Origin of the sequence: Roseibium aggregatum IAM 12614 (assembly GCF_000168975.1) — a bacterium.
Lineage (GTDB): Bacteria > Pseudomonadota > Alphaproteobacteria > Rhizobiales > Stappiaceae > Roseibium > Roseibium aggregatum.
In genome coordinates, this window is record NZ_AAUW01000009.1 from 173015 (window position 1) to 278618 (window position 105604).

The 105604-nt window shown below is 60.3% G+C and carries 94 protein-coding genes and 1 other RNA gene (1 of these 95 only partly in view); 64 read left to right on the forward strand and 31 right to left on the reverse strand.

What is annotated here, in order from left to right:
• The 4 genes from SIAM614_RS32015 to pnp all read left to right on the forward strand — a co-directional run.
• A protein-coding gene (locus tag SIAM614_RS32015) for a hypothetical protein (protein WP_157139850.1) crosses the window boundary here: on the forward strand, positions 1-193 show its 3' portion. Its footprint begins 284 nt before the window's first position; 193 of the gene's 477 nt are visible here — the last part of the coding sequence; its start codon lies beyond the left edge, outside the window; the stop codon is at positions 191-193.
• 107 nt (positions 194-300) lie between these two features.
• On the forward strand, positions 301-1245 hold the full coding sequence (truB, locus tag SIAM614_RS13965; RefSeq protein WP_006935429.1) for a tRNA pseudouridine(55) synthase TruB: 945 nt from the start codon (positions 301-303) through the stop codon (positions 1243-1245).
• Positions 1246-1454: 209 nt separating this feature from the next.
• Positions 1455-1724: a 30S ribosomal protein S15 gene (gene rpsO, locus SIAM614_RS13970; RefSeq protein WP_006935430.1), complete on the forward strand. Its 270-nt coding sequence runs from the start codon at positions 1455-1457 to the stop codon at positions 1722-1724.
• A 351-nt stretch (positions 1725-2075) separates the two neighbouring features.
• Positions 2076-4205, forward strand: a complete 2130-nt coding sequence (gene pnp, locus SIAM614_RS13975; RefSeq protein WP_006935431.1) for a polyribonucleotide nucleotidyltransferase — start codon at positions 2076-2078, stop codon at positions 4203-4205.
• Between the two features lie 81 nt (positions 4206-4286).
• On the opposite strand, the gene SIAM614_RS30580 is transcribed toward pnp, so the two are convergent.
• Entirely contained in the window at positions 4287-7043 is a 2757-nt protein-coding gene (locus tag SIAM614_RS30580) for a putative bifunctional diguanylate cyclase/phosphodiesterase (RefSeq protein WP_050789391.1), read from the reverse strand.
• Positions 7044-7553: 510 nt separating this feature from the next.
• On the opposite strand from SIAM614_RS30580, the gene dapB reads away from it, so the two are divergent.
• Positions 7554-8357, forward strand: a complete 804-nt coding sequence (gene dapB / locus SIAM614_RS13985; RefSeq protein WP_040440222.1) for a 4-hydroxy-tetrahydrodipicolinate reductase — start codon at positions 7554-7556, stop codon at positions 8355-8357.
• Positions 8358-8386: 29 nt separating this feature from the next.
• Entirely contained in the window at positions 8387-9007 is a 621-nt protein-coding gene (locus SIAM614_RS13990) for a 2,3-bisphosphoglycerate-dependent phosphoglycerate mutase (RefSeq protein WP_006935434.1), read from the forward strand.
• A gap of 199 nt (positions 9008-9206) precedes the next feature.
• On the opposite strand, the gene SIAM614_RS13995 is transcribed toward SIAM614_RS13990, so the two are convergent.
• Genes SIAM614_RS13995 through SIAM614_RS14005 form a run of 3 tightly spaced genes read right to left on the reverse strand, consistent with a single transcriptional unit; the run spans position 9207 to position 11906 of the window.
• Positions 9207-10208 carry an adenosine kinase gene (locus SIAM614_RS13995; RefSeq protein ID WP_006935435.1) on the reverse strand — a complete coding sequence of 334 codons (1002 nt, stop codon included), beginning with the start codon at positions 10206-10208 and terminating at the stop codon, positions 9207-9209.
• Between the two features lie 31 nt (positions 10209-10239).
• Positions 10240-11130: a prephenate dehydratase gene (locus SIAM614_RS14000; RefSeq protein WP_040440224.1), complete on the reverse strand. Its 891-nt coding sequence runs from the start codon at positions 11128-11130 to the stop codon at positions 10240-10242.
• A 29-nt stretch (positions 11131-11159) separates the two neighbouring features.
• Positions 11160-11906, reverse strand: coding sequence for a 3-deoxy-manno-octulosonate cytidylyltransferase (locus SIAM614_RS14005; RefSeq protein ID WP_006935437.1), 747 nt, complete (start codon positions 11904-11906; stop codon positions 11160-11162).
• A gap of 185 nt (positions 11907-12091) precedes the next feature.
• Here SIAM614_RS14005 and SIAM614_RS14010 point away from each other — a divergent pair, with 185 nt between their 5' ends.
• The 7 genes from SIAM614_RS14010 to SIAM614_RS14040 all read left to right on the forward strand — a co-directional run bounded on the left by SIAM614_RS14010 (position 12092) and on the right by SIAM614_RS14040 (position 22107).
• Positions 12092-12643 carry a c-type cytochrome gene (locus SIAM614_RS14010; protein WP_040440227.1) on the forward strand — a complete coding sequence of 184 codons (552 nt, stop codon included), beginning with the start codon at positions 12092-12094 and terminating at the stop codon, positions 12641-12643.
• A gap of 155 nt (positions 12644-12798) precedes the next feature.
• A complete protein-coding gene (locus SIAM614_RS14015) occupies positions 12799-14220 on the forward strand; it encodes a diguanylate cyclase domain-containing protein (protein ID WP_208983988.1) in 1422 nt (473 codons plus the stop codon).
• Positions 14221-14328: 108 nt separating this feature from the next.
• Entirely contained in the window at positions 14329-16209 is a 1881-nt protein-coding gene (locus SIAM614_RS14020; RefSeq protein WP_006935440.1) for an extracellular solute-binding protein, read from the forward strand.
• Positions 16206-18101 (forward strand): extracellular solute-binding protein, encoded by a 1896-nt coding sequence (locus SIAM614_RS14025; RefSeq protein WP_006935441.1) that lies wholly within the window; start codon positions 16206-16208, stop codon positions 18099-18101. Before SIAM614_RS14020 ends, SIAM614_RS14025 begins: the two co-directional genes overlap by 4 nt.
• Before the next feature lie 63 nt (positions 18102-18164).
• Positions 18165-19289 carry a microcin C ABC transporter permease YejB gene (locus SIAM614_RS14030; protein WP_006935442.1) on the forward strand — a complete coding sequence of 375 codons (1125 nt, stop codon included), beginning with the start codon at positions 18165-18167 and terminating at the stop codon, positions 19287-19289.
• A 3-nt stretch (positions 19290-19292) separates the two neighbouring features.
• Positions 19293-20465, forward strand: a complete 1173-nt coding sequence (locus tag SIAM614_RS14035) for an ABC transporter permease (RefSeq protein WP_006935443.1) — start codon at positions 19293-19295, stop codon at positions 20463-20465.
• Positions 20466-20475: 10 nt separating this feature from the next.
• Entirely contained in the window at positions 20476-22107 is a 1632-nt protein-coding gene (locus SIAM614_RS14040; RefSeq protein ID WP_006935444.1) for an ABC transporter ATP-binding protein, read from the forward strand.
• A gap of 112 nt (positions 22108-22219) precedes the next feature.
• Here the strand turns inward: SIAM614_RS14040 and SIAM614_RS14045 are convergent, their stop codons facing one another.
• The 5 genes from SIAM614_RS14045 to SIAM614_RS14065 form a co-directional block, all read right to left on the reverse strand.
• Positions 22220-23485, reverse strand: a complete 1266-nt coding sequence (locus tag SIAM614_RS14045) for a SulP family inorganic anion transporter (protein WP_006935445.1) — start codon at positions 23483-23485, stop codon at positions 22220-22222.
• A gap of 180 nt (positions 23486-23665) precedes the next feature.
• Positions 23666-24823, reverse strand: coding sequence for a lytic murein transglycosylase (locus tag SIAM614_RS14050; RefSeq protein WP_050789395.1), 1158 nt, complete (start codon positions 24821-24823; stop codon positions 23666-23668).
• Positions 24824-24946: 123 nt separating this feature from the next.
• Positions 24947-25525 carry a histidine phosphatase family protein gene (locus tag SIAM614_RS14055; protein WP_006935448.1) on the reverse strand — a complete coding sequence of 193 codons (579 nt, stop codon included), beginning with the start codon at positions 25523-25525 and terminating at the stop codon, positions 24947-24949.
• Positions 25525-26475 carry an NAD(+) diphosphatase gene (nudC, locus tag SIAM614_RS14060; RefSeq protein ID WP_006935449.1) on the reverse strand — a complete coding sequence of 317 codons (951 nt, stop codon included), beginning with the start codon at positions 26473-26475 and terminating at the stop codon, positions 25525-25527. The genes SIAM614_RS14055 and nudC overlap by 1 nt, the downstream gene beginning before the upstream one ends.
• Positions 26476-26656: 181 nt before the next feature.
• Complete coding sequence (locus tag SIAM614_RS14065) at positions 26657-27076, reverse strand: HIT domain-containing protein (protein ID WP_006935450.1); 420 nt, start codon at positions 27074-27076, stop codon at positions 26657-26659.
• A 132-nt stretch (positions 27077-27208) separates the two neighbouring features.
• Here SIAM614_RS14065 and ffs point away from each other — a divergent pair.
• The 3 genes from ffs (at position 27209) to SIAM614_RS14075 (ending at position 28086) form a co-directional block, all read left to right on the forward strand.
• An RNA gene (ffs, locus tag SIAM614_RS31215) (signal recognition particle sRNA small type) lies at positions 27209-27306 on the forward strand.
• A gap of 134 nt (positions 27307-27440) precedes the next feature.
• A complete protein-coding gene (locus SIAM614_RS14070) occupies positions 27441-27701 on the forward strand; it encodes a hypothetical protein (protein WP_006935451.1) in 261 nt (86 codons plus the stop codon).
• Complete coding sequence (locus SIAM614_RS14075; protein WP_006935452.1) at positions 27688-28086, forward strand: hypothetical protein; 399 nt, start codon at positions 27688-27690, stop codon at positions 28084-28086. Before SIAM614_RS14070 ends, SIAM614_RS14075 begins: the two co-directional genes overlap by 14 nt.
• Positions 28087-28099: 13 nt before the next feature.
• Here SIAM614_RS14075 and SIAM614_RS14080 read toward each other — a convergent pair whose 3' ends face one another.
• Complete coding sequence (locus SIAM614_RS14080; RefSeq protein ID WP_006935453.1) at positions 28100-28462, reverse strand: hypothetical protein; 363 nt, start codon at positions 28460-28462, stop codon at positions 28100-28102.
• Positions 28463-28677: 215 nt separating this feature from the next.
• On the opposite strand from SIAM614_RS14080, the gene SIAM614_RS14085 reads away from it, so the two are divergent.
• The 3 genes from SIAM614_RS14085 to recR all read left to right on the forward strand — a co-directional run bounded on the left by SIAM614_RS14085 (position 28678) and on the right by recR (position 31708).
• Positions 28678-30537 (forward strand): DNA polymerase III subunit gamma/tau, encoded by a 1860-nt coding sequence (locus SIAM614_RS14085; RefSeq protein ID WP_208983994.1) that lies wholly within the window; start codon positions 28678-28680, stop codon positions 30535-30537.
• A gap of 89 nt (positions 30538-30626) precedes the next feature.
• Positions 30627-30947, forward strand: coding sequence for a YbaB/EbfC family nucleoid-associated protein (locus SIAM614_RS14090; protein ID WP_006935456.1), 321 nt, complete (start codon positions 30627-30629; stop codon positions 30945-30947).
• Positions 30948-31099: 152 nt separating this feature from the next.
• Complete coding sequence (recR, locus tag SIAM614_RS14095) at positions 31100-31708, forward strand: recombination mediator RecR (protein ID WP_006935457.1); 609 nt, start codon at positions 31100-31102, stop codon at positions 31706-31708.
• Positions 31709-31741: 33 nt separating this feature from the next.
• Here the strand turns inward: recR and SIAM614_RS30585 are convergent, their stop codons facing one another.
• Entirely contained in the window at positions 31742-32488 is a 747-nt protein-coding gene (locus tag SIAM614_RS30585) for a class I SAM-dependent methyltransferase (RefSeq protein ID WP_006935458.1), read from the reverse strand.
• Positions 32489-32682: 194 nt separating this feature from the next.
• On the opposite strand from SIAM614_RS30585, the gene SIAM614_RS14105 reads away from it, so the two are divergent.
• The 7 genes from SIAM614_RS14105 to SIAM614_RS14135 all read left to right on the forward strand — a co-directional run bounded on the left by SIAM614_RS14105 (position 32683) and on the right by SIAM614_RS14135 (position 39027).
• Entirely contained in the window at positions 32683-33381 is a 699-nt protein-coding gene (locus SIAM614_RS14105; protein WP_040440230.1) for a sulfate transporter family protein, read from the forward strand.
• Positions 33382-33489: 108 nt separating this feature from the next.
• Positions 33490-34425, forward strand: coding sequence for a glutaminase (locus SIAM614_RS14110; protein WP_006935460.1), 936 nt, complete (start codon positions 33490-33492; stop codon positions 34423-34425).
• Between the two features lie 277 nt (positions 34426-34702).
• Positions 34703-35101, forward strand: a complete 399-nt coding sequence (gene sdhC, locus SIAM614_RS14115) for a succinate dehydrogenase, cytochrome b556 subunit (protein ID WP_006935462.1) — start codon at positions 34703-34705, stop codon at positions 35099-35101.
• A 10-nt stretch (positions 35102-35111) separates the two neighbouring features.
• The gene (gene sdhD / locus SIAM614_RS14120) at positions 35112-35495 is read left to right on the forward strand and encodes a succinate dehydrogenase, hydrophobic membrane anchor protein (protein ID WP_006935463.1); all 384 of its coding nucleotides are present in this window, start codon (positions 35112-35114) and stop codon (positions 35493-35495) included.
• Between the two features lie 5 nt (positions 35496-35500).
• Complete coding sequence (gene sdhA / locus SIAM614_RS14125) at positions 35501-37327, forward strand: succinate dehydrogenase flavoprotein subunit (RefSeq protein ID WP_006935464.1); 1827 nt, start codon at positions 35501-35503, stop codon at positions 37325-37327.
• A gap of 12 nt (positions 37328-37339) precedes the next feature.
• Positions 37340-38185 carry an FkbM family methyltransferase gene (locus tag SIAM614_RS14130; protein WP_208983989.1) on the forward strand — a complete coding sequence of 282 codons (846 nt, stop codon included), beginning with the start codon at positions 37340-37342 and terminating at the stop codon, positions 38183-38185.
• A 59-nt stretch (positions 38186-38244) separates the two neighbouring features.
• A complete protein-coding gene (locus SIAM614_RS14135; RefSeq protein ID WP_006935466.1) occupies positions 38245-39027 on the forward strand; it encodes a succinate dehydrogenase iron-sulfur subunit in 783 nt (260 codons plus the stop codon).
• 331 nt (positions 39028-39358) lie between these two features.
• Here SIAM614_RS14135 and SIAM614_RS14140 read toward each other — a convergent pair whose 3' ends face one another.
• Both SIAM614_RS14140 and SIAM614_RS14145 read right to left on the reverse strand, forming a co-directional pair.
• The gene (locus tag SIAM614_RS14140) at positions 39359-40183 is read right to left on the reverse strand and encodes a class I SAM-dependent methyltransferase (RefSeq protein WP_208983990.1); all 825 of its coding nucleotides are present in this window, start codon (positions 40181-40183) and stop codon (positions 39359-39361) included.
• Positions 40144-41334: a Rossmann-fold NAD(P)-binding domain-containing protein gene (locus tag SIAM614_RS14145; RefSeq protein ID WP_081455255.1), complete on the reverse strand. Its 1191-nt coding sequence runs from the start codon at positions 41332-41334 to the stop codon at positions 40144-40146. The genes SIAM614_RS14140 and SIAM614_RS14145 overlap by 40 nt, the downstream gene beginning before the upstream one ends.
• 246 nt (positions 41335-41580) lie before the next feature.
• Between SIAM614_RS14145 and creD the strand changes: the two genes are divergently transcribed.
• The 3 genes from creD (at position 41581) to SIAM614_RS14160 (ending at position 44020) form a co-directional block, all read left to right on the forward strand.
• Positions 41581-43047: a cell envelope integrity protein CreD gene (gene creD / locus SIAM614_RS14150; protein WP_006935469.1), complete on the forward strand. Its 1467-nt coding sequence runs from the start codon at positions 41581-41583 to the stop codon at positions 43045-43047.
• Between the two features lie 177 nt (positions 43048-43224).
• Entirely contained in the window at positions 43225-43608 is a 384-nt protein-coding gene (locus SIAM614_RS14155) for a VOC family protein (RefSeq protein WP_040440288.1), read from the forward strand.
• A 34-nt stretch (positions 43609-43642) separates the two neighbouring features.
• Positions 43643-44020: a VOC family protein gene (locus tag SIAM614_RS14160; RefSeq protein WP_006935471.1), complete on the forward strand. Its 378-nt coding sequence runs from the start codon at positions 43643-43645 to the stop codon at positions 44018-44020.
• A 121-nt stretch (positions 44021-44141) separates the two neighbouring features.
• Here SIAM614_RS14160 and SIAM614_RS14165 read toward each other — a convergent pair whose 3' ends face one another.
• Positions 44142-44756, reverse strand: coding sequence for a hypothetical protein (locus tag SIAM614_RS14165; RefSeq protein WP_208983991.1), 615 nt, complete (start codon positions 44754-44756; stop codon positions 44142-44144).
• A gap of 98 nt (positions 44757-44854) precedes the next feature.
• On the opposite strand from SIAM614_RS14165, the gene msrA reads away from it, so the two are divergent.
• Both msrA and SIAM614_RS14175 read left to right on the forward strand, forming a co-directional pair.
• Positions 44855-45499 (forward strand): peptide-methionine (S)-S-oxide reductase MsrA, encoded by a 645-nt coding sequence (gene msrA, locus SIAM614_RS14170; protein WP_040440233.1) that lies wholly within the window; start codon positions 44855-44857, stop codon positions 45497-45499.
• 136 nt (positions 45500-45635) lie between these two features.
• Positions 45636-46157, forward strand: a complete 522-nt coding sequence (locus tag SIAM614_RS14175; RefSeq protein ID WP_006935475.1) for a hypothetical protein — start codon at positions 45636-45638, stop codon at positions 46155-46157.
• Positions 46158-46186: 29 nt separating this feature from the next.
• Here SIAM614_RS14175 and recQ read toward each other — a convergent pair whose 3' ends face one another.
• From recQ to SIAM614_RS14190, 3 genes are all read right to left on the reverse strand, one after another.
• Positions 46187-48076 (reverse strand): DNA helicase RecQ, encoded by a 1890-nt coding sequence (gene recQ, locus SIAM614_RS14180; RefSeq protein ID WP_006935478.1) that lies wholly within the window; start codon positions 48074-48076, stop codon positions 46187-46189.
• 149 nt (positions 48077-48225) lie between these two features.
• Complete coding sequence (locus SIAM614_RS14185; RefSeq protein WP_006935480.1) at positions 48226-49119, reverse strand: GNAT family N-acetyltransferase; 894 nt, start codon at positions 49117-49119, stop codon at positions 48226-48228.
• A gap of 117 nt (positions 49120-49236) precedes the next feature.
• Positions 49237-49614 (reverse strand): MAPEG family protein, encoded by a 378-nt coding sequence (locus SIAM614_RS14190; RefSeq protein WP_006935481.1) that lies wholly within the window; start codon positions 49612-49614, stop codon positions 49237-49239.
• 232 nt (positions 49615-49846) lie between these two features.
• Here SIAM614_RS14190 and SIAM614_RS30590 point away from each other — a divergent pair, with 232 nt between their 5' ends.
• The 3 genes from SIAM614_RS30590 (at position 49847) to SIAM614_RS14205 (ending at position 51781) form a co-directional block, all read left to right on the forward strand.
• The gene (locus SIAM614_RS30590) at positions 49847-50302 is read left to right on the forward strand and encodes an arsenate-mycothiol transferase ArsC (protein WP_157139851.1); all 456 of its coding nucleotides are present in this window, start codon (positions 49847-49849) and stop codon (positions 50300-50302) included.
• Between the two features lie 124 nt (positions 50303-50426).
• Positions 50427-50924 (forward strand): protease inhibitor Inh/omp19 family protein, encoded by a 498-nt coding sequence (locus tag SIAM614_RS14200; protein ID WP_208983992.1) that lies wholly within the window; start codon positions 50427-50429, stop codon positions 50922-50924.
• Between the two features lie 74 nt (positions 50925-50998).
• Entirely contained in the window at positions 50999-51781 is a 783-nt protein-coding gene (locus tag SIAM614_RS14205; protein WP_006935487.1) for a DUF7662 domain-containing protein, read from the forward strand.
• A 221-nt stretch (positions 51782-52002) separates the two neighbouring features.
• On the opposite strand, the gene SIAM614_RS14210 is transcribed toward SIAM614_RS14205, so the two are convergent.
• Positions 52003-52440 carry a GrpB family protein gene (locus tag SIAM614_RS14210; protein WP_157139852.1) on the reverse strand — a complete coding sequence of 146 codons (438 nt, stop codon included), beginning with the start codon at positions 52438-52440 and terminating at the stop codon, positions 52003-52005.
• 294 nt (positions 52441-52734) lie between these two features.
• Here SIAM614_RS14210 and zapE point away from each other — a divergent pair, with 294 nt between their 5' ends.
• From zapE to SIAM614_RS14265, 11 genes are all read left to right on the forward strand, one after another.
• Positions 52735-53892, forward strand: a complete 1158-nt coding sequence (gene zapE, locus SIAM614_RS14215; protein ID WP_006935491.1) for a cell division protein ZapE — start codon at positions 52735-52737, stop codon at positions 53890-53892.
• A 173-nt stretch (positions 53893-54065) separates the two neighbouring features.
• Positions 54066-55028, forward strand: a complete 963-nt coding sequence (mdh, locus tag SIAM614_RS14220) for a malate dehydrogenase (protein ID WP_006935492.1) — start codon at positions 54066-54068, stop codon at positions 55026-55028.
• 75 nt (positions 55029-55103) lie between these two features.
• Positions 55104-56303 carry an ADP-forming succinate--CoA ligase subunit beta gene (gene sucC / locus SIAM614_RS14225; protein ID WP_006935499.1) on the forward strand — a complete coding sequence of 400 codons (1200 nt, stop codon included), beginning with the start codon at positions 55104-55106 and terminating at the stop codon, positions 56301-56303.
• Positions 56304-57212, forward strand: a complete 909-nt coding sequence (sucD, locus tag SIAM614_RS14230) for a succinate--CoA ligase subunit alpha (protein ID WP_006935500.1) — start codon at positions 56304-56306, stop codon at positions 57210-57212.
• Between the two features lie 206 nt (positions 57213-57418).
• Positions 57419-60406 (forward strand): 2-oxoglutarate dehydrogenase E1 component, encoded by a 2988-nt coding sequence (locus SIAM614_RS14235; protein ID WP_006935501.1) that lies wholly within the window; start codon positions 57419-57421, stop codon positions 60404-60406.
• 64 nt (positions 60407-60470) lie between these two features.
• Positions 60471-62021, forward strand: a complete 1551-nt coding sequence (gene odhB / locus SIAM614_RS14240) for a 2-oxoglutarate dehydrogenase complex dihydrolipoyllysine-residue succinyltransferase (RefSeq protein WP_006935502.1) — start codon at positions 60471-60473, stop codon at positions 62019-62021.
• A 132-nt stretch (positions 62022-62153) separates the two neighbouring features.
• Positions 62154-62768, forward strand: a complete 615-nt coding sequence (locus tag SIAM614_RS14245; protein WP_006935503.1) for a LysE family translocator — start codon at positions 62154-62156, stop codon at positions 62766-62768.
• A gap of 47 nt (positions 62769-62815) precedes the next feature.
• Positions 62816-64234, forward strand: a complete 1419-nt coding sequence (gene lfb1, locus SIAM614_RS30595) for an LIC10280 family protein (RefSeq protein ID WP_006935504.1) — start codon at positions 62816-62818, stop codon at positions 64232-64234.
• Between the two features lie 22 nt (positions 64235-64256).
• Positions 64257-65015 carry an SDR family oxidoreductase gene (locus tag SIAM614_RS14255; protein ID WP_006935505.1) on the forward strand — a complete coding sequence of 253 codons (759 nt, stop codon included), beginning with the start codon at positions 64257-64259 and terminating at the stop codon, positions 65013-65015.
• 42 nt (positions 65016-65057) lie between these two features.
• On the forward strand, positions 65058-66461 hold the full coding sequence (lpdA, locus tag SIAM614_RS14260; protein ID WP_006935506.1) for a dihydrolipoyl dehydrogenase: 1404 nt from the start codon (positions 65058-65060) through the stop codon (positions 66459-66461).
• Between the two features lie 227 nt (positions 66462-66688).
• Positions 66689-68227 carry a hypothetical protein gene (locus SIAM614_RS14265; RefSeq protein ID WP_006935507.1) on the forward strand — a complete coding sequence of 513 codons (1539 nt, stop codon included), beginning with the start codon at positions 66689-66691 and terminating at the stop codon, positions 68225-68227.
• Positions 68228-68326: 99 nt separating this feature from the next.
• Here SIAM614_RS14265 and SIAM614_RS14270 read toward each other — a convergent pair whose 3' ends face one another.
• Positions 68327-68746 (reverse strand): MerR family transcriptional regulator, encoded by a 420-nt coding sequence (locus SIAM614_RS14270; RefSeq protein ID WP_006935508.1) that lies wholly within the window; start codon positions 68744-68746, stop codon positions 68327-68329.
• Between the two features lie 84 nt (positions 68747-68830).
• On the opposite strand from SIAM614_RS14270, the gene SIAM614_RS14275 reads away from it, so the two are divergent.
• The gene (locus SIAM614_RS14275; RefSeq protein ID WP_040440236.1) at positions 68831-69469 is read left to right on the forward strand and encodes a cation transporter; all 639 of its coding nucleotides are present in this window, start codon (positions 68831-68833) and stop codon (positions 69467-69469) included.
• Between the two features lie 23 nt (positions 69470-69492).
• Here SIAM614_RS14275 and SIAM614_RS14280 read toward each other — a convergent pair whose 3' ends face one another.
• From SIAM614_RS14280 to SIAM614_RS14290, 3 genes are all read right to left on the reverse strand, one after another.
• Positions 69493-70446 carry a metallophosphoesterase gene (locus SIAM614_RS14280; protein WP_006935510.1) on the reverse strand — a complete coding sequence of 318 codons (954 nt, stop codon included), beginning with the start codon at positions 70444-70446 and terminating at the stop codon, positions 69493-69495.
• A gap of 172 nt (positions 70447-70618) precedes the next feature.
• Entirely contained in the window at positions 70619-70852 is a 234-nt protein-coding gene (locus SIAM614_RS14285) for a hypothetical protein (RefSeq protein WP_157139853.1), read from the reverse strand.
• A 119-nt stretch (positions 70853-70971) separates the two neighbouring features.
• Positions 70972-71376: a hypothetical protein gene (locus SIAM614_RS14290; RefSeq protein WP_006935512.1), complete on the reverse strand. Its 405-nt coding sequence runs from the start codon at positions 71374-71376 to the stop codon at positions 70972-70974.
• A 124-nt stretch (positions 71377-71500) separates the two neighbouring features.
• Between SIAM614_RS14290 and SIAM614_RS14295 the strand changes: the two genes are divergently transcribed.
• Entirely contained in the window at positions 71501-72004 is a 504-nt protein-coding gene (locus SIAM614_RS14295) for a GNAT family N-acetyltransferase (RefSeq protein ID WP_006935513.1), read from the forward strand.
• A 2-nt stretch (positions 72005-72006) separates the two neighbouring features.
• Here the strand turns inward: SIAM614_RS14295 and SIAM614_RS14300 are convergent, their stop codons facing one another.
• Both SIAM614_RS14300 and fsa read right to left on the reverse strand, forming a co-directional pair.
• A complete protein-coding gene (locus SIAM614_RS14300; RefSeq protein ID WP_006935514.1) occupies positions 72007-72966 on the reverse strand; it encodes a tyrosine recombinase XerC in 960 nt (319 codons plus the stop codon).
• 291 nt (positions 72967-73257) lie between these two features.
• Positions 73258-73911, reverse strand: a complete 654-nt coding sequence (gene fsa / locus SIAM614_RS14305; protein ID WP_006935515.1) for a fructose-6-phosphate aldolase — start codon at positions 73909-73911, stop codon at positions 73258-73260.
• 277 nt (positions 73912-74188) lie between these two features.
• Between fsa and SIAM614_RS14310 the strand changes: the two genes are divergently transcribed.
• The 6 genes from SIAM614_RS14310 to SIAM614_RS14335 all read left to right on the forward strand — a co-directional run bounded on the left by SIAM614_RS14310 (position 74189) and on the right by SIAM614_RS14335 (position 81805).
• Positions 74189-76384, forward strand: a complete 2196-nt coding sequence (locus SIAM614_RS14310; RefSeq protein WP_006935516.1) for a primosomal protein N' — start codon at positions 74189-74191, stop codon at positions 76382-76384.
• A 465-nt stretch (positions 76385-76849) separates the two neighbouring features.
• On the forward strand, positions 76850-77410 hold the full coding sequence (locus tag SIAM614_RS14315; protein ID WP_006935517.1) for a F0F1 ATP synthase subunit delta: 561 nt from the start codon (positions 76850-76852) through the stop codon (positions 77408-77410).
• On the forward strand, positions 77410-78939 hold the full coding sequence (atpA, locus tag SIAM614_RS14320; RefSeq protein ID WP_006935519.1) for a F0F1 ATP synthase subunit alpha: 1530 nt from the start codon (positions 77410-77412) through the stop codon (positions 78937-78939). The genes SIAM614_RS14315 and atpA overlap by 1 nt, the downstream gene beginning before the upstream one ends.
• 31 nt (positions 78940-78970) lie before the next feature.
• Positions 78971-79855, forward strand: a complete 885-nt coding sequence (locus SIAM614_RS14325; protein ID WP_006935520.1) for a F0F1 ATP synthase subunit gamma — start codon at positions 78971-78973, stop codon at positions 79853-79855.
• Between the two features lie 25 nt (positions 79856-79880).
• Positions 79881-81305: a F0F1 ATP synthase subunit beta gene (gene atpD, locus SIAM614_RS14330; RefSeq protein WP_006935521.1), complete on the forward strand. Its 1425-nt coding sequence runs from the start codon at positions 79881-79883 to the stop codon at positions 81303-81305.
• A gap of 92 nt (positions 81306-81397) precedes the next feature.
• The gene (locus SIAM614_RS14335) at positions 81398-81805 is read left to right on the forward strand and encodes a F0F1 ATP synthase subunit epsilon (protein WP_006935522.1); all 408 of its coding nucleotides are present in this window, start codon (positions 81398-81400) and stop codon (positions 81803-81805) included.
• 153 nt (positions 81806-81958) lie between these two features.
• On the opposite strand, the gene SIAM614_RS14340 is transcribed toward SIAM614_RS14335, so the two are convergent.
• From SIAM614_RS14340 to SIAM614_RS14370, 7 genes are all read right to left on the reverse strand, one after another.
• Entirely contained in the window at positions 81959-85333 is a 3375-nt protein-coding gene (locus tag SIAM614_RS14340; RefSeq protein ID WP_006935523.1) for a PAS-domain containing protein, read from the reverse strand.
• Between the two features lie 365 nt (positions 85334-85698).
• Positions 85699-85905 carry a hypothetical protein gene (locus SIAM614_RS14345; protein ID WP_006935524.1) on the reverse strand — a complete coding sequence of 69 codons (207 nt, stop codon included), beginning with the start codon at positions 85903-85905 and terminating at the stop codon, positions 85699-85701.
• Positions 85906-86196: 291 nt separating this feature from the next.
• Positions 86197-87813: an NTP transferase domain-containing protein gene (locus SIAM614_RS14350; protein ID WP_006935525.1), complete on the reverse strand. Its 1617-nt coding sequence runs from the start codon at positions 87811-87813 to the stop codon at positions 86197-86199.
• Positions 87810-88505 (reverse strand): XdhC family protein, encoded by a 696-nt coding sequence (locus SIAM614_RS14355; RefSeq protein WP_006935526.1) that lies wholly within the window; start codon positions 88503-88505, stop codon positions 87810-87812. Before SIAM614_RS14355 ends, SIAM614_RS14350 begins: the two co-directional genes overlap by 4 nt.
• Before the next feature lie 3 nt (positions 88506-88508).
• Positions 88509-89135, reverse strand: a complete 627-nt coding sequence (locus SIAM614_RS14360) for a LysE family translocator (protein ID WP_006935527.1) — start codon at positions 89133-89135, stop codon at positions 88509-88511.
• Between the two features lie 16 nt (positions 89136-89151).
• Complete coding sequence (locus SIAM614_RS14365) at positions 89152-89487, reverse strand: XdhC family protein (RefSeq protein ID WP_006935528.1); 336 nt, start codon at positions 89485-89487, stop codon at positions 89152-89154.
• Positions 89488-89730: 243 nt separating this feature from the next.
• Positions 89731-91341 (reverse strand): phosphoenolpyruvate carboxykinase, encoded by a 1611-nt coding sequence (locus SIAM614_RS14370; protein WP_006935529.1) that lies wholly within the window; start codon positions 91339-91341, stop codon positions 89731-89733.
• A 501-nt stretch (positions 91342-91842) separates the two neighbouring features.
• On the opposite strand from SIAM614_RS14370, the gene SIAM614_RS14375 reads away from it, so the two are divergent.
• The 11 genes from SIAM614_RS14375 to addB all read left to right on the forward strand — a co-directional run.
• Complete coding sequence (locus tag SIAM614_RS14375; RefSeq protein WP_031268674.1) at positions 91843-92541, forward strand: response regulator transcription factor; 699 nt, start codon at positions 91843-91845, stop codon at positions 92539-92541.
• Between the two features lie 103 nt (positions 92542-92644).
• Positions 92645-94462, forward strand: a complete 1818-nt coding sequence (locus SIAM614_RS14380; protein WP_006935532.1) for a sensor histidine kinase — start codon at positions 92645-92647, stop codon at positions 94460-94462.
• Positions 94459-94926, forward strand: coding sequence for an HPr kinase/phosphorylase (locus tag SIAM614_RS14385; protein WP_006935533.1), 468 nt, complete (start codon positions 94459-94461; stop codon positions 94924-94926). The genes SIAM614_RS14380 and SIAM614_RS14385 overlap by 4 nt, the downstream gene beginning before the upstream one ends.
• 136 nt (positions 94927-95062) lie before the next feature.
• Positions 95063-95467: a PTS sugar transporter subunit IIA gene (locus SIAM614_RS14390; RefSeq protein WP_006935534.1), complete on the forward strand. Its 405-nt coding sequence runs from the start codon at positions 95063-95065 to the stop codon at positions 95465-95467.
• An 8-nt stretch (positions 95468-95475) separates the two neighbouring features.
• Positions 95476-95760, forward strand: a complete 285-nt coding sequence (locus SIAM614_RS14395) for an HPr family phosphocarrier protein (protein ID WP_006935535.1) — start codon at positions 95476-95478, stop codon at positions 95758-95760.
• Between the two features lie 104 nt (positions 95761-95864).
• Complete coding sequence (locus SIAM614_RS14400; protein ID WP_006935536.1) at positions 95865-97172, forward strand: SAM-dependent methyltransferase; 1308 nt, start codon at positions 95865-95867, stop codon at positions 97170-97172.
• Positions 97173-97377: 205 nt separating this feature from the next.
• Positions 97378-98766 carry an adenosylhomocysteinase gene (gene ahcY, locus SIAM614_RS14405; RefSeq protein WP_006935537.1) on the forward strand — a complete coding sequence of 463 codons (1389 nt, stop codon included), beginning with the start codon at positions 97378-97380 and terminating at the stop codon, positions 98764-98766.
• Positions 98767-99012: 246 nt separating this feature from the next.
• Positions 99013-101523, forward strand: coding sequence for a PAS domain-containing sensor histidine kinase (locus SIAM614_RS14410; RefSeq protein ID WP_081455257.1), 2511 nt, complete (start codon positions 99013-99015; stop codon positions 101521-101523).
• An 8-nt stretch (positions 101524-101531) separates the two neighbouring features.
• Complete coding sequence (locus tag SIAM614_RS14415) at positions 101532-103058, forward strand: bifunctional tRNA (adenosine(37)-N6)-threonylcarbamoyltransferase complex ATPase subunit type 1 TsaE/phosphotransferase (RefSeq protein ID WP_006935539.1); 1527 nt, start codon at positions 101532-101534, stop codon at positions 103056-103058.
• Positions 103059-103097: 39 nt separating this feature from the next.
• Positions 103098-103832: a nucleotidyltransferase family protein gene (locus SIAM614_RS14420; RefSeq protein ID WP_040440237.1), complete on the forward strand. Its 735-nt coding sequence runs from the start codon at positions 103098-103100 to the stop codon at positions 103830-103832.
• A 2-nt stretch (positions 103833-103834) separates the two neighbouring features.
• Positions 103835-105604, forward strand: a 1770-nt coding sequence (addB, locus tag SIAM614_RS14425; protein ID WP_006935541.1) for a double-strand break repair protein AddB, incomplete at its 3' end; no start/stop codon positions are given.

The window sequence follows — 105604 nt, forward strand, 5'->3', positions numbered from 1 at the left end:
CGACGAACTACTTGGGTACTATCTCGTTATCAGGGCTGGGAGCACCGAGTTGATAGGCTTCTCTGATAGTGGAACAGGAAGTGTCCCTTCAAAGATAAGTGGGTCATGCGACTTGTCGAAGGCGCATAAAGTTGGAAACCAGGTGACTTACTGTGACCACAACAGACTTGAAAAACTCAACAATGATCGCTGACGAAAGCTGATGTCTTCAGGGTCTCGCTGTTGCGCATGGATGGTGGGCCGACAGTCAGTGTTTCTTTTGTCGCCGTAAAACAATTGCAATCGTATTGAAACGCACTCATGGCACGCCAAAAACAATTCAAAAGAAAAAAGAACACCATCAACGGCTGGCTCGTGCTGGACAAGCCCTATGGCATCACTTCCAACGAGGCACTCGGCAAGATCAAGCGGATCTTCTCGCCGGAAAAGGTCGGCCATGCCGGAACACTGGATCCGCGTGCATCAGGCCTCCTGCCGGTCGCCTTCGGCGAAGCCACGAAAACCGTGCCCTTCGTCATGGATGGCCGCAAGGTCTACCGTTTCGAGGTGACCTGGGGCGTGGAAACCAACACGGACGACACCGAGGGCGAGGCGGTTGCCACGTCCGACGTGCGGCCCAATGCGGAAGAAATCTCGGCTGTCCTTGGTGAGTTTGTCGGCACGATCATGCAGGTTCCGCCGAAATTTTCCGCCATCAAGGTAGCGGGTGAACGGGCATATGATCTGGCGCGCGACGGCGAAGAGGTCGAACTGGAAGCCCGGCCCATCGACGTACACCGGCTGGATCTGGTCGAATGTCCGGACGAGAACCGGGCCGTTTTCGAGGCTGAATGCGGCAAGGGGACCTACGTGCGGGCAATCGCCCGCGACCTCGGCCGCCGTCTCGGCACCTGTGGTCACGTTACCGAACTGCGCCGGTTGCTGGTCGGGCCGTTCGGCGAAGACGACCTGATCGGGCTGGACGAAATCCTGGAAGCATCCGAGGCACTTGAGGAAGGTGCCGGCGTCGAGGCGCTGGTCGAGGAGTTTGTCCTGCCGGTTCGCGAGGCGATGGACAATCTGATCGAGGTTCCGGTGTCGCTTGACGACGCCGCCAAGATCCGCAAGGGCATGGCCGTGTTGCTGCGTGGCCGCGATGCCCCGCTCAACACGGAAGTCGCCTTTGCCAGCCACGCCAGCGTGCCGGTCGCCATCGGCTCAATTGACAAGGGCCGGTTCCAGCCGACCAGGGTGTTTCACCTGTAAATTCGGGTGTGGCGAAAAAACCTGAGAAACCTCTGGATTCTCGCGAGGTTTTCCGCCATATTCCGCCGCCATTGGGCACTGATGCTCAATTCGTCCGGAAGGATCCTTTGCTGAACGACATCTCGGCTCTGGAAACGTCCGGATCAGGCCGGTCTCCGGCATTTCAACGTGTCCGGTCAACGGACCCCACTCTTTGAAAGGAAAGAGCGATGTCGATTACTGCAGAGCGCAAAGCTGAGCTCATCAAGGAATACGCCATCAAAGAAGGCGACACCGGTTCCCCGGAAGTACAGGTCGCGATCCTCACCGAGCGGATCAACAACCTGACCGAACACTTCAAGGGTCACGGCAAGGATAACCACTCCCGCCGCGGTCTTCTGAAAATGGTTGCGCAGCGCCGGTCCCTTCTGGACTACACGCGCGGCAAGAGCGAAGAACGCTACAAGTCGCTGATCTCGCGTCTTGGCATTCGCCGCTAAGATCTCAGAACCTGAAAGCGCGGTGGGTGAGAACCCGCCGCGTTTTTGTATTGCGTGACGGCTTTTGCCGGACGCGGCTCTTTCGGGCAATACACTGATCCGCTTCGGATCTTTGTTTCCTGAAAGAGCTTTGAGTGTTTCAAAATCTAATGGAACGCTCTATAGAGACCTCGTGACATGTCATGGGGCAGGATTGCCGGCTTCTTTCCGTCTTGAGCGAAAGCAGCTCGTCGTCTTGCCCGTGACCTGTCCGCCGGTAACCGGCCCATACGGGGCCGACCGGGAATGTGTCTGCCATGACCGTGCTGTTCCGAAAGCAGCCAAAGGCAGGCAAAGCTGTAAGGACAGATGATGTTTGATATTCATCGTGTAGAAGTCGAGTGGGGCGGACGCCCGCTCGTCCTCGAAACGGGCAAGGTTGCCCGTCAGGCCGATGGCGCCGTGATGGCGTCCTATGGCGAAACGAAGGTTCTGGCGACAGTCGTGTCCGCCAAGTCTCCGAAGCCGGGCCAGGATTTCTTCCCGCTCACCGTGAACTACCAGGAAAAGGCCTTTGCCGCTGGTAAGATCCCGGGTGGCTACTTCAAGCGCGAAGGCCGTCCGTCAGAGCACGAGACGCTGACGTCCCGTCTGATCGACCGTCCGATCCGTCCGCTGTTCGCAGACGGCTACAAGAACGACACCCAGGTGGTCATCACCGTTCTGTCGCACGATCTGGAAAACGCTCCGGACATCCTGGCGATGGTGGCGTCTTCCGCTGCCCTGACCCTGTCGGGTGTTCCGTTCATGGGCCCGATCGGCGGCGCGCGCGTTGGCTACATCAACGGCGAATACGTTCTCAACCCGCTGGTCGACGACATGCCGGAATCCACTCTGGATCTGGTTGTTGCCGGTACCAACGACGCCGTTCTGATGGTTGAATCCGAAGCCAAGGAACTGGACGAAGACATCATGCTCGGCGCAGTGATGTTCGGCCACAAGGGCTTCCAGCCGGTGATCGACGCGATCATCAAACTGGCTGAAACCGCTGCCAAGGAACCGCGCGAGCTGGTCCTGCCGGATCATTCCGAGCTGTTCGGCAAGGTCAAGGCTATGGCTGAAAGCGACCTGGTTGCCGCTTACAAGATTACGTCCAAGACCGACCGCAAGAACGCAATCGACGCTGCCAAGGCGAAGGTTGTCGAGGCGCTGATCACCAACGCTGCTGAAGGCGAAGCCGTCGAAAGCACCATTCTGGGCGAGCAGTTCAAGAAGCTGGAAGCGGAAATCGTCCGTGGCGCGATCCTCGACACCGGCACCCGTATCGACGGCCGTGACCTGTCGACCGTCCGTGCGATCTCTTCCGAAGTCGGCATTCTGCCGCGTGCACACGGTTCTGCCCTGTTCACCCGCGGCGAAACCCAGGGCCTGGTCGTTGCCACCCTTGGTACCGGTGAAGACGAGCAGTACATCGACCTGCTTGAAGGCACTGTGAAGTCGCACTTCATGCTGCACTACAACTTCCCGCCTTACTCTGTCGGCGAAACCGGCCGCATGGGCTCCCCGGGACGCCGCGAAATCGGTCACGGCAAGCTGGCATGGCGCGCGATCAACCCGATGATGCCTCCGCATCACGAGTTCCCGTACACCGTCCGCGTTGTTTCCGAGATCACCGAATCCAACGGCTCGTCTTCCATGGCAACCGTTTGCGGCACCTCGCTGTCGCTGATGGATGCCGGCGTTCCGCTGAAGGCACCGGTTGCCGGTATCGCCATGGGCCTGATCAAGGACGGCGACCGTTTTGCGGTTCTGTCCGACATCCTGGGTGATGAAGATCACCTCGGCGACATGGACTTCAAGGTTGCAGGTACCCAGGACGGTATCACCTCGCTGCAGATGGACATCAAGATCGACGGTATTACCGAAGAGATCATGAAGGTCGCTCTGGGCCAGGCCAAGGACGGCCGTATCCACATTCTCGGCGAAATGTCCAAGGCCATCACCGAAGCTCGTGCAGAGCTCGGCGAACATGCGCCGCGCATCGAAGTGATGAAGATCCCGGTCGACAAGATCCGTGAAGTCATCGGTTCGGGCGGCAAGGTCATCCGCGAAATCGTGGAAAAGACCGGCGCGAAGGTCAACATCGAAGACGACGGCACCGTCAAGATCGCCTCTGCCGATGGCAAGGCGATCAAGGCCGCTGTCAACTGGATCAACTCCATCGCCGCTGAGCCGGAAGTGGGCATGATCTACGAAGGCACCGTCGTCAAATGCGTTGATTTCGGCGCATTCGTGAACTTCTTCGGTGCCAAGGATGGCCTGGTCCACATCTCCCAGCTTGCTCCCAAGAAAGTTGCCAAGGTCACCGATGTGATCAAGGAAGGCGACAAGGTCTGGGTCAAGCTCATGGGCTTCGACGAGCGCGGCAAGGTCCGCCTGTCCATGAAGGTTGTCGATCAGGAAACCGGCAAGGAAATCGAAAAGAAGGAAGAAGCTGAATAAGCTTCCTTCCGACTGAGGTGGAAAATGAAACGGGGGCCGAAAGGCTCCCGTTTTTGTTTGTCCAGGGAAGTGAAGGGCGTGTCAGCCTGCCTGGGCCGCAACCGAATTCATGCCATTCATGTTGGCGAGATACCGCTGGAAGTCGATGCCGGAGAGCGGCCGGGAAAAGCTGTAGCCCTGGATCAGCGAGCAGCCGAAGGAATGGATCAGCTCGCACTGCTCATGTGTTTCCGCGCCTTCGCACACGACGTCGATATGCAGCGACGCGGCCATGGAAATGATGGCCCTTACCAGGGCCTGGCCGTCCTGGTCCCGTTCCAGGCCCATGATGAAGCTCCGGTCGATCTTCAAAGTGTCGATCGGGAGGCGTTTCAGGTGGCTGAGCGACGAATAGCCGGTGCCGAAATCGTCGAGAGAGATCTTGATGCCGAGCTTGCTGATGGCTTGCAGGATCTCGACCGGATTGATGCGCTGGTCATCGAACATCACGCTTTCGGTGATTTCGAGTTGCAGGCGGGACGGGTCCATTCCGGTTTCGCCCAGAATGTCCTCCAGTCTTGGCAGGAAGTCCGCATCCCGGCACTGACGCGGGGAAATGTTGACGCTGATGCCGTCGAGCTGCAGGCCGTTGCGGTTACATGACTGGAAAAACGCGCAAGCTTCCCGCAGCACCTGTTCGCCAAGCGGCACGATGAGCCCGCAATCTTCGGCAACCTTGATGAACTCCGCCGGCGGCACGACACCCAGCTTGGGATCGGTCCAGCGCACCAGGGTTTCGCAGCTCACCACGCGGTTCCTTTCATAGTCCACGATCGGCTGGAAATTCAGATGCAAATCGCCTTTTTCGATGGCTTGGCGCAGAGCGATCTCGACCTGGCTCGCGCGGGCGGTCTGTTCGTTCATGCGGGTCGCAAAGAAACGGTAGCTGGCACCACTGTCGACCTTGGCCTGCAACATGCTGGTGTCGGCTTCCATCAGCAGAGCTTCGTCGTTTGTGCCGTCATGCGGGCAGACGGCGATGCCGAGGCTGCCTGCAAGCACAGCCTGACTGCCATCCTCCAGATCGATGGGGTCTCCAACGGTCGTGAGAATATCGCGGGCGGTCTGCTCGATCTGCCAGCGGTCTTCCGGGTTCGACAGAATGATGGCGAATTCGTCGCCGCCTATCCGGGCGACGGTCTGGTCCGGGCCCAGGGTTTTCGTCAGGCGCGCGGCGACAGCTTCGATCACCTTGTCCCCCGCCTTGGGGCCGTAGGTTTCGTTCACGGTCTTGAACCGGTCGAGATCGAGGATCATCAGCGCCGTCAGTTCGCCCATATGCTTGCCGCGCTGGAGTGCCTGACGCAGTCTGTCCATGAACAGGCGACGGTTGGGCAGGCCGGTCAGAATGTCGAAATTGGCATTCTTGGTCGCCAGTTCCTCCTGGCGTTTGCGCTCGCTGATATCGGTGATGGTGGCGTAATAGGCGCGTTCCCCGCGCCATTCCGTCAGCCGGACATGTTGTTCCAGCCACAGGGTCTCGCCATCCTTGCGAATGCCCTTGACCTCATAGGCGCGCGGGGCGCCGCTGCCGTTTTCGCGCATGTTGTAATAGCTGCGCAGGCGGCTGTGTTCTTCCGGCGCATAGAGCACCAGTGTGGGCGAATCGACCAGTTGCTTCGGATCGCCGGGTTCGTAGCCGCACATTTTCAGCAGGGCGTCGTTCACATAAAGGATACGATGATTGGCATGGACCAGCACACCGTGCATGGAGCCATCGATCATGTCCTTGAACTGCGCATCGCGGTTGCGCACGGATTCGAATGCCGCCTGAAACATGGTCGCCAGTTTGTTGAACTCGAAGATCAGTCCGGGGGGAGGCGGCGACACCACCTTGTCCTGCCGCAGGCTCATCGCGTAGGTCAGCAGCCTGCCAAGGCCGGCGGAGGTTATGCGATTGACCAGGAACGCTGCGCCGACTGCCAGAATGGCCGTATAGAACAGGAAAGGCGTGAACAACCGGATATAGGTTTCCTCGATCTTTTGCAGCGTGTCCACGGGTTGCTTGATCACCGCAGCGAGCATGTGGTCGTCCAGCCCCTGCATCAGGGGGGCAAAAACGAAAAGATTCGCGCCGTTGAGGGCGTAGTTGATCTCGTCCGGAGTTGCATAGAGCCGCTCTGGCAGAACCTCCGTGGTCAGGTCTCCCAGGCCCGCAATCACATCGTGATGATGATAGAAGGCAAGATCCTCCACCCGTAGCGACTTGGCCAGAACCCCGGGAAGGGAGAAGGAATCGGTAATGGTGGTGCCGCCGTAGATCCTGCCGAGCGCCTGACCGGTATCGGAATCCAGAACGAGAACCGAGAGGGCCGCCGTGATCTGAACCGGGTCCGACTCATGATCAGCGTAGGTCACCCAGATATCGGGTGGCATGGCGTTGCGTACTTTCACCGGCAACTGGTGGCTCAGGTCAACGAGACCAAGGCTGCCGTTGACCCAGCCGTCCTCAGTCGGCCGGTCGATCAGTAGAATGTCCAGGACCGCGCTTGTCAGGCCTTCGGAAGCATGCTCAACGATGACCTTCGCGGTCTCCCTGTCATCATCCAGAAGGGCTTGGCGAATGTCCGGGTTGGCAGCCACCGCCCGGATCTGGGTTTCAAGCTTGTCCAGATGCTGCGTGAAGACCAGCCTGGCGAGTGTCGCCTTGGATTTTGCGCTGCGGGCAATTTCATGTTCGGCAATCGACAGGCTGCCGAGATACGTAATCCAGAAGAGCGCAACCGCCGTTCCCACAAGGCCGAACGCAAACAGGGCCATGACAAGCCGGCTGAAAGGAATGGAAAAACGGGCCTTCAACAAAGCGCTCCTGGACCGGCGTGAATCATCTGACAGGCAAATGGCAGGTTACGGGAGGCAAAACGGGGAGAAGTTCTGCCGGGTGGGGAGTGCAGCCTGCCGCTGATCCCGCAAGAACAGGCTGCCCGATGACGGTTGCCATGAACCGCTTTGGAAGCTGACAGGTTGTGACGAACCGATGAGCCCATAACAACAGCATCATGACATCATGTCTCCACTCCGAAAAGTTAAGAAAAAACACTTACAAATTTCAATGTAACTGCTTCAGGTTTACCGATTGTGAATTGAAAACGTGAAGATATTTGAATCTTATTGTCAATTTGATACGCAAAACTTGATAAATCAGATGGTTTGTTATGGTGATATTTGACAATCAACGGTTCCGGTGGGTGCCTTGGCTGCCGTTCGCGATCGGGCGTTTGCCTCCCCCGGTGAAACTGGTATATCCCCATCGGGACATGAAAAGGGCTGTTGGCCTATTGCGGAAGACGGAGCCACTTGATGGGGCAAATGCGCTTGGTAGTCGTTGGGGCCGGTGGCCGGATGGGCCGGGCGTTGACGCGTGCGGTCACGGACACTCCTGGTGCCACAGTCGTCGCGGCGATCGAGCGTGAAGGCTCCGAATTTCTGGGCAAGGATGTGGGGGAACTGGCGGGAACCGGACCTTTGGGCGTCCCCGTCACCGACGATCCGCTGACGGCCTTTGCCGCGTCTGACGGCGTTCTTGATTTTACGACTCCGGCGGCAAGTCTCTGGTTCGCGGAACTGGCCGCGCAGGCCCGCATCGTCCATGTCATCGGGACCACCGGATGGGCCGAGGGGCAGGACGAACCTCTGCAGGCGGCCGCACGCCACGCCCGCATCGTCAAATCCGGCAACATGAGCCTTGGGGTCAATCTGTTGGCGAGCCTGGTGCGCAAGGCCGCCGCCGCGCTCGATACGGATTTCGACATCGAGGTTCTGGAAATGCATCACAAGCACAAGGTCGATGCACCTTCGGGTACCGCGCTGTTGCTTGGCGAAGCGGCAGCAGACGGACGGGGGATCGATCTGACCGCCCATTCGGTTCGCTCGCGCGACGGCATCATGGATCCGCGCAGGACAGGCGACATCGGCTTTGCGACCCTGCGGGGCGGGTCCGTCATCGGCGAACATTCAGTGATTTTTGCCGGTGAAGGGGAGCGCATCGAGCTCACCCACCGGGCGGAAGACCGGCAGCTCTTTGCTCGCGGTGCCGTGAAGGCGGCGCTGTGGGGATTTGACCAGAAGCCCGGGTTTTATTCGATGGCCGATGTCCTCGGCCTGGATTCTTGAAAATACGCATTTAGCTTGAGGAGAATGGCATGGACCGCCTTCTTGTGCTTGTCCGTCACGGACAGAGCGAATGGAATTTGAAGAACCTGTTCACCGGCTGGAAAAACCCGGACCTGACCGAGCAGGGCGTGGCGGAGGCTCACAAGGCCGGCGAGCAACTCAGGGACCTGAAGCTGTCCTTCGACGTTGCCTTCACCTCGGATCTGTCGCGGGCGCAGAAGACGCTCGACATCATCCTGGAAGAACTTGGCCAGACCGGCCTAGAAACCTTCAAGGATCAGGCTCTCAACGAGCGTGACTATGGCGACATCACCGGCATGAACAAGGACGAGGCACGCGAGAAGTTCGGCGAAGAGCAGGTCCATATCTGGCGCCGCTCCTACGATGTTCCGCCTCCCGGCGGCGAAAGCCTGAAGATGACCTCCGAGCGTGTTCTGCCTTACTACAAGTCGGAAATCCTGCCGCGCGTTCTGGCCGGTGACAGGACGATCGTCGCGGCACACGGCAACTCGCTGCGGTCGCTGATCATGGATCTGGAAGACCTTTCGCCGGAAGAAATCCTGAAGCGGGAACTGGGCACCGGCACGCCGATCATCTATCGCCTGGATGAAAACGGCGGCGTGGTCAGCGTCCAGGATCTTGCCGACTGAGGTCGGCCGGAAATGGGATCCGACGATCGGTAAGGCCCTGGAAGCGTTGCCAATAACGGCTTCCTGATCATTTTCGGATCATGAAAAAGAATGTCCCGCTGCTTCCCTGAGGCAGCGGGACATTGTTTTTGAAAGGCCGCGCTTTGGCCTGAAGACGCTGATGCGTGAAAAAGGGCAGCCCGAAGGCCGCCCCTGAAGATCAGATCACGAAGCCACTCTGGGCGGCCAGGTTTTTCAAGGCCCGTTCCGGCCGGGCTCCAACGTGGCTGATCACGCTTGCAGCGCACAGGCAGCCGAGTTCGGTGGCTTCCGCGAGCTTGTAATCGCGGGCGAGACCGAACAGGAAACCTGAGGCAAACAGATCGCCGGCACCGGTCAGGTCGACCACATTGTCAACGACCTGCGCGGGAACCTTGACGGTCTCCTCACGGCTGATGGCCATCGCGCCTTCCTTGCCGAGCGTCAGGGCTGTCAGCGCGCCGGACTCCCGTGCCGCATTGACGGCGCTGTCCAGATCCGACGTTTCGTAAAGGGCCTTCAGCTCATGTTCGTTGGCGAACATCAGGTCGACGACGCCGTCGGTCAGGAGAGCCTGGAATTCGCTGCGGTAGCGGTCGACACAGAAGGAGTCGGACAGGGTGATCGCCACCTGGCGGCCGTTGGCATGCGCGATTTCGGCAGCCTTCAGGAACGCCTTCTTGGCGTCTGCCGGATCCCACAGATAACCTTCCATGTAGGTCACGGCAGCGGAGGCGACGACTTCCTCATCGACGTCGGCTGTGCCGAACTCGGTGCACGCGCCGAGGTAAGTGTTCATCGTGCGCTCGCCGTCCGGCGTGATCAGGATCATCGAACGGGCGGTCGGCTTGCCTTCCTGCAGGCGCGACGTGTTGAAATAGACGCCGGTGCCGTTCATGTCGTGATAATAGCTGTCGCCCAGCTCATCCTCGGACACCTTGCCGAAATAGGCAGGGCGCCCGCCGAGCGAGGCAATGCCCGCGGCCGTGTTGCCGGCGCTGCCGCCCGAGACGCGGACAGTCTGCCCCATCTTGTCGAACAGGCGCACCGCTTCGTCGGTATCGATCAGGCGCATGGAGCCTTTGACGAGCTTTTCCTGAAGCAGGAAATCCTCTTCGATATGGGCGAAGACGTCGCAAATGGCATTGCCGATGCACAGGGCATCAAATCTTGTTTCGGTCATGAGTTCCTCTGGTTGTGTCGGGCTGCCGGCCTTAGGAATAGGGGTTGGGACGCAGGGCACGGTTGGCTTCCGGTTCCCTGATCTTGTCCCTGAACGGGCTTGCCCGGTAGACGCCGAGCATCTTCAGCTCGGCACAGAAGAAGGCCAGCTCCTCGAGCGCAAGGGCCACCTTCGGATCTTCCGGATGGCCTTCGATGTCCGCATAGAACATCGACGCGAAAAACTGTCCTTCAAGCTGATAGGATTCCAGCTTTGTCATGTTGACCCCGTTGGTGGCAAATCCCCCCAGCGCCTTGTAGAGCGCGGCCGCAACGTTGCGGACTCGGAAGATGAAGGTCGTGATGACCGGCTGGCCGTTGTGCGCGGCCTCCATCTTGTCGCGCGAGAGAATGACAAAGCGGGTCGTGTTGTGCGCCTCATCCTCCACATCCCGGCGCAGGATGTCCAGACCGTAGATTTCAGCGGCCATTTCCGGCGCCAGAGCGCCAACGCTCGGGTCACCCAGCTCGGCGATCTGCCGGGCGGAACCGGCGGTATCGCCACCGACGACGGCCGTCAGGCCGAGCTCACGGATCACGTTCCGGCACTGGCCAAGGGCATGCACATGGCTTTGCACCTTTTTCAGGTCTTCAATCCTGGCACCTTTGACACCCATGAGCTGGAACCGGATCGGCATGAAATATTCGCCGATGATATGCAGCGTCGATTTGGGCAAAAGGTGGTGAATATCCGCAACGCGGCCCGCGACGGAGTTCTCAATCGGGATCATGGCAAGGTCGGCCGACCCGTCGGCCATGGCGGAGAAACAATCCTCGAAGGTGGCGCAGGGGATGGCTTCATAGTCGGGATAGACGCTGCGGCAGGCCATGTGAGAATTGGCCCCGGTTTCTCCCTGGAACACTATACTTTTTCTGTCGGTCATGTGTCTTTCTGCCTTCCGGCAGTCTTTCGTCAGTTGGTCTGATAGGCCGCCCGGGCTCGTTCCAGATCTTCGGGCGTGTTCACGTCCATCGGCGCGCTGTCGATGACGGAGGCATCAATCCGCATGCCCGCTTCCAGGGCCCGCAACTGTTCCAGCTTTTCACGCTGTTCCAGCGGCGAAGGCGGCAACTGGACGAATTTCGCCAGGGCAGCCCTGCGGTAGGCATAGATGCCGATATGGTGGTAGTACGGGCCGTCACCGTGCGGGGCGACGGCCCTGGTAAAGTACAGCGCGCGATGATGGCCGTGGCCATTGGGCGTGGTGACTGCCTTGACGAAATTCGGATCGTCCCGGAAGGCGGTGTTGGTAAATTCCGTCATGATGGTGCCAAGGTCGACGTCGGCAATGGCAAGCGGCGCGAAGGCTGCCCGGATCGCTTCCGGTGCGATCAGCGGCACATCGCCCTGCACATTCAGGATGACATCGTGCTTTCCGTCCGGGTCGATCAGCCCGGCAGCCTCGTGAATGCGATCGGAACCGGAGGCGTGGTCTGCCCGGGTCATAACTGCCTTGCCGCCGTGATCCTGCACCGCTTCGAAAATGTCCTTGTCGTCACAGGCAACGGCGACCGGACCGATATCCGCATTGTGGGCCTGTTCCAGAACACGCACGATCATGGGTTTTCCGCAAATGTCTGCAAGCGGTTTGCGGGGCAGGCGGGTGGCTGCGAGGCGGGCCGGGATAATCACAAGAGCAGCGGTCAATCGGGTCTCCATGGAGCCGGACGGGCGGAAAAAAATGCGAAAAACACGTGCCGCGTCCGTTTGTCGTATCAGATGCCCTTTTAAAGCTATGGACAGCAAGGTCAAAAAATTTGTAGGTTCCGGCAAATTTCGAAAAGCTGATAGGGTTCGCGGCGACGCTGCGGGCCCGGACGCGTATGAGCTTGGAGCCGGAGAGAATGGATTCCTTCACGCTGAACAAGGCCGCTGGTGCGGTACTTATGGTTCTGATTCTGACTATGGGTGTCGGCATTGTCTCCGACATCATCTTCCATCCGACGATTCCGGGTAAGCCGGGCTATGAGATCGTCGTGGCGTCCGCAGAGGATAGCACCTCTGAAGTGGGCGCTGTTCCGGAAGTCGTTCCGATCTCCGAGCGCCTGATCGAAGCGTCTGCTGAAGACGGGGCCAAAGTGGCCAAGAAATGCGCCGCCTGCCATGACTTCACGCAGGGCGGGGCCAACAAGGTCGGCCCGGCACTTTGGGATGTGGTTGGCCGCAAGCCCGGTGCCCACGAAGGTTTCGGCTATTCTTCCGCAATGACCGCATTCGGCGAAGCGAATCCCGAGTGGACCTACGAAGAACTGGACCACTTCCTGGAGTCGCCGAAGAACTTCATTTCCGGCACCACGATGGGCTTCGCAGGTCTGCGTAAGCCGGAAGACCGGGCTGACATTATTGCTTATCTTCGCGAGCAGTCCGAATCGCCGGCACCGTTGCCGACCGAGTAAAAACGCATCGCCAGCGCGATCGTCATTTGAATGTTGGAGAAGCCGGGTTAATTACCCGGCTTTTTTATTTGATTTATATCAAAAATTAACAAAACTTACGTAGCGTCGTTTGATTGAAGGTGGTGAGATCAGGCAAGGAGCCTATGGGCATCAACTTGGCCAGGAGATTGTTTTCCAAGTCGAATGGAACGTGGGCCGCGTCCATTGTTGCTGCTGTCTGTTTTCTTGCCGGCATCGCCGTGACCGCCCATGTCGGCCAACTGGTCCGCAACGAACTCGTTTCCCAGCACAAACGTCAGGCCGTCGCATTCTTGTCGGAAGCGCGCGCGCGCCTGGAAGGTGAAATCAACCGGACAGTGGCCTATGGGCTCGGAATTCGGGCCTATGTCTCCCAGTTCGTGGAACAGCCCTTCAACATGGAGGACTACAGTGAAATCGCGGCCGAGCTGATCGAGGAAAATCCGTCCATCCGGTCTATCGGTCTGGCGCCCAACAACATTCTGCGCGCGGTTTTTCCTCTGGAGCCCAACCGGGCGGCGATCGGTCTGAATTATCGGATGAACACTGCCCAGTGGCCAGCGATCCGCCAGGCCATGATGACACGCGAGGTCGTGATTGCAGGTCCGCTGGAGCTGGTGCAGGGCGGCAGGGCGCTGTTGATCCGCATTCCCATCTTCCCCGCAAGCTTTGTCGGTCAGCCGCTCAAGGAGCGTAGCTACTGGGGCATTGCCACCCTGGTGGTGGACGAAGAGGGCATGATGACCACGGCCGGCATCTCGGATGTCATGAACGGTCTCTACATCGGTCTTGTGAACAGAAGCGCACTTGCCTCCAACAACATGATTTTCGGCAGCCCGGCCTTGCTGGAAAAGGATCATGTATCGCTGCCGCTTCACCTGCCCGGCGGTCTGGACTGGGAGCTTCTCGGCATTCCGGAACACGGCTGGTCGAGCACCGGCAACCAGGTCTGGATCACCCAGCTCGTCGGCAGTCTCATATCGCTGGTTTTCGGCGCGATGGCGTTTCTGCTGATCAGCGAGGTCTACAAGGTGCGGTCCATGGCGTTGCACGATCCGCTGACAGGCCTGGCCAACCGGCGCCTGCTGGAAGATCGTATGCACCAGCTTGCCGCCATGTGCGAACGCAGTGGCTCGGGCTTCGAGATTTTCTACGTCGACCTGGATGCCTTCAAGCCGGTCAACGACAACTACGGCCACGCCGTTGGAGATCAGCTTCTGATCGAGGTCGGACAGCGGCTGCAGAACCAGACCCGCCAGACCGATACCGTGGCCCGGGTCGGCGGCGACGAGTTCATCGTGCTGACGCCAGGCAACATGCGGCGCCAGGAAAAGGATACCTTTCTCAAAAGGCTCAGTGAACGTGTCACCCAGGCTTTCGACTATTCGGGTGCCAGCATCGATGTGAAGGCCAGTATTGGCACGGCGAGTTATCCCGGCGATGCCGCCACGGTGGAAGACCTGCTAAGGGTCGCCGACGGTAGAATGTACGCGCAAAAGGCCAAGTCGCAGAGAAATTCACAGGATATCCCCGAAGAAGGCCTCCCCCAGACAGGTTAAATTTCTGTCATCTCGACTGCGAGCAGGTGACGCAGGGCCGTCAGGTCCCTACACTGATTCTCTGAACCAGCGATTTGGGTTCGGGAACCGGAAGGGACGGAGAAGCCGATGGTGTTCAATTGGCATGCAGGTAAACGCGCTGCCGCAGCGCTTGTCGTGACCAGTGTGGTGGTGATGTCGGGGATCGGTCCCGGACCGGCCGTAGCTGCTGAACCGGAATGGCACCACGCGGCCGCCCTCAACGGGACACCAAAATACGGTGCCGATGCCAAACATTTCGATTACGTCAATCCGGATGCGCCCAAGGGTGGCACGGTTCGGCTGTCCGCCAGCGGCGGTTTCGACACCTTCAACATTCTGGCGCAGAAGGGCAACATCGCCCCCGGCATCCTGAATATCTACGAAAGCCTGATGGAGCCCTCTCTTGATGAAGAGGACATCAGTGCTCAATACGGTGTTCTGGCCGAAGCGGTCCGTTTTCCCGATGATTACTCCTGGGTCGAATACCGGCTCAATCCCGATGCGAAGTGGCATGACGGCGAGCCGGTGACCGCAGAAGATGTCATCTGGTCGTTCGAAAAGTCGATCGAGCTCGATCCGCAGCGCAAATACTACTTTCAAAACGTCGAGACGGCAGAGGTCGTGGGAGACGGCACCGTGCGTTTCTCCTTCGACGTGAGCGGAAACCGCGAGCTGCCCAAGATCATGGGTCAGTTGACCGTCCTTCCCAAACACTGGTGGGAAGGGACAAATGAAAAGGGCGAAACCCGGGACATTTCCCGGACAACACTCGAGCCGCCGCTTGGCTCCGGCGCTTACAGGATTAGGGAATTTTCTCCCAACCGGCAGGTGATCTACGAACGTGTGCCGGATTATTGGGGCAAGGATCTGCCGATCCGGGTCGGAACCAACAATTTCGATGAAATCCGGTACATCTCCTTCCTGGATGACTCCGTTCAGTTCGAAGCCTTCAAGGGCGACCAGTACGATTTCCACGTCGAGCGCAGTTCCAGCCAATGGGCCAAGCGCTATGACTTCCCCGCCGTCAACGATGGCCGGGTGGTGAAAGAGATCTTTCCCGACAAGTCCTCTGGTGTCATGCAGGGCTTTTTCCTGAACATGCGCCGGGAAAAGTTCCAGAACCCGGATGTGCGCCAGGCGCTCAACTACGCCTATGATTTCGAGACCACCAACGAGATCGTTTCCGCCAATCTTCTCAAGCGGGTCAATTCCTATTTCGCCGGTACGGAACTGGCGTCAAGCGGTCTGCCGCAGGGAAAGGAACTGGAGATTCTGGAAGAAGTGCGGGACATGGTGCCGCCCGAGGTCTTCACGCAGGAATACAAGAACCCTGTAGGCGGCAATCCGCAGAACGTACGCGCCAACCTGCGAGAGGCAGTCAAGCTGCTGCGCAAGGCCGGGTACGAGCTGAAGGATCGCAAGATGGTCGACACGAAGACAGGCGAACAGCTCAGCGTCGAATTTCTCTATCGCGACAAGGCCAGCGAACGCACTCTCCTGCCTTATGCCCAGAACCTGGAAAACATCGGCATCAAGCCCGTCCTGCGCCTGGTCGACACTTCGCAATTCGTCAACCGCGTCCGCAGCCGCGATTTCGATACCGTGGTGCTGGCCATCGGCCAGTCGCTGTCGCCCGGCAACGAGCAGCGGGAGTATTGGGGCTCTGCATCCGCCGACAATGAAAGTTCGGCCAACTATGCCGGCATCAAGAACCCGGCGATCGACAAGCTGATCGACAAGGTCATCTTCGCGAAGGACCGGGAAACCCTGGTGGCTGCCACCCACGCACTCGACCGTGTGTTGTTGTGGAACCACTATGTTGTGCCGCAGTTCTATTCCGACGAAACCCGCACGGCGCGCTGGAACCGTTTCGGCCATCCGCAAAAGATGCCGGAATACAGCACCGGGTTCCCGACCATCTGGTGGTATGACGAGGCGTTGGCCGCCAAGACGGGAGCCGCGAGATGAGCACGAACCTGACGGCCACCCGCCGGCGTTTCCTGCAAATGAGCAGCGCCGCGGCGCTGGCGTCTGCAGCCCCCTGGCCGGTCTCTGCTGCCTTTTCGGCGGAAATCGCGCATCCGGACGGGCCCGTACACGGACTGTCCGTCTTCGGTGATCTGAAATACGGGCCGGACTTTACCCAGTTCGAGTATGTCAACCGACTGGCCCCGCAAGGCGGCACCTTCTCGTTTCAGGCGCCCTACTGGTCCTTCAATCAGAACGTCCTGACGTATAACACCTTCAATTCCTTCATCCTGAAGGGCGACGCACCACCGCGCATGGAGCTGTGTTTCGACACCTTGATGGTGCGAGCCCATGACGAACCGGACGCGGTCTATGGCCTTGTGGCCGAAACGGTCGAAGTGTCGGAAGACGGCAACGTCTTCACCTTCAATCTCAGGCCGGAAGCCAGGTTTCACGACGGCTCCAAACTGACCGCCGAGGACGTCGCCTTTTCGCTGCTGCTGCTGAAGGCCGATGGCCATCCCTTGCTCAGCCAGCCGCTGTCAGCGCTGAAGGACGCGGTCGTTCTGGACGACTATAAGGTCGCGCTGCAGTTCAACGGCACGCAGTCGCGCAATCTGCCTCTCGTTGTAGCGGCAGACTATCCGATCTTCTCCAAGCGCTACTACACCGCCTACGATTTCAAGCAGTCGACGCTGACGCCGCCCTTGTCGTCCGGTCCCTACAAGGTCGGCAAACATGCCGTCGGCCATTATGTCGAATACCACAAGATCGAAAACTACTGGGCAAAGGATCTGCCGGTCCGGGTGGGGCAGTGTAATTTCGCGGTTATCCGGGTGGAGTTCTACCGCGAACGCCAGACGGCCTTCGAAGCCTTCAAGAAGGGCAAGACACTCTACCGGGAGGAATTCACCTCCAAGAACTGGGCAACGGAATACAATTTTCCGGCCGTTGAAGACGGCAAGGTCGTGCGCCGCGAGTTTCCCGACGGCCGTCCGTCAGGCGCTCAGGGCTGGTTCATCAACACCCGGCTCGACAAGTTCAAGGATCCGCGTGTGCGCGAGGCCCTGGGCTATGCCTTCGACTTCGAATGGTCGAACCAGAACCTGTTTTACGGGCTTTATACGAGAACCCAGTCGTTCTTCGAAAACTCCGACATGAAAGCGGAAGGAATGCCCTCGTCTGCGGAGCTTGCGTTGCTTGAGTCCTTCCGCGGTGAGGTGCCGGAGGCCGTCTTCGGCGAAGCCGTGACGCAGCCCGTCAGCGACGGCTCTGGGTATGACCGCAAGCTGCTGAAACGGGCAAGCGAACTGCTGGCCGAGGCCGGCTATACCCGCAAGGGGTCGGATCTCGTCGGCCCTAACGGCAACCCGCTGACGATCGAGTTCCTGAACAACACCGCCGCGTTTGAGCGTATCGTCAATCCGATGATCAAGAACCTGGAACGGCTCGGCATCAAGGCCAGTTTGCGCATTGTCGATCCGGCGCAATATGAAGCCCGTCTCAACGAATACGACTTCGATATTGCCAGCCGCAGGCTGAGCCTGACGCCGACGCTGTCAGACACCATTCGCGAAATGTGGGGCTCGAAGGCCGCATCGGTTCCTGGCACCTACAACACGTCCGGCATTGCCAGCCCCGTCGTCGACGCGCTGATCGACAAGGCCATCGCGGCAACAACTCGGGACGATATGATCACTGCGGCGCGGGCTCTGGACCGGGTGTTGCGGGCCGGGCACTACTGGATCCCGCAATGGTTCAAGAACGTCCACACTGTTGCCATGTGGGATGTCTACGGCTTTCCCGAAGAAACCCCGCGCTACTTCTTCCCTGTCGAAGAACTGTGGTGGACAGACAAGGAAAAGGCGGAAAAGCTCGGCAAAGCCGGGTAATATTTCCAGCGAAACCTCCGGCTCGCTTCAGAAGGCCAAGACAAAAGGGACTGCACACACTCCATGGGCGCCTACATCCTTCGCCGTTTGCTGCTGATGATACCGACGCTGGTCGGGATCATGGCCATCAACTTCGTCATCATCCAGTTTGCGCCAGGTGGTCCGGTCGAGCGGGTCATTGCCCAGTTGCAGGGAACCGACGTTTCGGCAACGTCGCGGATCAGTGGGGGGGGCAGCGACATGCTGAGCGGCGGCAACGATGCCTCGGGAGGAAGCGGCTCAGCCACCGCGGATTCATCCAGCTCGAAATACCGCGGCGCCCAGGGGCTCGACCCTGAGTTCATCAAGGAACTGGAAGCGCAGTTCGGCTTCGACAAGCCGCCGCTGGAACGGTTCCTGAAGATGCTGGGCGACTATGCCCGCTTCGATTTCGGCGAAAGCTATTTTCGCGACATCAAGATCCTCGATCTGATCGCCGAAAAGCTGCCTGTTTCGATTTCTCTCGGCCTGTGGATGACGCTGATTTCCTATGCGGTGTCCATACCGCTCGGCATCCGCAAGGCCGTTTCCGACGGGTCCCGGTTCGATGTCTGGACTTCCGGCGTCATCGTGGTGGCCTATGCCATTCCCGGCTTTCTGTTTGCGGTTCTACTGATTGTGCTTTTTGCCGGCGGCTCCTTCTGGGATATCTTCCCGTTGAGAGGGCTTGTGTCCGACAATTGGGAGCAGCTCTCCTGGCCGGCCCGGATCGCCGACTATTTCTGGCACCTCGCCTTGCCCTTGACGGCCATGGCCCTGTCCGCCTTCGCCACAACCACGCTTTTGACCAAGAACTCGTTCCTGGACGAAATCCGCAAGCAATATGTCATCACGGCACGCGCAAAGGGACTGACCGAAAGCCAGGTGCTTTACGGCCACGTGTTCCGCAATGCCATGCTGATCGTGGTGGCCGGGTTCCCGGGGGCCTTCATCTCGTCCTTCTTTGCCGGCTCGCTGCTCATCGAAACGATCTTCTCGCTCGACGGGCTTGGGCTGCTCAGCTTTGAATCGGTGATCAACCGCGACTACGCGGTGGTCTTTGCAACGCTCTACATCTTCTCGCTCATGGGACTGCTTGTGAACCTCATTTCCGACCTGACCTACACCTGGATCGATCCCCGGATCGACTTCGAAAGCAGGGAGGTCTGATCGATGGCGACCGATACCGATACCGGGAGTGATGCGGGCAGCAGTGGCAGCGACGTCGTCCATTCCGGCCACTCCCGCAAGGCCCGCCTTTCGCCGATCAACCAGAGGCGGCTGGCGAACTTCAAGGCCAACAGACGCGGATACTGGTCGCTCTGGATCTTTCTGGTACTGTTCGTCATGGCCATGCTGGCCGAATTCCTGACCAACGACCGGCCGATCCTGGTCTCCTACAATGGCGAATTGCTGGCGCCGGTCTTTGTCGATTACCCGGAAGAAAAGTTCGGCGGTTTCCTGGCGGTCACCGACTATCGCGATCCGTTCATCCAGGAAGAGATCAACGCCAACGGCTGGATGCTCTGGCCGCCGGTGCGCTATTCCTACCGCTCGGTCAACAATGACATTCCGGTCCCGGCACCCGCGCCTCCCTCCTGGACGATGGACAAGGAAAAGCGCTGCTCGCGCTATCCGCTTGGCGCGGAAGATCCCAATTGCGTCATCGGCAACTGGAACTGGCTGGGTACGGACGATCAGGGCCGGGATGTGCTTGCGCGTCTTGTCTACGGCTTCCGGATTTCCGTGCTGTTCGGCCTGGCGCTGACGCTGGCCTCATCCGTCATCGGCATCGCGGCGGGGGCCGTACAGGGCTATTATGGCGGTTGGACCGACCTTCTGTTTCAGCGCTTCATCGAGATCTGGACGGCGGTACCGACGCTGTATCTCATCCTGATCGTGTCGTCGTTCCTGGTGCCCGGTTTCTGGACCCTGTTCACCATCCTGCTGGCATTCTCCTGGGTGGCGCTGGTCGGCGTCGTGCGGGCGGAATTCCTGCGCGGCCGGAACCTGGAATATATTTCCGCGGCCCGGGCGCTGGGCGTTTCCAATCTGGTGATCATGTGGCGGCACCTGCTTCCCAATGCCATGGTGGCGACACTCACCTTCATGCCGTTCATTCTCAACGGTTCGATTTCCACCCTGACGGCGCTGGATTTCCTTGGCTTCGGTCTGCCTCCGGGCTCGGCATCGCTGGGCGAATTGCTGGCACAGGGCAAGAACAACCTTCAGGCCCCCTGGCTCGGGATCACCGGCTTCATCGTCATTTCCCTGATGTTGAGCCTGCTGATCTTCATCGGCGAAGCCGTGCGCGACGCGTTCGATCCGCGCAAGAGCCTGGGGTGAGGACACCAAGATGACACAAGAAACGCTCGTCTCCGTTGAAGACCTGTCCGTCGCCTTTTCGCAAGGCGGCAGGAAGAACCTTGCCGTCGACCGGATCACCTTCAACATCAAGAAGGGGGAAACGGTCGCGCTGGTTGGCGAAAGCGGCTCCGGAAAATCGGTCACGGCCCAGTCGATCTTGCGCCTTCTGCCTTATCCTGCAGCCTCACATCCCTCCGGCCGTATCCTGATGAACGGTCAGGATCTTCTGGCGATGGAGGAAGCCGAACTGCGCAAGGTGCGCGGCAACGGCATCTCGATGATCTTCCAGGAACCGATGACCTCGCTCAACCCGCTGCACTCGGTGGAAAAGCAGGTTTCGGAAATCCTGAAGATCCACCGGGGCATGAGCGATACCAAGGCACGTGAACGCGTGCTTGAACTGCTCAACCAGGTGGGTATCCGCGAGCCGGAAAAACGTCTCAACTCCTACCCGCATCAGCTTTCCGGCGGTCAGCGCCAACGCGTTATGATCGCCATGTCGCTGGCCAACGAACCGGAACTGTTGATTGCGGATGAGCCGACCACGGCCCTCGACGTGACGGTTCAGGCGCAGATCCTGGAACTCTTGAAGGATCTGCAAAGCCGGCACGGAATGGCGATGCTTTTCATCACCCACGACCTGGGCATCGTGCGCAAGTTTGCCGACCGGGTCTGCGTGATGACCGAGGGCAAGATCGTCGAACAGGGGCCGGTAGCCGATATCTTCGAGCGTCCCCAGCACGTCTATACCAAACACCTTCTCACCGCGGAGCCGAAGGGCCAGCCGCCGGCGACGGACAAGAGCAAGCCGATTGTGGTTCAGGCCGACGATCTGAAGGTGTGGTTCCCGGTCAAACGCGGCCTCCTGCGCAAGACCGTCGACCACATCAAGGCGGTCGACGGCATCGACGTGGAAGTGCGGCAGGGGCAGACACTCGGGATCGTCGGCGAAAGCGGATCGGGCAAGACGACGCTCGGCCTTGCCATCCTGCGCATGATTTCCTCAACCGGCCGGATTGCCTTCAACGGCAACGAAATCCAGAAGAACTCCTGGAAGGAAATGCGGCCGCTGCGCCGGGACATGCAGATTGTCTTTCAGGATCCCTTTGGCGCGCTGAGCCCGCGTATGTCGGTGGCTGACATCGTCGGCGAGGGCCTGCAGGTCCATTTCCCCGGCATCTCCGCCGATGAGCGCGACCGCAAGGTGGCCAAGGCCCTGGAGGAAGTCGGGCTCGATGCTTCCACCCGTCATCGCTATCCGCATGAATTCTCGGGCGGTCAGCGTCAGCGCATCTCCATTGCCCGGGCCATGGTCCTGGAGCCGAAATTCGTCATGCTCGATGAACCGACATCAGCCCTCGACATGAGTGTCCAGGCGCAGGTGGTCGATCTCTTGCGCGATCTGCAGAAGGCGCACGGCCTTGCCTATCTGTTCATCTCCCACGACCTGAAGGTCGTGCGGGCCCTTGCCAACGAGGTCATCGTCATGCGTCAGGGCAAGGTGGTGGAGCAGGGCTCCTCCGAACAGATCTTCGATGCGCCGCAAACGGATTACACCAAGGCCCTGATGGCCGCTGCCTTCCGTCTGGAAGCTGCGCCGGAAGGTGTGGTGAGCGCCTGACTTGAATGGGGGCGGTTGCAATGCGCGCCGCCTCATTCGAACGTGGCGCGGGGCCCGAAGCGTGGCCATGAGCCCAGCGGCGGGCCGCACGGCAAGTCGCGATGACGCCAGCTCAGCGTTCGGGCATCGACCAGTCGTCGGGCTGCTTCTTGCGTTCACGTAGTTTGAGCGCAAGACCGATAGACACACCGACGCCGATCGCGACGGTCAGATCGATCAGAACCGTGAGGATCAAGGTGGTCAAGAGCAGCAGCCGGTCGGCCATCGGCGCGCTCAGATAGGTTTTCCACTTGTGCGGTTCGCTCATGCCCCAGGCTGTCAGGACCAGCAGTGCCGCCATTGCGGGCAAGGCCAGATATCCGGCCAAGGGCGCGGCCACCAGCATGATCAGCAGGATGGTGAGCGCATGCACCAACCCGGAAACGGGTGTTTTGCCACCGGCCCGAACGTTGGTGGCCGTGCGTGCAATGGCGCCCGTGGCGGGCAGGCCACCGAACAGGGAGGACGCGATATTGGCCGTTCCCTGGGCCAGCATTTCGGCATTGGGGCGGTGGCTGCCCTCGATCATCCTGTCGGCAACCATTGCCGACAGAAGCGATTCAACACCGGCCAGAAAGGCAATCACGATGGCGGAGGGAAACAGTTCCACCACCCGCGCAACCGTGACGCTCGGCAGCTCCGGAAACGGCAGCGTGTTGGGCAGCGCGCCAAAGCGCGAGGCAATGGTCTCCACCGGCAGGGTCGCCAGGACCGCAACAAGCGAGGCTGCGGATACCGCGACGATCAGTCCCGGAAAGGCAGGTGCCAGCCGGCGCAGGACAACGATCAGCACCAGTGTGACCAGGGCAAGGATGCTGGCGGCGAGAGACGCGGTATCCCGCGCTTCCCACAGGACGGGAAGCTTCTCCAGGAAGTCCGCCGGAACCTCAGAGATCTGAAGGCCGAAAAAATCCTTGATCTGGCTGGAGGCAATGATGACCGCGATGCCGATGGTAAAACCGTTGACCACGGCCTCCGGCACATAGCGGATCAATCTGCCGATCCGGAAATATCCACCGATCAGAAGCAGGATCCCGGCCATGAATGTGGCCAGAACCAGCCCGTCATAGCCATGGTCGGCAATGACGCCGTAAACCACCACGATGAACGCACCGGTCGGCCCGCCGATCTGTACCCGGCTGCCGCCCAGAAGCGAGATGAAGAAACCGCCGATGATTGCGGTCACCAATCCCTTGGCCGGATCGGCGCCTGATGCGATGGCGATTGCCAGGCTGAGAGGCAGGGCAACCATGGCAACGGTGATCCCGGCGACAAGGTCGGCACGGAAGAGCGGCAGGGAATAATCCTGCAAAGTGGTAACGATCTTGGGGAGCCGCATGCAGGCACCAGAGAAGCAGTGAGGAAGGATGTTCGCACAGTCTTTCGCACTGCATGCCTAAAATCAACTGTTTGTTGAAACCGGTGCGCCGCGGCGCTTGGTCACGGCAGGGATGAACCGGAAAGGACTGAGTTCACAGGGGTTTTTAAATACAACCCTGGAGAGTATTGGCCGTGGGCTCTAGCCGACCCAGCAAGTCGCAAAAAAACCGTTCTTCTCCTGATCCTTGCCAATCGAACGGCGGGTCTTGAAGCCGATCAGACCGTCGGCTCCACCGACATCATGCCCAAGGCCTTCAAGCCTTTGCTGCAGGTTCCGCACGGCACCCCGGGTGGTTTCTTTCATCGGTTTCCAGTCACCGACAAAACCGCTGTTGTTGCCATAGCGGTCTGCCAGATGGCCGACGAAGAGCGCATAGGTGTCACTCTCGTTGTAGTCCTTGATGACGTAGAAATTTTCCGTGGCGATGAAGGCCGGGCCATACCGGCCGGCGGGCAGCAGGATGTTGCCCGGCCGGTTGATTTCATTGGCCGGAAAGGGCTTGCCGCTGACACGTTTGACACCCTCGCGCACAAAGTCGGAAATCTTCTGTCGGTTGTCCGGCCCCTCTCGTGTGCAGGAAATGTTGTCGGGCAGGAACACCTCGTAGCCCCAGTCCCGGTCAGCTATCCAGCCATGGGCCGAAAGGTAATGGGCGATGGAGGCCATGGTGTCGATGTCGGAGGTCCAGATGTTGCGCTTGCCGTCACCGTCGAAATCCACCGCGTATTTCCAGAAGGAGGACGGCAGGAACTGCGGTTGTCCCATAGCGCCGCCCCAGGAGCTTTTCATGCCTTGCCGGGAGACATCGCCATTTTGCAGGATCTTCAGCCCGGCGATCAGCTCGCCTTTGAAGAAGTCAGGCCTCTGGCCCATGAAGGCTTGTGTAGCCAGCACGCGGATCGCGTCATAGGGGATCTTGGCACCGCCATAACCCGATTCCCTTGCCCAGATTGCCAGGATGATCCGGCTTGGGACGCCGTATTTCGCTTCGATCCGTGACAGGACGGCCGCGTGTTTCTGCATCAGCGACCGTCCGCGCGGCACAAGGGCGTTGAACTGGCTGTCCCGGAAATAGCGGCTGGGAGAGCTGAATTCGGCCTGAAAGTTGATCTTGGGCGGGGCGCCCTTGCCGCCGGGGCCGACCAGACCGGGCAGGGAGGTGTCCGGTGTCAGGCCTTTCAGCTCCCTGTCGAGGGTCGCCTGGGAAATGCCCTGCTGGCGTGCCGCCGGAACGACTTCCGACGACAGGAACTGACGGAACTGGGCGTCGTATTGGCCTGCTTCCGCGGGCAGCATGGCAGCGGCAAGGCAGGTCAGGGTCGCAAGAACAAGCTTCGGCAGGCGGCAGATCACATCGGGCTCCCGGATCACGAAAGGTCCGTGCAGCCTAACATGTTCCAGGTCCGCGTCCGACCGTGCTTAGAGGTCTGTCCAAGCCAAATTACGTCCGGCCTGTGTCATCAGCCAGGATTTTTCGAAACGGTACCAGCTACCGCCGCGTCTCTGGTCGTGGTGCCGGGAAATCGGCGTGGCCATGAGGTGGCACATCAGCAGCGTTCCGACAGCGCCATGACCAACGAACAGCACCGGGTCTGCTTCCGGAATGTGGCGCAAGGCGCTTTTGACGCCGTTGACGATCCGGTCCTGGGCATCGATCGCCCGCTCCCAGCCGCGCGCGGAAGTGTGCGGCTCGGCAAAGAAAAGATCGGCGGTCTGCTCGAACTCTTCCGGCGGTAGAAAGCCGGTTGCGCTGCGGTCGTTCTCGTGCAGGAAAGGAAGCGCGCGCTGAAAGACGCCAAGGCGGCCGGCGAAGACCTGAGCGGTTTCAAGTGCCTTCCTTTCCGCGCTGGAGATCACCTGACGGATGTCCTTGGCAAACGGCAGGAAGGTGGCTTTCGTCGCCCGCTCACGCCCCGTCTCCGACAGGCCCCACTCCGGTACGGGAACATCCTGATCGATGAGGACCTCCGGATGGGTCAGGTAGGCACACCAGGTCATCAGAGAGTTCCGTCGAGCCAGCCCTTGATCAGTTCAAAGGCGATGGAGATCGAAGGCGGAATCCTGTGGCCTTCCGGATGCGTGCCGGCCACCATTTGCCGGACTTCCTCCCGGTCGCACCATTTGCAGGCTTCAAGCTCGTCGTCTTCGATGGCGATCTCGAAGGAGGTCGCCCTGCCAATGCAGCCGAGCATCAGATTGGCCGGAAAGGGCCAGGGCTGATTGGCAAGCAGACGGACATCGCCAACCACGATGCCGCTTTCTTCCAGCGTCTCGCGGCGCACGGCCTGTTCGATGGTTTCACCCGGCTCCATGAAACCGGCAAGCGTGGTGTAAATGCCCTCCGCAAGCCGGGCCGGGCGGCCCAGAAGGGCCTTTTCGCCGGTCTCGTCGGTAATCAGCATGATCACGCATGGGTCCGTGCGCGGAAAATGCTGACCGCCACAGGACGGGCAGTCGCGCCGGTACCCGGCTTCAGCCAGTTGGCTCTTTTCACCACAGCGCGAACAGAACTGGTGGGTGCGGTGCCAGTGGATCAGGGCTCTGGCCTGCGCAAGGGCGCCCATGTCCTGCGGTGCGAAGGCATTCTGCAAGGCAAGGGTTCGCAAGTCGATGAGTTGAAGGTCGGTGCGCTCCGCAAGGTCTTCGTCCGTTGCCGGCAGGGCGGTCGCGAACAGCGCCTCTCCGTTTTCCGGGCGCAGGCCCAGGAAGATCATTTCTTCCCGCACAGCCCCAAGCGACAGCGCATCCTCCAGACCGTGCCCGAGGGAAAGGCTCTCTCCGGCCTTGAAGACCAGTGTCCGGTCCGTAGACAGCACGATCCGTGTGTCCGGCTTTTCCAGAAGACTTGCCAGATAAGCGGTGTCGCCACGCCGTGTCGATTGCCGGTCAAGCGTATTGCCGAGGAAACTCATGTCCATGGCCAGGGAACCGGCGGATGTGGCGTGCATGTCAAAGTCCTTGGAAGAGAAAGGGGAGGGAGTTCAAAAGACGCTGGGTCTTCACCTAATGCATTTTGAGGGGCGGAGAAACCGGTTCCCGCCGCTGCTGCCGGTCACATCTGGAATCAGAATAAAACAGGTGCGGGGCAGAAGCGCACTGCTTGGATCCGAAATCCGAATGGATCCGAAATCAGTCGTCGTCACCGGCAAGCGCATCCCGCAGCTTTTCGATCAGGGCTTCCACCTTGTCGTGGGAATACGGCTGCGCCTGCGCAGCTCCCCAGACCGGGCCCGGCCAGGCGGCATCTTCCCGATAACGGCCGATCACGTGGACATGCAGTTGCGACACCTGGTTTCCAAGAGCGCCGACATTGAGTTTTTCACAATCGGTGACGTCACGCAGGACCTGGCTGGCCAGAGCGATTTCACGCATCAACTGCATCTGATCCGCTTCTTCCAGGTCGATGATCTCGACCAGATCCGACTTGCGCGGAATGAGCAGCAACCAGGGATAATTGGCGTCTTTCAGCAGGCGGACGGTGCACAGCGTCAGGTCGGTGACGAAGTAACTGTCGCCTTCGAGGCGGGGATTGAGGGCAAAGGATGACATGAAACGACTCCGGGCAGAATTTCCCGAAGGCTACACGCTTCGTGCCGGGTTTGGGAGTGTGATTTCCCGGCGAACAAAAAACCGTGTTGCCCCCTTGCCAAACCCCATCGTTCTTCTGATATAAGGCCCTCGGGAGGTTGGTGGTGGACGAGCCACTCGCCAACCGGGTCAGGTCCGGAAGGAAGCAGCCCTAACGAGCCTCGGCACGGGTCATCGTGCCAGCCTCCCACCCTATTCAAAGTCTCAAGCTTTGCCAAAAAGCACCGCTGGTTCGCCGCGGTGCTTTTTTGTTGTCCAAGGTGCGGTCCGCTTCGTTTCAGACCGACAAGTTGACAAAAAGGTACATTGGTACCAAAATAACATCATGCAAAAATCAATTGAACGCGTTCAGACCGGTGTGCGTCTGGAAAAGCGGCTGCTCAAGGTCCTCAAGGGCCTGGCCGAACATCTGGACATCAGCCTTGGCGACCTGATCGAGGGCATGGCGCTGCATGCCTTTGAAAACAAACCGCCCTTTTCGGATGAAACGCTGGACAAGATCCGCCAGCTCAAGAGCGTCTACGATCTGGATCTAAGCGCGGTCGACAGCCACAAACTGAGGGATGAAACGGATGCCGGAGCTTAGGGACTACGCAGAGCTTGCCACCCGGTTCGAAGCCGGACGGCTGGATGCGAAAGGCTTCAGCCACGTGGATCATATCGGCGTGGCCTGTCAGATGCTGCAGCAATACGAGTTTCTCGATGCAGCCTGCCGATATGGCAACGCGCTGCGCGGTCTTGCGGCCAGGGCAGGAGTTCCGGAAAAATTCAACACGACCATTACCCTGGCTTTCCTTGGCATCCTGTCGGAGCGAATGGCCGAGACGCCGCACGAAACCTTCGGCGAGTTCCTTGCGAAGAACCCTGACCTCAGCTCACAGGCACTTATGGCGACGTGGTATTCGGATGCGCGGCTCGGGTCGGAAAGCGCACGGCACAGGTTTCTGTTGCCGGACCGATATAATGGCTGAACCAAATCGGCGGCTAGCGGCGCTTTTTGCCGAGACGTTTGGCGTTGGCACGCACGCGCTTGGCAAACGGCCGCACACTTTTGGCGACGACCGATCGGCCTAAACCTGTTGAAACCCGGCTTGTAGTAGACAGAGATTGCCGACCCAGCCAGAAGCGCTGAACCGATTTCATTCCGTTGCGCATCAGTTCCGCATTCAGCGCAAGTGCGCTTTCCGTGGCAGCGGCTGTCTTTTCGCTGACCATTCGATGCAGTTCCGGATTTGAGTTCAACGTGCCTGCCTGCAGGCTCGCGGCCCAGTTCTGGCTGCGCAGCGCGATGACGACAGGGGCCTGGAACCACAGGCTGAACAGGTCGTTCGAGAGTTTTCCAGACATATCGTCTCCGGTGTGAAAACCGGCGGGAAATCACGACCGGTAGTGACTCAATGCGCACCTGTGGCAAAAGGTTCCCCCCGGGCGATGCGATCTGTTGCCGGACAACGCACAAAAACTTTCAAAAGCCCGTCCCACTTTTCAAAAAAATGGTTATGGTGCGGCTCATGGACGAGACAGGCTTTTCGGAAAATGGCGGCGGACAGACGCCGGGATTGATGGCGGGTCAGGGCGCGGCGAAACCGGCGGCTGACGATGGCGCCTACCGTGTTCTTGCGCGCAAGTACCGGCCGAAGACCTTTGAGGATCTGGTCGGCCAGGAGCCGATGGTACAGACGCTGGAAAACGCGTTTGAAACCGGGCGGATCGCGCAGGCCTGGATGCTGACCGGCGTGCGCGGTGTCGGCAAGACGACAACAGCCCGTATTCTGGCCCGGGGCCTGAACTACGAAGTGCCGGGTGTCGCCGACAGGCCCACGGTGAAGCTGACCCAGGAAGGCACGCACTGCAAGGCCATCATGGAAGGCCGCCATGTCGACGTCATCGAGATGGACGCCGCCTCCCATACCGGTATCAACGATATTCGCGAGATTATCGATGCGGCCCGCTATCGCCCGGCAACGGCGCGCTACAAGGTCTACATCATCGACGAAGTGCACATGCTCTCGAATGCGGCTTTCAACGGCTTGCTGAAGACCCTGGAAGAGCCGCCGGAGCATGTGAAATTCATCTTCGCGACGACGGAAATCCGCAAGGTGCCGATCACCGTCCTGTCGCGGTGCCAGCGGTTTGACCTGCGCCGGATCGACCAGTCCAAGCTGATCGGTCTGTTGCGACGGATCTCCGACGCCGAAGGCATCCAGATTTCCGACGAAGCCCTGATGCTGATCGCCCGCGCTGGTGAGGGCTCGGCGCGCGATTCCCTGTCGCTGCTCGACCAGGCCATGGCCCATGGCGCCGGTGCTATCGAGGCGGAAGACCTGCGCCAGATGCTCGGTCTTGCGGACCGCGCCCGGGTGATCGACCTGTTCGGCCACATCATGGCAGGCCGGATCGAGGACGCGCTGGGCGAATTGCAGGCGCAATACGAAGTTGGCGCGGACCCGGCCATTGTTCTGACGGATCTGGCGGACTTCACCCATCTTGTCACCCGAATGAAGGTTGCGCCGAAATCGGCGGACGAAGCGTCCGTTACCGAGGCTGAGCGGGCGCGTGGCCGTGAATTCGCCGAGCAGATCTCCGTGCGGCTCTTGTCCCGTGCCTGGCAGATCCTGCTGAAGGGCGTTCAGGAAGTACAGGCAGCCTCCAAGCCGCTGGCCGCGGCGGACATGGTGCTGGTACGCCTCGCCTATGCCGCGGACCTGCCGGACCCGGGCGATCTGATGGCGCAGATCAAGAACGGCCAGAACCCGTTTGGCGGCGCTGGGCTGTCCGGTGGCGGTGCGGCTCCTTCAGGTGGCGGCGGCGGTCCGTCGGCAATGGCTGTCGGCATGAACTATGCCTCAGGCAATTCAGGCAGTGGCCCGACCATGCAGGCAAGCGGCCGTCCGCAGCTTTCGGCCATTCAGGGGGGCAGGCCCGCGCCTCAGACGGCGCCACAAGCCGCGCCCGAACCGCAGGCCCAGCCGGCGTATAATCTGAAGAACCTTTATGACTGCGCCGCCCTTGCGTCCGAAAAGGGCGACATTCCGTTCAAGGTGAAGATCCAGCGCCTCATGCGGCTGGTGAAATTCGAGCCCGGCAAGATCGAGATCCAGCCGACGGACGATGCACCGGCCGACATAGCCGGCGAGTTTGGCCGCAAGCTGACCGAATGGACAGGACAGCGCTGGTTCGTCGTGGTTTCGCGCAACCAGGGCCGCCCGACCATCCACGAGGAGCAGGAGGCCAATCAGCAGCAGCTTCTGTCCGACGCGAAGTCACACCCGACCGTTGCTGCCCTGCTGGCGCAGTTCCCCGGCGCCCGTGTGGTCGACGTCAAGGTTCAGGTAACCGAAGAAGACGCCGCCGCTCTGGCCGACCCGATGGTCAGCGATCCGCTCCTGAGCGAAGCGCTCGGTGATGACGAAGACGATTGATCCGCGCTTCTTGTTCTTCTAAATGCAGTTCCCAGATAGGTAAGGTCGCGGAAATCCGCGCCACGTGAGGGTTTGGAAGGAGACATTCCATGGATTTCCTCAAGATGATGAAACAGGCCAAGCAAATGCAGGAGCAGATGGGCTCGCTGCAGGAGCAGATCGTTGAGATCGAGGCCGAGGGCTCGGCCGGTGGTGGCCTGGTCACCGTGCGTCTCAACGGCAAGAGCGATCTGAAATCGCTGTCGATCGATCCGTCTCTTCTGAAGGAAGAGGAAAAGGAGATCCTCGAGGATCTGCTGATTGCCGCTCACACCGAAGCCCGTGCCAAGGTCGAGCAGGCCATTCAGGAAAAAACCCAGGAACTGATGGGTGGTCTTGGCCTGCCCGCCGGCATGAAATTGCCGTTCTGACACCGGTTGAAGGGCGCGGAGGCCGATCCGGCCTCGCGCTTTGCCTCGTGATCCGGCTCTTTTACCGCGTCCTCGACTTCAAAGACGCGGCTTGGTGGGTTTGACGCGGTGGATTTATCAGGTGGTCGGCAACGTGCGGTGAAGAGATAACCATGGCGCAGAAAAGTGTGGCAGGACCGGAAATCGAACGGCTGATCCAGCTCCTGGCAAAGTTGCCGGGGCTTGGTCCACGGTCGGCGCGCCGTGCCGCACTGCACCTGATCAAGAAAAAGGATCAGCTTCTTGTGCCACTGGCGGAGGCCATGGGCATCGCGGTTCGGGAAATCGGCATCTGTTCCACCTGCGGCACGGTTGATACCTCCGATCCCTGCACGATCTGTTCAGATCCCAAGCGCGACCAGAGCGTTCTGGTCGTGGTCGAGGATGTTGCCGACCTCTGGGCATTGGAGCGCGCGGGGGCGGTCAACGCCCGTTACCACGTCCTCGGCGGCAACCTGTCGCCTCTCGATGGCATCGGTCCGGACGATCTCAACCTTGCGTCGCTGATCGACCGCTGCGGGTCGGAGGGCTTCTCCGAAGTCATTCTGGCGATCAACGCCACCGTGGAGGGCCAGACCACGGCCCACTACATCATGGACCAGTTGTCTCATCTTGAGGTCAATGTCACCCGGCTCGCCCATGGTGTGCCGGTCGGCGGCGAACTGGACTATCTGGATGAAGGCACGCTGGCACAGGCGCTGCGCGCCCGGACGCGGTTCTAGGGGCGCGCCGGACGCCGGGCCCCGTCACTTCGCTTACCTCTCGTATAAAAACGCGGCGCAAAACAGATCACCGGGAAACCGGAAGATCTCCCGGCTTGTTGCAAAGCCGGCCGTCTTGCCCATTGCCACCCAGTCCTCCGGGGCTTCGGGAAAGTCGTGCGTGCTGATGTGCTGCCAGAGGTGGGCGTATTCGGCCTCGGTTAGCGAGCGGAACCGATGGCGCAGTTCCGCCTGCCAGCGGCGTGTATACTCGGTCCGGGTTTCGCCGGGCAGGCACACAGGTTCCGCGCAGACGAAGACGCCGCCCGGCTTGAGCGCGTCCCGGATCGCTGACAGCATTTCCTGTTGTTGCGCGCGCTGAAGATGATGGATGGAATAGCCGCACCAGATGAAGTTGGCGCTGGCCGGGCGTCTCAGGATGCCTTCCACCATGTCCTCTTCGGCAAGTTCCACATCATAGGGCGCATCTTTCATGACCCTGGCGGCGCACTGCAGCGCCGGGCGCGACAGATCCAGGCCCTCGTAAGTCGCAACCTTGCTGGCTCTCAGGACCATATGCGCAAGGCTGGCGTCGCCGCAGGCCAGATCCAGAAAGGCGAAAGGCCTGTCAAAACGCCTGCCGATCTCATCTCGCAGGAGCTGGCCGATTTCCCGGTGGTGCATTTCGTTGGCGTGGACGAGCTTTTGATAAATCTTCCACTCGAACTGGAACATGTTGAGGGCTTCAGGCGCCAGAACCTTGCTGACATCGGTCTCTGGGTTGAAATGAAGATGCAGCATCAGCGGGTCCGGAGCAGGAGAGGAACATGCCGGCAACAAGGGCCGGTCAGCAAATGCTAGTTTCAGAAATGTGATTACACAACAATAAGTTTAGTGATACGCCCGCACTCGCGCCCGCACTCAAGCGCAGGCTTGCACATGACCGGCGGCGCACTTATGTCGAAGCAGTCGTTCACGAGAAATTTGAAGGTGTCATGTTCCAAGCTGCCTCCCGCGCCATGTCCGAGGTGTTCGAACCGCCGTTCCGGGCAATTTTCTGGAAGATGCTTGGCTTTACACTTGGCGTGCTGGTGGTCATCTGGCTCGCCCTGCAGGGTGTCATCGCTGCCTTCGTTGCGCTTCCCTATGGCTGGATGGACACGGCGATATCCGTTCTGACGGGTATTGGTGCGATTTTTGTCCTCGGTTTTCTGATCGCGCCGATTTCCGCTCTCTTCGCCGGCCTGTTTCAGGACGAGATTGCGGATATCGTTGACAAGAAGGACTACCCGGGCGACCGGCCCGGCCGGGCGCTGCCGCTGTCTCAGTCAATCATTCAGACCCTCAAGTTCACCGGTGTCGTTATCGTGGGCAACCTGTTTGCCCTGATTCTGCTGCTTGTTCCCGGCGTCAATCTGGTCGCCTTCTTTCTGGTGAACGGTTACCTGCTTGGCCGGGAATTCTTCGAGTTCGCCGCCATGCGCTTTCTTCCGGCAGCCGAAGCGAAGGCGTTCCGCAAGGCGCGGGGCGGAACCGTTTTTCTGGCTGGTCTGATCATCGCCGGCCTGCTTGCGGTGCCGATCCTCAATCTGGTGACGCCCATTTTTGCAACCATCTTCATGCTGCATCTCTACAAGCTGCTGGCGGCCCGCGCACCGGTGCCCGCGTCGGCGCCGCGGGAAGACGCGCTCTAGCTTTTTGCGCAGGGTTCCGTGGGCAACTGTTTCGTTGCTGTACGCACCCAAGGCACTTGCATTGCGCGGTGTGATCTGACCAAGTGCCCCTCCGAAGTGGAGGAGCCCATGCAGGAATTGCTGACGGAAATCGCGGAGGCGGCTGCAGCCAACCCCGAGAAGGGCAATGTCGCGACCTATATTCCCGAATTGGCGGGGATCGATCCCAACCAGTTCGGCATGGCCATCGCGCTGACAGACGGCAGAGTATTCACCGCCGGCGACGCCGATGTGCCGTTCTCCATCCAGTCGGTTTCCAAGATTTTTGCTCTCGCCCTGGCGCTTGGCCGCGTGGGCGATCAGCTATGGCGCCGGGTCGGCCGCGAACCGTCCGGCCTGTCCTTCGATTCGATCCTGCTTCTGGAGCGCGAGGAGGGCATCCCGCGCAATCCGTTCATCAATGCCGGTGCACTGGTGACGACCGATACCTATCTTGCCGGGTCCACGCCGCGCGAAGCGTTGGGTGAGCTGCTAAGGTTCATCCGCGCGGCCTGCGACGACGACAGCATCCACATGAACGAGAAGGTCGCCAAATCGGAGCTTGTCACCGGTCACCGGAATTTCTCGCTCGCGCACTACCTTGCCTCCTATGGCAACCTGCAGTCCTCCGTCGACAAGGTGCTCGGCACCTATTGCCATCAGTGCGCCATCGAAATGTCCTGCCGACAGCTCGCGCTTGCCGGCCGCTTTCTGGTGGACGCGCCAGGGATGCCGGGCCTTGTGTCCATTGAGCGGCGCCGACGGATCAACGCCCTCATGATGACCTGCGGCCATTATGACGGCTCGGGTGATTTCGCCTTTCGTGTCGGCATGCCGGGCAAGAGCGGCGTTGGCGGCGGCATCCTCGTGATCTCGCCGAGCCGCGCGTCCATCGCCGTCTGGTCACCGGGCCTCAACCGCTACGGCAACTCCAAGCTCGGTACCGAGGCAATGGAGCATTTTGCCCGCGAGACCGGCTGGTCGGTGTTCGGCGTTCCCCATGGCGGCGAGGGCGCTCACGTTTAGGTCACTTTGTGTCACCGGATGAATTTAAACGATATAGAAGTAGTTTCCGGTCAATTAGGCCTATAGGATGTTTTGACCTTTGGAAGCGTTGGCGCTATTACGCACCTAGACAACGCTTTGATTTGCTTACGTTTGCGTAAACGTAAACTGGAGCAGGGTGAGTTGAGGTTGGTTCGTTTGGTCAAGAGACCACGCCGGTTCGTCCGGGGTCGGAAACAGGGTCAGACGGGTCATCTTAAGCGCATTTCGCTCTAGCGTCGTACGGGAGAGGAATTCCATGTCGAACGCCGATCTGCGGGGCAACCGCCCGCTGTCGCCCCATCTTCAGATTTACAAGCCCATTCTGACGATGGTCATGTCGATCCTGCACCGCATCACTGGCGCGGCGCTCTATTTCGGCACCGTCCTGCTGGCCTGGTGGCTGATCGCCGCTGCGGCGGGCCCCAGCTACTTCGATTTCGTCAACGGCATCTACGGATCGATCATCGGCCGTCTGATTCTGTTCGGCTTCACCTGGGCGCTTGTGCATCACATGCTCGGTGGCCTGCGCCACTTCATCTGGGACATGGGCGCGGGCTTCGGCAAGGAAGCGCGCGAGTGGCTCGCCAAGGCGACCATCATCGGTTCCGTTTCCGTCACGCTGATCCTCTGGATCATCGGCTACGCGGTTCGCTAAGGAGAGTGTCATGACGGATATGCGCACACCCCTGAACAAGGTTCGCGGCCTGGGATCTGCCAAGGAAGGCACCGATCACTTCTGGAAACAGCGTCTGACCGCTGTCGCCAACGTGTTCCTGATCTCGTTCTTCGTGATCCTCGTGATCGCAATGCAGGGCTCCACCCACGCTGATGTGGTCGAGACCCTCAAGAACCCGCTCGTTTCAATCATCCTGCTCCTGGTTATCCTGTCGGGCGTCTATCACATGAAGCTCGGCATGCAGGTGATCATCGAAGACTATGTGCATGGCGAAGGCATCAAGTTCCTCACATTGATGGCGAACACCTTCTTCTGCGCCTTTATCGGTTTCGGCTGCGTCTTCGCAGTGCTCAAGATTGGCTTTGGAGGCTGACCCGAATGGCCAAGACTTATGAATTTGTCGACCACACCTACGATGTGGTTGTCGTCGGCGCCGGTGGCGCTGGCCTGCGGGCAACGCTCGGCATGGCCGAGCAGGGCCTGAGAACGGCCTGCATCACCAAGGTGTTCCCGACCCGCTCCCACACGGTTGCTGCCCAGGGCGGCATCGCCGCGTCGCTCAAGAACATGACGCCGGACTGTTGGGAATGGCACATGTACGACACGGTGAAGGGGTCCGACTGGCTCGGCGACACCGACGCCATGGAATACCTGGCCCGTGAAGCGCCGAAGGCGGTTTACGAGCTGGAGCACTACGGCGTGCCGTTCTCCCGTACCGAAGACGGCCGCATCTATCAGCGCCCGTTCGGCGGTCACATGCAGAACTACGGCGAAGGCCCCCCCGTGCAGCGCACCTGCGCGGCGGCCGACCGGACCGGTCACGCCATCCTGCACACGCTGTACGGCCAGTCCCTGCGCAACAACGCCGAATTCTACATCGAGTATTTCGCACTCGACCTGATCATGTCCGAAGACGGTGTCTGCCAGGGCGTGATCGCGTGGAACCTCGATGACGGCACCATGCACCGCTTTGCCGCCAAGATGGTGGTTCTGGCGACCGGCGGTTATGGCCGTGCCTTCTTCTCGGCAACCTCGGCTCACACCTGCACCGGCGACGGTGGCGGCATGGTGGCCCGTGCGGGCCTGCCGCTTCAGGACATGGAATTCGTCCAGTTCCACCCGACCGGCATCTACGGCTCCGGCTGTCTGATCACCGAAGGCGCGCGTGGCGAGGGCGGTTATCTGGTCAACTCCGAAGGCGAGCGCTTCATGGAGCGCTACGCACCGTCGGCCAAGGACCTTGCCTCCCGTGACGTGGTCTCGCGCTGCATGACCATGGAAATCCGCGAAGGCCGCGGCGTCGGCAAGAACAAGGATCACATCTTCCTGCATCTGGATCACCTCGATCCGGCGCTGCTGGCCGAGCGCCTGCCGGGCATTTCCGAAAGCGCCCGCATCTTCGCCGGCGTGGATGTGACCAAGGATCCGATCCCGGTCCTGCCGACCGTTCACTACAACATGGGCGGCATTCCGACCAACTACTGGGGCGAAGTGCTGAAAGCGGACGGCGACAACCCGAACCGCATCCAGGAAGGCCTGATGGCCGTCGGCGAAGCCGGCTGCGCGTCGGTCCACGGCGCCAACCGACTCGGCTCCAACTCCCTGATCGACCTTGTGGTCTTCGGCCGTGCGGCGGCGATCAAGGCAGGTGAGGTCGTCGATCCGAAATCGGCCGTGCCGACGCCGAACGAAGCTTCCTGCGAAAAGATCATGGATCGTTTCGACAAGCTCCGGAACGCCTCCGGCTCGATCCCGACCGCGGATCTGCGCGACAAGATGCAGCGCGCCATGCAGGAAGATGCTGCCGTCTTCCGCACCCAGGAAAGCCTGGAGCAGGGGTGCAAGCGTCTGACCGAGATCTGGGGCGAACTGAAGGACCTCAAGGTGTCCGACCGCTCGCTGATCTGGAACTCCGACCTGGTGGAAACGCTGGAGCTGGAGAACCTGATGGCCAACGCCATCACCACGGTCTACGGCGCGGAAGCCCGCAAGGAAAGCCGCGGCGCCCATGCTCGCGAGGACTACAAGGACGGTCCGTTCTCCGGCCGCGACGACGAGAACTGGCGCAAGCACACGCTTGCCTGGGTCGACGAAGCCGGCAACGTCAAGCTGGACTACCGTCCGGTGGTGCTGGATCCGCTGACCACCCTGGAAGAGGGTGGCATCGATCCGAAGAAGATCGCGCCGAAAGCGCGCGTCTACTAAGGAGACGGAACGGTGAGCCAGGCGGCAACCCTTTTGGACACGAGAAGTCCGTTCGGCACGTATCCGGCCGAGCGGATGGTCCGGGCTGCCTGGCGTCTTGCCGACCGGCACGATCTGTCCAAGGGCCTGCGCAGGCGTATCCGCTCCCTGGTGGCGCGGTTCTTCAAGGGCCCCTACGACATGGAAGCGGACGGCCTGAAGTTCCGGATCTATCCGGGTGAGAACTACGACGACCGCAAGATCCTGGCCAAGGGCCGCCTGCCGGAACGCGAAGAGCACAAGCTGATCGAGCCGTATCTGGGCAAGGGCAAGGTGTTTGTCGATATCGGCGCCAACATCGGCTCCTATTCGATCTTTGCCGCCGGTCTGGGCGCCCAGGTTGTTGCGATCGAGGCCAATCCGCAAACAGCGACGAAACTCGGTTTCAACGTGCGTGCGAACGACCTCGACAGCGTCACGGTGGTCAACTCGGCCGTCGGCCCGCGCGAAGATACGCTGCCGCTCTGGCAGGAGCCGAGCAATTGCGGCTTCGCCACCTTTGTGAAGGACCTGACCACGGGCGAATGGGCCGGCGAGTGGACACCGACCTTCGTCAAGGTTCGTCCGCTGACAGCCATAACCGACGAACAGGGTCTCACCCGGATCGACGTCTTGAAAGTTGACGTGGAAGGCTTCGAGGACCGTGTGGTCCTGCCTTTCCTGAGGCACGCGGACCGGAGCCTCTGGCCCCGCGTGATCCTGCTTGAAACCAATTGCCGGCCCTATTGGACCGAGGATTGCCTGAGTGAACTGGCAAACCGCGGCTACGGGGTGACCGGCCAGACGAATGACAACATGGTCTTTGAGCTCTCTGCCTGAGCGAAAGACGATTTGGCCCTGGACGCGAACCCAAGGGCCCAACGCGGAGCAGTAACGAGATGGTTCAGCTGACGCTTCCCCGGAACTCCCAGGTGACGGAAGGCAAGGTGTGGGACAAGCCCGAAGGCGCCACCAACCTGCGTGAATACCGCATCTACCGCTGGAATCCGGACGATGGCCGCAACCCGCGCGTCGACACCTATTTCATCAATGCGGACGATTGCGGGCCGATGGTGCTCGACGGCCTCATCTACATCAAGAACAAGATCGACCCGACGCTGACCTTCCGCCGGTCCTGCCGCGAAGGTATCTGCGGGTCCTGTGCGATGAACATCGACGGCACCAACACCCTGGCCTGCACCAAGGGCATGGACGAGGTTGCCGGTGACGTCGTCAAGATCTACCCGCTGCCGCATATGCCGGTGGTGAAAGATCTCGTGCCGGACCTGACGCGCTTCTACGCGCAGCACCGCTCCATCGAACCGTGGCTGAAGACGGTCTCTCCGCCGCCGGAAAAGGAATGGCGCCAGTCGCACGAAGACCGGGTGAAGCTTGACGGACTTTACGAGTGCATTCTCTGCGCCTGCTGCTCCACCTCATGCCCGAGCTACTGGTGGAACGGCGACCGCTACCTCGGCCCGGCCATTCTGCTGCAGGCCTACCGCTGGCTGATCGACAGCCGCGACGAAGCAACGGGCGAGCGTCTGGACGATCTGGAAGATCCGTTCCGTCTCTACCGCTGCCACACCATCATGAACTGCTCGCAAGCCTGCCCGAAGGGTCTGAACCCGGCGAAGGCGATTGCCGAGATCAAGAAGATGATGGTCGAACGCCGGGTGTAAGTTGCACGCCGCCAGAACATCGAAAGGCCGTCCCTTGGGACGGCCTTTTTGTATCGGCCCCGAACGACCTTGCCACCGTCATTCCGGACAAGCGCAGTGAAGCTGCGCACCGATCCGGAATCCAGATATCAGCGTGAGCGGAGCGAACACTCTGGAAAGATAAGGCAGCGCTATTCGCGCAGCATATTTCTGGAGTCCGGATCTGCGGTCGGCTGCGCCTTCCTTGTCCGGAATGACGCGGGAAAACGCTCTTGCGTTTCCCGGTGCCCTGTTCTGGTCGGACCGAAGCTGAGCCGGGATTACCGCGTTCTCAAGAAAAGCTCCACCAGCATCACCCCTTCGCCCGGCACACCAGAAGCGAACTGTTGCACCAGCCCCGGAACCCGGGAACACGCCCAAGCGTGCGGGTGAGGGCGATTTCAGCAGGTTTCAGCGGTCCCCATTCGAAGGTCTTGCCGCGCAGGCGGTGGAACAGCTTACCGTGGCGGTTGGCTTCCTCGTACCAGGGGCTGAGCATCGGCAGGTAGGGCAGGCAGGAGAGATAACCGATGCCGTGAACCGATTCGATGGTGACGGCACGTCCGATGATGTCCGACCATTCCTTCAAGGTCATGCGAACCTGGTGTTCGGCATAATGCAGGTGCTTCAGCTTCAGCCGGTCGAGACGGTAGAGCTGGGGCACGACAGCAAGAATCAGACCGCCGGGGGCAATGACCTCACCGCATTGGCGCATCACCGATTCAATCGCCTCTTCACGCCCGGGCAGATGCTCCAGCACATCAAGAAGCGCGATGACATCCGGTTGCCAGGGCAGCTCGTCGCGGTGCTCGGCAAGGCGGGTGGCATCCAGCACGATGTCCGGCTCGAAGGCCGCTTCGTAATCCGCGCCGCAATAGTCGAAACTCAGACCGGTGGCGGCGAGATACTCCTTCGAAATCGATGTCGAGCAGCCAATGTCCAGAATGCGCGGCGGCCGGCCGAGGTCCTGCGACCAGTCCCGGATGGTGCGGGAGACGATGTCGAACTTCACCGTGCCGTAAAGGTTCCTCTGGGCATTCGCGAGTTTCTTGACCAGATACTGCGAATGCACGGTGACTTCGGTTTGCTCTTCGTCCGTTAGGTCTGGTCTCTCTGTTCGATCCAGAGTTTGGTGCACACTGCCTCTCCTTCTGTCGCCAAGCGGTGTATGCCGGGTTCGTAGGTGTAAGTCGTCAGGTCTGTCATCAGGACGATCAGTTCGCCCAGGATCAATTCGACCACTTCATCGGCAACGCTGCCGGAGCCTGGAATGAAATTGGCCGGATAGCCGTCATTGACAAGGCAGATCTGTCTGTCTGCTCCCTGTGAGCCGGGAAGCCGGAAGGCCTTGATCGACGGATGCATGTCGGTGGATGGCGATTGTTCCAGAAAGTCGACGTCTATCTCGATACGCCGGGAACTGGCACTGGCCACCAGACAGCCGTTGCGGAGCTGTTGCAGCACGTCGCGGGTTATCGACAGACGGCCTGTCGCCCCGACAACAAGATCGCAGGATTCCAGATCGGTGGGTTGAAGCGTTGCGGGATAGCCGGACAAGCGGGCCTCGGCGATTTTCAGCGGGTCGACATCGATCAGCGAGACGATGACATCCAGCCGGCGCAAGGCCTTTGCCAGCCCGAAGCCGATCCAGCCCGCACCGAAGACCGCGGCCCGCCGACCGGCCAGCGTGTTGCCCAGGTCGCGCATGAGACCGTCGAGGCACCGGGCGATGGTTTCGCCGCAGCGCACCGCTTCCAGACGCTTCAGCTCACTGTCGGCACAATGCAGCACGGGCACCTGCAACCGTGTCTGGCCGGCCCGCCAGACACCTTGCTTGGTGATTTCAACCACGCCTTCCACCAGGTGCAACTGCTCCTGAAATTGCTCGTGCAGCAATTCAACCGCGTAGCCGCCGACTTCCTGAATGACGAGCTTCTGATCCGCGGCCCGGCAAGCGTCAAGGCTCTTTTGCAAGACTTCTGCCAGCACCTGCTTGAAGGCAGGTTCGGTTTTCGGGCACTGGACCTTGTCGCCATAAATCGCCTGCCACTTCAACCGTGTGACATCGCTGCCCGAAGAATAGGGGATACCGATAATGGCGTCGAAATCCATGACCCCTTCCAGCGCATCGATCATGCGCCGGGTATCGTCAAAGAGATGAGCCACCAGCAGGTACCGGTGCGCTTCACTCTTGAAGAGGTCGAGCCGCTTTACCAGCGCGGGAAGATAGTCCGCTCGCCGGGCAAAGGCAGGCACGTCTGAGCTGGGTAGGTTGCTTAATGAATGCATTGACAGTTATTCCGAGGGTCGCGCCATTCTGGCACTGTGCCGCCAGCGCGCACAAGGGCGAGTTGTGAAATAGGCCGGAAAAATGAAGCGGCAAATCCGTGTCTTCCGGCGGTCTGCACAGTCCCTGCACAAACACTCCTGAAAAGCCGCTCTTTCATGCCCTTTTGTATCCCGTTCTGGCTCCGATGATCGCCCTGTTGACCGGGCGCCCGCCTGTGGGCCCCTTCTGGCAGAGGGTTGATCTGAATGACAAGCGATACTCAAAATGACACCGCCGAACAACCGGAGCAGCAGACACAGTTTGCGCAGCGCCGGTCCGAACGGGCGCAGCCTTTCCGGCCGCCTTCTTTTCTAGGCTCTCCAGCGGTCAAATTCGTGATCATCGGAGTGCTGACGGTGATGCTGCTCGTGCCGAGCCTGTTCGTCTGGGTTCTGGTGGAAGAACGTGCCGAGAGGGCCCGCGACGTCGCACAGGACATTGCCCGCTCGTGGGGCGGCATCCAGGAAATCAACGGCCCCTATCTGGTCGTCCCTTTCAGCGAAACCTACACCGTTTCAACCGGCGACAGCGCGAAAACAGAAATCCGGTGGCATACGGCGATCCTGTTTCCGGAAAAACTGGATGTCAGGGGAGACATTTCTGTGCAGGAGCGCCGGAAATCGATCTATTCCCTGCCGGTCTATCATGGCAGCGTGAGCCTGAAGGGCCGGTTTGCGGCGACGTCTCCGGAAAACTTCGAGCCGCAATTCGGCGGACAAATCGACATCGCAGCGGACAAGGCGGTGCTTGTGGTCGGTCTAGGTGACATTGCCGCCTTGAAAAGCGAGGTTGACCTGGTTTTGAACGGCAACGGGTCCGTTCCGTTCGAGCCGGGTCTCGGTCCGTTGACCATGGAACCGATGTGGCGGTCCGTTGCCGGCTTGTCCGCATCTGGCATCAACGCACCGGTCGCGGCCGGTTTGTGGCGGAACGGGTTTTCCTTCGATATCCCCATTCAGCTGAACGGCTCCACCGCCTTCTACGTTGCCCCCGCCGGACAAACGACCAGCGTATCCCTTCAATCCGACTGGCCGCATCCCGGCTTTACCGGCGCATTCCTGCCGGAAGCACGAGAAATAGGCGATGCCGGTTTCAACGCATCCTGGAGCATTCCCTATCTTGCCCGCGGCATTCCAAGGCTGGTGCTGGGCACACAAATGCCGTTGCAAAACAAGGTTCTGGGGGTGCAATTCGTTGAACCCGTCAATTTCTATCAGACCATTTCCAGGTCGTTGAAGTACGCTATCTGCTTCATCAGTCTGACCTTCCTGGCAGTCTTCGTTCTGGAAATGCGCTCCGGATGGCGGGTCCACTGGATCCAGTATGGTCTGGTCGGACTGTCCCTGATCGTCTTCTATGTCATGCTGCTCGCCTTTGCAGAGCATGTTGGCTACGGCCTGGCCTATCTTGTGGCCGCTGCCGCCGCGACGCTGCTGAACGCGCTCTATATCGGGACTTCGCTCAAGAGCCGTCTTGCCGGAGGTGTGATGCTTGCGGTCCTGGCTGCGATATTCGGCGTGCTTTATGCGCTCATGCAGGAGCAGGACTATGCGCTTCTGATCGGGTCGATGATCGGGTTCCTGTCACTTGCCGTTACCATGTTTGCCACCCAACGGATCGACTGGACCGGTCAACAACAGGTCGGCACATGGCCAAATGCCGAACCAGTCTGACAGTTATTCTGTCATTCCGGCATTTCGCCAATCCGATCGGCGGTGTTGCATTGCTGCACCGCCGATTTGTTTGGCATCTGCCGGTTGAGGACATCGCAGCTCTAAAACGAGGCTTGCAATTCGTCCCTAAATGTTCTTTTTTTGTTCCAGTAAACCTACCAGGAGGACGTGATGTCGATTCTCGATCACATCGGTTTTGCGGTCAGCGATTTTCAGACGTCTCGTGCGTTCTACGAAACAGCCCTGGCTCCACTTGGCATCAAGGTGTTGATGGAAGTCACCGCTGAAATGACGGGTGGATCCGCCCATTGCGGTTTCGGCAAGGACAAGCCGGATTTCTGGATTGGTGAAGGCAAAGCCCCCGGAACACCGGTGCATGTCGCCTTTGCAGCTTCGAGCCGGGCACTCGTCGATGCCTTTTACGAGGCTGCGATCGGAGCCGGCGGCAAGGATAACGGCGCACCGGGCCTGCGGCCGCAATACCACGAAAATTACTACGGCGCATTCGTGCTCGACCCGGATGGTCTGAATATCGAGGCGGTCTGTCACCTGCCTGAATAAATCTTTGTTTCCTGATTCCAATTTGGAGAAGAAAATGCACAAGAGCCGGCTGGGTGATCTGGTGATCGACTGTGAAGGGGGCGATATCGACCGCCATGCGGAATTCTGGGCAGGGGCACTTGGGAGAACGGTTGAGGCCGAGCCGAAAAACCCACGCTATCGCCGTCTCTTCGGCACGGAAGATGAAATCGGCATCCTGCTCCAGTCGGTCGAACATCCCTCCCGCGTGCATCTGGATATCGAAACCGACGATCCGGAAAAGGAAGTTGCCCGGCTTGAAGGTCTGGGCGCGACCGTCGTTCAAAAGCTGGACGGCTGGACAGTGATGCAGGCAACCAGCGGTCACCGGTTCTGCGTCGTCAAATCGCAACTCGCCGGTTTTGAGCAGACTGCCAAGACCTGGGAGACCTGAGAACGGCAGGGGAAGGGAATTTCTACTGGTTCTGTCGTTCCAAATGCCGACGAAGGCTCACTAAAGCGGGATCGGCGATGGAATATTGTCAGTAAAAGCTTGGTAAGCTCGGTTTTGTTATTCAGACCGCCACTAGCTTTAGCGAATTGAGTTCCTCTAGCAACCTGTCGATGGACCCGTCCAGCACGGCGGTGGCAACAGCGGCTGCTTCCAGGCGGCATGACTGGTCGCCAATCGGGTTGAAATAGAGAACCGGCTTGCCAAGGGCTTGCCCGCAGGCAGCTTCCATCAAGGTGTTGGCGCCGACATAGCCTTCGATGCCCTGTTTGCTGGCGTTGAAGATCAGCACAGCATCACCGTGGCGAATTGTTTCGAAGTAGTCAGTCAGGAACATGCGCTTATGTGCAATCGCTTCTTCCAGGGGCAATTCGTTCCAGTTAACCACCGTTTCTTCAGGAACAGGAGTCGACACTCTGTAACCGGCCGTTCGCAAATGCCCGGCGACATCTTCCATTTGTGGAAGGGCGGACATCGATCCGCAAATCACGACGTGAAAGGGGGCGTCTGGGTAAGAAGAATAGGGGTTCATCACGGCGGGCTCACGTGCATGTGCTGGTTTGGGGAGTGGAGTTGAGTTTGTCTCCGCGGCGGAGCGCGTTACCTCTGTTGGAGAAAACTTGAAATGGGTGTCACGGCGTTCGTCGCCAATGATGCATGTTTCAACGTCGAAACCCAAGTTCGCCGGTCGTCTTTCCGTCCGGGCTGTGCCGTGATCAGCTGATCGGCGCGCCTTCGGGAAAGACCGGCCGCAGGCAGCTTTCTGGAGGACCTGACATGAAGCGACTGTTTCCACTCGCTCTTTTTGCCGCAGTCACGGCGTCGATGCCACTGGCGACCGCCCAGGCCGAAACCGCTGTTCTTGCCGGTGGCTGCTTCTGGTGCGTTGAATCCGATCTGGAAAAACTGCCCGGCGTGCGTGACGTCGTTTCCGGTTACGCCGGTGGCGAGACGCAGAACCCGACCTACAAGAATTACGATCGCGGCGGACACCGGGAGGTCGTCAAGGTCGATTTCGACGAGACCAGGATCAGTTACGCCGACCTTGTCGGGATCTTTCTGCGCACTGTCGATGTGACTGACGCCGGTGGCCAGTTCTGCGACCGGGGACATGCTTATTCCACGGCGATCTACCCTCTGGACGAGACCCAGGCGAAACAGGCGAAGGCTGAAATAGCCAAGGCGGAAAAGCTGCTTGGCAGCAACATCGTCACGCCGGTCGAGGCACCGGCCGTCTTCTGGCCGGCGGAGGACTACCACCAGGGCTATTACAAGAGCCAGGTACGCACGCTCACCCGCTTCGGTTACGTCACCCGCGCCGATGCCTACAAGGGCTATCGGAAAGGGTGCGGCAGGGATGCGCGGGTCAAGGCCGTGTGGGGTGGCGAAGCCTTCAAAGGGTTGCCCAAAGCAGGCTCATAACGCCCAAGAAGGGCCGTTTTCTGCGGAAACGGCCCAGAAGATCAGCATTTGCGACGAATTTTCAGGCATCAATTTGCCGTGGGGTAAGGTGTACACTACATACTTTCGGTGGGCTTACGTCTGAAAGGACGCTAACATGCTGAACCTGTTTGGAAGTCGTGTAGCAGCAGAGCCGGAATTTATTTCTGAATTGAGAGCCGTCGAGACGGAAGACCGCCTTCGAAGATCCACCGCCGCCATGCTGGAAGCAGCAGGGCTGGAGATCTGTGACACCAACACACCGACGGAATTCGCAGCCGCTGCCACTGTCGCGGTCATGAAGCTCGTGCTCAAGGTGGCCGAGCGCGACTTCGACAGCCTGTCCGTCGAAAATCGCTTCGTCACCGGCCTGTTCGGTTTCCTGATTGCCCACAATCTGACACGGCGCACAAACGCTGATCTTGGCGTCGTGCTCGGCATTGCCGGACTTGATCTCTTCTCCCATGAGGAGATCGAACAGATCTACAAGCTCGGTTCCTCCTACAGGCGTCTGCGTCAGCACCGGAACATGCATCTGGCGCTCAAGGATATCATCGACAGTTTCCTGTCGCATCCTGATGAAGAAACCTTGTCGGATCTTTCCGGGGTTTATCAGCTCTGCCTGCATCAGGACGGCTGACCGGTTAAATTCGCGAAACTTCAGCTCGGCTATACGCCAGCTTCGAAGGCCTCGACCAGTTCGAGGAAAGCCTCGCCGTATTTTTCAAGTTTTGACTGTCCGACGCCGGAAACGGCCAGAAGAGCATCTTCGCTTACCGGCCGCGCGGCGGCAATTCCGGCCAGCGTCGCGTCGGGAAACACCACATAGGGTGGCACGCCCTGATCGCGGGCAATCTGCGTCCGCAGCCTTCGCAGACGCTCGAACAGCAGCTTGTCCTCATGGTCGAGTTCGTCGGCGATGGACGCCGTGCGAGAGGAACTCGTCCGCTTCAGGCCTGCGGCGCTGCGGTCCTTGCGCAAGGCAAGCTTTTCATCCCCGCGCAAGACGCTGCGTGCCTTTTCCGTCAGCACCAGCGCACCGAACTGCGCATGATCGACATCGACGTAACCTGCAGCAACAAGCTGCCGGGCGATCGATTGCCAGGTCTTTTGCGGCACGTCCTGGCCAATTCCGAAGACCGACAGCTTCTCATGACCGAAGCGGGTGCTCTTTTCGTTGGTCTTTCCCAGAAGCACATCGATGACATGCGCCGTGCCGAAGCGTTGTCCGGTGCGGTAGATCGCCGACATCAGTTTCTGGGCGGCTTCCGTGCCGTCCCAGGTTTCCACCGGAGACAGGCAGGTGTCGCAGTTGCCGCAGGGCTTGGGATAGGTTTCGCCGAAATGGGCCAGCAGCGCCTGCCGCCGGCAGCCGGCCGTCTCGCAGATGCCGAGAAGAGCGTTCAGCTTGGCGTTTTCCGCGCGCTTGACCTCCTCGGGTGCATCGCCTTCGGCAATCATGCGCCGGCGCTGCACCAGATCGGCCATGCCATAGGCCATGAAGGCTTCGGACGGTGCACCGTCCCGGCCCGCACGGCCGGTTTCCTGGTAATAGGCCTCGACGGAAGACGGCAGGTCCAGATGGGCGACATAGCGCACATCCGGTTTGTCGATGCCCATGCCGAAGGCCACTGTCGCCACCAGGCAAAGCCCTTCTTCCAGCAGGAAGGCATCCTGGTTGGCAGAGCGTTGTTCTGCTGGCAGGCCGGCGTGATAGGGCAGGGCCCTGATGCCCTTCGAGGTCAGCCATTCGGCGATGTCCTCGACCTTTGCCCGTGACAGGCAATAGACGATACCGCTCTCGCCGGAATGCTTTTTCAGGAAATCCAGCAATTGCTGGCGCTGGTTGGTGCGCTCGACAATCTCGTAGCGGATATTGGGCCGGTCGAAGCTGGTGGAAAAGACAGAAGCGTCTTCCATCTGCAGGCGGGCCAGAATGTCCTTTTGGGTGTGCGGGTCGGCCGTTGCCGTCAGCGCCACGCGCGGCACGCCGGGATAGCGGTCACGCAGGCAGGACAGAGACATGTATTCCGGGCGGAAATCGTGGCCCCACTGGCTGACGCAATGCGCTTCATCGATGGCGAACAGCGCGATCTGAAGTGTGTCCAGGAACTTGCGAAAATTCTCGGTGCCCAGCCGTTCCGGCGTCACGTAAAGAAGATCGATTTCGCCGCGGCGCAGGGCGCTGCGGATGCTGTCCTGTTCTTCCGGTGACAGTGTGGAATTGATCGCGGCGGCCTGAACGCCCGCGGCGCGCAGCGCGCCGACCTGGTCTTTCATCAGCGCGATGAGCGGCGAAACGACGATACCCACACCACGCCGGCAAAGCGCCGGGATCTGGTAGCAAAGCGACTTGCCCGCCCCGGTGGGAAACAGCACGACGGCATCCTTACCGTCCACAAGCGTTTCGATAACCGCCTGCTGTTTGCCTCTGAAGCTGCTGTAGCCGAAAACCTTCTGCAGAACCGCAAGCGGTTTCGGCTCCGGACGGACGGTCGGAGCAGGGGCGTGCTGCACTGGAATGACTTCCTCCGCGGCAACAGCGGGCGAAACGGGCATGGGTGAGACGGGTCCTTTGATTCTCCCGCACAATGTCTTATTCGCGAAGGAAGGGCAATGAAGGCAAAACCGCGCCTGTGGATGACCGGTCAAGCCGGGACCAGGTGTTCAGGAAATCAGGCGCTTGGCCGCTGGCCGGCGGGCCGGTCCTAAAACTCGGCGTCCGGATCCTTTGCCAGCGTTTCAGCGCAGTGAATGCGCATCTGCTCGGTCAGGTCCCCCAGGTCGCCCTCAAGCTTCTCCGGACGGATCGGCTTGCCGAAATGCACATTGAACTTGGCGTTTTCCTTGTTCAGCAATTCGTTGAAGACCGTCATGTCGCGCAGTTCGGTGGAGACCCTGGCCAGGAAATAGAACAGCCCGGAGTTGCGCCCGCCCATGTGCATGGGAATGATCGGGGCCTTGTTCTTGCGCGCCAGCGCCAGGGCGGATGTCATCCAGGGCCGTTCGGTCAGTTTGCCGTCGTGCCAGTAGGCCAGGCGCCCGGACGGAAACAGCACCACGACCCGCTCCTTGGCAAAGGCCGAGGAGGCGAGCTTGATCGTTTCCTTGGATTTTTCGCGGCTTTTGAAGTCGGCCCGCCATTCGACCGGTATGATCATGTCGGCAAGGCGCGGGTTGATGCGGATCGCGTCGCGATTGGCGAAGATGGCAAGGTCGTTGCGCCGCGACTTGATGGCATCGTAAAGCACGATACCGTCGGCAATGCCGGTCGGGTGGTTGGACACCAGGACGACAGGCCCTTCCTGCGGCACCCGTTCGAGACCGAGCGTAGTGACGTCCAGCGACAGCAGATTGCTCAGATGAGCAAAAACGTCGAGCGCGTCCATATGCGCGATCGTATCGGCCATTTCGACCGCGGACTTGTATCGCAAGATCTTGTGAGCAAAGGGTCTGATGAAGGGCCACCACGGGCTCGCCATCACCAGCTTGCCCCGTTCGGCGATCAGAACATCGACGATGTGCTGATCCGAAATCTGCCTTTGGGACGCGGCCTGACGGCGCGCCGGCAAGGTGTCTGTCGTCTGATCGGTCGTCCGCACAATGCACCTCTGCCCACGAGATAACTGCCTTACTCCGATGCATCGTTAACGAAATCAGCTTCTTGGTGCAAATGATCGTTGTACGATTTTCTGGATCGGATCCCGCTCACACGCGGCTCAGCTCCATAGGGAACTGGTGAAAATTGCCAAGGATGTCAAGAACGAGGCGACCCAGGCAAGCGAGCGCGGCGAAGCCCGGTCCGCCCAGTAGCAGCCAATATATATAGTCCTCAAAAGCACAAAAAGCACGGCAAGCCTGTCGATCCAGAGCGGGTCCCCGCCCTGGTTGAGGCCGACGAAAACGGCAACTGCAAACAGGGGGAAGGCTTCGAAGCCATTTGCCTGTGCCCCCTGAGCCCGGGCGCGGAACCCGTCTCGCCAATAGTCCGGGTCGCGCGGACGGGCATTGTCGAAGGATTTGTTCAGTTTGGCCGGAAAGACCGAAAGCAGCGGCAGAATGGCGGCGGCAAGGATGCACCAGAAGGCGATTGGCATAGGGGCTCCTCATGGACTTGTTTCAGGGTTCAGGCTCAGCTCCCGCAAGGAAGTATCTGCGGATCACCGGTCGGCGCGGGAGCGCTTGCGCCCCTGTTTATCAGGCTCCGGAAAGATATCCTCATGATTTTCCAGCCTCTCCCGGGTTTGTCATAATGTCTTCCCGCCGCGGCTGTAGGGGGAGGCCGCCCATGGCGTTCCTGTCATGGTCTCAGCCGCGAAGGAAAGCCCCGTGCCAAAAACAACCGTTCTGTTCGTCTGTCCGGACAACAGCCTGCTGTCGCCCTTGGCCGAAGCCTATCTGAATTTTCGGGCAGGCGGTCTGATGCGGGCCTTTTCCGCGGGCGTGGCGCCCTCGCAAAGCCTGAGCCGGCACGTGCACCGGCTTCTGTCGGCCCGGGGGATCGATGCCAGTGGCCTTGCTCCCAAATCGGTCGACATTTTCCTGATGCCACATGCGGAAATCCCCGACAGGGTGATCTATCTCGCCGATCAGGACCCTGTCGTCTTGCCGACGCAATGGAAAACCACTACCTCCAGCCATTGGTGGAACATTGCGGCAAAGCCGCCGTTTCCGGAAGGCTTTGCTGCCTGCGCCGCCTATTTCGAGAGGATCGCAGGAGCAATCGACCGGCTTGTGGAACCTCCGAAATCAGCCGGCGCAAACGTTTCGAACCGCGTCGCCTGACGGATCTTGAGACGGTCGATTTTCAGGATTTTGGATTTTCGACAAATTGTGGGCTAAGAGTTGCTCCCATATTGGGACGAAGGTGAGGGATTGATTCGTCATGATGCGCGCGGGAAAGTTTGTTTTGATCGTTGGCCTGGTCATTCTGGCAGCAGGCTGCCAGAGATTGTCCGGGGGCCGCAACTATGCCGAACCGCTGCCGGCGACCCCGACAACGCCCGTAGGCTCGGGACAGCTTGCGCCGCTTGATCCCAACGCACCGGGTGCCGGTCTCAACGATCCGTCTGCACAACCGGCAGATCTGGCCAGCAACCCGGTTGCAGCACCTGCCGATGCCAAGGAAATTGGCCGCACGGATCTTCTGGGGGGCTGGAAAATCAGCTCCGCGGGCGAAAACTGCATGGCCTTCATGACGCTGACCACCTGGTCCGGCGGCTACCGTGCAAATACCAGAGGTTGTAGCTCCCCGGTACTGTCCGGCATCTCCGCATGGGACCTGAGCGGCAATCAGGTGGTTCTGAAGGACGGCGCCGGCCTGATCGTTGCGCAGCTTTATTCCAGCGCTTCCGGCCAGTTTAACGGCCAGACCTCAACCGGTTCGCCGATCTCGCTGTACCGTTAAAGCCCCTCCGTATTAATGCTGGACAGTTCGCGCTATAGGTGTATATTTGCATAGCTACCGGAAAGGCTGTGCAAATGTCAAAATATGAACCACTGCGGGAACACTTGGCACGACTGGAAGATGTTGTCTGGGCGGCCAAGCTGAACGAAGTTGAAGATATCATAGGCTCGTCGCTGCCCAAGAGCGCCCGGGAACATCGTACCTGGTGGGCCAATTCCGGCGGCAGCCTGGTTCACCAGAATGCATGGCTGGACGCCGGATGGCGGGTGGAGCGCACCGACCTGATGCGCGACGTCATTGTCTTCCGCCGCTTGCGCATCGGAGGCACTGTCGCGGCGACATCCGCCCGCACGGAGCGGGCGCTTCGAAACCCGCAGAAGGCAGCGGAAAAGCGCCTCTCCAAGGAAATGGCCGCCCTGCGCCAACCTGCAACCGTGACGTTGCGGTCCGAATGGACCACGCTTGGCGATCTCCAGCGCACACCCTGTTCCAATTCCATCATTCCGCAGGAAGGCGGCGTTGTGCGCTTTGCCGCCATGGACGGAGACGAGGTGGTAACTGCAATCGTCGCCACATTGTCGGTCCACAAGGCCTATCGCAGCATGCGCATGGCGATGAAGGGTCTTGAAGACGATACCGGAAGTCGCGTCGGCAGGGAGCTGTTCAACAAGGCCGGTTTCGATGCTTCAGACCCGATCGAATGCGATGTGGTGAAGTCCGGCAACGCCTGGCTTCTGACCGACGGTCGCGGACGCAAGGCTAATCTGGACGATCAGTCCGAATGTTACCTTGTTGCTCAGCTTCTCTATCTTCAGGAAGTGCAGAACGGCCGCAAGACGGCACTTTATCTGCGCTAACCGCCCACAATCCTGGTCTTCGCCTGGAAACTCCCTATGCCCAGGCGGATACAGGCAAGGGGCCACAGGCCCTCCGGCGAAGACACGTCGTGAACGGTCATCATTGCGTTCCTCCCGCACAGGCCCCCTCCCTGTGCCAGGCGCCCGTAACCCCCCTACCGGTTGCGGGCGCTTTTGTTTTGCCTGCTCGCCCGAACCAGGGAAGCGTTGCGCACGGAGCCTCATCGGGTGATGAGCGCACGGTCCAGACTGCTGGACAGGACATCTTCAATGAATCCGGTCTTGCCGGAAGTGTAGAGTTCCCAATCGGCGTCTCGCCCGGCCTTGCGGCTGAGATCCTGTTTCAGGGCCGTGTAGCGCATCGCAAGGCTTTCGTTGCCGCGCAAGGCATCGCGAAATTTTCGCCGCAGCTCCGGAGAGGGGCAGCCGAAGGCGCACAGGCACAGCCGGTGGGCAATGATCACCTCCTGATGGTTGCTTCCGGCCTGATGGAGCCTTGGCCCGGCAGGCCGTGTCATCTGCACTTCGTCTTCCCGGAAGCGAGTGCCGAGGTTGTGGTAATCCAGAAGCGAGAGCTCACCGCTGAGAGCGTCTGGAGAGACACCTGGAGCCAGCGAAATATCAATGTGGAGTCTCGGCTTGGCGATGAGGTCCGGCACGGCCGTCAACCCGACATGTTCAGGCTCTCGGCTCTCGTTCCCAGCAGGTGTCGCAGGTCGTTCATCAGCAGATCGGCCTGGCGAATCCAGTCCGGATCATGCGGTTGCAGAGAAATTCCCATGAGGCCTGAAATCCTTAAATTTCAAACGGTTGAAATACAAATACGTAAGAATGTGTGATCGGTTACAACCATATCATGACTTGCATCTGCGACGTTTTGACCTTATTCCGCCGTGCACATAGATACGTCCAAGACCCCATGATTTCTCATGGAGGGAGCAGCACCTTTGAAAATGGAACTGCCGGTCAACCGCGCTCTCAGCGCCCGCTACGACGCGTTGATCGCGTCGGGTGAGATCAAGGAAGACCCCGTGCAACGGGAGGCTGTGCGCCAGCTCGATCTCCTGAATACCCGCCTTGCCGAAACCCGCCTGGCCTCCAAGAAAAGTTCGCTTGGCTGGCTGTTCGCCAGCAAGAAAAACCAGCTCTGGGCCTCTGTGCAGGGGCTTTACATGTGGGGCGGGGTCGGACGCGGCAAGACGATGCTGATGGACCTCTTTTACGAGGTCACGGTCATTCGCCGCAAACGGCGGGTTCATTTCCACGAGTTCATGACCGATGTGCACGAGCGCATCCACGCCCATCGCCAGGCGCACAAGCGCGGCGAGGTCAAGGGCGACGATCCGATCCCGCCCGTGGCGAAGCAGATTGCAGAAGAAACACGCCTGCTGCTGTTCGATGAGTTCTCGGTGACCGACATCGCCGATGCCATGATCCTCGGCCGCCTGTTCACCCAGTTGTTCGAACGTGGCGTCATCGTGGTCGCAACGTCCAACGTCGAACCGTCTCTTCTCTACAAGGACGGGCTCAACCGCCAGCTCTTCCTGCCTTTCATCAAGTTGCTGACGTCCAAGGTGGAAGTGCTGCATCTGGACAGTCCGACGGACTACCGCCTGGAAAAACTCGCCGGTGCACCGGTCTATATCACGCCCCTGGGCGAAAGCGCGGATGCGCACATGGATGAGCTTTTCGCCAGGCTGACCCACGGCATGACGCCCCATTCGGAAGAGCTTGAGAACAAGGGCCGCAAGATTGCCGTTCCTTGCGTTGCAGCCGGGGCCGCCCGGTTCACCTTCGACGACCTGTGCATGCAGCCGCTGGGAGCAAGCGACTACCTGCGCATCGCCCATGCCTTCGGAACGGTGTTTCTGGACAATGTGCCTGTGCTCTCCAAGGCGCGGCGCAACGAGGCCAAGCGTTTTATCAATCTGATCGATACGCTTTACGATAACGGCATCAAGCTGGTCGTGTCCGCCGAGGCCGAGCCGCAGGATCTTTACGTCGGCGAAGACGGTACGGAAGCCTTCGAATTCGACCGCACGGCGTCACGCTTGATCGAGATGCGGTCCGAGACCTACCTTGCGGGTGAAAGACGAAAGGTACACGCATAGGTCTGCATTCCCTATAGGGGAATTATGCAGACGGGAAGATATGAGAAAATTTGTCCGCCATCGCGCAATATTCTTTTGGCGAGGTTGCGCGGGCGGAGCAAAGGGAGTAGTGCCATCCTCAGTCATCAGAGGATGGCATGGAGTTCCATCTTACGTAAAGGGAAACTTTCGAAATGGCGCGGAACAAGATTGCCTTGATCGGCTCTGGTCAGATCGGCGGCACACTCGCACATCTGGCAGGTTTGAAGGAACTGGGAGACATCGTGCTCTTCGACATCGCGGAAGGTGTTCCGCAGGGTAAGGCGCTCGATCTGGCTGAGTCCTCCCCGGTCGATGGTTTCGATGCCAAGCTGGCAGGTGCCAACAGCTACGAAGCCATCGAAGGCTCGGACGTTGTCATCGTGACCGCCGGTGTTCCGCGTAAGCCCGGCATGAGCCGCGACGACCTTCTGGAAATCAACCTGAAGGTTATGGAGCAGGTTGGCGCCGGCATCGCAAAGTATGCCCCGAACGCATTCGTCATCTGCATCACCAACCCGCTCGACGCGATGGTCTGGGCTCTGCAGAAGTTCTCCGGCCTGCCGAAGAACAAGGTCGTCGGCATGGCCGGCGTACTCGACAGCGCCCGCTTCCGTTACTTCCTGGCTGACGAGTTCAACGTCTCCATCGAAGACGTGACCGCATTCGTTCTCGGCGGCCACGGCGATACCATGGTCCCGCTGATCCGCTACTCCACCGTCGCCGGCATTCCGCTTACCGACCTGGTCAAGATGGGCTGGTGCACGGCCGAGCGTCTGGAAGAAATCGTCCAGCGCACCCGTGACGGCGGCGCAGAGATCGTCGGCCTGCTGAAGACCGGCTCCGCTTTCTACGCTCCGGCTGCTTCCGCCATTGCAATGGCTGAAAGCTACCTGAAGGACAAGAAGCGCGTCCTGCCGTGTGCGGCAGCCCTCGACGGTCAGTATGGCCTCAAGGACACCTATGTGGGCGTTCCGGTCGTGATCGGCGCCGATGGCGTCGAGCGCATCATCGAGATCGACCTGCAGGGTGAGGAAAAGGCAAACTTCGACAAGTCCGTCGCATCTGTCGATGGTCTGGTCGAGGCCTGCAAGAAAATTCAGCCGGCGCTCGCCTGAACCGGGCCCGCCTAAGGGAATTTGCGGCCGTTCTTCCTGCCGGGAAGGACGGTCCTCCGACAACGGGGGAAACACATGAACATTCATGAATACCAGGCCAAGGCCGTTCTGAAGGAATACGGTGCACCGGTGGCCGAAGGCGTTGCCATCTTCTCCGCCGACGAAGCCGAAGCAGCCGCCAAGAGCCTTCCGGGCCCGCTCTGGGTCGTGAAGTCGCAGATCCACGCAGGTGGCCGCGGCAAGGGCAAGTTCAAGGAACTGTCCGCTGATGCCAAGGGCGGTGTCCGTCTGGCTTTCTCGCTGGACGAAGTCACGTCCAACGCCAAGGAAATGCTCGGCAACACGCTGGTCACCAAACAGACCGGTGCCGCCGGCAAGGTGGTCAACCGTCTCTACATCGAAGACGGCGCCGACATCGAGCGTGAGCTTTACCTCTCCATTCTGGTCGACCGGACCGTTGGCCGCCCGGCTTTCGTTGTCTCCACCGAAGGTGGCATGGACATTGAAGCGGTTGCCGAAGAAACCCCCGAAAAGATCGTCACCCTGCCGATCGATCCGGAAGCTGGCGTTACCGAAGCCGATGCCGCCAAGCTGTGCGATGCGCTGGAACTGACCGGTGCTGCGCGCGAAGACGGCATGAAGCTGTTCCCGATCCTGCACACGGCTTTCGTCGAGAAGGATATGAGCCTTCTGGAAGTGAACCCGCTGATCGTCATGAAAGACGGTCACCTGCGCGTTCTGGACGCCAAGGTCTCCTTCGACGGCAACGCCCTGTTCCGTCATCCGGACATCTTGGAGCTGCGTGACGTCACCGAAGAAGACGAGAAAGAAATCGAGGCGTCCAAGTATGACCTCGCTTATGTCGCTCTCGACGGTGACATCGGCTGCATGGTCAATGGTGCCGGCCTTGCCATGGCAACCATGGACATCATCAAGCTCTACGGCGCCGAGCCGGCCAACTTCCTCGACGTTGGCGGTGGTGCTTCCAAGGAGAAGGTGACGGCCGCGTTCAAGATCATCACGTCCGATCCGAACGTGAAGGGCATCCTGGTCAACATTTTCGGCGGCATCATGCGCTGCGACGTGATCGCGGAAGGCGTGGTTGCAGCCGTCAAGGAAGTCGGCCTGCAGGTTCCGCTCGTTGTCCGCCTGGAAGGCACCAACGTGGAACTCGGCAAGAAGATCATCAACGAAAGCGGTCTGAACGTGATCGCCGCTGACGATCTCGACGACGCCGCCCAGAAAATCGTGAAAGCCGTGAAGGGGGGCGCGTAAATGTCCATCCTCGTCAATAAAGACACGAAAATCATCGTTCAGGGCCTGACCGGCAAGACCGGTACGTTCCACACGGAACAGGCGCTTGAGTACTACGGCACCAAGATGGTTGCCGGCGTGCACCCGAAAAAGGGTGGCGAGACCTGGTCTTCCGGTGTCGACAGCGCGGCATCCCTGCCGATTTATGCAAGCGTTGGCGAAGCCAGGGAAGCAACCGGTGCCGATGCGTCCGTGATCTACGTTCCGCCGGCAGGCGCGGGCGCCGCGATCATCGAAGCCATCGAAGCGGAAGTTCCGTTCATTGTCTGCATCACCGAGGGCATCCCGGTTGCCGACATGGTCAAGGTCAAGGCCAAGCTGGAGAAATCCAAGTCGCGCCTTCTCGGCCCGAACTGCCCGGGTATCCTGACCCCGGAAGAGTGCAAGATCGGCATCATGCCGGGTTCCATCTTCAAGAAAGGCTCCGTCGGTGTTGTTTCCCGCTCCGGCACCCTTACTTATGAAGCTGTCTTCCAGACCACCAATGCCGGCCTCGGCCAGACGACGGCTGTCGGCATCGGCGGCGACCCGGTCAAGGGCACCGAGTTCATCGACGTCCTGGAAATGTTCCTGGCCGACGACGAAACCCAGTCGATCATCATGATCGGCGAAATCGGTGGCTCCGCGGAAGAAGACGCGGCGCAGTTCCTGAAGGACGAAGCCAAGCGCGGCCGGTCCAAGCCGATGGCTGGTTTCATCGCCGGACGGACAGCGCCTCCGGGCCGTACCATGGGCCACGCCGGTGCCGTTATTTCAGGCGGCAAGGGCGGTGCAGAAGACAAGATCGCTGCGATGGAAGCTGCTGGCATCAAGGTGTCACCGTCTCCTGCGAAGCTCGGCGAGACCCTTCTCGAAGTCTTGAAGGGCTGATTCTGCAAGAATCTTTAGCGATGGGGACGGAAACTGTTTACGTTTCCTGTCGCATGATGAAAGGATGGGTTCCGGCGCGGTTGACGTGCCGTAACCATTTTTCGAGGGGCCGGTGGAATCCATCGGCCATTGTAGGGAAACCGGCCGCGGGTCAATTTTTCGGGCCCGCCTAAACAAAAGGGCGGAGGATACCTCCGCTAAAGGACATGGCACGGCAGGAAGCGAACAACGTATTCGCACTGACGTCGTTGCTTTACGGCGCCAACGCAGCCTATATCGAAGACCTCTACGCACAGTACAAGACGGATCCGAGCTCGGTCGATGCCGACTGGCAGGACTTCTTCGCTGCCTTCCAGGACGAGAAGGAAGCCGTGCTGAAAGAGGCTCGCGGGGCGACCTGGAAACGCAAGGACTGGCCGATCGAGGCCAATGGCGACCTCGTAAATGCATTCGACGGCAACTGGGGCCCGATTGAGCAACAGCTCGGCGACAAACTGAAAAAGAAGGCCGAAGCCAAGGGCGAACCGGTCTCGGATCAGGAAGTTCATCAGGCGACACGCGATTCCGTTCGCGCCCTGATGATGATCCGCGCCTATCGCATGCGCGGCCACCTCCATGCAGATCTCGACCCCCTCGGCCTGGCCGGCAAGGGCGATCACGAGGAGCTGCATCCCTCGTCCTACGGCTTCACCGAAGTCGACTGGGACCATAAGATCTTCATCGACCATGTTCTGGGTCTGGAATACGCCACCATCCGCGAGATGATGGACATCCTGAAGCGGACCTATTGCTCGACCCTGGGTGTCGAGTTCATGCATATTTCCGATCCGGCAGCCAAGTCCTGGATCCAGGAGCGCATCGAAGGTCCGGACAAGCAGGTGGCCTTCACCACGGAAGGCAAGAAGGCGATCCTGAACAAGCTGGTCGAAGCCGAAGGTTTCGAAAAGTTTCTGGACGTCAAATACACCGGGACCAAGCGCTTCGGTCTGGATGGCGGTGAAGCGCTGATTCCGGCGCTGGAACAGATCATCAAACGCGGCGGCTCCATGGGCCTGAAGGAAATCGTGTTCGGCATGGCCCACCGCGGCCGCCTGAACGTGCTTTCCCAGGTGATGGCCAAGCCGCACCGGGCAATTTTCCACGAGTTCAAGGGCGGTTCCTACGCTCCGGACGATGTGGAAGGCTCCGGCGACGTGAAGTATCACCTCGGCGCTTCGTCCGACCGGACCTTCGACGGCAACGATGTTCACCTGTCGCTGACGGCAAACCCGTCGCACCTGGAAATCGTCAACCCGGTGGTTCTCGGTAAGGCGCGCGCCAAGCAGGACCAGCTGGCTGCCGATGAGAACGGCAATTTCGTCGACACCACCGAGATCGACCGTGGCACGGTTCTGCCGCTGCTGCTGCATGGCGATGCCGCATTTGCGGGCCAGGGTGTTGTTGCCGAATGTTTCGGCCTGTCCGCGCTGCGTGGCCACCGCACCGGCGGTTCGGTCCATGTGATCATCAACAACCAGATCGGCTTCACCACCAACCCGCGCTTCTCGCGCTCCTCGCCCTATCCGTCGGATATGGCGAAGGTGATCGAGGCGCCGATCTTCCACGTCAACGCGGATGATCCGGAAGCCGTCGTCTTCGCAGCCAAGATTGCGATCGAATATCGCCAGACGTTCCATCGTCCGGTGGTCATCGACATGATCTGCTATCGCCGCTTCGGCCACAACGAGGGCGACGAGCCGGCGTTCACGCAGCCGATCATGTACCGCAAGATCCGCAAGCATGCGACGACGCTGCAGCTCTATTCGGAACGCCTGATCAAGGAAGGTGTTCTGACGCAGGACGAAATCGAGCACATGAAAGCCGACTGGCGCAAGCATCTGGACGACGAGTTCGATGCCGGCCAGGCCTTCAAGCCGAACAAGGCCGACTGGCTGGACGGCAAGTGGGCGGGCATGAAGCGTGCCGATGACGAGGATGATCCGCGCCGCGGTGAGACCGGTCTGCCGATCGAGGAGCTGAAGTCGATCGGACGGGCTCTGACCCATGTTCCGGACGGTTTCAACATCCACCGCACCATCGCGCGTTTCATGAACCAGCGCGAACGCATGATCGAGACCGGCGAAGGCATCGATTGGGCAACTGCTGAAGCGCTCGCCTTCGGTTCGCTGCTGAAGGAAGGCCACCCGGTGCGCCTGTCCGGTCAGGATTGCGAACGCGGCACGTTCTCGCAGCGCCACTCGGTTCTGTACGATCAGGAAGACGAGAGCCGGTACATTCCGCTCAACAACGTCTCTCCCGACCAGCAGCGCTATGAGGTCATCAACTCGATGCTGTCGGAAGAGGCCGTTCTGGGCTTCGAATACGGCTACTCGCTGGCAGAGCCCCGCGCCCTGACCTTGTGGGAAGCGCAGTTCGGCGACTTCGCCAACGGCGCGCAGGTGGTGTTCGACCAGTTCATCTCTTCGGGTGAGCGCAAGTGGCTGCGCATGTCCGGCCTTGTCTGCCTGTTGCCGCATGGCTACGAAGGCCAGGGTCCGGAACACTCCTCCGCCCGTCTGGAGCGTTTCCTCCAGCTTTGCGCGGAAGACAACATGCAGGTTGCGAACTGTTCGACCCCGTCGAACTACTTCCACATTCTGCGCCGTCAGCTGCGCCGCGATATCCGCAAGCCGCTGATCCTCATGACGCCGAAATCCCTGCTGCGGCACAAGAAAGCCGTGTCGACGCTGAAGGAACTCGGACCGGATTCCACGTTCCACCGCCTGTTGTGGGACGACTGGGGCCCGAACCTGAGCTCGGATGGCAAGCTGGTTGCGGACGACAAGATCCGCCGTGTCGTAATGTGCTCGGGCAAGGTCTATTACGATCTGTTCGAGGAACGCGAAAAGCGCGGCGTCAACGACGTCTACCTGCTTCGTGTCGAACAGCTCTATCCGTTCCCGAAAAAGGCGCTGATGCTGGAGCTGGCCCGCTTCCCGCAGGCTGAAATGGTCTGGTGTCAGGAAGAGCCCAAGAACATGGGCGGCTGGTTCTTCGTCGAGTCCTACATCGAATGGGTCCTGGACCAGATCGACGCCAAGCACAAGCGCCCGCGCTATGCAGGCCGCAAGGCGATGGCATCGACCGCGACCGGCCTGATGTCTTCGCATCTGGCGCAGTTGCAGGCGTTCCTCGAAGAGGCTCTGGGAAGTTAGTCACAAGGGGGCCTTCGGGCCCTCTTTCAAGAAATTGGCCAGGTAATTTTAAGAGAAGGCGACCATGGCAACCGAAATTCGCGTCCCCACGCTGGGTGAATCCGTTTCCGAGGCGACTATTGCGCAGTGGTTCAAGAAACCGGGCGACGCCGTCAGCCAGGACGAGCCCCTTGTGGAACTGGAAACCGACAAGGTGACCGTCGAAGTTCCGGCCCCGGCCGCAGGCACCCTGGAAAGCATCGTGGTCAAGGAAGGCGACACCGTTGAGGTCGGCGCCCTGCTTGGTCAGATCGCAGAAGGCGCCGGTGCGTCCTCCGGAAAGGCTGAAAAGGCTCCCGCAAAGGCTGAAGCGGCTCCGGCAAAGTCCGAAAGCAAGGCTGAAGCCAAATCCGAAAAGGCCGATCTGGTCGATGTCGTCACCCCGAGCGCAGGCGAATCCGTCACCGAGGCGGAAGTCGGCGAATGGAGCGTGAAGGTCGGCGACGTCGTCAAGGCCGACGACACGCTGGTGGAACTGGAAACCGACAAGGCGGCGCAGGAAGTTCCGGCCCCGGTCGCAGGCACCATCGTCAAGATCGCTGTCGAGACCGGCACGACCGTGGAACCGGGCGTTCTGCTGTGCCAGATCGATCCGTCGGGAGCCGGTGCGGCTGCCAGCCAGGAGGCTTCTGCTTCTTCGGAACCGGCTGCGTCCGCTCCGAAAGCAAGCGGCGGGTCCTCCATGCCGCCGGCGCCGTCCGCTCAGAAGATGATGGCGGAAAACAATCTCTCCGCAGACCAGGTATCCGGTTCCGGCAAGCGCGGCCAAGTGCTGAAGGAAGACGTCATCAACGCGATCGCGTCCGGCGCGACTTCTTCCGGCTCTGCACCGTCGGCGGCTCCTGCTGCCCGCGGCCCGGTTAACGCGCAGGATGAAATCCGCGAAGAGCGCGTGCGCATGACCAAGCTGCGTCAGACCATCGCGCGCCGCCTGAAGGATGCGCAGAACACCGCGGCCATGCTGACCACCTACAACGAAGTCGACATGGGCCCGGTCATGGAACTGCGCAAGCAGTACAAGGACTTGTTCGAGAAGAAACACGGCGTCAAACTTGGTTTCATGGGCTTCTTCACCAAGGCGGTGACCCACGCACTGAAAGAGATTCCGGCGGTCAACGCCGAGATCGACGGGACCGACATCATCTACAAGAACTTCTGCCACATCGGCGTCGCCGTTGGCACGGACAAGGGTCTTGTGGTTCCGGTCGTGCGCGATGCGGACCAGATGTCCATTGCCGAAATCGAACAGGAAATCGGCAACCTCGGCCGCAAGGCGCGGGACGGCAAACTGGGCATGGCTGATATGTCCGGCGGCACCTTCACCATCTCCAACGGTGGCGTGTATGGTTCGCTGATGTCGTCGCCGATCCTGAACGCACCGCAGTCCGGCATCCTGGGCATGCACAAGATCCAGGAACGTCCGATGGCTGTGAACGGCCAGGTGGTAATCCGTCCGATGATGTATCTGGCGCTTTCCTACGATCACCGGATCGTCGACGGCAAGGAAGCCGTGACCTTCCTGGTCCGTGTCAAGGAAAGCCTGGAAGATCCGCAGCGTCTGGTTCTGGATCTCTGATCCGGTTCCGCTGCCCTTCGGGCGGCTTGCCGGTCACAGGCAAGGCGCCCGGACATCTCAAGGATGCCAGCCGGCGGCGTTCAAACGTCAGCGCTTGAGCGCCTGCCGATCCGACCGAGGAGAAGCTGAATAATGAGCCTGGAATTTCTGATAACTGCTCTCGTCGTGGTGCTTGTTCCAGGCACAGGTGTTGTCTACACGGTTGCCGTCGGGCTTGGCAGGGGCCGTCAGGCCTCCGTTGCCGCGGCCTTCGGCTGCACCCTCGGCATCATTCCGGCGATCCTGGCTTCCATCGTGGGGCTCGCGGCCCTGATGCACACCAGCGCCCTGGTGTTCCAGGGTGTGAAATACGCCGGTGTTGCCTATCTTCTCTACCTTGCCTGGCAGACGCTGAAGGACAGCGGACCGATGGAGCTGAAAGCCGACAGGGGCTCGCGCAAGAGCTTCGTCGCAACGGCGCGCACCGGCTTCCTGATCAACATTCTCAATCCCAAGCTGACAGTGTTCTTCCTCGCGTTCCTGCCGCAGTTCGTCAGCCATGATGCGCTCAATCCGACGCTCGACATGCTGTTGATGGGCGGTGTCTTCATGGCGATGACCTTCGTGGTCTTTGTCATCTACGGCGCGTTTGCCTCGCTGGTTGGCGAGAAGGTGCTGAAAAGCGACCGCGTCATGGTCTGGATGCGCCGGACAGTGGCGGCAACCTTCGCCGGGTTCGGCTTGCGGCTGGCTCTGGCGGAGCAATAATCGCATCATCGCCGGCGCGGTGTGAGACGGTCAGGAGGAACAGGAATATGAACGCCATGAAGCGTTGTGCCCTTGCGGCTGTTCTTGTGGTCTGGACTGTCCTCGGCCTGATCGGCGCTTCGCACGCCAGCGAGCAGCGGACCGCATTGGTGATCGGAAACGCCAAATACGGCTATGGCCCGCTGGCCAATCCGGTCAACGATGCGCTGGCCATCACACGGGCTCTCGACAAGGCCGGGTTCGACGTCATTCTGCAGACCGATGCCAATCGCGAGGCGATGCAGCAGGCGATCCGGGGCTTCGGCGACCGTCTGAAAACCGAAGGCGGCGTCGGCCTGTTCTATTATGCCGGGCACGGCGTCCAGATTAACGGCGAAAACTACCTGTTGCCGGTGGCCGGCGAAGTGCCCGCGGACGAGGTTCTGCAACAGCAGTCGGTCGCGGTGAGCGAAGCCGTCGAGATGATGACGTCCGCTCATGACGGGCTCAACATCATCGTGCTCGACGCCTGCCGCAACAATCCGCTCGGCGGCGACGCCTCCGGCCTGTCGCGGATCGACAGCAGCGGGCGCCTGTTCGTGTCGTATTCGACGTCCCCCGGTGCCGTGGCGCTGGACGGGCAGGGCAGCAACAGTCCTTTCACCAAGCATCTCGCCAGCGCCATCGAGACCCCGGCGCTCAATCTGGAGGAAACCTTCAAGCGCACCCTGAAAGGTGTGTTCCAGGAAACGGATGGACAGCAAACCCCCTGGATTTCCTCGTCTTTCTTCGGAGACTTTACCTTCGTTGACGACGGCAAGGAAAATCCGGCAGGATCGGTGCCCAAGATGACCGCTCTCGCGGCGATCGGAACGGCCCTCAGGGAAAGTGCCGCCCGCACCGGTCCGGCGCGCCAGATCTCCGGTATCTACCGGGTAGACGGGACCAACCCCAACGGGTCGTCCTATGACGGCATGCTGGCGGTCACTCCGGAAGACCGGAATGTCCGGTTTACCTGGTGGATCGGGAACGACATCTTCACCGGTGTCGGTGAATTCGCGGGCCGTATGCTGGTGGTCAACTGGGGCGACAAGCATCCGGTCGTCTATTCCTTCACCGGCACGGAGACGCTGGACGGGGAATGGGCGGACGGCACGGCGAGCGAGAAACTGACGCTCTTTGCACGCGCTGCACCGACCGGCGCCGAGGGGCTTGCAGGGACCTATTCGGTCGCAGGCCGCAATCCGAACGGCACGACCTATCAGGGTACGGTCAGGCTGACGCAGCAGGACCGGAAATATGCGCTGCTCTGGACGGTTGGCGCCAGCAGCTATCGCGGCGTCGGCGCCCTGGAGGGCAACATTCTGACGGTGGACTGGGGCGACAAGACACCCGTGGTCTACGCGGTCATGGAAGATGGGCGTCTGAAGGGCCTTTGGGCCGCGGGCCGCGGTGCAGAAGAACTGACACGCCTGCAAGGGCAATAGGAACGCAAACCGGTGGGAATACATGGCTGACACGGTTGTATTGGTGACGGGCGGAAGCCGGGGGATCGGCGCTGCCATCAGCCGCAAGGTTGCGGCAAGCGGCCACAAGGTGCTTGTCAACTACACGCACAATCAGGCTGCCGCCGATGCTCTTGTCGAGGAACTCAAGGCAGCCGGCGGTGAGGCGATTGCAGTTCAGGGCGACGTCCAGAACGAAGCCGATGTGTTGCATCTTTTCGCCGAAGCCGACAGGCTCGGCACGCTCAAGGGGCTGGTCAACAATGCCGGTGTCGTCGACTATTCCCAGCGCGTTGACGAAATGTCGCTCGAGCGGCTGACGCGCATGTTCTCCATCAACGTCATCGGTGCGTTCCTGTGCGCCCGGGAGGCGGTCAAGCGCATGTCGACCAAGCATGGCGGCACCGGCGGGGGCATCGTCAACCTGGGTTCCGCGGCCTCGAAGCTGGGAGCGCCCGCGCAATATGTCGACTATGCCGCCGCCAAGGGTGCGATCGACACCATGACCGTGGGGCTGGCGCTGGAAGTTGCCGATGAAGGCGTCCGCGTCAACGGCATTCGACCCGGCATTATCGATACCGAAATTCACGCCTCGGGCGGCCATCCCGACCGGGTGGCACAGCTCAAGTCAAAACTGCCGATGAAACGCGCCGGAACCGCCGATGAGGTGGCCGAAGCGGTTCTGTGGCTTCTCTCCGACAAGTCCAGCTATACGACCGGCGCCATCCTCGATGTCTCCGGCGGCCGGGCAATTCTTCCCTAACCCCCATTCGAACCAGAAATGAAAGAGGCAAAGGCGACCAAAATGTCCCAATATGATCTCGTCGTCATCGGAACCGGTCCTGGCGGCTACGTCTGCGCGATCAAGGCCGCGCAGCTCGGCCTGAAAACGGCCGTCGTCGAAAAACGCGCAACGCTCGGTGGCACCTGCCTCAACATCGGCTGCATTCCCTCCAAGGCACTGCTGCACGCTTCGGAAATGTTCGAGGAAGCTGGACACGGTTTCGAGAAACTTGGCATCAAGGTGTCCAAGCCCAAGCTCGATCTGCCAGCGATGATGGAGCACAAGACCGGTGTGGTCGACGCCAACGTGAACGGCGTGTCCTTCCTGATGAAGAAGAACAAGATCGACGTTCATACCGGCACCGGCAAGATCCTTGAAAAGGGCAAGGTTGAAGTGACCGATGCCGACGGCAAGGCAACCGTTCTGGAAACCAAGAACATCGTCATCGCCACTGGTTCTGACGTCATGCCCCTGCCGGGTGTCGAGATCGATGAGAAGCAGGTGGTCTCGTCCACCGGCGCGCTGGAACTGGACAAGGTTCCGGGCAAGCTGGTCGTCGTCGGCGGTGGTGTCATCGGCCTGGAACTCGGCTCCGTCTGGAACCGTCTCGGGTCGGAAGTGACCGTGGTCGAGTTCATGGACAAGATCCTTGGTCCGATGGACGGTGACGTGTCCAAGAACTTCCAGCGTATGCTCAAGAAGCAGGGCATGGAATTCAAGCTCTCTTCCAAGGTTACGGGCGTCGAGAAAAAGGGCAAGGGCCTTGCCGTGACCGTCGAGCCGGCCAAGGGTGGCGATGCGCAGGTGATCGAGGCGGACATCGTTCTGGTCGCCATCGGCCGCCGTCCCTACACCGAGGGTCTGGGTCTCGATAAAGCAGGTGTTACCCTGGACGAGCGCGGCCGCGTGAAGATCGACACGCATTACAAGACCAATGTCGACGGCATCTATGCCATCGGCGATGTGGTCGCCGGCCCGATGCTCGCTCACAAGGCCGAGGATGAAGGTGTTGCCCTGGCCGAGATCCTGGCCGGTCAGGCCGGGCACGTGAACTATGACGTGATCCCGGGCGTCGTCTACACCCAGCCGGAAGTCGCTTCCGTCGGCAAGACCGAGGAAGAGCTGAAGGCAGCTGGTGTCGAGTACAAGACCGGCAAGTTCGTCTTCTCCGCCAATGGCCGTGCGCGCGCCATGAACAAGACCGATGGCTTTGCCAAGGTTCTGGCGGATGCCAAGACCGACCGGGTGCTTGGGGTTCACATTGTTGGCTTCGGTGCCGGCGAGATGATCCACGAAGCTGCCGTTCTGATGGAATTCGGTGGCTCTTCCGAAGATCTTGCACGCACCTGCCACGCCCACCCGACCATGTCGGAAGCGGTGAAGGAGGCGGCTCTCGGCGCCTTTGCAAAGTCGATCCACTCCTAAGCCACGTGGTCCGTGTCATAGCGGTATCGCACAGGGGCATCCGGTTACCGGGTGCCCCTGTGCATTTTCAAGGGACGGATATGCTTCGGACGGTCATTCACCGGATCTGGCTTTCAGATAGGAAACTTTGCAATTATTCGTAAGATAGGCAGCGCATCTGCAACCATTTCGTTAGCTTGGGGTTCAATCAGGGGCGTTGAGCATTTCAATAAACGGCAGGTGACGGGTTGGCTGGAAAGCGGCAGGGCAAGAACGGAAACCTGAATCAATCCGGCATCCGGCTGCCTGTCGTCGCGGGACTGGTGTTGCCGCTGGTCTGCGGTCTGGTGTTTTTCTGGCCAGGAAGGACAATCCCCTATGTGGATGATCTTTTTTTCATCCCCTGGGCGTCTGAATTTGCCCGGACAGGCCGTCACTTTAATCCGCTTCTGGCGGTTCAGTTCCCGGGTCTGGAAAACTACCACCTCCAGCCGAGACTTCATCTCATTCTGTCAGGCTGGTTTCTTTCGGTAACCGGTGTCAGTACAGCAACAATCGTGCTGTTCGAATTCCTGTGTTACGTGGCGACCAGCCTCGTCTTCGTGGTGTTTTGCCTCAGATTGAACCTGCGGACGGCGGCGTTTTTCACACCGCTCATCTTTGCGCCGATGTATGTCGTTTCCGGCTTCCGCCTGGAACTTACTGGCTCGCTCATCTGGATGTTGGGCCTGCTTCTGGTCCTGCCCATTGCGGCCAAGGCCGTTACGGGTGACAGGCGGCAAACCGGTGGCGAGACCGCTGCCAGTATCGCTGGCACTGCGCTTCTGGGAATTGCGCCTCTGACCGCGCTATCCATGCTGGCCTGGAGTGCTGGCGTCATTGCCATTCTTCAGATCTGGAGGCTCAAGACGCGGCAGGCAAGCATCGCACGAGTGCTGAGCGAGGGCCTTGCTGCCCTCGCCTTTGCTGCCGCACTTTTTGCGGTCCTGGTGAATTTCGAGTTTGCGGAATTTTTCCGGCAGATCGCCTATCACGCAACCCGGTCCCATGGCTCGGGCCGGTTCAATGTGGAAGCTGTATTCCGGGCAGCCATGTTTGCGGGCGTATCATGGTTTGTTTTCCGCAAGTCCCGGACCGTCGGGCTGATCTGTTTCTGCCTTGCGGCGGGACAGTTCCTCGGAGCCTTCGTGCACGACCGCCCGCTCATCCGCAATCTTGCCGCTGCGATGGTGTTTCTCTTGGCCGTTGACACGCTTCTGGGTGCCCGCTGGCACAAGGTCAAGCTGAGCCTTTGTGCCGCGCTGGTGCTGGTTCTGTCCGCCAATTTCATCGTTTTCTACCTGGTCTCGGAACCTCTGCCCAACAGGCCGGTGGTGGTCGAGGCATATCGACAGGATCTGGCGGACCAAAAGCGGGTTTTTATCGACGAAACGATGGCCCATCATTTTCTCGACCAGCAGACGTCCGGTGCCTTGTCCTGGACATGGGGTGGCACTTTCCCGAAGGGCCGGCCGACCAGCATGGCGGATCTGAAGGAAGGCGATGTCTGGTATGTCAGCGAATATACGCTGCTCGGCTACCTGAAGGGCAGGCACGACATTGCCCAGAAGGTCTGGCCGAAGAACGACTATCACCATGTTCTGCAGTTCTCCTGCAGTCTGGGACGTCCATCCTGCAATCTGCCCGCCAATCGCTGGACGATGTTGCGCCTGGAAAGGCTTGAGGGAACCGTAATGGCGACAGAGCTCGGTGCAGGCACGGCACCACGACCGGTCGCCGAAAAATAGCGGCACGCTCGCCTGCTGCTACGGCTGGCACGAGAGCGTTGGCCACTTCCTGGAAAAGCGATGGAACCGGGCGTATCTGAGGGCAGGTGTTCAACCCGGTCAGTGCTCTTGCAGGCAAAGCCCGTGGTCGCCGAATGCCTTCAGCACGTTGCATTCGGTCACCGTGTGATCGCCTTCGCAGCTTGTGGCGATGCGTTTCAGTTCTGCTTCCAGCTTGCGCAGGTGGGCGATCCGCTGGCGCACCGCCTTCAGTTGATCCTCGGCGATGCGGTTTGCCGTCTCGCAGGGCTTGTCCGGATGCTGACTGAGGTCGATCAGATCCCGGATCGCCGGCATCGGCAGGCCGAGGTCACGGCAGTGCTTGATGAAGCCCAGTCTTTCCAGGTCCCTGGATCGGTAGCGTCTCTGGTTGCCCTCGCTGCGCAGCGGTGCCTCCAGCAGGCCTTCCTTTTCATAGTAGCGGATGGTCGGAACCTTCACGCCGGTTCGCCTCGAAAGGTCGCCAATTGAAAAATCCATAAAAAGCCTCTTGAAGCTCTAGTCGCTATAGCAATTACAAGGGACAGGAACCTAAAATCAAGCGACTCGAAAAAGGAGTGAAACATGGGTGCCTGTTGCGGACATTCCCACGGAACATTTGACGGAATGTCGACGGACTATCGCCGCCGCCTCTGGCTGGTGATTGCGCTGAATGGCGGCATGTTCATCGTCGAGATGATCGCCGGTCAGGCGGCCGGCTCCAAGGCCCTGCAGGCCGATGCTCTCGATTTCTTTGGCGACGCGGTTACCTACGGAATATCGCTGGCGGTGATCGGCGCATCGCTCAAAACACGGGCGCTGGCAGCACTTGCAAAGGGCACCAGTCTGTTTCTGATGGGCATCTGGGTGGCAGCAACCACCCTATACCAGGTGTTTGTGCTCGGCGTGCCGCAGGCGGCTGTGATGGGCTCCATCGGCTTTCTGGCGCTGGCCGTGAACCTTGCCAGCGTTCTGCTGCTGGTCCGCTACAAGGATGGGGACGCCAATGTACGTTCCGTCTGGCTGTGCTCGCGTAACGATGCCATCGGCAATGTGGCCGTCATGCTGGCAGCCGCCGGTGTCTGGGGCACCGCAAGCGCCTGGCCGGACCTGATTGTCGCTGGTCTTATGGCAGCCCTCTTCGTCAGTTCCTCGGTCCAGATCCTGAGCCAGGCCATCCGGGAATACCGGCACAAGACGGAGCACGAAGTGGCTGCGGAATAATCTGACCTTTCAGAAAACCAGCATCAAACGGTGGCGCCTTCCAGATGCACCACCGTTATTTCCGGAGGAACGCCGAAGCGGACCGGCAGGATCGAGCAGCCAAGGCCTCCGGAAACGATCAGATGACGGGGTTCTGTCTGAAGGTTCAGGTGTCTCGCAATCTGTGTCCCTTCCGTTTCGACGATGTGGCCGTAGACATAGCTTTTGGCGCCCCGCTTGGGAAAGGCCGGTTTGTAACCTAAACAGTTGAGCTGGCCGCCATGGGTGTGTCCGCTGAGCGTCAGGCTGACGCGGCCCGGCACCTCGCGGATGATATCAGGCTCATGCGCCATCAGCAGCACGGGGGCGTCGTCCGTCACCTGGGCGAGCGTTCCGGTCAGGTCATCGAGCCCCTTCCAGCGACGCCGTTTGATCTTGCTGTGCGGTCTGAGTGCAAGTTGGTCGTCAACGCCGGCAAGCCAGAAGGCCTGGCCATCCTTCTCGATCCGTTTTGCCCTGTTCTGGTAAAGGGGAATTCCGGCGTTCAGCAGAGCCTGACCATATTTGGTCGGCCCACCGCCGGTAAGCTGTGCATCCGCATCGTCCCACCAGTCGTGATTGCCGAGAATGGCATGGGTGCCGAGCGGGGCTGAAAGTTCACCGAAGAGATCCGCCCAGGCCTGTGGCGGTATCGGCTCATGTTGCCATTTGTGACTGGCCACATAGTCGCCCAGCATCAGGATGATGTCCGGCTTCAGCGCGTTGGTCTGCCAGACGATGGAGCGCACCCGCTCCAGCCCCATCCAGGGATCGCAGATGTGCGGGTCGGCGATCACGGCGGCCGTCAGCTTCAGGCCACCCGGCCATCGCGGAGGCGTCAGGTGATAATGCTTCAGGCTGAGGCGGAACGGCTCAACGCCGATTGCATAGGCGGGCGCGGAAACAGCGCCCAGCATGGCGATGCCACAGGTTTGCAGGAAGCGGCGTCTGGAAATCATGAGGCTTTATCGACCGGTTCTTCAGGATAATCGCAAGTGAACCGGGGTTTTGAGGCAGGGATGCGGCTTGACAGAGGCAGGTTTCAGCAGATTTCGTGCAGACGGCACTTTGCCAAAAAAAGCCCGCTGCGAGGCAGCGGGACTTGGTCTGGAGCTTGTCTTTCCGGCAGCGTCAGTCCGATGCGGTCTCGCCCACGGTCGGCTGAATCACGGTCTCGTTCACGATATCATCGCTGAGATCGTTGGTGGCAATGGCCACATCCGAGCCGGTGTCCGGCAGGACGGGCGTTTCGGCCACGGTCATCTGCTTTGCCTGGGCTGTCTTGTTCCAACTGCACGCAGCAGCCGGTGCAATTGCAAACGCGGTTACGGCAAGGGCCGCGATGCCGGTACTCAATAAGCGCATGTTACCTCTCCTCGCGTTGGCCTGCGCCACAATCGCGCAGTCTTACGTAAGGTAAGATAAAACGGCGGGCTGGCAAGGAAAAAGCGGAACTCGATTGTTGTCGCACAGGCCCGTACCGGCTATTGGCGCCGGAGATTATAGGTGTTTTCGGTACGTGGTTCAGACAGATCGTTGACAACGTTGATCACATGGACGTCCAGAAGGTCTCCAAAAGCGCGCAAGGTCAGCTGCTTGCTGCTCAGGAAGCCGATCAGCAACACCTGGATGGCACCGTCGGAGCGCATCTCCGCTTTTGTCCAGCCCCATTTGCAATCGCGCGGGATGCACGAGGTGAAGGCGCGCACACGCACATGCACCGCCTCGTTCTCGCATTGGCTGTCAACTTCGACGCGCGAGATTTCCTTCGGCTTGGCATCCGGATAGACCCAGACGCCATCTTCGGGAAGCGGGCAATAGACGCGTTGCGCCAGCGAGGGCGCAGCTGACATCAGAAGAAGACCGGCTGCGAGCAGAAACAGACGCATTCGTTATCTCCCGGTGAAAAAAGCTCTTTCGGCAACCTAACCGTTTGCGGCCTGACCGGCTACAACGGAGTTGGTGCATCACGGGATTCGAACGAGTTTTCCCGCTAACCAACAGAGACTTGCCATGCAGTCACTTGAAACAACGCGGTTTCGCCTGCGCCTGCCGGAAAAAACGGACTCTCCCGTCTACAGGGCTTTTTTTGCGGATGCCGAGGCGTCGCATTTTTACGGCGGCCCCTTGCGCGAGGACATGGCCTGGCGGGTGCTGGCGGGCCACCTCGGCCACTGGCAACTGCGCGGCTATGGCATATGGGGTATCGAACCGATAGCGGGAGGAGATATCATCGGCGGTTGCGGGTTTGTCTGGCCGGAAGGCTGGCCAAGGCGGGAGCTGACCTGGTGGCTGATGCCGCAGGCCCGCGGCACCGGCGCGGCGGTGGAGGTCTCCGAGGCGGCAATCCGCCACGCTTACCAGGTCTACGGCTGGCCGCTGGTCGAGACACATATGAAGGATGACAACGAGGCAGCAAAAGGTCTGGTGCGCAAACTTGGCGGGGAACCGATTGCGCGCGACCTGTTTCCGGACGGCCTGGAGCGGACGGTTTACGGTTTTCCGAAAGCCGACTGACCTTATCGGCGCGGGTGCGCCTTGTCATAGGCGGCCAGCAGATGGGCGCTGTCGATTTCCGTATAGATCTGCGTTGACGCAAGGCTGGCGTGGCCGAGCAGTTCCTGGATGGTCCTGAGGTCGCCGCCGCCAGCCAGCAGATGCGTGGCGAAGGAGTGGCGCAGGGCATGCGGGGTCGCGCTGTCCGGCAGCCCGAGCGCACCGCGCAGGCGCGCCATCGCCAACTGGATCATGCGCGGGTTCAGTGGTCCGCCGCGCGCGCCGAGAAACAGCGGCCCTCCAGGCGAGATCGCATAAGGGCAGAGTTTCAGATAATGCTCCACGGCCTGGCAGACCGCAGGCAGGATCGGCACGATCCGTTCCTTGCCGCCCTTGCCGACGACGCGAAGCGTCTTTGTGCCGGTCCTGGGGGCCATGGCACCGGTCAGCGACAGCGCTTCGGAAATGCGCAGGCCGCAGCCGTAAAGCAGGGTCAGGACGGCCGCATTGCGGGCTTCCAGCCAGGGCTCGCTTTCCATCGCCAGCTCACCGCTGGTCACGTCAATGGCGTCCTTGGACGAGACGGGTTTTGGCAGGGAGCGGGCCTGGCGCGGCGGACGCACGGCGGCAGAGGCCGCGGCGTTCACTTCTCCGCGCCGCTCCAGAAATCTGAGGAAGGATCGGATGCCGGCAAGGCCCCGGGCAAGGGAGCGGCTCTGCACACCGTCGCGGCGGCGGCTAGCCAGGAAGCCGCGGAAATCGGCCGGCCGCAGCGCGGCAATCTCCTTGAGGTCCGGCGCCCCGCCAAGATGGTTGGTCAAAAACCGCAGGAACTGCCGAAGGTCCCGCTCATAGGCAAGCAGGGTCTTGTCGGAAAGACGTCGTTCGTCGGAAAGATGGTCGAGCCATTGGTCGACGCGCCGGTTGAGCTCCGGCCGGGCACAGACGAGCAGCGAATCGGACGTGGAGGATGCGGCACACATGGCATCACTTTGGCGCTTGATCCCAACGGATCGGTTAACGCCATGCCGCTTTTTGAGTGTTTTGGGGTTGCCCGCGCGGATTTCCGCACGCTGTTCCGGCGGTCTGACTGACCGCGTTATCGTGACAAGCGCAGCGATTTAAGCAGATTGCCGATGGGACGCCGGTTTGAATGGCTGTCGCTCGTTCTTTCCCGTCGGCGCTTGCCGGCAATCGAAGCGGTCCGGAAATTGGAAAGACGGTAGTCTGGCGGCCCGGACATCCGGGCCGCGCTTGTTCTTGAAGGGAAGGGGTCAGAGAATGCTCTGGCCGGTCTTCGCCCAGTCGGCCAGGAACGCGTCCAGGCCCTTGTCGGTCAGCGGATGCTTGATCAGGGCCTTCAGTGTTGCCGGCGGTACGGTTGCCACGTCAGCACCGATGATGGCGCAATCCTTGACGTGGTTCGGCGTGCGGATGGAAGCGGCCAGAATTTCCGTGTCGAAGCCGTAGTTGTCGTAGATCACGCGGATTTCGCGGATCAGCTCCAGCCCGTCGGCGTGGATATCGTCCAGACGGCCGATGAACGGCGAGATGTAGGTTGCCCCCGCCTTTGCGGCGAGCAGGGCCTGGTTGGCCGAGAAGCACAGGGTGACGTTGGTCTTGGTGCCTTCTTCGGTAAGCTGCTTGCAGGCCTTCAGACCATCGAAGGTCAGCGGCAGCTTGATGACGACGTTGTTCGCGATCGCGCCCAGTACGTGCGCTTCCTTGATCATCGTGTCGAAATCGGTCGCGGCCACTTCAGCCGACACGTCGCCTTCGGTGATGGCGCAGATCTCGGCGATGACTTCCTTGAAGTCCCGGCCGGACTTTGCGATCAGAGACGGGTTGGTGGTCACGCCATCAAGGAGGCCGGTTGCTTCCAGTTCCTTGATTTCAGCCGTGTCGGCCGTATCGACGAAGAATTTCATCTGTCTTTACTCCCTGTAGGGCTACCGGAGCAGCGCCGGAAACCTGGTCCCGCCGTGCGGGACAAAACGATTGCATGGTCAGCTGGGCTCTCTTTACCCTAGGATGATGACAAGAAGAACCCCTGATTCTCCGGTGGACGAAATTTTTGCGGTACGTACCTCAGGAATGGCGAGGCTTGATCCCCGGGACTGGACGGGCAATGTCTCGCCTGGGTTCGGACTGTGCTCGGCGCATGGTCGCGTGCCTTTTCCCGGAGCGATGAGGACCTGACGTTCAGTGCTGTTCGACGATCCAGAATTCCAGGAAACCATTGCCAGCGTGCTGGTGCCGGTCGCGGTGGCGGGGGCCTATACCTACAAGGTGCCTCCCGGAAAGTCCGTGGTTCCGGGCACCATCGTCAAGGTGCCGCTCGGCCCGCGTGAGGTGATCGGGGCGGTCTGGGACATCGAGCCGGACGCCGCCATCAATCCGAAGAAACTGAAGACCATTTCCCATGTCTATGACACCACGCCGCCGCTCGATGCGGATCTGCGCCGGTTCGTCGACTGGGTGGCGAACTGGACGCTCGGCGCGCCGGGCATGGTGCTGCGTATGGTCCTGCGATCCGAAGAAGCGCTGGAGCCGGAACCGCCTGTTCCCGGTGTTCGCCGTATCGAGGGGGCCGAACCGGACCGTATGACGCCCGCGCGCGGACGTGTTCTGGCAACCATGGAAGATGGTTTCGCCTGGACAAAAAGCGGCCTTGCCCACGCTGCCGGCGTGTCTGCGTCCGTCATCGATGGTCTGCTGCAGCAGAATGTCCTTGAAACGGTCATGATGCCGGCGGCACCTCCGCCGCCGAAACCGCAACTGGACTATGGGCAAAAGCCACTGACCCCGGCGCAGCAGGCGGCGGCAGATGGGCTGATGGACTGCTTCGGCAAAGGTGGGACCGTTGCCCTGATCGACGGTGTCACCGGGTCGGGCAAGACCGAGGTTTATTTCGAGGCCATTGCCGAAGCGCTGCGCCGGGGCAAGCAGACCCTGGTGCTGTTGCCGGAAATCGCGCTCACGGAGCAGTTCCTGCGGCGCTTCGAGCAACGCTTCGGCGTTTATCCGGCCGAGTGGCACTCGCAGATTACGGTCAAGAACCGGTCACGGGTCTGGCGCGGCGTGGCTTCCGGCGACGTCAGGGTCGTTATCGGTGCGCGTTCCGCTCTGTTTCTGCCGTTCAGGGAACTCGGCCTGATCATCGTCGACGAAGAGCATGATGCGGCCTTCAAGCAGGACGACCGGGTGCCCTACAGTGCCCGTGACATGGCCGTGGTTCGTGGCCATCTCTCCGGCTTTCCGGTCGTTCTGGCCTCGGCGACGCCATCGGTGGAAAGCATCGTCAATGCGGAGGTAGGCCGCTACAAACTGTTCGAGTTGCCAGAGCGCGCATCCGGCGCTGCCTTGCCGGACCTGACGGCCATCGACATGCGCCAGGACGGGCCGGAGCGGGGCCGCTGGCTGGCGCCTGCCCTTGTCCACGGAATTGCCGATACCTTTGCCGAGGGCGGCCAGTCCCTGCTGTTTCTCAACCGGCGCGGCTATGCGCCGCTGACGCTGTGCCGCACCTGCGGTCACCGCTTCCAATGTGCCCATTGCAGCGCCTGGCTGGTGGAGCACCGCTTTCAGAAAAAACTCGTCTGTCACCACTGCGGCCATCAGGAGCCGGTGCCCAAGGCCTGCCCGTCCTGCCAATCGGTAGACAGTCTCGTTGCCTGCGGTCCCGGCGTGGAGAGAATCGCCGAAGAAGTCTCGGAGCGTTTTCCGCAGGCGCGTGTGCTGGTGCTCTCGTCCGACATTGCCGGCGGGCCAGACCGGCTGAAGCGGGAAATGAAGATTGTCGAGGAAGGCGGCGCCGACATCGTCATCGGCACGCAGCTTGTCGCCAAGGGACATAACTTCCCGCTGATGAAGCTGGTCGGCGTGGTGGATGCGGATCTTGGCCTTGCGCATGGTGATCCGAGGGCTGCGGAAAAAACCTTTCAGCTCCTCGCCCAGGTGACGGGCCGTGCTGGCCGCGTGACCGGTGGCGGCAAGGGCTTTCTGCAAACCTACAATGCGGACCATCCCGTCATCAGGGCCTTGCTCTCCAGCGACAAGAAAGCCTTTTACCAGGCAGAAATTGAGGCAAGACGGGCTGCGGGCCTGCCGCCGTTCGGCCGCCTTGCCGCCGTCATCGTCTCCGGCCCCGACAGGGCCTTTGCGGAAGGCTTCTCCCGTGCGCTTGCCCGCGCTGCACCGCCCGATCAGGCCGTGACGCTGCTGGGACCCGCGGAAGCCGCCCTTGCGATGGTGCGCGGGCGCTATCGTTTCCGCCTTCTGGCCATGGCACCGCGCCAATATGATCTGCAGGCCTATCTGCGGCACTGGTTGAGCACAGGCCCCAAGCCTACGAAAGGCTTGCGCCTGCAGGTCGACATCGATCCGCAGCATTTTCTCTAGAGACCCGGTCCTGTCTTTGGAAAGGGCTGCCGGTCATGGTCCTCGGGCGTTAAGAATCGGTTACGGCCCGATGGCCATTCTTTGTGGTCCGAGGGAAGCTGGGGCTGGCGATAAACCGGGAGTCTGCGCGGCTGCGGCAAAAACACTCCCGGCTGCTGCTCTGGCAAACCCCCAGGAAAGGCCTTTTCGGCCGGGCCGCGGAAAACCGTCTAAAGGTTTATGACGATGCGGAGGCGTTGATCCGAAAGGCTTTTTATCGGCCTTTGGCAAAAAACACCTAGGAATCGGCAATAACAGTCTTTAGGCGAAGTTGCACACTGGGAAACCCTGTGCTAATTGAGGCGCGGCTTTGGGGGCAGCGGTTTAACCGTCATACCTTCTGACCTTGAAATCATTCATTTTTTCAATGCTTTGCGGGCGCTAGCCGTTTCGCGGGCATGAAAAACGTCAGAGAGCACGGACCTGGTGACTGACAACGTATCTCTCGTATCCGGCGTGGCACAGCGTTATGCGTCCGCCCTTCTCGACCTCGCCGAAGGCGAAGGCGTAACGGCTGACGTGGAGCGGGATCTGACAGCTTTCGAAGGCATGATTGCCGAAAGCGAAGATCTCGTCCGTCTCGTGAAAAGCCCGGTATTCAGTGTGGAGGAGCAGCTTGCAGCGCTTACCGCACTTCTCGACAAGGCAGGCATCAAAGGCCTGGCTGCTAATTTCGTGAAGCTGGCAGCCCGTAACCGGCGCCTCTTCGTTCTTCCCGACATGATCAAGGCATTCCGCACTCTGCTTGCACAGCAGCGGGGTGAGGAAACGGCTGAGGTAACCTCCGCAGCCGCTCTGTCCGACGAGCATGTCGCCGCCCTGAAAGAAGCCCTTTCGGCTTCCACGGGCAAATCCGTAAACATCGTGGCAAAGGTTGATCCTGCCCTGATCGGTGGCCTCGTGGTCAAGGTCGGCTCCCGCATGATCGACACATCGCTGCGTACCAAGCTCAATTCACTCAAGTTCGCGATGAAAGAGGTCGGCTGATGGATATTCGGGCCGCGGAAATCTCCGCAATCCTCAAGGACCAGATCAAGAGCTTTGGCCAGGAAGCCGAAGTTTCTGAAGTCGGTCAGGTGCTCTCCGTCGGTGACGGTATCGCCCGTGTTTATGGTCTGGACAAGGTCCAGGCTGGTGAAATGGTCGAATTCCCGGGTGGTATCAAGGGCATGGCCCTGAACCTGGAAACCGACAACGTTGGTGTCGTTATCTTCGGCTCCGACCGTGACATTAAAGAAGGCGACACCGTCAAGCGGACCGGCGCCATCGTGGAAGTGCCAGTCGGCAAGGGCCTTCTGGGCCGCGTCGTCGACCCGCTCGGCAACCCGATCGACGGCAAAGGCCCGATCGAGGCCACCGAAAAGCGCCGCGTGGACGTCAAGGCACCCGGCATTCTGCCGCGCAAGTCCGTGCACGAGCCGATGTCCACCGGCCTGAAAGCCATCGACGCCCTGATCCCGGTTGGCCGCGGTCAGCGCGAGCTGGTCATCGGTGACCGTCAGACCGGTAAAACCGCGATCATTCTCGACACCTTCCTGAACCAGAAGCCGCTGCACGCTTCCGACGATGAAGACGCCAAGCTGTATTGCATCTACGTTGCAATCGGCCAGAAGCGCTCCACCGTTGCCCAGTTCGTGAAGACCCTGGAAGATGCCGGCGCGCTGGATTACTCCATCGTTGTCGCCGCGACCGCTTCCGACGCTGCTCCGCTGCAGTACCTGGCACCGTTCGCCGGCTGCGCGATGGGCGAGTTCTTCCGTGACAACTCCATGCACGCCGTGATCGGCTATGACGATCTGACCAAGCAGGCCGTGGCCTACCGTCAGATGTCCCTGCTGCTCCGTCGTCCGCCGGGACGTGAAGCTTTCCCGGGCGACGTTTTCTACCTGCACTCCCGTCTGCTGGAACGTGCGGCGAAGCTGAACGACGACCATGGCAAGGGCTCTCTGACCGCTCTGCCGGTCATCGAAACCCAGGGCAACGACGTGTCCGCGTTCATTCCGACCAACGTGATCTCGATCACCGACGGTCAGATCTTCCTGGAAACGGACCTGTTCTACCAGGGTATCCGCCCGGCCGTGAACGTTGGTCTGTCGGTGTCCCGCGTGGGCTCTTCCGCTCAGATCAAGGCGATGAAACAGGTTGCCGGCCCGATTAAGGGTGAACTGGCTCAGTACCGCGAAATGGCGGCCTTTGCCCAGTTCGGCTCCGACCTCGACGCCACCACCCAGCGCCTGCTGAACCGCGGCGCGCGTCTGACCGAACTTCTGAAGCAGCCGCAGTTCTCGCCGCTGAAGACCGAAGAACAGGTTGCAGTCATTTATGCCGGCGTGAACGGCTATCTGGACTCGATCCCGGTCAACCGCGTTCGGGACTTCGAAGAAGGCCTGCTTCTGTTCCTTCGTGGCGATCACAAGGCTCTGCTTGACGCCATTTGGGAGAAGAAGGCACTCGACGACGAGCTGACCGGCAAGCTGAAAGCTGCCATCGACGCGTTCGCCAAGAACTTCGCTTAAGACCACGCCGGGATAAGGAGCAGGGGCGGCCATGCCGAGCCTGAAGGACTTACGAAACCGCATCGCTTCCGTTAAGGCGACGCAGAAAATCACCAAGGCCATGCAGATGGTGGCCGCGGCGAAACTGCGTCGTGCACAGGAAGCTGCGGAGGCCGCGCGCCCCTATGCGGAACGCATGGGTGCGGTGCTGGCCAACCTCGCGGTGGCCTTCGAGGGGCGCGATGACGCTCCGAAGCTCATGTCCGGCACCGGCAATGACCAGGTTCATCTCCTGGTCGTTGCGACTGCCGAACGCGGGCTTTGCGGAGGCTTCAACACCAACATTGCCAAGCTTGCGCGCGAAAAGGCGCGCAGCCTGTTGAAGCAGGGCAAGACGGTCAAGATTATCTGTGTCGGCAAGAAGGGCTACGATGCTCTGAAGCGCGAACTCGGCCAGCATATCATCAAGACCATCGACCTGCGCAGCGTGAAACACATCGGTTTCAACGACGCGGCCGAAATCGGTCGCGAAGTTCTCTCCATGTACGACGATGGCGAGTTCGACATTTGCACGCTGTTCTATTCGACTTTCAAATCCGTGATCGCACAGGAGCCGACCGCTCAGCAGTTGATTCCGGCCCACTTCGAGGCTGGCAGCTCTGATGAAGGTTTGGGCGCCAACGCGGTTTACGAATATGAACCGGAAGAGACAGAGATCCTTGCGGATCTGCTGCCGCGCAACATCTCCGTTCAGATTTTCCGGGCACTTCTGGAAAATGCTGCGTCTGAACAGGGTGCACGTATGTCCGCAATGGACAACGCGACCCGCAACGCCGGCGAAATGATCGACAAACTGACGATCAACTACAACCGCCAGCGTCAGGCTCAGATTACGACGGAACTGATTGAAATTATCTCGGGCGCGGAAGCGCTCTAACGGGATCGAGACGAGGATTAGGGATATGGCTGACAAAAAGGTCGGACGGATCACCCAGGTCATCGGCGCCGTTGTCGACGTCAAGTTCGATGACCACCTGCCGCTGATCCTGAACGCTCTTGAAGTTGACAACCAGGGCACGCGTCTTGTGCTCGAAGTTGCTCAGCACCTGGGCGAAAACACGGTACGTACCATCGCGATGGACTCCACCGAGGGTCTGGTGCGCGGTCAGGAAGTGGTCGACACCGATGCACCGATCGTGGTGCCGGTTGGCGACGGCACCCTGGGCCGTATCATGAACGTGATCGGCGAGCCGGTCGACGAAGCCGGTGAGATCCCGCACGAAAACAAGCGTGCGATCCACCAGGAAGCTCCGGCGTTCATCGAGCAGTCCACCGAAGCTGAAATCCTTGTGACGGGCATCAAGGTCGTTGACCTTCTCGCTCCGTACGCAAAGGGTGGTAAGATCGGCCTGTTTGGCGGTGCCGGCGTTGGCAAGACCGTTCTCATCATGGAACTGATCAACAACGTCGCCAAGGCGCACGGCGGTTACTCCGTGTTCGCCGGTGTTGGCGAACGTACCCGCGAAGGCAACGACCTTTATTGGGAAATGATCGAATCCGGCGTGAACAAGGAAGGCGGCGGAGAAGGCTCCAAGGCTGCTCTGGTTTACGGCCAGATGAACGAGCCCCCGGGAGCCCGCGCACGTGTTGCTCTGACCGGTCTGACCGTTGCAGAACACTTCCGTGACCAGGGCCAGGACGTGCTGTTCTTCGTGGACAACATCTTCCGCTTCACCCAGGCAGGTTCCGAAGTGTCCGCACTTCTCGGCCGTATCCCGTCCGCTGTGGGCTACCAGCCGACGCTGGCCACCGACATGGGCGGCATGCAGGAGCGCATCACGACCACCAACAAGGGCTCGATCACGTCCGTGCAGGCCGTGTACGTTCCGGCCGATGACTTGACCGACCCGGCACCGGCATCGACCTTTGCTCACCTGGACGCTACGACGGTTCTTAACCGTTCGATCGCTGAAAAAGGCATCTACCCGGCTGTGGATCCGCTGGACTCCACCTCCCGCATGCTGGATGCCCGCATCATCGGTGAAGAGCACTACGAAACGGCTCGTGCGGTTCAGGTTACGCTGCAGCGCTACAAGGCTCTGCAGGACATCATCGCCATCCTGGGCATGGACGAACTGTCTGAAGAAGACAAGCTCACCGTTGCCCGCGCCCGTAAGATCGAGCGCTTCCTGTCCCAGCCGTTCTTCGTCGCTGAAGTCTTCACCGGTTCTCCGGGCAAGCTGGTTGCTCTCGAAGACACCATCAAGGGCTTCAAGGGTCTGGTCGAAGGCGAATACGACCACCTGCCGGAAGCGGCTTTCTACATGGTCGGCTCCATTGATGAAGCCATCGAGAAAGCACAGCGCCTGGCTGCTGAAGCTGCCTGATAGGCGAATTGACCGGACGCCCGTCTCGGGCGTCCGTCTTCTTCATGTTTGATGGCTAGCCATCAGAATTAGACTGACAAGGAAGACGCCAAATGGCTGAACTTTTCCAGTTTGAGTTGGTCTCGCCGGAGCGCCAGCTCCTCTCCGAACAGGTCGCCGAGGTTGTTGTACCGGGCGCCGAAGGCGAGTTTGGCGTTCTGAAGAACCATGCCCCGTTCATCTCCACCATTCTGCCGGGCATCCTGAAGGTGCGCGGTGAAGCTGGTGGCTGGGACGAATATTTCGTCCGCGGTGGTTTTGCTGACGTCGCTGCAGGCGGTCTCACCGTTCTGGCCGAACAGGCCGTACCGGTTGGCGAGATCAGCCGTGAGCAGCTTGATAAGGCAATCCAGGACGCGCAGGAAGATGTGGCTGACGCCAAGGACGACGCCTCGCGCCAGAAGGCCGAAATGACACTGGCTCAGCTTAAGGACGTTGTAGAGGCTCTCAAAAAGGCCTGAACCGACATCTCAAGCTCAAGTCAATTGCGCGGTCCGGAAACGGGCCGCGTTTTTGTTTTGGGCGAGGGTCAACCGCAGGTTTGAAACCGCTCAACTCCCGTCAGGCGGCCTGGTCTGCGGGTTGTTGGTGTTGCGGTAAAGGGGGAGAACGGCTCAGGCCCGGGCGAACCGGACCGTGTCTTCCTCTTCGTAGAACTTGAAGCCGTTCCGGCCATTTTTCTTGACCTCGTAAAGTGCAAGGTCCGCACGCTTTATCACTGGGCTGGGATCGAGTTCGCTGCCCGTAATCGGAGAAATGCCCACACTGATCCCGACAGAGATGATGTTGTCGAGAACGGTAAACGGCGTACCGATCTTCTTGACAATACGGTCGGCAATCTCTGCTGTTCCGGCATTGCCCGAGCCGGTTCCTGTCAGGATAATGCCGAATTCATCGCCGCCAAGCCGGGCGACGAGATCGGAAGCACGGACGCATTCGCGCAGCCGCTGAGCAACCGATTTCAGTAATTCATCGCCGACATCATGGCCAAAGCTGTCGTTCACCGGTTTGAATTTGTCCAGGTCAAGCAGCATCAGATCGCCGGCAATGCCGTTGTGTGCCGCCGCCGTCAGGGCTTCCTCCAGTTTGGCATTGAAAAGCGTGCGGTTGGCCAGTCCGGTCAGGGTGTCGTGGTGCGCCGCGAATTGAATCTTTTCCGCGGCCAGTTCGCGCGAGGTGATGTCTTCATGGGTGCCGATCCATCCACCGCCGGGCAGGGGGGCATGCACCGCGCTTATGATCCTGCCGCTGGGGTGACGGAATTTGGAGCGGACGACCTCACCTGCTGAAAGGCGGATCATCAGATCCATTACGTGTTCTTGAACGTCGCCCTCGAATTCTCCGCGCTCCTTTTCAGCCTGAATCAATTCGATCAGGCTGACACCTTCGCGCACATCTCCCTCAGGTTTCTTGAAGATTTCGATATACTGCCGGTTCCACAACGTCAGCCGGCCGCGCGCGTCAAAGACACTGACGCCCTGTCGCATGTTGGCCAGAATGCCTTCGAGTTCCTGGGTGCGGTGTCTGGCCAGGCGTTCGTTAGTGGCCAGTTGTTCTTCCAAGTTCTTGCGGTCGGTGATGTCATAAAAATTATGGATCACGCCACCGGACGGCAGGGGGGTACTGCGGGTTTCGATGTAGGTTCCGTTCGCGGCGCGCCGTTCGAAAACCTGCGGCTTTCGCAAGTCGTATTGACGGTACCGCTCCAGAGCAAGCGCCTCCGGATCGCCAGGGCCGTAATCCCCTCTCTCGGCGTTGTACTGGAAGAAGTCGAAGAGATTCGGCCTGCGCTCAATCAGGTCCTCGGGAAAATCCAGAAGGGCGCGGAACTGTTCGTTGCTCGACGCCAGCCGGAGCGATTCATCATAATGAACGATGCCTCCTGGAAAATTGTCGAAGATGCTTTGCAGCGTATCGGCCTGCTGCTTCGTCTCCGTGATGTCGGTCAGCGAGACCACCACACCGTCGAGATCGAAGTCCTGGTCCTCGTTGACGGGCCTTGCACTCAGGCGCAACCATCGCCGCGGTCGCCCGTTGGCTGATAGAAGATGGGCAATGACGTCGCGCACCGACCCGGGGTCGCTGGCAGCCAGTTCCAAAGGAGCGTTGCACTCCCGCCTGCCCTTCAGGCTGCACCGGAGACCGAAATCGATGTCGGCAACATTCAACCCAACCAGGTCCATGTCTTTAAAGCCAAGCAATTCGACAGCGGCAGGATTGGCCGACTGGATGTCGCCGGAATGGGTCAGCAAAAGAATGCCTTCGCTGAGCGTTTCAAGCGTTGTCCGGTGGACGGCCTCGGAATGACGGAGAATGTGTTCTGCCCGCTTGCGTTCCGAGATATCGAAGAAACTGCTGATAAGCCCGCCGCTTGGCAGCGGGATACCGCGCACCTCCAGATGAGTGCCGTCAGGGCTGATGTGTTCGTAGATATGCGGTTTGGGATTGTCGAAGTGCCTGAACCTTTCCTCGAGAAGTTTGCCGGGATCTCCCGGACCATAATCTCCCCGCTCGGCCAGATAGGTCGCCACCTCGACAAGGGACGCCTTGCGATCGATGAACGTTTGCGGCAGTTGCAGAAGCCGCTGAAAATCCTTGTTGCAAACCGCCAGCCGTCTTTCCGGGTCGTAGTAGACAAGGCCGCCAGGCAGATTGTCGAAGATGGCCTGAAGCGCGATTAGCTGCCGCTTGGCGGCGTTCACGTCGGTCAGGGACAGAACGACGCCATCAAGACCGTAGGCATTTCGGTCGCCGATTGACTTTGCATTCAGGCTCAGCCAGGTGGATTGGTCAGTGCCGCGCCGGGTCACATTGGCGACCACGTTGCACACCTTCTCCGGATCTTTGGCCGCAAGTTGCAAAAGACTGCCGCCTGAAACGTCTGCCTCTTCTTCGCAAAGAATATCCAGTTCGAGATCCTGCAGCTTCTTGTCTTTCATCTCCTCGCCGGAATAGCCGAGCAGCGCGGCGGCAGCAGGGTTGAACGACTGGATCTGGCCGTCCTTGTTGAGAAGAAGAATGCCCTCGCTCAAGGTTTCCAGAGTGGTTCGATGAACGGCCTCGGATTGCAAAATGGCCTGTTCGGACCGTTTACGTTCGGTAATGTCCTGAAACGCGCCAACCAGACGAGCTGTGCGGCCGTTTTCAATGACAGGCCTGCCAGCGGTCCGGACCCATATCTTGCGCCCTTTGGCGGTGATGAAGGGAAGTTCCAGGTCCCAGGCGACACCTTCCTTGATGCATTTGATGACGGCATCCGAGATCTGGCGGCGGCAATCCGGTGCATAGAAGGAGAGTGCCATGTCGACGGTTGGTACGAAGTCGCTGCCGACTTCATGAATTTCCCGCGTTTTGTCGGTCCAGGTAACCGTGTCTGTATCGACATCGAAATCCCAGCCTCCGACGCCGGAAACTGTCGTGATCTCCTCCAGTAGGGCCTTTTTCCGTATGGCCCGTCGTTGCTGTTCCCTGGCTTCTCCAAGGGCAGCCTGCGTCTCCCTTTGGGCGCTATGGGATTTCATCAGTCCGAGCACGATCGTGCCCATCCGCCGCAATTGACGGAGCTGCAGTTCGCTTGGCTGCCGGGGCTTGGTATCGACAACACACAGGGCACCGAGAATATGCGTGCCATCCAGTGACAGCGGATAGCCGGCGTAAAAGCGTATGTGAGGTGGACCGCAGACGAGACGGCTGTTGCGGAAGCGCGCGTCTTCATGGGCGTCCGGCACGACCATCACGTCACGCGAAAGGATTGCCTGGTCGCAAAAAGTCCCGCTTCTGGGCGTGTCTTCGAGAGCGATGCCGGTCCCGGCCTTGTACCAGAGGTCGTCCTTTCCAACGATGGAAATGAACGCGATCGGTGCCTCAAAGATCGCTGCAAGTGTATCGACGAGATCGTCGTATTCCTGCAGGCGGTCAGAATTGAGGATTGCGAGCGACGCGAGTGCGTCCAGACGATCCTGTTCGCTATGTCCCTGCACAGGGTTCATGATGCACTGTGCCTCTTTGCCGACCGCGTCATTATCCAGGTTTCAGTAAGTTACGCTACGATAAGGAGCCAAAACAAAGAATTAATTTTTCTAGATTGAATTAAATTGTCTATCAAGGTGGGGTTGTTTTATCTGCTCAAGGAGATTGTATTTATTGAGAATATAACAAAAGGTAATGTTTAGATGTTGCTTGGGTCGAAATAATTATTTCTTTCGCCTGATGGTTGCTTCCTACAATGGGGAAGCTTCGAAAGCGGATCTCTGAGGGGCTCCAGACAACAAAAAACCCGGCCTGACGACCGGGTTTCAAGGTGCGTGGTGGTTCCACGGAATGTCTGCTTTTCGGTGAAAGCAGCTTGAATGCGTTACGCCGCGCGGCGGAAAGACAGGCTCATGCCACCACCGGAACGGTTACGGCGGCGCTCTTCCGGCGGGATGTAGACGATGGCACTGTGTTCGGTGCAATAAGAAACACCTGCTTCAACGCGTGTGGTGCACGGGAAGATGTAGTTACCAGCATCGCCTTCTGCCCATTTGCAGCAGCCCGGGCGCGGGAGAGACAAGTCAGCCATGACGTTTTCCTTCGTTCTTCTTCTAACAAAGCGACAAAAGCGCTCGAGCATCCTCGGGAGGGAGGATCCGAACAGCTTTCGACAGAAATCGGATGTAAGCGGCGCCCGGGACGTCATCCGTTGTCCAACCCAATTGGGTGCCCTTCAGCAAGCGCAGGCATTACATAAGCGGCGTGTCACAAAATTGCAATAGAATAGCTGGCATTTCCGGCCTGCACTCAGTGCATACCGGGTTAATGTAATGTTATCGTTTGGCTTTACTGCTTGATCTTACTTCGCAAGGTCAAATGTTTAGCCTTTTGCCTGAGGCAACTTGCCTCCGGCCCGTTGCAGCGCGTCGGGCGTATCGAGATCCAGTCTTGCGGCAGCGCCAATTTCGACTTCGGCCACAAACCCCGAATTTTCGCCAATGATATGGCGCGCTCCAACGTCGCCGCGCAGCGATTTCAGCGCGTCGAAGAACCGCCGGTCCCACAGGACAGGATTGCCCCGCTTGCCGTCCGCCGTCGCCGTGACGATCAGACTGCTGTCGCTTTCGCGGTAGGCACCGATCAGCTTTTTCAGGACGTCGCTGCCGATGCGCGGCATGTCTCCCAAAAGGATGATCACCGCATCAGTGTCCGCAGCAAGAGCATTCATGCCAGCGCGAATGGACCCGGCCATGCCATCGGCAAAATCCGGATTATGCACCAGCGTAATGTCCAGATCCTCCACCTGGGCCCCGACCTCTTCGGCCAGATGGCCGGTGACCAGAACAGTCTGTGCCAGACCGGCACCTGTTGCAGCTTCTGCCGCATGCCGGATCAGCGTCTTTCCGTCCAGCGTCGCCAGCAGCTTGTTCGGACCACCCATGCGGGACGATTTGCCGGCTCCAAGGATCAGCGCGGCGATTTTGGCGGCCTTGCCCTTGCGCTTGCCCTCGCGGGGCTGTGGCCGAGTCCCGATCTCCATCAACAGGCCTCCAACGCCCATGGCGGTAATGTCGTCGGGGTGAACTTCCAGTCCGGCCAGCAGGCGGTCGAGAACCCAGTCGAAGCCGTTTTCCTTCGGACTGCGTGCACAGCCTGGCGCACCCAGCACGGGAAGGCCGCCGAGACTGCCGAGCATCAGCAGATTGCCCGGATCGACCGGCATGCCCAGGTGATGCACCGTCCCCCCGGCGAGATCCAGCCCCGCAGGTATCACGTCCTGGCGGTCAACGACGGCAGAAGCCCCGAACAGGATCAGAAGATCGGCGCCTTCGTCTTTCAACGCCAGCAAGGCCTCGGCGACGGCGTCCCTGGTATGGGCAATCCGGTACTCGCTCAGCACTGTTGACCCGCTCGGCAAAAGCCGCTCTTCCAGTACCCTGCGGGTCTTGTCCATGGTCGACGGCTTGAGATGCGGCAGTTGCGTCGCCACAAGGCCGACCTTGCGGGGACTGAAGGCTGCGACACGGACGGCGCCCTTGAGGGCGTTTTCGGCGGCACCCAGTTGCTCTTCGGGAACAGCAAAGGAAATGATCTTCGCCGTCGCGACCATGCGCCCGGCAAGAACCTTGGTGTAATTCGGCAGCGTCGCGAAGGTGATGGCCGGGTCGATCCGGTTGGCCGCGGTCACGGCATCCGCATCGACAACCAGAACGCCGTTGGTGGCAGCATAAAGGTTCATGCGCCCTGTGAAGGCGGTGTCGGTTTCAAGGCCCGTGCCTGCGGCAGCCGTGGCAAGCCGTTCGGCAGCCGCGTCCTCGCCGGTGTCACGGGGCTCTATCCGGGCAACCATCAGGCTGTCGATACCGGCGGCGGCTATATCGGCGCAGTCTTTTCCGGTCAGGCGGTGGCCTTTTTTCAGCACACGGTTCGGCAGGGCTGTCCGGTGCGCGAGAATACAGCCTTCGGCATCTTCCGGCGGACAGGGGCCGAATATCATGCGGCAACTCCCGGGGCCGTCCGCAACGCCTTGATAATGGCCCCGAGAACGGCAACCGCAATCTCCTCCGGCGACGCCGCGCCGATATCGAGACCGATGGGCGCGTCGATCCGATCAAAGAGCTCAGGCGCGAGACCTGCTTCGGTAAACCGTTCCAGCCGCTTGGCGTGGGTCTTGCGGCTGCCAAGCGCCCCGACATAGAAACAGCCGGTCTTCAGCGCTTCCATCAAGGGGAAATCGTCGATCTTCGGATCATGCGTGACGGCAGCCACGGCTGTGAAGGCGTCGAGCGGCGTATCCTTCAAGACCTCCTCCGGCCAGTCCGCCTTGAGCGTGCTGCCGGGAAACCGGTCCTCGGTGGCAAAGGCCGTGCGCGGATCGATGACGGTTACATCAAGCCCGGCAACCTCCGCCATCGGCACAAGGGCCTGACTGATATGAACGGCGCCGATGATGACCAGCCGCGGTGCCGGTAGCGACACGTTCAAGAAGACTTCGCCGCCTTCAGTGGTGATCATGCCTGATTTGCCGGAGCGAAACCGCTTTGCAAGTTCCTCCGCCAGGGGATCGGCGGAAAAATCATCGGATTTGCGAACAAGGCGTTGCCGCCCGTCCGTCATCTCCGTCACCAGGATTGCCGCGCGGCGGGCGGCGCGGTCCTTGTTGAGGTCGGTGAGCAGGGAAAAGTCCATGATCTATGCGCGGTCCGTTGCCAGTTTCAGTCCAAGTCCCACCAGAAGGGATCCGCCGAGCCAGCGTGTGAGGCTCTGGAATCTGGAAGCCCTGGTCAGGCGTTTCTTCACCTCGCTGGCAAACAGCACGGTGACGATATCCGCCGAGGTGAAGGCGCAGTTGACGATAGTGCCGAGGATCAGGAACTGCGCCCAGATCGGCAGTCCGGCGTCGGGGATGACGAACTGCGGCAGGAAGGCGATGAAGAAAACGGCGACCTTGGGATTGAGAATCTCCACCAGGATGCTGTCGGCAAAGGCCCGCTTTGCGGATTTTTGCGGCAGGATGGGCAACGGACCTGCGGCCACGCGGGTGCGGATCATCTGGATGCCGAGGAAGATCAGATAGACGCCGCCCACCAGCTTTAGCGCAAGATAGAGCGTCGGCACGGCATTGAAGACAGCCGACAAGCCGAAGGTGGCGGCAAAAACGTGGACATAACATCCAAGATGAATGCCGGCGGCTGCCATGAAGCCGGCCCGCTGTCCGCGGGCAATCGTCTGAGCGGCGGTATAGAGCAGCGCGGGGCCGGGCATATAGGCAAACAGTGCCGTTGCGGTAATGAAGGCGAGCAGGCTTTCCGTGGTCATTACTTCAGGTCCGGGCTCAACTGACAGGTTCGACGTAAACGCGAATGCGTCCGCCACAGGAAAGGCCGACGCGCCAGGCGGTTTCGTCGGCAACGCCAAACTCCAGCGTCGTCGGTTTGCCGGTCTCGATCACATCGATTGCCTCGGACACCACCGCGCCTTCGACACAGCCTCCGGAGACGGAGCCTTCGAAATTGCCTTCCGCATCGATGACCAGGTGGGAACCAACCGGGCGTGGTGCGGAGCCCCAGGTCTCAACCACTGTCGCCAGCGCAACGGAACGCCCGGCACCACGCCAGCTTTCAGCGGTTTTCAGAACGTCGGGAATGGAAGTCGTCTCTGTGGCCGTCATGACGTCGCCCCTTGAAGGTAGGACCTCCAATATAGATCTTTCTGAATTTGATGAAAGAGAGCAGTCAGGGGAAAGCAAAGGCCTCCGTTGCTTTTTGTGGCGGGCGGCGCGCATCAGGCGTGAACGGCATGCTGCCTGATGGCCAACCCTGTTGCCTTTCAGGGAGCCAGCGCCGGACAGCGAAGAAAAAACGGCCCCTCACAGGGAGGAGCCGTTCAGGTTGTGCGGGGTATTTTTTCGGGCTTATTCGGCTGCCAGGCGCGCGGCGGGAGCGGCATTGAGCACTGCACCGTCGACATGGTCTTCAAAGGTGGCGAAGTTGCTGACGAACATTTCCACCAGCTTGGCGGCCTGAACGTCATAGGCATCCTTGTCGGCCCAGGTTTCGCGCGGGGTCAGGATCGTATCGTCGACACCTTCAACGGAAACCGGAACCTGGAAGCCGAAATTCGCATCGGTACGGAACTCGACTTCCTTCAGGCTGCCGTTGAGAGCGGCGGTGAGAAGGGTTCGCGTGGCCTTGATCGGCATGCGGTGGCCGGTGCCGTGGGCGCCGCCGGTCCAGCCGGTGTTGACCAGCCAGCAATCGACGTTGTGCTTGGCGATGAGGTCCTTCAGGAGGTTGCCGTATTCGGACGGATGCCGCGGCAGGAACGGTGCACCGAAACAGGTCGAGAAGGTCGCCTGCGGCTCGGTCACGCCCTTTTCGGTGCCGGCCACCTTCGCGGTGTAGCCGGACAGGAAGTGATACATCGCCTGGGCCGGTGTCAGACGCGCAATCGGCGGCATGACGCCGAAGGCATCGGCCGTCAGCATGATGATCGTCTTCGGCATCGGTGCGCAGCCGGTGTCGCTGGCATTGGAAATGAAGTGGATCGGATAGGCGGCGCGGGTGTTTTCCGTCTTCGAACCGTCGTCGAAATCCGGCACCCGGTTGTCGTCCAGCACCACGTTTTCAAGAACGGTGCCGAAGCGCTGGGTCGTGGAATAGATTTCCGGTTCGGCTTCAGCAGAAAGCTTGATGGTCTTGGCATAGCAGCCGCCTTCGAAATTGAAGACGCCGCTTTCGCTCCAGCCGTGCTCGTCGTCGCCGATCAACGTGCGGGACGGGTCGGCGGAAAGTGTGGTCTTGCCCGTGCCGGACAGGCCGAAGAAAACGGCGGTATCGCCGTCGTCGCCGACGTTTGCCGAACAATGCATGGACATCACGCCCTTGGCCGGCAGCAGGTGGTTGAGCATGGTGAAGACGGACTTCTTCATCTCACCCGCGTAGGAGGTGCCACCGATCAGGACGATCTTGCGCGTCAGATCGCAGGCGATCACCGTTTCCGAGCGGCAGCCGTGCCGCGCCGGATCCGCCTTGAAGCTCGGCAGATCGATCATCGTCATGTCCGGAGCAAAGCCTTCCAGCTCGGCGGTTTCGGGCCGCAGCAGAAGGTTGCGGATGAAGAGGGAATGCCAGGCATATTCGGTAAAGACACGCACCGGCAGACGGTGGGTTGCGTCGGCGCCGCCGTAAAGATCCTGCGCAAACAGCTCCATGCCTTCCGCGTGGGCCAGGAAATCGGCCAGTAGCGCGTCGAAATTGGCTTGCGACATCTGCGCGTTGTTGTCCCACCAGACCGTGTCGCGGGTTTCCTCGTCCAGAACAACGAATTTGTCCTTCGGCGAGCGGCCCGTGTGGACACCGGTCTCGGCGACAATGGCGCCTCCGGCAGCCAGCCGCGTCTCACCGCGCGACAGGGAATGTTCATAAAGAGCAGGCTCGTTCTGGTTCCAATAGAGCGCTTTCAGGCCTTTGAAGCCGAAAGTTTCGCAACCAATTGAGGGATTCCTGACACCTACTTCTTGCATGTTCCCGCAGTCCTCGTGATGGGGGCTAGTTTTGTCACGGCCGGAGAAAGTTAAGAAAACCTAAATCTGGCTGTGAGGGCTGCGAACGTAGTGGAATGACCAAAGGGCAGCAAGACTACCAAAGGTGCTATGTAATTGTTTAATCGATTGAAAATCACCAATAAATTGCCGATGATTAATTTGGACACCGAACTAAAATTCGAAACTTTCGGAATGTTCGAATTGTTGATTGAACCGAAAGAAAGTGCGTTCATTTCGCACCTGGGACAGGGACTCGCCAGAACCACGCCGATGAGATCGGAGACTTGACGTCAAATCCGTCTCTTGAAATCTTCTGCACTGATCCCCACCAATGCAGCCGGCTGGGCGGTCTTTGTGTCTTGCAAGCTTATCTGCGGGCGGATTGCCTTAATTTATGCGCATTTAGCAGGCCAAAGGCTGTGTGTTACATTAATGCCGATGCGCGCCATCGGTGCGTTGCCGGAAATGGAAAAACAAAGCATGCCGACAATTGCCCTGGTCGATGACGACCGCAACATTTTGACTTCGGTCTCTATCGCATTGGAAGCGGAAGGTTATCGCGTTCAAACCTACACCGACGGAACATCGGCGCTCGACGGCCTGCAGAGCGACCCGCCGGAACTTGCGATTTTCGATATCAAGATGCCCCGCATGGACGGCATGGAACTGCTGCGCCGCCTGCGCCAGAACTCGGATCTGCCGGTGATCTTCCTGACATCAAAGGATGACGAGATCGACGAGCTGTTCGGCCTGAAGATGGGCGCCGACGATTTCATACGCAAACCCTTCTCTCAGCGGCTTCTGGTCGAGCGCGTGCGCGCGGTGCTTCGCCGGGCACAGCCGCGCGATGCTTCCACGCCGCGCGACGATGCCGACAAGCTCTTGGAACGCGGCCAGCTTGTAATGGACCAGGAGCGCCACACCTGCACCTGGAACGGCAAACCCGTCACGCTGACGGTGACCGAATTCCTGATCCTGTCCGCGCTCGCGCAGCGCCCGGGCGTCGTCAAGAGCCGCAACGCGCTCATGGATGCCGCCTATGACGATCAGGTCTATGTGGACGACCGCACCATCGACAGCCACATCAAACGGCTGCGCAAGAAGTTCAAGGTTGTGGACGACGACTTCGACATGATCGAAACCCTCTACGGCGTCGGCTACCGTTTCCGGGAAGTCTGAAACGGACCAGTCGAGCGGCAGTTCCGGTGAAACCTGGAAACGATCGGCTTTTGGCTGTTCAATCTGTTTGGATTGAACAGCCTTTGATCTAATGTGGGCCCGTATGGCGGTGGAAAGCGAGAGCGCGGAAGACATTGGTGCCTCTGAACCTCAGAACGGTTCGGATCGCTCCCGACTGCGCCGTCTCGGCAACAAGCGCATCCGCCGCCGCCTGCTCAACCAGTTGGGCCGTATCTTCGGCACCTATGTGCTGTCGTCGCTGACGCGGCGGATCATTGCGATCAACCTTGTGGGTCTGCTGGCGCTGGTGATCGGCATTCTCTATCTTAACCAGTTTCGCGCCGGTCTGATTGACGCGCGCGTGCAGAGCCTTCTGACCCAGGGCGAGATCATTGCCGGGGCCATTGCCGCGTCGGCCACCGTCGACACCGGCACGATCACCGTCGACCCGGAGCGGCTGTTGCAGTTGCAGGCGGGCGAAAGCATTACCCCGACCCAGGAAGACCTCGACAGTCTCGATTTTCCGATCAACCCGGAACGGGTCGGTCCCGTGCTGCGCCGTCTGATCTCACCGACCAAGACGCGGGCCCGGATCTATGATCCGGAAGGCATTCTCATCCTCGACAGCCGCCACCTTTATACCAGCGCCCAGATCCTGCGCTTCGATCTGCCGCCTCCCACGGCGGAGGAGGAAGGTTTCTGGGATTCGGCCTGGCAGTGGGTCAAGCGCTGGCTGCGCCAGGGTGACCTGCCGATCTATCAGGACGTCGGCGGCGGCGACGGCCGCGCCTATCCGGAAGTGGAGGCGGCGCTTGCCGGGTCACCGGCCAGCGTGACGCGGATCTCCCAGCGGGGCGAACTGATCGTCTCCGTTGCCGTGCCGATCCAGCGATTCCGGGCTGTGCTCGGGGCTCTGCTGTTGTCGACCCAGGGCGGCGACATCGACGCTATCGTGCGCGCCGAACGCATCGCCATCATCCGGGTGTTCCTGTTTGCCGCCACCGTGACCATTCTTCTGTCGATCCTTCTGGCCGGAACGATTGCCGGCCCGGTCAGGCGCCTTGCGGCCGCCGCGGACCGGGTGCGCCGGGGGTCGACGTCGCGTGAAGAGATACCGGACTTCTCGGACCGCCAGGACGAGATTGGCCACCTGGCCCGCTCGTTCAGGGAAATGACCCACGCGCTCTACAACAAGATCGACGCAATTGAGCAATTTGCCGCGGATGTCGCGCACGAATTGAAGAACCCGCTGACGTCGCTGCGCAGCGCGGTGGAAACCCTGCCGTTGGCCAAGTCGAAGAATTCGCAGGACCGGCTGATGGAGGTGATCCAGCACGACGTCCGCCGTCTCGACCGCCTGATCAGCGACATTTCGGATGCGTCCCGTCTCGACGCGGAACTGGCCCGCATCCAGGCCGAACCGATCGATCTTGCCGAACTGCTGCGCAATATGGCGGATGCGGCAAATCAGCGGTCCGGAGCGGAAGAAGCAAGCGTCAAGCTGGCCGTCGCCGACGCCCAGGGAACCAAGCCCTACCAGATGCAAGGCCACGATATTCGCCTCGGTCAGGTGGTCAGCAATCTTCTCGACAATGCCAGGTCTTTCTCTCCTGCCGGAGGCACGGTTCGAGTGGATCTCAGCCGGGATGGCCGGATGATCAAGATCATTGTCGATGATGACGGCCCTGGCATCCGCGCGGAAAACACCGAACGCATTTTCGAACGCTTCTATACCGACCGGCCTGACGGTGAGGGCTTCGGCAACAACTCCGGCCTTGGCCTGTCGATCTCACGGCAGATCATCGAGGCCCATGGAGGCACGATCGTTGCGACCAACAGGTTGGTGCCCGGCAAGGACGGCAAGCAGAAGATCGCTGGAGCACGCTTCACCATCTATCTGCCGGCAGGGCGGAGCAAGTGACTGCTCCGGCCGTTCACGCCAATTGCGTGATCGTTGGAACCGTGGGTCTTCTGATCCGGGGGGGAGCCGGAAGCGGCAAGACGTCCCTGGCGGATATTGTGATCGAAGCGGCGCGTGCCAAAGGCAATCTCGGACGACTGGTGGCCGACGACTACACGCATGTTGCTGCGGTTGACGGACGCCTTGAGGCGCAGGCCCCTCAGGCGATAGAAGGCCGCATGGAAGTGCGCGGGTTTGGCGTCATCGAAGCTCCCTTCGCGCGTTACGCGCAAATTCACCTCGTGATTGACCTGACCCCTGCCGAGACCATCGAACGGCTGCCGGAACAGCCTCTGACGCAGGCCTGCCTCGATGGCGTGCAGCTACCGGTGCTTGTCTGCCCGCAAAACGACCCGGCGCATTGTCTGCGGCTGATCCGCTGGGCATTGCGCACCCTTTTCCCCAAAGGACCGGATTATATTTGAGGCAGCCGTGGCGTTTTTTACTTGCAACTGACGAAGCGGTTGAAGAGAGTGCATCAGACTGATAAACGCCCGGCTCTTCCCGGATCTCTATTGGGATCCTGAGCTCAACGCACTCGATAATCAGGCTAACTGACGCATGATCGGACTTGTACTTGTTACGCACGGGCGCCTCGCTGAGGAATTCAAAGCGGCGCTGGAACATGTTGTCGGTCCACAGGAACAGGTTGAAACCATCTCCATTGGTCCGGATGACGACATGGAGCAGCGGCGTCAGGACATTCTGGCCGCTGTGGAGGCCGCCAATTCCGGTAAGGGTGTCGTGCTTCTGACGGATATGTTCGGTGGCACGCCTTCCAACCTCGCGATTTCCGTGATGGACGGCAAATCCGTTGAAGTGGTGGCCGGTGTCAATCTGCCCATGCTGATCAAGCTCGCCAGCGTGCGCGGCGATCGCGAATTGGCCGCCGCCGTCGACGAAGCCCGTCAGGCCGGCCAGAAATACATCTCGGTTGCCAGCCAGGTGTTGTCGGGGCAGAACTAAAAACAATAATGACAGCGCAAACCGTGTTGGAAAAAGAGCTGACGATCGTCAACCGGCGTGGCCTCCACGCCCGGGCCTCTGCCAAGCTTGTGAAACTGGTGGAAATGTTCGAGGCCGACGTCCAGGTTTCCAAGGATGGTCAGACCGTTGGCGGGACCTCCATCATGGGTCTGATGATGCTCGCCGCCAGTCCGGGATGCTACATTACGGTCAGTGTCACCGGCACTGATGCAGACGACGCCATGACGGCGATTGCCGAACTCGTCGAAAGCGGTTTTGGCGAAGAAGATTGAACTGACCTTTCGCGCCGTCATCATGCGGTGCATACATCCGCTGCGGCCGATCGAGTGAACTCCGGGCATCGGCCTTCCTCTTCCAAACAGAACCGGGGGCCGACATGGCGAGCCACACTCAGGACCGACTGATTTCCGCTGCGCGGACCGCACTTACCCATGTCCATGAAGCGCTGGAACTTCAATTCGCGTTCGAACTGTGGGACGGATCCCGGGTGCCTGCCGATGCGCCGGCGGACGGGCTGCGGCTTGCGCTGTCCGAAACGGCGCTGACGCGGCTGTTGCGCCGACCGGGCATCAAGACACTGATCGATCTTTATGCCAATGGCGACGTCGATCCGCGCGGTGGCAGCATTTTCGATTTTGCCGAAAGGCGGCCAGCCCTCAAGAGCCGGGAAATTCGCAAGCGGCTCAACAAGATGTTGCTGCTCAAAACGGGGTTTTCGCTCTGGCGCGGCTCGGGCCGCAAGGCGGCCGCCAATCCGGATGGGCTGGATGCCGGTCAGGCAGCGGACCGCAGCTCCGGCAGCCGCAAGGACGACATCGCGTTCCATTACGACGTGTCCAACGATTTCTACCGGCTCTTTCTCGATCCGGAGATGGTCTATACCTGCGCTTATTTTTCCGACTGGTCGAACGATCTGGCAACGGCGCAGAAAGACAAGCTCGACATGATCTGCCGCAAGCTGCGGCTGAAGCCGGGCGACCGCATGCTCGACATCGGTTGCGGTTGGGGCGCCCTGATCTGCCACGCCGCCGAGCATTATGGTGTCACCGCAGTTGGTGTCACCCTGGCCGAAGAGCAGTTGAAGCTTGCCGAGGAGCGGATCAGGACGCGGGGTCTTGAAGGCAAGGTCTCGGTCAAGCTGATCGACTATCGTGACCTGGATGGAAAGTTCGACAAGATCTCCTCCATCGGCATGTTCGAGGCGGTCGGGCTGGACAATTACGACAACTATTTCCAGAGCGTGCACCGCCTGCTGAAGCCGCGCGGTATCTATCTGCACCATGCGATCACCCGCCGGGGCAAGAAGGACCTGAAGGCCTTCCGTCGCAAGAAGCCGGAGTATCAGGCCCTTGTGCGTTACATCTTTCCGGGCGGGGAGGTCGATCACATCGGCTGGACGCTGACCAATCTGGAAGCCCACGGCTTTGAGGTTCATGACGTGGAAGCCTGGCGCGAGCATTATGCCCGCACGACGCGCCTCTGGGCGGAAAACCTGATGAAGGTAAAGGACGCGGCTGTCGCTGAAATAGGTGACCACAAGTATCGCCTGTGGGTGGCCTATCTCATTGGTGTGTCGCTTGGCTTCGAACGCGGCACCATCGGTATCTTCCAGACGGTTGCGACCCGCCGCACCAAGGGCCCCTCGGGCATGCCGCCGTCGCGCGCGGATCTCTACCGGCGTTGATCCGGATACGTGATATAAAGAATTCTTTATATCTTTATTGCGTGATGACCCTGCTGACGCTATAACCCCTTCCAACGATTTCCGGAGCTTCCGGATTTCGGTTGCTGCCCGCCCCTGGTGCCGTTTTCGGCACCGGTTCACGAGAAGGCGGCGGCACTCAAGGGGCCTTGCGCCTGAAGCTGGCTCAAAACAGCAGGACATATTCATGACCGACTACATCGTTAAAGACATCGGGCTCGCAGACTGGGGCCGCACCGAAATCGAGATTGCCGAACACGAAATGCCGGGCCTGATGGCCTGCCGCGCCGAATTCGGTGACTCCAAGCCGCTCAAGGGGGCCCGCATTGCCGGTTCCCTGCACATGACCATTCAGACCGCCGTTCTGATCGAAACGCTGGTTGCGCTGGGTGCGGAAGTCCGCTGGGCTTCCTGCAACATCTATTCCACGCAGGACCAGGCTGCCGCTGCCATCGCAGCCGCCGGTATTCCGGTTTTCGCCACCAAGGGCGAGACCCTGGAAGAATACTGGGATTATGCCGACAAGATCTTCGATTTCCCCGAAGGCGCGAACATGATCCTCGACGATGGCGGCGACGCCACGCTCTACATCCTGCTCGGCGCACGGGTCGAGGCCGGCGAAACCGGCCTGATCGAGAACCCGAAGTCGGATGAGGAAGTGTGCCTGTTCGCGCAGATCAAGAAGCGCATGGCCGCCAACCCGGGCTGGTTCACCAAGCAGAAAGAGCTGATCCAGGGCGTTTCGGAAGAAACCACCACCGGCGTGCTGCGTCTTTATGAAATGCAGAAGAAGGGCGAGCTGCCGTTCCCGGCGATCAACGTCAACGACAGCGTCACCAAGTCCAAGTTCGACAACCGGTATGGCTGCCGTGAGTCCCTGGTGGACGGTATCCGCCGCGGTACCGACGTGATGATGTCGGGCAAGGTTGCCGTTGTCTGCGGTTACGGCGACGTCGGCAAAGGCTCCGCTCAGTCCCTGGCTGGCGCAGGCGCCCGCGTGATCGTCACCGAAATCGACCCGATCTGTGCGCTGCAGGCGTCCATGGACGGCTTCGAGGTCAAGACCATCGAACAGGCTCTTCCGGAAGGCGATATCTACGTCACCGCGACCGGCAACAAGGACATCATCACCTTCGACCACATGCGTGGCATGAAGGACATGGCGATCGTCTGTAACATCGGCCACTTCGACAACGAGATCCAGGTTGCTGCCCTGAAGAACACCAAGTGCCGCCCGGTCAAGGACCAGGTCGACATGTATGTGTTCCCGGATGGAAAGCGCATGATCCTGCTCTCGCAGGGCCGCCTTGTGAACCTCGGCAATGCCACCGGCCACCCGAGCTTCGTCATGTCCGCCAGCTTCACCAACCAGGTTCTGGCGCAGATCGAACTCTTCACCAAGGGCGATCAGTACAAGAACGAAGTTTACGTGCTGCCGAAGCATCTGGACGAGAAGGTTGCCCGCCTGCACCTGGAAAAGCTGGGTGTCACGTTAACCGAATTGTCCGACGAGCAATCTCAATATCTGGGGATTAATAAGGCTGGTCCGTTCAAGTCGGAACACTACAAATACTGATTCCTGCGAGGCGGCCCACTAGATGTGGTAATCGCCGCGATTCGGATCTGTGAACAAAAAAATGCAGGACCCTTTAATTTTAAGGGTCCTGTTAACTTTTCAATAACGGACTCTTCTGCGTGATTCTCAAAAAGGTTATGGTTTAGGCGAATCAAAGGCCACGAGGCGGATGTCTTTGATTTGCTCCCAGAAACCGGGAGCTGCGGCCCGCAAGAACAGGGCAAGGCGGCACAAGGGGATCACAATATGCCGATAAGCGGCAGGGACGGCGCGCGGCAACGCGCGGCGTGGCGAGATTGGAGTCTGAAATCGGTGAAGCTCGGCGGAACGGCGCTGGCAGGCTGGGGCCTGTCTTGCGGTTCGGCGGCAGCCGACATGCTCGCCGACACGACTGCTGCTATTTCCCCCGATAACATGATTCTTTTCGGTGCGTTAGGCGGAATGTGTGCCTTTGCGGTCACCGCATCCGTTGCTCTTGTGCGTCATCGCAAACAATCCGGATTGCTGACTGACGCGCTGGAAAAGGAAAAGAGCGATCTGAAATTCCGGGTCGACCGCCTGGAGGCGATGCTCAATACCGATGAGCAGCGCGTGATCGTCTGGACTGGCAACGGCGCCATGCCACAGATCTGGGGCATTCTTCCCGAAAAATCGGGCGTGCCGCGTCCACCAGCACAATTGCTGGCCTTCGGCAGTTGGCTGACGGCCAAATGCGCCGGTGATCTGGAACGTCATCTGGACATGCTGTTCCGCACCGGCGAAGCGTTCACCACCACCTTGAAGACCCGCACAGGCACCTATGTGGAAGCGCTCGGCCGCACCACAGGTGGCGCTGTCGTCCTGCGTCTGCGCGATCTGACCGGTGAGCGGCAGATGCAGGCGGAACTTGCTGCGCGCAATGCCAAGATCTCGGGCGAACTGCATATGCTGCATGCGCTTCTGGATGCCATGCCGGCACCCGCGTGGCAGCGGGATGCGGAAGGAAATCTGATCTGGGCCAACCAGGCCTATGCGGAAGCGGTCGACATGACCGACGCGGATCTTGCGGTCAAGGAAGGCGCGTCTTTCCTCGATGCCGCCGCACGCACCGCAATGGCCGTGCAGCGCACCGAGGATGGCTGCTTCAACGCGCGCATTCCGATTGTCGCCTCCGGCGAGCGCCGGGTGTTCGAGGTGACCGATGTCAACGCGAATGTCGGCGGAGCCGGCATTGCCGTGGATATCAGCGAGCTGGAACAGGCGCAGAAGGAACTCGGCCGGGCCGAGGAATTCCACGGCCGTACGCTCGACCAGCTGGCCGCGGCCGTTGCCATCTACAGTGCCGACCGCAAGCTGCAGTTCTACAACGCCGCCTTCCGTCAGCTCTGGGATCTCGATCCCGCCTTCCTGGAAAGCCGGCCGGAAGACAGCGCTGTTCTGGATGCCCTGCGCGCGGCGCGCAAGATCCCGGAACAGGCTGACTATCGCGTCTGGCGCAACAAGATGATGGAGAGCTACCAGTCGCTGGAAGCGCGCGAAAGCTGGTGGCATCTTCCCGATGGCCGCACCCTGCGCGTCATCGCCAACCCGCACCCGCAAGGCGGTGTCACCTATATTTATGAGAACGTCACCGAGCAGCTGGATCTGGAAAGCCGCTACAACGCGCTGACCCGTGTCCAGGGCGAAACCCTCGACAATCTGTCCGAAGCCGTTGCCGTGTTCGGGTCCGACGGTCGCCTGCGGCTTTGGAACCCCGCTTTCGGCCGTATCTGGGGCCTGGAAGAGGATCAGCTGACCGAACTGCCGCACGTCAAGGAAGTCGTCTCCGCCTGCACGCTCAGCGAAACCGAGCGCGATGCCTGGGAACAGCTTGCCGGCAACGTCACGGGTCTTCTCGACAACCGCACCCAGAAGGTCAGCCGTCTGGAACGCCACAACGGCGATGTCGTCGACTATGCCACCGTTCCGCTGCCTGATGGCGGTACGCTGGTGACCTTTGTCGACGTCACCGATAGCGTCAATGTCGAGCGGGCACTTCTGGAAAAGAACGAAGCGCTGGAACAGGCTGACCAGATCAAGAACGCCTTCATCCAGCATGTTTCCTACGAGCTGCGCTCGCCGCTGACCAACATCATCGGCTTTGCCCAGTTGCTGGCCGATCCGAAGTTCGGCGAACTCTCCGACAAGCAGAGCGAATATGCGGACTACATCCAGTCCTCCTCCTCGGCGCTGCTTGCCATCATCAACGACATCCTGGATCTGGCAACCTTGGATGCCGGCATCATGGAACTGGACCTCGGCGAGGTCGACGTCGCGCCAACCGTGGCAGCAGCCGTCGAAGGGCTGAAGGACCGGATCGCCGAAGCGCGCATCAACCTGCGCACCCATGTGCCGGGCGATATCGGCATGATGGTTGCCGACGAAAAGCGCCTGCGCCAGGTCCTGTTCAACCTCATCTCCAACGCCGTGCGCTACTCCGAGCCCGACGGCGTGGTCGACGTGTCCTGCAGCCGTGAAGACGACAAGGTGACCTTTGTCGTTCAGGATCACGGCTACGGCATTCCCGCTGAAATCCTCACCCAGGTCTTCAACCGCTTTGTCGGACATGACACCGGTTCGCGCCGTCAGGGTGCAGGTCTCGGCCTTGCCATCGTCAAGAGCTTCGTCGAACTGCATGGCGGCACGGTCGACATTCAGTCCGCCGAAGGCAAGGGCACGACCGTGACCTGCGTTTTCCCCGCGCGGCCGGAACTGGCGGACCAGGCAGCCGCCGAGTAGGACGCCGAATGGCAGACCACCAGCTGCAGCCCCTGACGGGCGCCTTTCAGACAATCGACATCGCCGACGAACAGGGCACGCGGCGGCTTGCCAACGACATCGCGATGGTCCTGAAGCCCGGCGATGTCATTTGCCTGTCGGGCGATCTGGGCGCCGGGAAATCCACTTTCACCCGGGCCCTGATCCGCGCCTTCGCCGGTGACCCCGATCTGGAGGTGCCGAGCCCGACCTTCACGCTTGTGCAGACCTATGAATTTGACCGTTTCGATCTCTCCCATTTCGATCTCTACCGGCTTGAAGAGCCGGAAGAGCTGGAAGAACTCGGGCTGGACGATCTTCTGGAAACGGGAGCCGCGCTGATCGAGTGGCCCGAGAAGGCGGACGGTCTGCTGCCCGGCAATGCCCTCTGGATCCAGATCACTCAGCCCACGGAAGACGAGAACCAGCGCCGGTTCAGCCTTTATTCGGACAATCCTGTCTGGCAGAACCGCATCGGACAATCGCTGGCAACGCGGTCCTTTCTGGGCTCGGCAGGCTTTCCGGATGCCGCACGTCGTTTTCTGGCTGGCGATGCATCCCTGCGCACGTTCGAGACAGTCACGTCAGGCGCTTCGACAGCCGTCCTGATGCGCTGGCCGTTCCAGGGGGATGCGGTGCCGGAAGCTGTGCGGGCCTACATGGCAAAGGTCCATCTGGCACAGGATTGCCGGGCGATTGTCGCGGTGGGAACGGAACTGCGGACCCATGGCCTTCGCGCACCGGACCTGCTGGCAAGCGATCTGGACAACGGGTTGATCCTGTCGTCCGATCTTGGCCGGGAAACCATCGTGGTTGGCGGTAAACCGGTTCGCGAAAGATACCTGGCCGCCGTCGATGTTCTGGCAAAGATGCATGGTGAGGCCTGGCCAAAAATGGTGACGCTCGCCGATGGTGGGCAGTATCAGGTGCCGGATTATTCATCTAACGCACTTGTTGCCGAAGCGGCGCTGTTTCTGGACTGGTATGTTCCGAAGGTGACCGATAGCCCCGCGGACGAGACCACGCGCGCGGAGTTTGAACGGCTTTGGCGCGACGCGCTGGAAGGCATCAGCGATGCCCAGACAGGTTGGGTGCTGCGCGATTTTCACTCGCCGAACCTGCTCTGGCAGGAAGGGGCTAAAGGAACCGACAGGATTGGCCTGATTGATTTCCAGGACACGGTCTATGGGCCGGTTGCCTATGATGTTGCCTCCCTGCTGCTGGACGCCCGCACGGACATCGACATCGCTCTGGAAACCGAGCTCTATGATGCCTATGTGTCGGCAAGAAAAATGCAGTCCGCAGAGTTCGACGAAGCCGGCTTTTCGAAGGCCTATGCGGTCATGGCGGCGCAGCGGATCTCCAAGATCCTCGGCATCTTCGTCCGCCTGGCCGAGCGCGATGGTAAGCCGGCTTACTTGAGCCATTTGCCGCGCATGCTAGGCTATCTCGACCGGGCGCTTGACAGGCCGTTCCTGTCGGATTTGAAAGACTGGTACGCAAGCTACCGGCACTGAACGCGCCGCGTTCAACCGGCCGCACATTTGAGATTGAAGATGACAGACAAGCGGTTTCGCCCTTCCAAAGCCATGATCCTGGCCGCAGGCCTCGGCAAGCGCATGCGCCCGCTGACGGCAACGACGCCAAAACCGCTGATCGAGGTCAACGGCCAGGCGCTGATCGACCACGGAATGGATCGGCTCGCCGCAGCGGGTGTGAAGTCCTGCGTGGTCAACGTGCATTACCTGGCCGATCTGGTGGAGGTTCACGTCCGCCGCCGCCCCGATATGGAAATCCTGATTTCCGACGAGCGCGAACAGCTTCTGGAAACCGGCGGCGGCATCCAGAAGGCCCTGCCGCTGCTGGGCGAAGAGCCGTTCTTCCAGCTTAATGCCGACACCTGCTACTGGATCGAAGGTGTCAAACCGAACCTGGAGCACATGATCGAAGCCTGGGACGAGAGCCGCATGGACGCGTTGCTTCTTGTCGCCGAAACCGTGAAAGCGGTCGGCTACTCCGGGCGCGGCGATTTCGACATGGCCAAGGACGGCGCCCTGACGCGGCGGCTGGAAAAGGGTGTCACGCCCTTTGCCTATGCTGGTGCCACCATCCTGCATCCGCGCCTCTTTGAAGGGGCCCCGGACGGGCCGTTCTCCATGAACAGTCTTTTTGACAAGGCCATTGAAGCCGGGCGTCTCTACGGCGTTCAGATGGAAGGCCTTTGGCTGCATATCGGGACGCCGGACGCGATCCGCGACGCCGAATATGCCGTTCGTGAGAGTGCCGCCTGAGGATGGCCCGCAGCGCGCGCCTCTGGTCTGTCCCGCCGTCCGTTCCTTTTCTGAAAACGCTGGTCGACACGCTGGTCGACGGCACCTTGATCCCTGGTTTTCGTCCGCTGGACGATCCGTTGCTTCTGCCGTCGGTCACTCTGTATCTGCCGACACGCCGTGCGGCGCGCCTGCTGCCGGAGCTGTTCCAGCAGCGGTTCGGCGGCCGGCCGGTTCTCCTGCCTGCCATCCGTCCGGTGGGCGATGCCGACGAGGATGCCCAGAGCCTGACCGCCAGTGCGGATCTGGAACCTTTGCCGCCGGCGATGCCACTTCTGGAACGCCATCTGGCAATGACGCGGCTGGTGAAGGCCTGGAAGGGCATGCTACGCCGGGAAGCGCTCAGTCTCAGGTCCGACGAACCGCTCGGCCTACCGGCTTCGACGGCCGATGCCGCCTGGCTGGCGGCGGACCTGCTGACGCTGATGGATGAGGTCGAGACGGAAGAAGCCGACTGGTCGGAACTGTCCGGTCTGGTGCCGGAAGACCATGCCCGGTACTGGCAGATCACGCTCGACTTCCTGCAGATCGTGCGCGAGGCCTGGCCGGCGCATCTTGCCGAACTGAAGATGATGGACCCGAAGGCCCGGCGCTCCGCTCTGATCCGGCGCGAGGCCGAGCGTCTGGAAAGAACGCCGCCGCGCGGGCCGGTCATTGTCGCGGGTGTCACTGGCTCCGTTCCGGCCACTGCGGAACTGCTGAAGGTCGTTTCCCGGCTGGAAGCCGGCGTCGTCGTGCTTCCGGGGCTGGACCGGCATCTGGACAACCGCTCCTGGGCGGTGCTGGGACAGAGGACCGGCAAGGCCTCCATGCGCAAGGGAGTGGCGCCGAAGGACGCGGCAACTCTGCCGTCCCATCCGCAATACTCGCTGAAGCAGTTGCTTGACCGGTTGGGAGCTGCGCGGGAAGAGGTCGCAACGCTCGGGCCGGAACCCGACCAGGGTCTCCTGTTGCGCGAGGAGCTTGTCTCCGAAGCGCTTCGCCCGGCCGATACCTCTGATGGCTGGACAGCCTATCTGGACACCCGTTCGGAAACCGACAGGGCGAGGGCTCTGGACGGTGTCTCGATCATGACCGCCCGCAACGAGGCCGATGAAGCCTTGAGCGTGGCGATTGCCTTGCGCGAAGCCATCGAACGGCAGGAAAGCGCGGCGCTCATTTCGCCGGACCGCATGCTGACGCGCCGGGTCGCGGCCGAACTTGCCCGCTGGAATATTCAGGTGGACGACAGTGCTGGCCGCCCGCTCGATCAGACCGCACCGGCCATTCTGGCGATCCTGGCAGCGAAACTCGCGCTCGGTGGCTGCGATCCCATTGATCTTCTGGCACTTTTGAAACATCCGCTGACACGGCTCGGCCTACCGGTGAAGGACATCCGGTCCGCCGCCCGTGCGCTGGAGCGCGGTGTCGTGCGCGGGCCGCGTGCCCGGCCGGGAACCGCAGGCTTGCGGTTGGCCGTCGATGCAAGCCGGGAAGAGGTGAGCAAGGCCCACACGCCGCGCTGGAAAAAGATCCACGACGAAGATTGGGACGTGATCGCGAATCTGGTCGACCGTCTGGCAAATGCGCTGAAGCCGCTGGAGGAACTCGCCGGAGACGGCGGAACGATCCTTCTGACCGACCTCGCACGGCGCCATGTCGAGGTGATCGAGGCAATCTCGATCGATCACGAAGGCTCGGTGGCAGAACTTTACGCCGGTGAGGCGGGCGAGGCCCTGGCCCAGTTCCTGACA

What these genes read in the sequence shown, in the direction of transcription:
- SIAM614_RS14045 (WP_006935445.1), bottom strand. Translation starts at nt 23,485, where the DNA reads ATGCGGCTCCCCAAGATCGTTACCACTTTGCAGGATTATTCCCTGCCG.
- dapB (WP_040440222.1), top strand. Translation starts at nt 7,554, where the DNA reads ATGCGCTTGGTAGTCGTTGGGGCCGGTGGCCGGATGGGCCGGGCGTTG.
- SIAM614_RS14420 (WP_040440237.1), top strand. Translation starts at nt 103,098, where the DNA reads ATGACAGACAAGCGGTTTCGCCCTTCCAAAGCCATGATCCTGGCCGCA.
- SIAM614_RS14285 (WP_157139853.1), bottom strand. Translation starts at nt 70,852, where the DNA reads ATGCGCTTATTGAGTACCGGCATCGCGGCCCTTGCCGTAACCGCGTTT.
- truB (WP_006935429.1), top strand. Translation starts at nt 301, where the DNA reads ATGGCACGCCAAAAACAATTCAAAAGAAAAAAGAACACCATCAACGGC.
- SIAM614_RS14275 (WP_040440236.1), top strand. Translation starts at nt 68,831, where the DNA reads ATGGGTGCCTGTTGCGGACATTCCCACGGAACATTTGACGGAATGTCG.
- SIAM614_RS14345 (WP_006935524.1), bottom strand. Translation starts at nt 85,905, where the DNA reads ATGGCTGACTTGTCTCTCCCGCGCCCGGGCTGCTGCAAATGGGCAGAA.
- SIAM614_RS14105 (WP_040440230.1), top strand. Translation starts at nt 32,683, where the DNA reads ATGTTCCAAGCTGCCTCCCGCGCCATGTCCGAGGTGTTCGAACCGCCG.
- SIAM614_RS14160 (WP_006935471.1), top strand. Translation starts at nt 43,643, where the DNA reads ATGCACAAGAGCCGGCTGGGTGATCTGGTGATCGACTGTGAAGGGGGC.
- sdhC (WP_006935462.1), top strand. Translation starts at nt 34,703, where the DNA reads ATGTCGAACGCCGATCTGCGGGGCAACCGCCCGCTGTCGCCCCATCTT.
- SIAM614_RS14245 (WP_006935503.1), top strand. Translation starts at nt 62,154, where the DNA reads ATGAGCCTGGAATTTCTGATAACTGCTCTCGTCGTGGTGCTTGTTCCA.
- recQ (WP_006935478.1), bottom strand. Translation starts at nt 48,076, where the DNA reads ATGCCCGTTTCGCCCGCTGTTGCCGCGGAGGAAGTCATTCCAGTGCAG.
- SIAM614_RS14035 (WP_006935443.1), top strand. Translation starts at nt 19,293, where the DNA reads ATGGCGACCGATACCGATACCGGGAGTGATGCGGGCAGCAGTGGCAGC.
- SIAM614_RS14380 (WP_006935532.1), top strand. Translation starts at nt 92,645, where the DNA reads ATGGCGGTGGAAAGCGAGAGCGCGGAAGACATTGGTGCCTCTGAACCT.
- SIAM614_RS14190 (WP_006935481.1), bottom strand. Translation starts at nt 49,614, where the DNA reads ATGCCAATCGCCTTCTGGTGCATCCTTGCCGCCGCCATTCTGCCGCTG.
- SIAM614_RS14400 (WP_006935536.1), top strand. Translation starts at nt 95,865, where the DNA reads ATGGCGAGCCACACTCAGGACCGACTGATTTCCGCTGCGCGGACCGCA.
- SIAM614_RS14235 (WP_006935501.1), top strand. Translation starts at nt 57,419, where the DNA reads ATGGCACGGCAGGAAGCGAACAACGTATTCGCACTGACGTCGTTGCTT.
- sdhA (WP_006935464.1), top strand. Translation starts at nt 35,501, where the DNA reads ATGGCCAAGACTTATGAATTTGTCGACCACACCTACGATGTGGTTGTC.
- SIAM614_RS14010 (WP_040440227.1), top strand. Translation starts at nt 12,092, where the DNA reads ATGGATTCCTTCACGCTGAACAAGGCCGCTGGTGCGGTACTTATGGTT.
- SIAM614_RS30585 (WP_006935458.1), bottom strand. Translation starts at nt 32,488, where the DNA reads ATGCTGCATCTTCATTTCAACCCAGAGACCGATGTCAGCAAGGTTCTG.
- SIAM614_RS14255 (WP_006935505.1), top strand. Translation starts at nt 64,257, where the DNA reads ATGGCTGACACGGTTGTATTGGTGACGGGCGGAAGCCGGGGGATCGGC.
- odhB (WP_006935502.1), top strand. Translation starts at nt 60,471, where the DNA reads ATGGCAACCGAAATTCGCGTCCCCACGCTGGGTGAATCCGTTTCCGAG.
- SIAM614_RS14365 (WP_006935528.1), bottom strand. Translation starts at nt 89,487, where the DNA reads ATGACGGCCACAGAGACGACTTCCATTCCCGACGTTCTGAAAACCGCT.
- nudC (WP_006935449.1), bottom strand. Translation starts at nt 26,475, where the DNA reads ATGCACGCCACATCCGCCGGTTCCCTGGCCATGGACATGAGTTTCCTC.
- SIAM614_RS14300 (WP_006935514.1), bottom strand. Translation starts at nt 72,966, where the DNA reads ATGTGTGCCGCATCCTCCACGTCCGATTCGCTGCTCGTCTGTGCCCGG.
- fsa (WP_006935515.1), bottom strand. Translation starts at nt 73,911, where the DNA reads ATGAAATTCTTCGTCGATACGGCCGACACGGCTGAAATCAAGGAACTG.
- SIAM614_RS14390 (WP_006935534.1), top strand. Translation starts at nt 95,063, where the DNA reads ATGATCGGACTTGTACTTGTTACGCACGGGCGCCTCGCTGAGGAATTC.
- SIAM614_RS14410 (WP_081455257.1), top strand. Translation starts at nt 99,013, where the DNA reads ATGCCGATAAGCGGCAGGGACGGCGCGCGGCAACGCGCGGCGTGGCGA.
- ahcY (WP_006935537.1), top strand. Translation starts at nt 97,378, where the DNA reads ATGACCGACTACATCGTTAAAGACATCGGGCTCGCAGACTGGGGCCGC.
- SIAM614_RS14080 (WP_006935453.1), bottom strand. Translation starts at nt 28,462, where the DNA reads ATGTCTGGAAAACTCTCGAACGACCTGTTCAGCCTGTGGTTCCAGGCC.
- SIAM614_RS14025 (WP_006935441.1), top strand. Translation starts at nt 16,206, where the DNA reads ATGAGCACGAACCTGACGGCCACCCGCCGGCGTTTCCTGCAAATGAGC.
- SIAM614_RS14205 (WP_006935487.1), top strand. Translation starts at nt 50,999, where the DNA reads ATGTCAAAATATGAACCACTGCGGGAACACTTGGCACGACTGGAAGAT.
- SIAM614_RS14340 (WP_006935523.1), bottom strand. Translation starts at nt 85,333, where the DNA reads ATGAACCCTGTGCAGGGACATAGCGAACAGGATCGTCTGGACGCACTC.
- SIAM614_RS13995 (WP_006935435.1), bottom strand. Translation starts at nt 10,208, where the DNA reads ATGACCGAAACAAGATTTGATGCCCTGTGCATCGGCAATGCCATTTGC.
- SIAM614_RS14370 (WP_006935529.1), bottom strand. Translation starts at nt 91,341, where the DNA reads ATGCAAGAAGTAGGTGTCAGGAATCCCTCAATTGGTTGCGAAACTTTC.
- SIAM614_RS14135 (WP_006935466.1), top strand. Translation starts at nt 38,245, where the DNA reads ATGGTTCAGCTGACGCTTCCCCGGAACTCCCAGGTGACGGAAGGCAAG.
- SIAM614_RS14040 (WP_006935444.1), top strand. Translation starts at nt 20,476, where the DNA reads ATGACACAAGAAACGCTCGTCTCCGTTGAAGACCTGTCCGTCGCCTTT.
- SIAM614_RS14055 (WP_006935448.1), bottom strand. Translation starts at nt 25,525, where the DNA reads ATGACCTGGTGTGCCTACCTGACCCATCCGGAGGTCCTCATCGATCAG.
- msrA (WP_040440233.1), top strand. Translation starts at nt 44,855, where the DNA reads ATGAAGCGACTGTTTCCACTCGCTCTTTTTGCCGCAGTCACGGCGTCG.
- SIAM614_RS14145 (WP_081455255.1), bottom strand. Translation starts at nt 41,334, where the DNA reads ATGCATTCATTAAGCAACCTACCCAGCTCAGACGTGCCTGCCTTTGCC.
- SIAM614_RS14030 (WP_006935442.1), top strand. Translation starts at nt 18,165, where the DNA reads ATGGGCGCCTACATCCTTCGCCGTTTGCTGCTGATGATACCGACGCTG.
- SIAM614_RS14355 (WP_006935526.1), bottom strand. Translation starts at nt 88,505, where the DNA reads ATGGACTTTTCCCTGCTCACCGACCTCAACAAGGACCGCGCCGCCCGC.
- recR (WP_006935457.1), top strand. Translation starts at nt 31,100, where the DNA reads ATGGCGCAGAAAAGTGTGGCAGGACCGGAAATCGAACGGCTGATCCAG.
- SIAM614_RS14375 (WP_031268674.1), top strand. Translation starts at nt 91,843, where the DNA reads ATGCCGACAATTGCCCTGGTCGATGACGACCGCAACATTTTGACTTCG.
- SIAM614_RS14090 (WP_006935456.1), top strand. Translation starts at nt 30,627, where the DNA reads ATGGATTTCCTCAAGATGATGAAACAGGCCAAGCAAATGCAGGAGCAG.
- SIAM614_RS14005 (WP_006935437.1), bottom strand. Translation starts at nt 11,906, where the DNA reads ATGGAGACCCGATTGACCGCTGCTCTTGTGATTATCCCGGCCCGCCTC.
- SIAM614_RS14110 (WP_006935460.1), top strand. Translation starts at nt 33,490, where the DNA reads ATGCAGGAATTGCTGACGGAAATCGCGGAGGCGGCTGCAGCCAACCCC.
- sdhD (WP_006935463.1), top strand. Translation starts at nt 35,112, where the DNA reads ATGACGGATATGCGCACACCCCTGAACAAGGTTCGCGGCCTGGGATCT.
- SIAM614_RS14020 (WP_006935440.1), top strand. Translation starts at nt 14,329, where the DNA reads ATGGTGTTCAATTGGCATGCAGGTAAACGCGCTGCCGCAGCGCTTGTC.
- SIAM614_RS14415 (WP_006935539.1), top strand. Translation starts at nt 101,532, where the DNA reads ATGGCAGACCACCAGCTGCAGCCCCTGACGGGCGCCTTTCAGACAATC.
- SIAM614_RS14360 (WP_006935527.1), bottom strand. Translation starts at nt 89,135, where the DNA reads ATGACCACGGAAAGCCTGCTCGCCTTCATTACCGCAACGGCACTGTTT.
- SIAM614_RS14075 (WP_006935452.1), top strand. Translation starts at nt 27,688, where the DNA reads ATGCCGGAGCTTAGGGACTACGCAGAGCTTGCCACCCGGTTCGAAGCC.
- SIAM614_RS14000 (WP_040440224.1), bottom strand. Translation starts at nt 11,130, where the DNA reads ATGACCGACAGAAAAAGTATAGTGTTCCAGGGAGAAACCGGGGCCAAT.
- atpD (WP_006935521.1), top strand. Translation starts at nt 79,881, where the DNA reads ATGGCTGACAAAAAGGTCGGACGGATCACCCAGGTCATCGGCGCCGTT.
- creD (WP_006935469.1), top strand. Translation starts at nt 41,581, where the DNA reads ATGACAAGCGATACTCAAAATGACACCGCCGAACAACCGGAGCAGCAG.
- rpsO (WP_006935430.1), top strand. Translation starts at nt 1,455, where the DNA reads ATGTCGATTACTGCAGAGCGCAAAGCTGAGCTCATCAAGGAATACGCC.
- SIAM614_RS14050 (WP_050789395.1), bottom strand. Translation starts at nt 24,823, where the DNA reads ATGCTGCCCGCGGAAGCAGGCCAATACGACGCCCAGTTCCGTCAGTTC.
- SIAM614_RS14295 (WP_006935513.1), top strand. Translation starts at nt 71,501, where the DNA reads ATGCAGTCACTTGAAACAACGCGGTTTCGCCTGCGCCTGCCGGAAAAA.
- mdh (WP_006935492.1), top strand. Translation starts at nt 54,066, where the DNA reads ATGGCGCGGAACAAGATTGCCTTGATCGGCTCTGGTCAGATCGGCGGC.
- SIAM614_RS14395 (WP_006935535.1), top strand. Translation starts at nt 95,476, where the DNA reads ATGACAGCGCAAACCGTGTTGGAAAAAGAGCTGACGATCGTCAACCGG.
- SIAM614_RS14325 (WP_006935520.1), top strand. Translation starts at nt 78,971, where the DNA reads ATGCCGAGCCTGAAGGACTTACGAAACCGCATCGCTTCCGTTAAGGCG.
- SIAM614_RS14065 (WP_006935450.1), bottom strand. Translation starts at nt 27,076, where the DNA reads ATGTCATCCTTTGCCCTCAATCCCCGCCTCGAAGGCGACAGTTACTTC.
- SIAM614_RS14070 (WP_006935451.1), top strand. Translation starts at nt 27,441, where the DNA reads ATGCAAAAATCAATTGAACGCGTTCAGACCGGTGTGCGTCTGGAAAAG.
- zapE (WP_006935491.1), top strand. Translation starts at nt 52,735, where the DNA reads ATGGAACTGCCGGTCAACCGCGCTCTCAGCGCCCGCTACGACGCGTTG.
- SIAM614_RS14280 (WP_006935510.1), bottom strand. Translation starts at nt 70,446, where the DNA reads ATGATTTCCAGACGCCGCTTCCTGCAAACCTGTGGCATCGCCATGCTG.
- lfb1 (WP_006935504.1), top strand. Translation starts at nt 62,816, where the DNA reads ATGAACGCCATGAAGCGTTGTGCCCTTGCGGCTGTTCTTGTGGTCTGG.
- SIAM614_RS14290 (WP_006935512.1), bottom strand. Translation starts at nt 71,376, where the DNA reads ATGCGTCTGTTTCTGCTCGCAGCCGGTCTTCTTCTGATGTCAGCTGCG.
- SIAM614_RS14085 (WP_208983994.1), top strand. Translation starts at nt 28,678, where the DNA reads ATGGCGGGTCAGGGCGCGGCGAAACCGGCGGCTGACGATGGCGCCTAC.
- sucC (WP_006935499.1), top strand. Translation starts at nt 55,104, where the DNA reads ATGAACATTCATGAATACCAGGCCAAGGCCGTTCTGAAGGAATACGGT.
- SIAM614_RS14270 (WP_006935508.1), bottom strand. Translation starts at nt 68,746, where the DNA reads ATGGATTTTTCAATTGGCGACCTTTCGAGGCGAACCGGCGTGAAGGTT.
- sucD (WP_006935500.1), top strand. Translation starts at nt 56,304, where the DNA reads ATGTCCATCCTCGTCAATAAAGACACGAAAATCATCGTTCAGGGCCTG.
- SIAM614_RS14175 (WP_006935475.1), top strand. Translation starts at nt 45,636, where the DNA reads ATGCTGAACCTGTTTGGAAGTCGTGTAGCAGCAGAGCCGGAATTTATT.
- lpdA (WP_006935506.1), top strand. Translation starts at nt 65,058, where the DNA reads ATGTCCCAATATGATCTCGTCGTCATCGGAACCGGTCCTGGCGGCTAC.
- atpA (WP_006935519.1), top strand. Translation starts at nt 77,410, where the DNA reads ATGGATATTCGGGCCGCGGAAATCTCCGCAATCCTCAAGGACCAGATC.
- pnp (WP_006935431.1), top strand. Translation starts at nt 2,076, where the DNA reads ATGTTTGATATTCATCGTGTAGAAGTCGAGTGGGGCGGACGCCCGCTC.
- SIAM614_RS14350 (WP_006935525.1), bottom strand. Translation starts at nt 87,813, where the DNA reads ATGATATTCGGCCCCTGTCCGCCGGAAGATGCCGAAGGCTGTATTCTC.
- SIAM614_RS13990 (WP_006935434.1), top strand. Translation starts at nt 8,387, where the DNA reads ATGGACCGCCTTCTTGTGCTTGTCCGTCACGGACAGAGCGAATGGAAT.
- SIAM614_RS14335 (WP_006935522.1), top strand. Translation starts at nt 81,398, where the DNA reads ATGGCTGAACTTTTCCAGTTTGAGTTGGTCTCGCCGGAGCGCCAGCTC.